General features: G+C 61.0%; 78 protein-coding genes and 3 pseudogenes (1 of these 81 running past the window's edge). 41 read left to right on the top strand and 40 right to left on the bottom strand.

Features of this window, described 5'->3' with window-relative positions; all coding sequences use genetic code 11:
* Together AB0N65_RS10210 and AB0N65_RS10205 are read left to right on the top strand one after the other, a co-directional pair.
* Positions 1–585 (top strand): 3-oxoacid CoA-transferase subunit B (locus AB0N65_RS10210; protein WP_364160721.1); only part of this gene is annotated, 585 nt, incomplete at its 5' end.
* 58 nt (positions 586–643) lie between these two features.
* A complete protein-coding gene (locus AB0N65_RS10205) occupies positions 644–868 on the top strand; it encodes a helix-turn-helix domain-containing protein (RefSeq protein ID WP_364160719.1) in 225 nt (74 codons plus the stop codon).
* Between the two features lie 241 nt (positions 869–1,109).
* Here the strand turns inward: AB0N65_RS10205 and AB0N65_RS10200 are convergent, their stop codons facing one another.
* From AB0N65_RS10200 to AB0N65_RS10160, 9 genes are all read right to left on the bottom strand, one after another.
* Complete coding sequence (locus AB0N65_RS10200) at positions 1,110–1,412, bottom strand: Abi family protein (protein WP_364160717.1); 303 nt, start codon at positions 1,410–1,412, stop codon at positions 1,110–1,112.
* A 1,155-nt stretch (positions 1,413–2,567) separates the two neighbouring features.
* The gene (locus tag AB0N65_RS10195) at positions 2,568–3,491 is read right to left on the bottom strand and encodes a CocE/NonD family hydrolase (protein WP_364160715.1); all 924 of its coding nucleotides are present in this window, start codon (positions 3,489–3,491) and stop codon (positions 2,568–2,570) included.
* A gap of 158 nt (positions 3,492–3,649) precedes the next feature.
* Positions 3,650–5,605: an FAD-binding monooxygenase gene (locus AB0N65_RS10190; RefSeq protein WP_364160713.1), complete on the bottom strand. Its 1,956-nt coding sequence runs from the start codon at positions 5,603–5,605 to the stop codon at positions 3,650–3,652.
* A gap of 653 nt (positions 5,606–6,258) precedes the next feature.
* Positions 6,259–6,975 carry a flavin reductase family protein gene (locus AB0N65_RS10185; protein ID WP_364160711.1) on the bottom strand — a complete coding sequence of 239 codons (717 nt, stop codon included), beginning with the start codon at positions 6,973–6,975 and terminating at the stop codon, positions 6,259–6,261.
* A gap of 10 nt (positions 6,976–6,985) precedes the next feature.
* The gene (locus tag AB0N65_RS10180; protein WP_364160709.1) at positions 6,986–7,774 is read right to left on the bottom strand and encodes an enoyl-CoA hydratase/isomerase family protein; all 789 of its coding nucleotides are present in this window, start codon (positions 7,772–7,774) and stop codon (positions 6,986–6,988) included.
* Between the two features lie 9 nt (positions 7,775–7,783).
* Positions 7,784–8,695, bottom strand: a complete 912-nt coding sequence (locus AB0N65_RS10175; protein ID WP_364160707.1) for a CocE/NonD family hydrolase — start codon at positions 8,693–8,695, stop codon at positions 7,784–7,786.
* Between the two features lies 1 nt (position 8,696).
* A complete protein-coding gene (locus AB0N65_RS10170) occupies positions 8,697–9,857 on the bottom strand; it encodes an alpha/beta fold hydrolase (protein WP_364160705.1) in 1,161 nt (386 codons plus the stop codon).
* Positions 9,858–10,281: 424 nt separating this feature from the next.
* Positions 10,282–11,718 carry a coniferyl aldehyde dehydrogenase gene (locus AB0N65_RS10165; protein ID WP_364160703.1) on the bottom strand — a complete coding sequence of 479 codons (1,437 nt, stop codon included), beginning with the start codon at positions 11,716–11,718 and terminating at the stop codon, positions 10,282–10,284.
* An 11-nt stretch (positions 11,719–11,729) separates the two neighbouring features.
* Entirely contained in the window at positions 11,730–12,563 is an 834-nt protein-coding gene (locus tag AB0N65_RS10160) for an SDR family oxidoreductase (RefSeq protein ID WP_364160701.1), read from the bottom strand.
* A 64-nt stretch (positions 12,564–12,627) separates the two neighbouring features.
* Between AB0N65_RS10160 and AB0N65_RS10155 the strand changes: the two genes are divergently transcribed.
* From AB0N65_RS10155 to AB0N65_RS10140, 4 genes are all read left to right on the top strand, one after another.
* Positions 12,628–13,218 carry a TetR family transcriptional regulator gene (locus AB0N65_RS10155; protein ID WP_364160699.1) on the top strand — a complete coding sequence of 197 codons (591 nt, stop codon included), beginning with the start codon at positions 12,628–12,630 and terminating at the stop codon, positions 13,216–13,218.
* 363 nt (positions 13,219–13,581) lie between these two features.
* Entirely contained in the window at positions 13,582–13,980 is a 399-nt protein-coding gene (locus AB0N65_RS10150; protein ID WP_364160697.1) for a CGNR zinc finger domain-containing protein, read from the top strand.
* A gap of 376 nt (positions 13,981–14,356) precedes the next feature.
* Entirely contained in the window at positions 14,357–15,208 is an 852-nt protein-coding gene (locus AB0N65_RS10145; RefSeq protein ID WP_364160695.1) for an MBL fold metallo-hydrolase, read from the top strand.
* A gap of 292 nt (positions 15,209–15,500) precedes the next feature.
* On the top strand, positions 15,501–15,701 hold the full coding sequence (locus tag AB0N65_RS10140) for a helix-turn-helix domain-containing protein (protein ID WP_364160693.1): 201 nt from the start codon (positions 15,501–15,503) through the stop codon (positions 15,699–15,701).
* A 538-nt stretch (positions 15,702–16,239) separates the two neighbouring features.
* Here the strand turns inward: AB0N65_RS10140 and AB0N65_RS10135 are convergent.
* A pseudogene (locus tag AB0N65_RS10135) lies at positions 16,240–16,694 on the bottom strand (hydroxyquinol 1,2-dioxygenase); the annotation flags it as partial.
* A gap of 5 nt (positions 16,695–16,699) precedes the next feature.
* Between AB0N65_RS10135 and AB0N65_RS10130 the strand changes: the two are divergent.
* Positions 16,700–16,891: a hypothetical protein gene (locus AB0N65_RS10130; protein WP_364160691.1), complete on the top strand. Its 192-nt coding sequence runs from the start codon at positions 16,700–16,702 to the stop codon at positions 16,889–16,891.
* A 715-nt stretch (positions 16,892–17,606) separates the two neighbouring features.
* Here the strand turns inward: AB0N65_RS10130 and AB0N65_RS10125 are convergent.
* From AB0N65_RS10125 to AB0N65_RS10095, 7 genes and pseudogenes are all read right to left on the bottom strand, one after another.
* Positions 17,607–18,359: an MBL fold metallo-hydrolase gene (locus AB0N65_RS10125; protein ID WP_364160733.1), complete on the bottom strand. Its 753-nt coding sequence runs from the start codon at positions 18,357–18,359 to the stop codon at positions 17,607–17,609.
* 145 nt (positions 18,360–18,504) lie between these two features.
* On the bottom strand, positions 18,505–19,128 hold the full coding sequence (locus AB0N65_RS10120) for a CGNR zinc finger domain-containing protein (RefSeq protein ID WP_364160689.1): 624 nt from the start codon (positions 19,126–19,128) through the stop codon (positions 18,505–18,507).
* An 833-nt stretch (positions 19,129–19,961) separates the two neighbouring features.
* Positions 19,962–20,810, bottom strand: coding sequence for an MBL fold metallo-hydrolase (locus tag AB0N65_RS10115; protein WP_364160687.1), 849 nt, complete (start codon positions 20,808–20,810; stop codon positions 19,962–19,964).
* Positions 20,811–21,027: 217 nt separating this feature from the next.
* Complete coding sequence (locus tag AB0N65_RS10110; protein WP_364160685.1) at positions 21,028–22,473, bottom strand: MFS transporter; 1,446 nt, start codon at positions 22,471–22,473, stop codon at positions 21,028–21,030.
* A gap of 260 nt (positions 22,474–22,733) precedes the next feature.
* Complete coding sequence (locus tag AB0N65_RS10105) at positions 22,734–23,450, bottom strand: flavin reductase family protein (protein ID WP_364160683.1); 717 nt, start codon at positions 23,448–23,450, stop codon at positions 22,734–22,736.
* A 278-nt stretch (positions 23,451–23,728) separates the two neighbouring features.
* Entirely contained in the window at positions 23,729–25,009 is a 1,281-nt protein-coding gene (locus AB0N65_RS10100; RefSeq protein ID WP_364160681.1) for an alpha/beta hydrolase, read from the bottom strand.
* Between the two features lie 169 nt (positions 25,010–25,178).
* Positions 25,179–25,436 (bottom strand): annotated as a pseudogene (locus AB0N65_RS10095) (IS30 family transposase); the annotation flags it as partial.
* A gap of 105 nt (positions 25,437–25,541) precedes the next feature.
* Here AB0N65_RS10095 and AB0N65_RS10090 point away from each other — a divergent pair.
* Positions 25,542–25,833, top strand: a pseudogene (locus AB0N65_RS10090) (integrase core domain-containing protein); the annotation flags it as partial.
* Positions 25,834–25,877: 44 nt separating this feature from the next.
* On the opposite strand, the gene AB0N65_RS10085 reads toward AB0N65_RS10090, so the two are convergent.
* The 5 genes from AB0N65_RS10085 to AB0N65_RS10065 form a co-directional block, all read right to left on the bottom strand.
* Positions 25,878–26,180 carry a hypothetical protein gene (locus AB0N65_RS10085; RefSeq protein WP_364160679.1) on the bottom strand — a complete coding sequence of 101 codons (303 nt, stop codon included), beginning with the start codon at positions 26,178–26,180 and terminating at the stop codon, positions 25,878–25,880.
* 240 nt (positions 26,181–26,420) lie between these two features.
* Positions 26,421–26,546: a hypothetical protein gene (locus tag AB0N65_RS10080; protein ID WP_364160677.1), complete on the bottom strand. Its 126-nt coding sequence runs from the start codon at positions 26,544–26,546 to the stop codon at positions 26,421–26,423.
* Positions 26,547–26,696 carry a hypothetical protein gene (locus tag AB0N65_RS10075; RefSeq protein WP_364160675.1) on the bottom strand — a complete coding sequence of 50 codons (150 nt, stop codon included), beginning with the start codon at positions 26,694–26,696 and terminating at the stop codon, positions 26,547–26,549.
* A 475-nt stretch (positions 26,697–27,171) separates the two neighbouring features.
* Positions 27,172–27,666, bottom strand: a complete 495-nt coding sequence (locus tag AB0N65_RS10070; protein ID WP_364160673.1) for a PaaI family thioesterase — start codon at positions 27,664–27,666, stop codon at positions 27,172–27,174.
* A gap of 42 nt (positions 27,667–27,708) precedes the next feature.
* Positions 27,709–28,194, bottom strand: a complete 486-nt coding sequence (locus AB0N65_RS10065) for a helix-turn-helix domain-containing protein (protein ID WP_364160671.1) — start codon at positions 28,192–28,194, stop codon at positions 27,709–27,711.
* A 172-nt stretch (positions 28,195–28,366) separates the two neighbouring features.
* Here AB0N65_RS10065 and AB0N65_RS10060 point away from each other — a divergent pair, with 172 nt between their 5' ends.
* Positions 28,367–29,353 carry a TDT family transporter gene (locus AB0N65_RS10060; RefSeq protein WP_364160669.1) on the top strand — a complete coding sequence of 329 codons (987 nt, stop codon included), beginning with the start codon at positions 28,367–28,369 and terminating at the stop codon, positions 29,351–29,353.
* Positions 29,354–29,733: 380 nt separating this feature from the next.
* On the opposite strand, the gene AB0N65_RS10055 is transcribed toward AB0N65_RS10060, so the two are convergent.
* On the bottom strand, positions 29,734–30,912 hold the full coding sequence (locus tag AB0N65_RS10055; protein ID WP_364160667.1) for an ROK family protein: 1,179 nt from the start codon (positions 30,910–30,912) through the stop codon (positions 29,734–29,736).
* Between the two features lie 124 nt (positions 30,913–31,036).
* On the opposite strand from AB0N65_RS10055, the gene AB0N65_RS10050 reads away from it, so the two are divergent.
* Positions 31,037–31,927 (top strand): sugar phosphate isomerase/epimerase, encoded by an 891-nt coding sequence (locus AB0N65_RS10050; protein WP_364160665.1) that lies wholly within the window; start codon positions 31,037–31,039, stop codon positions 31,925–31,927.
* Positions 31,928–32,000: 73 nt separating this feature from the next.
* Positions 32,001–33,257: an amidohydrolase gene (locus AB0N65_RS10045; RefSeq protein WP_364160663.1), complete on the top strand. Its 1,257-nt coding sequence runs from the start codon at positions 32,001–32,003 to the stop codon at positions 33,255–33,257.
* Between the two features lie 104 nt (positions 33,258–33,361).
* On the opposite strand, the gene AB0N65_RS10040 is transcribed toward AB0N65_RS10045, so the two are convergent.
* From AB0N65_RS10040 to AB0N65_RS09995, 10 genes are all read right to left on the bottom strand, one after another.
* Positions 33,362–35,038, bottom strand: a complete 1,677-nt coding sequence (locus AB0N65_RS10040) for a thiamine pyrophosphate-binding protein (protein WP_364160661.1) — start codon at positions 35,036–35,038, stop codon at positions 33,362–33,364.
* Positions 35,035–35,826: a cyclase family protein gene (locus AB0N65_RS10035; RefSeq protein ID WP_364160659.1), complete on the bottom strand. Its 792-nt coding sequence runs from the start codon at positions 35,824–35,826 to the stop codon at positions 35,035–35,037. Before AB0N65_RS10035 ends, AB0N65_RS10040 begins: the two co-directional genes overlap by 4 nt.
* A gap of 65 nt (positions 35,827–35,891) precedes the next feature.
* Positions 35,892–36,635, bottom strand: coding sequence for a zinc ribbon domain-containing protein (locus AB0N65_RS10030; RefSeq protein WP_364160657.1), 744 nt, complete (start codon positions 36,633–36,635; stop codon positions 35,892–35,894).
* Positions 36,632–37,807, bottom strand: a complete 1,176-nt coding sequence (locus AB0N65_RS10025; RefSeq protein WP_364160655.1) for a thiolase family protein — start codon at positions 37,805–37,807, stop codon at positions 36,632–36,634. The genes AB0N65_RS10030 and AB0N65_RS10025 overlap by 4 nt, the downstream gene beginning before the upstream one ends.
* A 43-nt stretch (positions 37,808–37,850) precedes the next feature.
* Positions 37,851–39,536, bottom strand: coding sequence for an ATP-dependent acyl-CoA ligase (locus AB0N65_RS10020; RefSeq protein WP_364160653.1), 1,686 nt, complete (start codon positions 39,534–39,536; stop codon positions 37,851–37,853).
* A gap of 167 nt (positions 39,537–39,703) precedes the next feature.
* Positions 39,704–40,933 carry an amidohydrolase gene (locus tag AB0N65_RS10015; RefSeq protein ID WP_364160651.1) on the bottom strand — a complete coding sequence of 410 codons (1,230 nt, stop codon included), beginning with the start codon at positions 40,931–40,933 and terminating at the stop codon, positions 39,704–39,706.
* On the bottom strand, positions 40,930–41,766 hold the full coding sequence (locus AB0N65_RS10010) for an ATP-binding cassette domain-containing protein (RefSeq protein WP_364160649.1): 837 nt from the start codon (positions 41,764–41,766) through the stop codon (positions 40,930–40,932). Before AB0N65_RS10010 ends, AB0N65_RS10015 begins: the two co-directional genes overlap by 4 nt.
* Positions 41,759–43,477, bottom strand: a complete 1,719-nt coding sequence (locus tag AB0N65_RS10005; protein WP_364160647.1) for a dipeptide/oligopeptide/nickel ABC transporter permease/ATP-binding protein — start codon at positions 43,475–43,477, stop codon at positions 41,759–41,761. Before AB0N65_RS10005 ends, AB0N65_RS10010 begins: the two co-directional genes overlap by 8 nt.
* Positions 43,464–44,531 carry an ABC transporter permease gene (locus tag AB0N65_RS10000; protein ID WP_364160645.1) on the bottom strand — a complete coding sequence of 356 codons (1,068 nt, stop codon included), beginning with the start codon at positions 44,529–44,531 and terminating at the stop codon, positions 43,464–43,466. The genes AB0N65_RS10005 and AB0N65_RS10000 overlap by 14 nt, the downstream gene beginning before the upstream one ends.
* Positions 44,532–44,563: 32 nt before the next feature.
* Positions 44,564–46,120: an ABC transporter substrate-binding protein gene (locus AB0N65_RS09995; RefSeq protein WP_364160643.1), complete on the bottom strand. Its 1,557-nt coding sequence runs from the start codon at positions 46,118–46,120 to the stop codon at positions 44,564–44,566.
* 130 nt (positions 46,121–46,250) lie between these two features.
* On the opposite strand from AB0N65_RS09995, the gene AB0N65_RS09990 reads away from it, so the two are divergent.
* Positions 46,251–47,276 carry an Lrp/AsnC ligand binding domain-containing protein gene (locus tag AB0N65_RS09990; RefSeq protein WP_364160641.1) on the top strand — a complete coding sequence of 342 codons (1,026 nt, stop codon included), beginning with the start codon at positions 46,251–46,253 and terminating at the stop codon, positions 47,274–47,276.
* A 957-nt stretch (positions 47,277–48,233) separates the two neighbouring features.
* On the opposite strand, the gene AB0N65_RS09985 is transcribed toward AB0N65_RS09990, so the two are convergent.
* Complete coding sequence (locus AB0N65_RS09985; RefSeq protein WP_364160639.1) at positions 48,234–49,469, bottom strand: helix-turn-helix domain-containing protein; 1,236 nt, start codon at positions 49,467–49,469, stop codon at positions 48,234–48,236.
* A 172-nt stretch (positions 49,470–49,641) separates the two neighbouring features.
* On the opposite strand from AB0N65_RS09985, the gene AB0N65_RS09980 reads away from it, so the two are divergent.
* The 16 genes from AB0N65_RS09980 to AB0N65_RS09905 all read left to right on the top strand — a co-directional run bounded on the left by AB0N65_RS09980 (position 49,642) and on the right by AB0N65_RS09905 (position 68,813).
* Entirely contained in the window at positions 49,642–51,171 is a 1,530-nt protein-coding gene (locus AB0N65_RS09980; RefSeq protein WP_364160637.1) for an NAD(P)/FAD-dependent oxidoreductase, read from the top strand.
* Entirely contained in the window at positions 51,164–52,096 is a 933-nt protein-coding gene (locus AB0N65_RS09975) for an alpha/beta fold hydrolase (protein WP_364160635.1), read from the top strand. The genes AB0N65_RS09980 and AB0N65_RS09975 overlap by 8 nt, the downstream gene beginning before the upstream one ends.
* Complete coding sequence (locus AB0N65_RS09970; RefSeq protein ID WP_364160633.1) at positions 52,080–53,456, top strand: flavin monoamine oxidase family protein; 1,377 nt, start codon at positions 52,080–52,082, stop codon at positions 53,454–53,456. Before AB0N65_RS09975 ends, AB0N65_RS09970 begins: the two co-directional genes overlap by 17 nt.
* Complete coding sequence (locus AB0N65_RS09965; RefSeq protein WP_364160631.1) at positions 53,456–54,154, top strand: hypothetical protein; 699 nt, start codon at positions 53,456–53,458, stop codon at positions 54,152–54,154. Before AB0N65_RS09970 ends, AB0N65_RS09965 begins: the two co-directional genes overlap by 1 nt.
* Positions 54,151–55,494 carry an FAD-binding oxidoreductase gene (locus AB0N65_RS09960; protein WP_364160629.1) on the top strand — a complete coding sequence of 448 codons (1,344 nt, stop codon included), beginning with the start codon at positions 54,151–54,153 and terminating at the stop codon, positions 55,492–55,494. The genes AB0N65_RS09965 and AB0N65_RS09960 overlap by 4 nt, the downstream gene beginning before the upstream one ends.
* 43 nt (positions 55,495–55,537) lie before the next feature.
* Positions 55,538–56,914, top strand: a complete 1,377-nt coding sequence (locus AB0N65_RS09955) for an aldehyde dehydrogenase family protein (protein WP_364160627.1) — start codon at positions 55,538–55,540, stop codon at positions 56,912–56,914.
* A gap of 118 nt (positions 56,915–57,032) precedes the next feature.
* Positions 57,033–58,145, top strand: coding sequence for a Zn-dependent alcohol dehydrogenase (locus AB0N65_RS09950; protein WP_364160625.1), 1,113 nt, complete (start codon positions 57,033–57,035; stop codon positions 58,143–58,145).
* 53 nt (positions 58,146–58,198) lie between these two features.
* Positions 58,199–59,626 (top strand): APC family permease, encoded by a 1,428-nt coding sequence (locus AB0N65_RS09945; protein WP_364160623.1) that lies wholly within the window; start codon positions 58,199–58,201, stop codon positions 59,624–59,626.
* A 52-nt stretch (positions 59,627–59,678) separates the two neighbouring features.
* A complete protein-coding gene (locus AB0N65_RS09940) occupies positions 59,679–60,716 on the top strand; it encodes a hypothetical protein (RefSeq protein ID WP_364160621.1) in 1,038 nt (345 codons plus the stop codon).
* A gap of 49 nt (positions 60,717–60,765) precedes the next feature.
* On the top strand, positions 60,766–62,295 hold the full coding sequence (locus AB0N65_RS09935) for a pyruvate carboxylase subunit B (RefSeq protein WP_364160619.1): 1,530 nt from the start codon (positions 60,766–60,768) through the stop codon (positions 62,293–62,295).
* A 1-nt stretch (position 62,296) separates the two neighbouring features.
* Entirely contained in the window at positions 62,297–62,860 is a 564-nt protein-coding gene (gene accB / locus AB0N65_RS09930) for an acetyl-CoA carboxylase biotin carboxyl carrier protein (protein WP_364160617.1), read from the top strand.
* Positions 62,857–64,212, top strand: a complete 1,356-nt coding sequence (gene accC, locus AB0N65_RS09925; protein ID WP_364160615.1) for an acetyl-CoA carboxylase biotin carboxylase subunit — start codon at positions 62,857–62,859, stop codon at positions 64,210–64,212. The genes accB and accC overlap by 4 nt, the downstream gene beginning before the upstream one ends.
* Entirely contained in the window at positions 64,209–65,621 is a 1,413-nt protein-coding gene (locus AB0N65_RS09920; RefSeq protein WP_364160613.1) for an aminotransferase class III-fold pyridoxal phosphate-dependent enzyme, read from the top strand. The genes accC and AB0N65_RS09920 overlap by 4 nt, the downstream gene beginning before the upstream one ends.
* Positions 65,614–65,916 carry a hypothetical protein gene (locus AB0N65_RS09915; RefSeq protein ID WP_364160611.1) on the top strand — a complete coding sequence of 101 codons (303 nt, stop codon included), beginning with the start codon at positions 65,614–65,616 and terminating at the stop codon, positions 65,914–65,916. The genes AB0N65_RS09920 and AB0N65_RS09915 overlap by 8 nt, the downstream gene beginning before the upstream one ends.
* A gap of 66 nt (positions 65,917–65,982) precedes the next feature.
* A complete protein-coding gene (locus AB0N65_RS09910) occupies positions 65,983–67,179 on the top strand; it encodes an acetyl-CoA C-acyltransferase (protein WP_364160609.1) in 1,197 nt (398 codons plus the stop codon).
* 32 nt (positions 67,180–67,211) lie between these two features.
* Positions 67,212–68,813 (top strand): long-chain fatty acid--CoA ligase, encoded by a 1,602-nt coding sequence (locus tag AB0N65_RS09905; RefSeq protein ID WP_364160607.1) that lies wholly within the window; start codon positions 67,212–67,214, stop codon positions 68,811–68,813.
* A 608-nt stretch (positions 68,814–69,421) separates the two neighbouring features.
* On the opposite strand, the gene AB0N65_RS09900 is transcribed toward AB0N65_RS09905, so the two are convergent.
* Complete coding sequence (locus AB0N65_RS09900; RefSeq protein ID WP_364160605.1) at positions 69,422–70,456, bottom strand: DUF4192 domain-containing protein; 1,035 nt, start codon at positions 70,454–70,456, stop codon at positions 69,422–69,424.
* Positions 70,457–70,836: 380 nt separating this feature from the next.
* Between AB0N65_RS09900 and AB0N65_RS09895 the strand changes: the two genes are divergently transcribed.
* Together AB0N65_RS09895 and AB0N65_RS09890 are read left to right on the top strand one after the other, a co-directional pair.
* Positions 70,837–71,052 (top strand): ribbon-helix-helix protein, CopG family, encoded by a 216-nt coding sequence (locus tag AB0N65_RS09895; RefSeq protein ID WP_364160603.1) that lies wholly within the window; start codon positions 70,837–70,839, stop codon positions 71,050–71,052.
* Positions 71,049–71,417 (top strand): type II toxin-antitoxin system death-on-curing family toxin, encoded by a 369-nt coding sequence (locus AB0N65_RS09890; protein ID WP_364160601.1) that lies wholly within the window; start codon positions 71,049–71,051, stop codon positions 71,415–71,417. The genes AB0N65_RS09895 and AB0N65_RS09890 overlap by 4 nt, the downstream gene beginning before the upstream one ends.
* Before the next feature lie 896 nt (positions 71,418–72,313).
* Here the strand turns inward: AB0N65_RS09890 and AB0N65_RS09885 are convergent.
* The gene (locus AB0N65_RS09885) at positions 72,314–73,255 is read right to left on the bottom strand and encodes an aromatic alcohol reductase (RefSeq protein ID WP_364160599.1); all 942 of its coding nucleotides are present in this window, start codon (positions 73,253–73,255) and stop codon (positions 72,314–72,316) included.
* A 264-nt stretch (positions 73,256–73,519) separates the two neighbouring features.
* Between AB0N65_RS09885 and AB0N65_RS09880 the strand changes: the two genes are divergently transcribed.
* Positions 73,520–73,897, top strand: coding sequence for a MerR family transcriptional regulator (locus tag AB0N65_RS09880; protein ID WP_082694583.1), 378 nt, complete (start codon positions 73,520–73,522; stop codon positions 73,895–73,897).
* Between the two features lie 198 nt (positions 73,898–74,095).
* Here AB0N65_RS09880 and AB0N65_RS09875 read toward each other — a convergent pair whose 3' ends face one another.
* From AB0N65_RS09875 to AB0N65_RS09860, 4 genes are all read right to left on the bottom strand, one after another.
* On the bottom strand, positions 74,096–74,875 hold the full coding sequence (locus AB0N65_RS09875) for an isocitrate lyase/phosphoenolpyruvate mutase family protein (protein WP_364160597.1): 780 nt from the start codon (positions 74,873–74,875) through the stop codon (positions 74,096–74,098).
* A gap of 548 nt (positions 74,876–75,423) precedes the next feature.
* Positions 75,424–76,263: a cyclase family protein gene (locus AB0N65_RS09870; RefSeq protein ID WP_364160595.1), complete on the bottom strand. Its 840-nt coding sequence runs from the start codon at positions 76,261–76,263 to the stop codon at positions 75,424–75,426.
* 46 nt (positions 76,264–76,309) lie between these two features.
* A complete protein-coding gene (locus AB0N65_RS09865; protein ID WP_364160593.1) occupies positions 76,310–77,956 on the bottom strand; it encodes a thiamine pyrophosphate-binding protein in 1,647 nt (548 codons plus the stop codon).
* A gap of 131 nt (positions 77,957–78,087) precedes the next feature.
* A complete protein-coding gene (locus tag AB0N65_RS09860) occupies positions 78,088–79,029 on the bottom strand; it encodes a LysR substrate-binding domain-containing protein (RefSeq protein WP_364160591.1) in 942 nt (313 codons plus the stop codon).
* Positions 79,030–79,149: 120 nt separating this feature from the next.
* Here AB0N65_RS09860 and AB0N65_RS09855 point away from each other — a divergent pair, with 120 nt between their 5' ends.
* From AB0N65_RS09855 to AB0N65_RS09810, 10 genes are all read left to right on the top strand, one after another.
* Positions 79,150–80,628, top strand: a complete 1,479-nt coding sequence (locus AB0N65_RS09855) for a 2-hydroxymuconic semialdehyde dehydrogenase (RefSeq protein ID WP_364160589.1) — start codon at positions 79,150–79,152, stop codon at positions 80,626–80,628.
* Positions 80,625–81,413, top strand: a complete 789-nt coding sequence (locus AB0N65_RS09850; protein WP_364160587.1) for a fumarylacetoacetate hydrolase family protein — start codon at positions 80,625–80,627, stop codon at positions 81,411–81,413. The genes AB0N65_RS09855 and AB0N65_RS09850 overlap by 4 nt, the downstream gene beginning before the upstream one ends.
* Entirely contained in the window at positions 81,410–81,871 is a 462-nt protein-coding gene (locus AB0N65_RS09845) for a RidA family protein (protein WP_364160585.1), read from the top strand. The genes AB0N65_RS09850 and AB0N65_RS09845 overlap by 4 nt, the downstream gene beginning before the upstream one ends.
* Positions 81,868–82,413, top strand: coding sequence for a 3-hydroxyanthranilate 3,4-dioxygenase (locus AB0N65_RS09840; protein ID WP_364160583.1), 546 nt, complete (start codon positions 81,868–81,870; stop codon positions 82,411–82,413). The genes AB0N65_RS09845 and AB0N65_RS09840 overlap by 4 nt, the downstream gene beginning before the upstream one ends.
* 39 nt (positions 82,414–82,452) lie before the next feature.
* Positions 82,453–83,508, top strand: coding sequence for an amidohydrolase family protein (locus tag AB0N65_RS09835; RefSeq protein ID WP_364160581.1), 1,056 nt, complete (start codon positions 82,453–82,455; stop codon positions 83,506–83,508).
* Between the two features lie 70 nt (positions 83,509–83,578).
* On the top strand, positions 83,579–84,928 hold the full coding sequence (locus AB0N65_RS09830) for an MFS transporter (RefSeq protein ID WP_364160579.1): 1,350 nt from the start codon (positions 83,579–83,581) through the stop codon (positions 84,926–84,928).
* A gap of 75 nt (positions 84,929–85,003) precedes the next feature.
* On the top strand, positions 85,004–86,146 hold the full coding sequence (locus tag AB0N65_RS09825) for a thiolase family protein (protein ID WP_364160577.1): 1,143 nt from the start codon (positions 85,004–85,006) through the stop codon (positions 86,144–86,146).
* On the top strand, positions 86,143–86,448 hold the full coding sequence (locus AB0N65_RS09820) for a hypothetical protein (protein ID WP_364160575.1): 306 nt from the start codon (positions 86,143–86,145) through the stop codon (positions 86,446–86,448). The genes AB0N65_RS09825 and AB0N65_RS09820 overlap by 4 nt, the downstream gene beginning before the upstream one ends.
* A gap of 7 nt (positions 86,449–86,455) precedes the next feature.
* Positions 86,456–88,072, top strand: coding sequence for an ATP-dependent acyl-CoA ligase (locus tag AB0N65_RS09815; protein WP_364160573.1), 1,617 nt, complete (start codon positions 86,456–86,458; stop codon positions 88,070–88,072).
* A gap of 80 nt (positions 88,073–88,152) precedes the next feature.
* On the top strand, positions 88,153–88,530 hold the 5' portion of the coding sequence (locus tag AB0N65_RS09810) for a 2-oxopent-4-enoate hydratase (RefSeq protein WP_364160571.1). The gene runs 432 nt beyond the window's last position; only the first 378 of its 810 coding nucleotides appear in the window; its start codon is at positions 88,153–88,155; its stop codon lies off the right edge, out of view.

Raw genomic sequence — 88,530 nt, 5'->3', positions numbered from 1 at the left:
TTGGGCATCGGACAGCCGACCCTCGTTTCCAACTACCTCACCGAAGAGCAGAACATCACCCTCCACACGGAGAACGGGATGCTCGGCATGGGCCCAGCCGCCGAAGGCGACGAGATCGACGGCGACCTCATCAACGCAGGCAAGATCCCCGTGACCGAACTCCCCGGTGCGTCCTACTTCCACCACGCCGACTCCTTTGCGATCATGCGCGGCGGGCACCTGGACATCTGTGTTCTGGGTGCGTTCCAGGTCTCCGCGACGGGCGACCTCGCGAACTGGCACACCGGCGCCCCGGACGCGATCCCCGCAGTCGGTGGAGCCATGGACCTGGCCACGGGAGCCAAGGACGTGTTTGTGATGATGACGTTGCTGACCCGCGACGGCGCCTCCAAGCTCGTGGAACAGTGCACCTACCCGCTCACGGGCGTCGGCTGCGTCACCCGCGTCTACACCGATAAAGCAGTGTTCCTCACCGGCCCCGACGGAGTGACTGTCCGGGAAACGTTCGGCTGCACGTTCGAAGAAATCCAGGAACTCGTACCCGTCCCGCTCAAGAGCGTAGTGAAGTACTGGCAGTTCCCTTAGACCCCTAGTGTCGCGTGCCGTTGATATTTAGACGCTTGGGTGTTTGGGAAGATTCGTTATGGCTAATCGACCTGCGGGTGCCCTGGGTCTTCGTGAAGGTGATTCCGAAGAGCTTCTGCGATTGTCCCGGTCCACTGCAGGACGGGCAGGGCTCGCGCAGCGGGCGCGGATTGTGATGCTGGCCGCCGAGGGCCTGCCGAACACCGTGATCGCCGAACGGATCGCGACGACCCGCACCACGGTCATCGGGTGGCGCAACTGGTACAAAGTCAGCGGGGATTGAAGGGCTGCATGACCAGGACCGCCCGGGACGCCCGCGCCGGACAGACCACCGGGTCATCGTGGCCGCGACCCTGCTGGCACCGCCGAAGAAGTACGGGGTAACGCACTGGTCCTCGCGACTGCTGGCCACGCACCTGGGCCTCGGGAACGCGACGGTGGCCCGGGCATGGCGGGAATACGGGGTCCAGCCCTGGCGGGCAGGGACGTTCAAATTCTCCACCGGCCCTAACTGGTCGCGAAGGTCACCGACGTCGTGGGCCTTTACCTGGCCCCGCCGGAGAATGCCGTGATTCTTTGCATTGATGAAAAAATCGCAATTCCAGGCGCCGGACCGCCCGCCGCCGATGCCCCCGATGCAGCCACACCAGATCCGGCGCATCGAAACCGTAAAGGCTGACGACATCGGTGAATGACGTACCGGGGTAGAAGCTATCATCACGGCCTGAAGGTCTCTGGCGCCTGAATGTATACCAGTACCCGCTCAAGCGGTAGTAGTTGATGCGCTGAAGCTGCTCGATCGCAGCCTCCCTGTCCGCGATGGCCATCCCGCGGGAGGCTAGGAGGTCGACTTGCTCCTCGTAGGTCTTGTAGGCCTTACCGGGTGCGGGCAACTGAGCCTCCAGCTCAGGGAAAGTGAAGACCGGCCCTAGACCTACCGAAGTAGGCGGAACCGGTCGTAGTGCTCCCACTATACCGGGTTTCCGAATGCGTCCAGCCGGAGATGGCAGCAGTCCTGTGCGGGCGTCAGTAGCGTGAAATTCCGTTTGCCTTACAGCGGCTCATGACGTTCTTTGATCCCATCCTGACAGCCCTAGGAAGAGAAGACATGAGGGAAAGGTCCCCGAGTGGTCAAAGTGGTCCAGAGAACTGCATTTAGGTGAGGCGTCTTGGGGCAGGCGCCTACCGTCATCGGAGCGGGCGACGAAGTTCTCGTGGGGCCCCGCTCACAAGCCAAGTATTCCCACGTCAGGCTGCTTTAACGTCAGGTTGGGGTGTTGACTAACCTGACAATCAACCGCCGAAGATTCCAAAGTCTCTCAGAGCGGAAGCACTCAGTTGACGGCATCTGAGTGCCCCCGCTGGTCTAGAGGAACACCGGCACCTGCTCCCGCACCAGGGCGGAACCTGGCTGAACCGACCGCGTTCTTTCAGTATCCTTTTGTCGCGATTAACGGCACCTTTTCCGAGTGAGGTTCCGGTCATGTATGCGGCCCCGTGGAAGCCGCCAGTCTCTTCGCTGACTGCGTAGAGGCCATGGACGACCGCGTTATCGACGGCGCGCACTTCGATGATTGCACCCATGTAATAGGCCGTCAGCAGTTCATGAAATTCCGGTCCCGTCTCGGGGTGCGATCCGTAGGGCCGGAAATGTAGGCCATGTCGGCGAGTCCGGCACCTAGTTTCGACGCCATATTCAATCCGTGACTACACTCCAGCCTTTTCTATTAGATAAAACAAGCTAATCTGCTAGAATAAAGCATCAATCGCACAGTCTAGCCTTTCCTAAAGTTGCATTATTGCGCCTTTCCCTATACTGAGACGGGTAGGGTCGGTCAATGCCAACTGAGAGCATGCGACGCTTAGACAAGCTTTGCCTCAGGAATGATTGCTTTTTCTACCCACCGCGGCAGCGGGAAAGGTGCCAGTATCTGTGGCAAAAAGAAAAGACAAAACTCTGAACCGCAACCTAAATAAATCGGCTACAGGTATTTTGCAAACCAACCACGCGCAAGCTCGCAGCCTCTACTAAAACCGTCAAAATAAATTCCATAGTGTCCTATATTGGGAATCACTTCATAAAAGCTGTCAACTCCATTCGACTTAATTTTGTTGTGCGCAGCCTCGCCACTCGTAGATATATCAAACAATTCCTCATCCCCAGCATCAATGATCAATGTGGGGACGGTAATGTCGTTAATCTGATCGGCAACATTGAACCTGCCCATCCGTTCAAACAAAGGCGTGCCCCGCAGTCCGGGCAACGAATCACCCTGGGGAACGTATGGAATTTCACCTCGAGCAATCTGAATAGCTCGCTCCGCTCCTTTCTCCATATGCAACTGAGAAGTGGGTGCAAGTGCTGGCACCTGGACGGCCAATGCTTTAACTCGAGAATCGACTGCGGCAACGGACGCAGAAATCCCGCCGCCGTAGCTGGTTCCCCAAAGCCCCATCCGCTGACGGTCGACATTTTGCTCACCTTCGAGATAATCAAGTGCGGAGCGGCAGCCGTCTGCCCAAAGAACCGGATCGATCAATTCTCGGGCTTCTCGAATCTGAATGGTTTCTTCAGGTCGGTCGCTGCTCGGAACATTTATTTGGCGTGCCGTATACAAGCGCCCGTCTGATGTGCCCCAACCTGCCTGGCTAAAGCAGAGCGCAATCATGCCGTCTTCGGCGAATGCTGCCGCATATCGCTCCGCTGTCCGTTTGTCACCACCAACCCCGTGACACAAAACGACGGCAGGCACTTCAGACGAAGCAGAGAGTTGCTTAGGTCGATATAGATCACCATCAAGCCTGATTCCCTGACTCCAAATTTCGATCTTTGAGCGGGCCACGGTATTCGGCATATTAAGAGGTGGGTAAATAACAGGGTTCTTCGTCGTTCCGGCGCCCGTCATTTTCTATCTCCTTTACTAAAGAGTCCACTAAATGGACAAAGAATTCATCAGCGATTGCCTCGTCAGTCTTCGAGAGCCCCACGAGGGACTGCCACCAGCCGTCAAGTCGTGCGCGATTGCGGTGCAGTATTTGCCGGGTGGAAGCCGACAGCGCGTGGTCAGGCGGTGAGCGAAATTACCGGAGCGGTGGAGGACACAGCGGGCAGCGTCGCGGATAGAAGCTCCTTCTGTCGCTGTGGCTGCAGAAGGGGTGCAAAGAACGCGGAGATCTCGGCCGTTGCCGTCAGTGGCAGGACGTTTGCCACGTACTGGTCCGGGCGGACCACCACAACGACGCCGTTGCGGTTCAGTCCGCGCTGCTCGAAGATGTCCTCCTTTTGGTCCGCGGCGTATACCTTTTCGTAATCCGTGAGCCTGAACGGGCCTACCTCGGGTTTGAAGACGGCGGGAACGGCGCCGAAGCTGATGTCGTGGTGGCTCTGCTGGTAGATCACCTTTAGGTCGAACCAGGCATCGGGGTCGGCCCCTGCCGGCGTGGCGGCAAGCGGGGATTCCGGCGATTCGGCGAACCATTCGGCGAGCTGATCCGTGGCTGAGGCTGTCCCGGGCCGGGCAAGGTCGGCAAAAACGTAGATCCGCCAGCGCCCGTCGGCCTTGGCATGGTGGCCCAGGTGCACCGGGTTCGCGTCCCCTACCCGCACGACCGGCGCGGATTTGAAGCGCTTGCCCACCGGGAATCCCGTGGCCAGGTCCTGATGCTCAGCGGTTCCTATCAGCATGGAGGGGGTGTATTGGGTCATGAAACCCGCCGGGAACTCGGCCGTCCTGACGTAGAAATCTTCCAGCTCCGAGGGGCTTGCAAAGTCCTCGGGCTTCCTGGCCATCAGAGTGGACCATTCCTTATCGAAGTCGATCAGGTTCTTGGCGACCACCTGGCGTTCCTCAGAGTAGGTGGAGAGCAGGCTTTCGGGGCCGCGGCCCTCAAGGACGTGGCCGAGCTTCCAGGCAAGGTTGAAGCCGTCTTGCATGGAGACGTTCATGCCCTGCCCGGCCTTGGCGCTGTGAGTATGGCAGGCGTCACCGGTGATGAACACCCGTGGGGTGCGGGTGCTGCGGTCCTCCGGCAGGACGTCGTCGAACCGGTCCGTCAGCCGGTGGCCTACTTCATAGACGCTGTGCCAGGCCACGTCCCGCACGTCCAAGGTGTAGGGGTGGATGATGTCGTTGGCCTTGTCGAGGATTTCCTCGATGCTGGTGCTGCGCACTGCCCCCTTGTTGTTCGGGTCCACCTCGCCCAGGTCCACGTACATCCGAAACAGATGGCCCCCTTCTCGGGGGATCAAAAGGATGCTGCCCTTTTCACCCTGGATCGCGGACTTTAAGCGAATATCCGGAAAGTCCGTAACGGCCAGTACATCCATGACGCCCCAGGCGTGGTTGGCCTGGTCGCCGGCCAGCGTGCAGCCGATCGCCCGGCGCACCTGGCTCCGCGCGCCGTCCGCGCCCACAACATACTTCGCCTTCACGGTGCGCTCCTGACCCTCATTCGGACCCGCAGTGTGAAGCAGCGTCACAGTAACCGGGTAGTCGCCCTGGCCTCCCACCTTCAGTCCTTGGAACTCGTAGCCGTAGTCGGGCTTCATCCGAGTGGGCGAGTAGGCCATGCATTCGGCAAAGTAGTCCAGCACGCGGGCCTGGTTAACGACGAGGTGGGGGAACTCGCTGATCCCGGCCGGATCATCTGGGGTGCGGGCAGTGCGGATGATGCGGGAGGGGTCTGCAGGGTCCGGTTTCCAGAATGCCGTTTCAGTGATCTGGTATGCCTCGGCAATGATTCTTTCAGCAAACCCGAAAGCCTGGAAGGTTTCCACAGTGCGGCACTGGATCCCGTCGGCTTTGCCGATGGCGAGCCTCCCCGGACGTCGCTCAATGATGCGGGAAGCGATGTTGGGGAACTGCGACAGTTGCGCAGCGGCCAGCATTCCTGCCGGTCCGGCGCCTACAATCAGCACGTCCATTTCGTCCGGAAGCTCTTCGGGGCGGTTGAGTCCGACGCGGCCAGCCGGCTGGACCCGCGGGTCGCCGGATACGTAACCGTGATGGTGGAATTGCACGGGGTTTCCTCACTTCACTGTGGGCTTAGGACGCAAAGGCTGTTCTGTATTCGAACGTTCGTTTCCGGATCGGTCCAAGAATGTAGGGCAGTACGATTCGGGCACTAAGGCCGCGGAGTTCCGCGCGAGGGCCAGGTTGGCGAATCATCGTGACGCGCGTCATAAGTGATTGTATACGATTTCGTACTTGATGAGAAGAGGATCTTGAAGCGGGTCAACGCCGACACCTTGGCGGCAACGCGGAAGGTGGTTGCGATGCATATCAACTACCCAGCGCGGCCGGACGCCCGCGAAGCCCGCCTAATTCCTTAGCCCCCGGGTCGCTCGCCCTCACCGGCAGCGCAGTTGAGCGCCCGGCCGGCTGTTGTCTGCTGGTTCTCCATGCGGGTGCTGAACCAGAGCACCCAACTCCATGTCGGTAAGCATGAAGAAGAGAATCCCGGCAGTTCCAGGAACGAGTGGAGACCCGTCTGCAGGAGCCCCCACCGCAGGGCTTGACCATCCGCCCAAGGGTCAGCCGTGGTTTTTGTTACCAAGGGCGGAGAACGCCAAGAAGGACCACTATGGCCGCACTAACGGAGATGACCACGGCCCGCTCCTAGCGCAAAAGGGGAGGTGCTTGTTCCTCCTCGGCGTCGGGACCGCTGTTGTGCTTAGTCCCCGGCGACGGCGCCGGAAGCTGACCAGGCGACTGAGTCTACGGCAGCGAAGTCGTCGTTGCGGCCGTCGAGTCGACGCATTCGCTGGCCACTCCTGCGCAGGAGTTCGTCGGGTTCCAGCGGAGGCACAAAAGTGGTGTCCGTGACGCTGAATTCTGCCGCGAGTCGCCCGATGGGTGAGAGCGCGGGGATGTCGATGCGGCCGGACGGGAGATATAGATCATCGCGCACGTAGAAGCGGACGACGTCCGCCCACACCACATTTCCCAGGCCATCGGGGGAAGAGAAGATCTTGAACACTTTGCATTCAAGCGCGATCGGCGCTTCCGCGAGGCGTGGCGGTACGACGGCGGTTGACGGCACCGCGTCGAGCCCCAGGACTTCGAACTCGTCCACATCGGCCGGGTAGTCGACGGCGGACAGCTGTACGTCTGCGGCGTGTGGGAAGGTCGCCATGTTCGAGACGAACTCTCCGGTGTCGCGGATGTTGACGAACGTGTCTTTGAGGTTGACACCGTCCGCGCGAGGTTGCAGCGTGAGCGAGACCCTTGGAGGTTTGCGCCCGACGACAGTGAAGAAGGAGATCGGCGCCAGGTTGCCGACGCCGTCTTTCGAGACGGTGCTGACCCAGGCGATGGGCCGCGGAATGACACTTCCTATCAGCAATTTGTAGTTCGAAGCTGCATCGAGGTCGGTCGGGTCAATGATCATGTGGGGTTCCTCAACATCCTTGGAAGTTCATCGCGGGACGCGGCGCGCCCGCTTGGAGGGCGGAGCGAGCCGCCAGTAGGGCGCGGGAAGCGTCATCGGTCTCGAACAACGGCACGCCGAGTTCGATGAGGGCAGCGTCGGCAGCCGCGATGCCGCCTTTCCTCCACTCCCGCAGCAGGGCCTTGTGAACCCCATGGGCGCGGGTCGGGCCGGCAGCCAGGCGGCGCGCGAACGCTGTCGCCTCCTTGAGCAGATCAGGTTCAGGAACCACCCTGTTAATCAGCCCGGCCTCGCGCATGGTGGCTGCGGTAACGAACTCTGAGGTCATCGCCCATTCCATGGCTCGGGCGGCCCCGACGCGCTCGGCTACACGATAGACACCGCCCAACAACGTCACGATTCCGATAGTTTGCTCCGGGTGTCCGAAGCGTGCAGTGTCTGCGGCAAAGATGATGTCTCCGCGGACCGCGAGTTCAAGACCGCCGCCCAAACAGTGGCCGTGGATTGCGACGACGACCGGGACATCGACTGTTTCGAAGCGGTTGAAAACGGCGAGGCCGCGCCCGATACTGGTTTTCAGCTCGGCTTGGGAGGCTTCCGGCCAGGTTGAGATCTCTCCGCCGAAGCAGAAATCAGGACCTTCCGAGGTGACCAGCACCGCGCGGGTGCCATTCGGGGCGAACTTGTCCAGAGCAGAAGACAGGTCCTCGATGAGCTCGTCGTCGATGCGGTTCTGTGGTGGATTGGACAGGGTCAGCGTTGCCAATCCATCATCAAAGTCTACGGTCAGGTGTGGCATGTTGGGTCCTTAGGCGGCGGTGGCGGTGCGGTCAAGGTGCGTGCTGAACCACGAGAGGGCCGCATCGCTTGATTCGTCAAACTGCACGTCGTAGGCGTCGAAGTGACCGCCGGGCAGCAGCACCAATTCCTTGGGCTGCAGAGCCCGCTCATAGGCGGCCAGCTGGATGTCAGCCGGAATTACCGTTTCAGCAGTTTCCACAATCATCATTAGCGGCGTGGGCGAGACCCGTTCTATCCATACGCCCGGCTCGTAAAGGCGGGATGCCCGGTTGGAGCGAAGGGTGACAGTGTTGTTCATATCGCCCGGCGGGACCAAATCACGGTGGAAGCGCACTGCGTCTGCAGTGGTGAAGAGTGCGGCCGAACCAGGACCGTCACCGATGGTGGTCACATACCGGGGCTCAGCGCCGGTCGCCTGCGCTCGTTCATCCTCCAGTGCGGTGAGCTCAAATCCTTCGATCCGCTCGGGCGCCACTTTACGCTGCCACTGCTCAAACCCACTGATAGTCGGCACCTGCGCGACAGCGCACTTGATGCGCATATCTGTCGCGCCGAGCACGATGCTGTGGCCCCCGGCAAAGCTCGTACCCCAGACCCCGATGCGTCCGGCGTCGACTTCCGGCCGGGTCTCCAGGTAGCTGATCGCGCGGCGCCAGTCTGCGATCTGACGCCATGGCTCGACGTCGTTACGTGGAACGCCGTCGCTGGCTCCGAATGAGCGGTGGTCGTGAACCAAGACCACGAATCCTGCGTCCGCGAACTTGCGCGCGTATCGGTCCAGGCCCATTTCACGGGTGCCGCCAAACCCGTGCGCCATGGTAATCGCAGGTCGTGGGCCCGCATGCCGGGGCAGGTACAGCCAGGCTCGCAGTGTCAGGCCGTCGTCGGTGATGATCTCGACGTCGATACGTTCGGTCATGTTATTTGCCTTCCGTGTAAGTGAAGTAGTCAGGGGTAAGGACGCCGGCCAAGGTAGGCCCGACTTTGGAGGCGATCTGCATGACGGCACCCAGCGGACGGTGATGGATAGCGATCTCGGCGATGAGCCCCGCTTCGTCACGCTTGAGGATGGTGATGCCCTTCATCGCGAAGCCTCCGAACGCGGCGGCCCGCCATTCGAGATACGTGCGTTCGCCGTCCTGGACCTGGTGAACGAACTCAAGTGATTCGTAAACACCACTGACCGCTGCCATCACAGCCTTGATCTTGTCCTTACCCTGAACGGGTTTGGCCAGGGCACTGGCCTCCAGGCGGACGTCGAGCGCCAGGGCCGCGGCGAAGCCTTCTTCGCTCTTTTGTTCGAAAGCGCTCTGCCACGCCTGGGCGGGGCGTTCGTTCGCGGATTCAGTGGTCACAGTGTCCGCAATCTTGGCCGCCACGGCGGCCGGGTTTTCCACGTGCGGCCAGTGGCCGGCGTCGGGAATGCTGGCCTCGGTCGCGTGTTCAAAGCGAGGTGCGACGTACGAGGAGACGATTTCAGTGGTGACAAAGGGGTCGTTGGCTCCGCGCAGGATGGTGACCGGGCCCCGGTAGCCGCTCGGTCCCCTACCGTCGGGATGCCCGTCGTTCCAGGCGGTTGCGGTGGCGGCGATGGTGGTGGGCGCTACGTTCAAGGCAACGGCGGACAGGCGGTCCAGCTCCGCGTCCGGGAAGGTCGTCGACAAGCTACGCCGAAACCCCTTTTGTCCTTCCAAGGAAAGATCAGGCTGCTGGAAAGGCGCAATCTGCTCCGCCGGCAGCTGAGTGCCGGCGAGGGGAATCGGGTTGATAAGAACGAGCGCACGGACTCGATCGCCGAGCCGCGCGGCGGCAAGCTCGGCGATCTGGCTGCCCATGCTGTGGCCGACCAATATCACGGGACCCTCGACCCCCTTGAGTTGGGATTCGAGATCGTCGGCCCAACGGTCAAGGGTATAGGGCCCGGCGTCGTCGGTCCGGTCGCCCATCCCGGCAAGCGAAAGAGCAAGGGAAGCGATGGACCGTTCCTCAAGCCCGGCGCGGACGTTGGCCCAGATTTCACCGTCGTCCATGTAGCCGTGAACCAGGACGACTTTCTGCGGCTGGGTGGCAGGGGTGCTCATTACGTGTCTCCTTTGACAATTGCATTGGGTGAATCAGGTGCGGTCGATGTTTGTCGGCTCCAACACACTCTTCCCATGTGACATAAGCATAGGCTTTTTGCCAATGTCACACAAGGGGGTTGTGTGATCGCGATTACATGGCAGCATTGGTTCGTGGAAACTGCGCCCGGTGATCGGCGCACGGATCCGGGCCCGGCTGATCTCACTCCCCTCAGGCGCCGCCAAGCCAACCAATGCGACTGCAGGGGCAGCCTGCGGGCACTACGGGAGTCGCCGCACCGAAACTCTCACCGTCAGTTCGAGCGTTTCCGCCTGGCTGGCGCCTGAGCGTAGTCCGGCGTTTTGGATGATGTCTCGGAGCCCGGGCTCAGGCTTGCTTTTTGTGCGTATATTATGATCCGGGCGCGCGGTTGGGGCGGCCCGTTCAGCGGAGGAAGAAGTTCAGAAGAGCGTCGGCGCGCCTGCCGAAGGGGGCCCGCAGAAGATTGAGGGCGCTCCAGCGGCCTTGTATGAAGATGCCCTTGGGGTGGCTGAGGGTTCGGAATCCTTCGATGCCGTGGTACCTGCCGATGCCGCTGTCGCCGACGCCACCGAATGGCAGGTCATCCTGCGCGACATGCATGAGGGTCCCGTTAACCGTGACATTGCCGGACGTCGTACGCTCGAGGACCTTGCGCCGGTCTGCGTCATCCCGGCCAAAGTAGTAGAGCGCGAGCGGGCGCGGCCGGTCGTTCACGTAGTCGATGGCTTCATCGATGGTCCTGTAGGAGAAGATGGGCAGGATGGGGCCGAAGATCTCCTCCTCGGCGATCCGCATTTCATCGGTAAGGCCCAGCACGACTGTCGGCGCTAGGGTGTGGGGACGATTGGAAGCCTCGCCTGGCCGGTGGCCGACCTCGATGATCCGCGCCCCGCGGTCCCGTGCATCGTCGAGCAGGTCGATAAGGACAGAATATTGCTGTTCATTGACGATCGAGGTGTAGTCCTTGCTTGTCGGGCCATCGGGGTAGGCAACCTTGACCAGCCGATCGTAGCTCTGGACGAAGGTGTCGATGTCGGATTCGTGCACTAATGCGTAGTCAGGGGCAATGCAGGTTTGCCCGCCGCTGAGGAGCTTCCCGAAGATGATGGAGGACACCGTCGCGTCCTGGACGCGACCCCTTGCCACGATCGTCGGCGACTTTCCGCCGAGTTCGAGCGTGACCGGGACGAGGTTCTCGCTCGCTGCTTTCATGACAGCTTTCCCGACCGCGGTGCTCCCGGTAAAGACAATGTGGTCGAACGGCAGCGAGGAGAACGCGGCGCCGTCACCTGAGACCAAAGCGACCTGATCCTCGGAGAAGATCTCGCCGATCATCGACGCAAGCAGGGCGTTTGTGGCCGGGGTGAACTTCGAGGGTTTGAGCATCACTCGATTGCCCGCTGCGATCGCGGTAACCACGGGCATCAGCGACAGGTTGACAGGGTAGTTCCACGGCGAAATAACCCCGACCACGCCGAGCGGCTGGTACTCGATGTGATTGCTGCCCGCACGCATCGACAGAGCGATGTGGCGATGAGTCGGTCGCATGAACCGGCGCAGATGTCGAATGAGGTAGTCAATACCTTGGACGACACCCAGGACTTCCATCATCGCGGTCTCGTGCCGGGAGCGATTGCCGAAGTCGGCGTTGATGGCCTCCTCGATGTCGGCGCGTCGGGCGATAAGTGCGGCCTTGAGCTTCTTCAGGTCGCTTCGCCGCGCCGCCAAGGACGGTGCTCCGGCGCGCAAGAAGGCGGAGCGCTGAGTGGTGAGGATGTGCTTGAAGCGCTCCGCGTCGATGGACTGTGGGGTGAGGTCGGTGGTGAGGTCGGTGGTCATGATGGTGTTCCTCAGCTGTGGGCGGGGGCGACGGGGGCCTGCGTGTGCGGCCGGCGGGCGAATCGGGCCATGATCTGGACGGCCTGCCGGCGCGGGAGCAACTTGGTCGCGAGGGCGAGGGATCGGCCGTTGGTGATCACCGAAGGCGGTGCGGAGCGACGGTCCAAGGTGGCGAGGGCTTTGTTGACGACCGCCTCAGGGGTCAGCCGCTTCGTTCCGTAGTCCGCGTTCTGGCTGCCAGCAGCGTCGTAGAACTCAGTGTCCATGGCGCCGGGGCAGACAGCGAGGACGCGCAGCCCCGTGCCACCGGCCTCCGCCCACAGACCTTCGGTGAAGTTGAGCACGAAGGCCTTGGTGGCGCCGTACGCACTCATGTAGGGCGTCGGCTGAAACCCGAGCAGGCTCGCCACGTTGATCAGGACGCCGGTTTCGGCCGCGGCCAGCGGCTCGAAGTACGCGCGGCTGAGGTCGACCAGTGCGCCGACGTTCAGCGCGATCATGTCCTGCAGCCGGTCCGGGTCCTCCTCGGTGAACGAGCTGTGGGTGCCGAATCCGGCGTTGTTGACCAGTCCCGTGGCGTAGATGCCGCGCGACTCCAGCTCCTCGCGCAGGGTGCGGCCAGCGTCCGGCAGGCCGAGGTCGCGGGCGATGGTGGTCACCGTGACGCTGTGGGCCCGGGTCAGCTCGTCGGCCAGTGCCTCGAGCCGATCTGCGCGGCGGGCTACCAACACGAGGCTCGAGCCTCGGGCGGCGAGTTGCCGGGCGAACTCGGCGCCCAAGCCGGAGCTGGCGCCGGTAACGATGATTGTCTGTTTGGAATAGTCGATTTTGCTCATAAAATACATCCTACGCAGATTGGTGCACTAAGTGCAAATATCTACCTTCAGTGAAGTGTAGTACAATCAGTGCATGGTTCAGAAGCTGACGCCCATTCGTGAGCAAACGCGCGCAGTCGTGCGCTCCCTCCTTGCCCGTACGGCCTTTGAGCTGTTCTCCGCCAAGGGCTATGACGACACCACGGTCGAGGAGGTTGCCGCTGCGGCGGGGGTTTCTCGCCGCACTTTGTTCAACTATTTCGGCACGAAGGAGGATCTTGCGCTTAGCGGCCTGTCCGAACAGGGCGAGATGATCGCTGCTAGGTTCGCTGAACGTCCTGTCGACGAGGACCCTTGGGAGTCCCTGCGCGCCGCATTTAATGTGCTCGAGGAAATCGAGGCTAGCCCTGAGCGGCGCTTGGAGGTGATCACCCTCCTGTTCGGCAACGAGTCCCTGCGGGCCGGTCACGCTGAGAAACAGGCCCGCTGGCAGGACCTCCTCACACCCCTGATCGAACAGCGGCTTCAAGCCTCGGATCACCGGGCTTTCGAGGCGCGAGCTGTTGCGGCCACGGCGATCACGTGCCTGCAGGTAGCGTTTCGAGAATGGGTGCGCCTGGGTGGACAGGTTGACGTTTTCGACCTCTATGACCGCGCCCTGCGCGCGGTCCGCCAATCCGCCTGATACTCCATTCGGAGACGATGAACGACAACAGTCACTGACGGATACAGGCTTGTCGCACAAGGATTGTGGGTCGGCATCTGTCACGCGTGTTCAGTGGCTGCGCCGTCCTCAGTGCGCCCTGCATCGACTCGGGCTACCGGTGACGACAGGAGCTTGTATACTATCCCTATGTCACTACTGGCCAGCCAGCGATACACGGAGCGCATAGTCGCCAGCCCTCTCGTCTTGGTCCAAGAGATCCTGAATACGCGTTCGGCTGGCAGGCCACTGCAGTCGGACTTGCTGTCGAGCGCGGCATCGGCACGCGCCTGGTTAGCCGTCGCACTGGCGGAATGGGCCCGGCACTCTGGTATGAATGCCCCTGTGATCGAGATCGATGAGGCCGGGCTCGTGCGCCTGCAGCATCTGCGTGACAACTTGCAGTACCACCTCACAAGCACTGGAAGCACTGAGCCTTCAGGGTGGGCCGCGCAAGAGATGCGTGGGTCCCTCTCGGTGACGATGGATAAGTCGGGGGCAGTGAAGGTCGTACCCAAGGGCAAAGATGTCTCGTGGGTCATCTCGGCGGCTCTCTATGAGATTAGCCGGGCCGACCAGATGGATCACTGGCGGCGACTGAAGCTGTGCAAGAACGAGAAGTGTTCTGTCGCTTTTTACGACAGCACGAACAACAACAACAGCGTCTGGCACGACCTGCACATTTGCGGGAACGCGGCCAATCTGCGTGCGTCCCGGCGCCGGCGGGCGGCGATGAGCGCGTAGCGAACGACTGCCGCGGGAGGTTTGGTCAGCCGCCGTTCGCATCAATTCTGGCACCTATGCGGTTGCCGTCGCCAAACAAGGGCTTGGGGCATGCAGTCTCCAGCGCCTCCCCAGGTGCCCCCGCCGTCGAGCCCAACCAAGCCTTGGACACTGTTCCAACCACCAGGAACTCACCCGTACGGCAGCAGGAGGAAGGGCGCGAGCGTGCCCCGTTACGACACCTGCGCCGCGACGTCGCCGCCGGAGGGTACATGTCAGTCCGGGACTCGGTCCTCATGCTCTTTGATCCCCCTTCCTTCCGCATTGAAAGACATAGTCATAGGTGATATGACTGTGTCATAGTTGGTAGACGCCAATACATAATTCGAGGAGTGCAATGAAGCAATCAACGTTGGACTACGCGGTCCACATCGCCGCCGGAATGCCGACCACCAACCCGGATGTGCCGCCGGATCTGCGGGTCCGCGACTGGTCCCCCACGACGAGTACCTTGATTTTCGGAGAGCACCAGGGGCTCCTTGTTGATCCGCTTTTTACTCGAGCCCAATCCGCTGATTTGCTTGACTGGCTCTCCGAGCTGGGGAAGCCCCTAACGTCGATCTACATCACTCACGGTCATGGCGATCACTGGTTCGGCTTGGGCGAAATACTTAGCCATCATCCCTCCGCGCGCGCCGTTGCCTTGCCCGAGGTGGTTGATGAGATGCGGCTGCAATCCTCCCCGGAGGTGCTTTCCTCTTTCTGGCATCCGCTGGTTCCCGATCAAATCTCGTCCAACATCGTCATGGCCAACCCTCTTGCTGATGACGAAGAAGTGACTGTTGACGGAAACCTCGTCATTCCCATACGGCTCGATCACACTGATGGAGATAACACGACCTGCCTGCATGTGCCCGCTCTGGAGCTTGTAGTAGCCGGCGATGCCATTTACAACAACGTTCACCTTATGCTGGCCCAATCCGACGCCGCGGGACGACAGTCGTGGTTGCGCGCGCTCGATACCGTTGAAGCTCTCAATCCCAGCCGGATCATCGCCGGCCACAAAGACCCCGCCTCGGACGATGACCCCCGACATATCGAACTGACGCGCCAGTACATCCTCGATTTCGAGGCCGGGATTCGGACCACGGACACTACCCTTGCGTTGTATGACTTCATGGTTGAACGTCACCCCGACCGGGTGAACCGGGGAGCACTATGGGGATCTTGCCGAGCCGTTAAGGGCTAAATCCTGCAACTTGGCTCTTTGTGAGCTACGGCAGAGACATTGGAGATCCCATCGAAAGGCGGCATTGCCCGCGTTCTTGCCGAAGATCTGTCCCAAGAATTTCCGATAGCTGATTGGCGAAGATGGGTAGGGCTAACTATGCAGCCCAAGAACATCTACGGTAGCGGAGTAAGTTGGATTTTCGAACTTACTTTCATGCTTATAGAAAGTACTGAAAGCAGGGAAGCCATGACACCATCCGTTACCGGGAAAACTGCCCCTAGGGGCGTGCTTCATCGCAGCAGGACTCGAGGTGCTGGGGGAGCGGTGGGCGCTGCTGGCCCTTCGGGAAATGTCCCTGGGCGTTCATCGTTTCGACCAGATAGCCCTCAATACTGGTGCCTCTCGTGACATCCTGACAAGCCGGCTGCGGGCTCTGGAAGACCATGGCGTCATTGAGCGTGTCCAATATTCGGAGCGCCCCCCGCGATCGCCATGGATCTTCTTTCGGTAGTCGGGATCGGGCCGTAGGGACAGCTGTTGTTGAACTGCTATGTCGGCGCGGCCATCGAGCAGTGCCGCGGCGGTGAAGCCCTGATCGATGACGGTGGCGCGCTCGTTAAGCTGTTCGGCAATGCCGAGACCCTGTAGCAGCTTTGCGAAGTAGATGCGGCTGGGCCCGTTGCGCGAGTAGAGGCCACGGATCGGCTGCCGTCACTGCGCTGATGAGTTCTCCGACGGACGCAACATCAGGAATCTCGGCGCCAGGGGCAACGGCGACGCCGATGCCGGCCTTGGCGATGGGTGTAATTGGACTACCGTCGAGGATCCCTTTGCCGAGTCGTTCCAGCGAGTTGGTGATGCCGATGATCACGCCGGGCCCGCGCTCCCGCAGTGATCTGCTGACTCAGGGCGCTGGTCGGGGCAAATGGGCATCCACCGCAGTTCCGGTGTCTTGAGTGAACGCGGGCAGGACGGAGTTCTCCAACGCGCCTCTGGGGCCGAGGTCGCAGAACAGGGTCAGGGCAGGATGGGCGGTCAAGGTTCCGCGTTCAGATCTGGGCGGGTGCGAGGACGAGGTCGAAGCGGGAGCGGGCCCATTCCTGGTTGCCCAGGTCGCGGCCGTCAGGGGTTGGTGCGCCCGCGGGTTGGGGTTCGAATTTTTGATGAGAGAGGCTTTCACGCAGAAGACGGAGTCGCCAATTTCGATTTGTGGGTCGCCTTCGACGAAGATGTGGGTCAAGAGGGTGCGCAACTGTGGTGCGGCGACCAAGAAGTGCAGGTGGGAGGCCCGGGCCGGGGACCTGCCGGCGGACTCGAGCATTTTGCCCAAGGGTCCGTCATACGGGATCGGGTACCGAGTTGGAGTCAGTCCCCAGAACGCGTACTTGCCGTTCTCGTCGGCGAAGAGGTGGGCCCGGGCGGCGACTCGGTTGTCGGTGTACTGGACGTCGTAGAAGCCGTCCTCGTCCGCTTCCCGGACTTCGATCCGGGCGCCGGGGACGGGGCATCATGGATTTCCTGGCCGACCCGAAGCATCCCGACCACGCGGAATGCGCAGCGTGGGTTGCCGAAGTCACCGGATCAGGCGATCCTTTTGACCTCGGCTTCCTGGATTTCGCCGCCGTCACCTTGAGCTCTCAGACCTGCCTTAGGATCGCGCGTCACCGGCCTGCCCGCGGTGCACGTCGGCTTGCGGCGTGAGGGTAGCGAAAATCTGACGTCATCGCCGGGCTCCCGGCCGAATTGGCTGCGCGATCGTCCGCCGGTTCAGAGGCCGGGAGATGGTTGCCGAGGCCGTCGCCGACCTCCTCGAAGACACCGGATTGGAGCCGGCAGCGGTGCTCGCCGCGCTGGAAGCCGCCGACCACGTCGAAAAGATCCAGGTGACCACCGCGGGGACACTTGGTGGGACACCACCATCCAGGGCAACGCGCTGGCGATGGCAAGCTTCGGGAAGCCGATCAGCCGCAAGACCGCCGACCGGCTGGTGTCTGAACTGCTGGAGTGGGCACGGGCCTACAACGGCGACCCCCAAAGCCACTGTTCCTGCATACCTTCCGGGTGTTCGGCAGCTACCACAACCCTCAAATCGACCCCCTGGGTGACGTCGACGTCGAACTCACGTACGGCAGAGGGATACGCCGGACCCGCAGGCCGTCCCGCCGCCCGCCGACAGGGCCCTCACCGGCCTCGGATGATGTCCGCTTCCTTCTAACTTGACGCAGGCGTCGCGCCTTGGCGCGGTGCGACAACTTTAGTGGAACGGAAACTGGAAGATTTTTCACTTCAGTTGAGGCAGGACAACGAATCCGATGACACTCCCTGGCTTTGGAAGACTGATCGCGGGCGCTTAATCACGCGGGATGGGTGTGGATTTGCGTCAACTGTAGTCTTCCCATGCTGACCGCAGGCCCGTTTAGAGGACTGATGTTGAAGTAATGCTTCGCCAAAGCGCCTTCGGATTGACGTGCCGGGGATATCTGTCCAGCATATGCGCAAAGAGTTGCTCAGAGGTCAGACCCTGCTCCAGGGCTCTTAAGTAATCCGTGATGTATCGCCGCGTCTCCGCGATGGAGCCCGGACGGTGGTCACCGTCGGGATCCGCATGTCCGGCCACCACATAATCGGGGTGTAAACGATCGAGGATATCGAGTGCGGCAAGCCACTGTGCGGCACCTCCATCCCGAACCTCATTGAGAGCGAGATGACAGCGGTTATATACAGAGTCGCCGGCTACGATGAGCCGGGTTGACGGTATCCAGAGCGCAGTCGTGTCATCCGTGTCAGTATGTCCCAGTTCCAGTACCTGAACGGATTCACCCTGGAGGAGAAGGTTTGCAGTTATCGGACGAACGATGATGGATCCACTGGCGACTTGACCAGGAAACCGATCGTCCCAGAGTTCGCGACGAAGGCGGGAGTGTCGGTACATGTAGTCACGGGTTTGGCGTGTGGCAATCACCACGGCCTCTGGGAACTCGCTTTGAACTGCAGACGCACCTAACCAGTGGTCACCATGGCCATGTGTGATGTATATCGAGCGGAGCTTTATGTTAAAAGACTTTACCCAATTGATGGCAACTTCGACGGCGGCAATATGCCAAGGTGGATCGATAAGCATGGCCTCCCGGGAGCCATAGACCAAAGTTGTGTTCAGCGGGGAAGACACAGCCTGGTGACCGAACGGCACCGTTGGTGTCTTGTGTTCCGCGACCGAGGGAGAGGTAAGTACAGCGAAGCGCAGACTGGGATTCACGGCCGTGGCCACTCAAGCTTCGACACCGACACCAAGCCCTCCGCTGTGGGAGCTTTGCTCAATTGGCAGAGAACTGAGCGCGCATCCGATCCCGCTGCCGCGCTCTGGATGCCCGCACATTGGCGATGTTTCCGCAGGAAGACGAGTCATGCCAGATTGCTCCGTTATTCTTGGACCGGTCATAGAAAGCCACGCGGCACCATTCGTTAGGACAGATCTTAAGCCTGCGGGACTCTCCTTCCAGCTGCGCATCATACAAAGCACGAAGGATTTCAGCGACTACGGCGCGGTAGCCCGATGCGGCGGCGGATGCGAGACGGACTTGCCCGTCTTCCAAAGAAAGAGTTGCCTTGGCCGCAGATGGCCCAGACGAAGCAGGCATTCCTGTCCCACCGCTACCAGCCAGCGCTGACATCAGCGTGCTACGGAAGCGACGAAGTGGCTCAAGGTCTTCATTGTCAAGGACAGGCACGCTCTCCCGGACTCCCAGCTCTTGCCAGGCAGCAGAGGCCCACGCAGTAGCATCCTCTGGGTTATCGAGCAAGTCGACGCCCCTAATGGTCCGCCCAGCAGAAATTGTATTGACGAAGTCCTGAACCAGCCCAATGTTCCCAGAGCCGGCCTTCAGACTGTAACGGTCGCTTGCAATATACAGATTTCTCACCTCCAAAGGTAAGGACATACTACCGGATGCTCCTTAGGAACGAATCAGCTGCGGCCAAACCCTTAGTCATGTCGCCGGGTATCTGCTGAAGCAGCACCGGCGCCCACAAAGCCATACGGCGTTTTGGGCGCCGCGCATAAAGAACGAATAGTCTAATGCTCAGCTGAATGCGTGCGCTCACTCAAGTGCTGGCTGCAGTACTACTGCCTTGTCCTGGCTGACCGAGAACGGGAAGGCCTAGTAACTTGCAGGGGGCACATTACTCGGAAGCCCGAGCAGATCGATCCTGAGTAGAGCCCATCGCCCAAGATCTCTTAGGTTGGATCAACTCGCCTGGGTTTAGTCCGAACGGGTAATGTCTCGCGCGCCTTGGGTACAACTCCACGCGACTTCACTCAACATCCTCGAGGTCGATGCTACCCGAGCTGACGTCGGCGAAGACGGAGCATACTCGTCCGACCCTCCTAAGCCTTAGGCGCAACGACTGACCCCGTTCCTCGAGCAACACCCAGCCGAATAGGAAAAGCCCCGAAGGGTGTCGTAGTCCAGGCCAGCAGGGGCGCGACCTCTGCAACGGGGGAGGACATCCCTCTGTCGTTAGGAGGCCGCCAGACGTGTCGTTAGGAGGCCCCGCCGGAGGCCGCACCAACCATCTACTTGGCGTCATGAGATGGCCCGAGGAAACATCAGGGCGACCCGAGAGCCCTTAATCTGGCTTGACCTGCAAGCACCTCTTTGCCCACATTACGGCACGCCTCGTCCACTTTTCCTTCCAACGGCAGAGCATCTCTGCCACTTCAGCGCATGAAGGCATGCTGCGGCCGGCCTATGCGACACCCGCCCAAACCAAATCAGGCTTCCCGATTCCCTACCAAGCTCAAAGCCCCATACCAAACAGGCGATGCATTGACCCGGTGCGGGTAAAGGCGCAGCATCTCATCATAGAAATTCTGCGGAGTCTGCGCTCGATCTAACGCTTCACGGGAATCCAGAAGGTACTGCCGGGTCTCCTGGATACAGCGGGGGTCATCAGGCGCCCCCGGTGCCTTATGTCCGGAGACAACATGAAGCGGGTCCAGCGACTCGATGACGTCAATGGCGGCCAACCAGGCCTCCAGTCCGCCATTGCCCGTCTCAAGCAGCATCTGATGGGCGCCGTTGTAGATGGCATCACCTGCCACGACCAGGCGAATGGAAGGGACCCATAGCGCAGTAGTGTCATCGGTGTCCGTATGCCCTAGAACTATTGGCTCCAAGGCTTCCCCCTCAAGACATAGCCCTTCGACCGGGACGGGTTGAGCGATAACGCTACTAGGTGGAATGAGCCCTGGCAGGGAGCGATCCCAAAACTGGGCCCTCCCGTCAACCGCCTCCGTGCGCATCATCGCCAATGTGCCCTCGGTGGCATACACCGGAACCCCGGGGAAGTCCTTCAATAATTCTTCGGCCCCCAGCCAGTGGTCTCCATGTCCATGAGTGATATAAATGAAGGCCAGCCTCTTGCCGCTGTCCTCGAGCCAGCCACGCACACGTGCAATCTGACCGAAGGTGTACGGAGCATCCACCAGCACCGCGTCACGTTCACCGCTGATCAGCGTCAGCGTCAATGGGGACGTTACAAACCGTTCGCCCGTTGGAAGTTGCCCTTCCGCCCGAGCTGTTCCATCCAAGACCAGGGTCTCGTAGGTGAGTTGAACCATGCTGAATCACTCCTGAAAGACTAGTTACCGCCGTATCGTAAGGATCATACTTTATTAGAGGCTTACTTTTGGCTCGATTGACGACACACTGTCCTGCTATTGCGTCAAGGTTTATCCTGCGCCGCCGGTGCAAACTCAAGCCTGAACCTCGGTACCGACTCCACGGAAGTGCCATGCGGACGGGCCGAGCCGAGAAACCGCGCTTGTTTTTTCTGGGCTACAGCCCATCCGCCGGAGCCCCTGCCGCAGTTGGATCAGCAGACCGGACGCCCGCGGCATCCTGCGGGATAGCAGAAATCTGGGACAGAGCTGATCTCCGTACCATGACTGCGAGGGTAAGTACCGCGATGATTGCCAAGACGAGCGGGAAGCCAAGGACAAAATAGATCTGACCCATACCCCACCCTGCGGCGAGCATGCTTCCGCCGACGATGCCACTGACGATGGATCCGGCCTTCCCGAATCCATGCATCCAGGACACGCCCGTTGCCCGGCCTTCAGGCGGGAAGATGCCGTCCGTGGTGCTGAATGCGTTCATTCCTGCGTTGAGGCCGACGACGGCCAGGCCGAGCAGGGCGCTGAGTATGATCAGCGTCATGGCGTTGAGGTCTACTACAGCTGTAGCCCAAACTGTGAGGGTGGCGAGAGCGAGGAAGGCGGCAATGACGGCGAAGCGTCCCAGCTTGGTCATGAGGATGCCGATGGAAAGGGAGCCTAGGACACCGGCAATTCCCAAACTGACCACTGCAAGGCCTGCTGCGGCGGTACTGACGCCGATGGTGGCCGCCATAAGGGGGAGGTAATTGATGAAGATATACACAATCCCGGCGACGACAAAGTAGCAGAACCATACCAACATGCTGCGTAGCCAGTTCGTCCGTGAAAGCACCGCGTGCACGGCGTTGCTTGTTCGGCCTGCGCGCGGCAGCTCGAATGAGATTGCCGACAGGTCAGCGGTCGCGGTGAGTTGTCGAAGGATGCGGTCGAGTTGTTCGCTACGTCCGTGCATTCGCGCGAGGTAGCCGGGAGATTCGGGCATCGCGACTGCGAGAACGGGAAGGAGCAGGAGCGCAACTATCCCGCCTCCGGCCAGGAGCGCGTGCCAGCCGAAAGCCGGAATCACTTTACCCGCGAGGGCGCCGACGATGACAGGGCCGATGGTGAACCCGGCGAACACAAGCCCGACGAGTGACGTGCGACGCTTCAGTGGCATGGTTTCGCTGACGAGTGTGACGAGAAGGGGCATGACAGCGCCGAGGCCGAAGCATGCAGCAGCTCGCGCTGCACCCAGCCAGAACTCGTCAGGTGCGATGGCGCCGGCGAGAGTTGCCGCTCCAAAGAGCGCGACGCCGCTGACTATTACCGGTTTCCTGCCGATTCGGTCGGCTAAAGGACCGGCAACGACTGAACCGAGCGTCAGCGTGATAAGTCCGGCTGTGACGATCATGGTCACGGTTTCGAGGGTGGTGCCCCAGTCACGGATGATCTGCGGGTAGATGAACGCCCAAAGTTGAAGCTCGATCCCTTCGAGCATTAGAGCGAGGAAGGCCAGCCCAAGGATCGCCGCGTGACGGCGGCTGAAGGGGGCATTGTCGAGAAGCTGCTGGACGGTCGTGGGCGCTGCGGCGGCCGGGACCGCACGGGTATTGTGGGCGAAGGACATATTTATTTACCGATCTCGGCGTTGAGCCGGTGTCAATGGCGTCCCGACGTCGTCGTCGGGACCTGACCGCTGTGGTGTTCAGTTGTGGTGCACATGCATGGGACTACGGCTTGATACGTCGGCGGTTGCCAAGCCCAAGGTCTTTGACAGGCCTATCAACCTGCCGGGTCATGGCGCGTTCGGTTCGTGAGCCGTGTGGCCATCCGTGACCTTGCTGACCGCCGGGTAGGGTGACAGGGCGGGTGGCGCCGTCGCCAGGGTTAGGGTTCCAGCACGGAGCCGGCCGGCGTCCAAGTGTCGGTCTCGATGGGCGAGTAGTCGTCTCTCCGGCCATCAAGCCGCAACATCCGCTTGCCCTCTCGAGACTGAATCAAATTTTCGTTAACGGGGGGGACAAAGACTGTCTCGGTGAGGCTGTACTCGCCGGCCAGACGGCCGATCGGAGCCAGCGCGGTGATGTCTAATCTCCCGGTCTCGGGGAGGTAGATGTCGTCACGGACGTAATAATTCACTACTGTCCCCCAAACGATGGCCCCCATCTTCTTCGGGTCTTCGAAGATCTTGAACACCTCGCACTCAAGGGCAATAGGAGCGCTCTTCACCCGGGGAGGACGCACTACTTGCGAGGGTGCCGAGTCTACGTCGAGGAGAGTGAACTCGTCCTCGTCCGGTTCGAACTCGATGGCTGACCGGTGAACGCTGAGCGCATCGGGGAAGGTAGCCATGTTCGTGACGAACTGGCCGGTGTCTTGAATGTTGACGAAAGTGTCTTTAAGGTTGCCGTCGGCTCCCGCCTGTATTGACAGCGAGACGCGTGGAGGCTTGCGCCCGACGCAGGTGAAAAAGGAGACCGGGGCGAGGTTGCGCACACCTTTGGTCGATATGGTGCTAACCCACGCGATCGGCCGCGGGATTATGCTGCCGATGAGCATTTTGTAGTTCGACTTGGCGTCGAGGTCGTCGGGATTGATGTGCATGAAAGTCTCCTTGGTGAGGGGGCGGTTCTAGGACGGGAGTCCTGTGAGGTGATCGACGAGTCAGGCGCCAGCAGCCATTCCGGCTATAGTGAAGTGCTTTACATACCGTCGAAGTGTCCACCGGGAAAGGTCACGAGCCGGAATGGTGATTGTTGGGTGGATGTCTGTGAGCCGATACACCCGTGCGCGCTGACCAATGCCGCCTTCTGCGGGGATACAGTGTTCTTCCGGGGTCATCGTTATGTCGTTCCTGTTTTGCATGGGCTGCGTTGCGCGGCTCAACGGAGCTCTTCGGCGAACCGGCCGATTAGATCTGCAACAAGCTGGGGCTGTTCAAGGTGGGGGTAGTGTCCCGCTCCTCGCACCTCGCCGATCTCAACATTCGTGAATCGCGGGGCCACCACGGAGCGCAGCATGTCCTCCGCGAAAAACTGATCGTCGGTGACGACCAAGAGCGTGCGCGCCAAGACGGGTGAGTTGCGTTTACCAGCAGGGTGCCCTTCGACCCATGAGACCAGGCTTTGGAGTGAAGACTCGGGCGTCTCTTCCGGGATCGAGTAAGTGATACGCCTCCGAACAACCTCGCCCTTTTGAACGGTGAGCCCGAGCTTAGACTCTGCACCTTCCCCGGCCCCGCTGATCGCGGTACCCGCTTTCATTTGCTCCAGGAGTTCCGGCGGAAGCTGGCTGCCACCTAGCGGCGCGGGATTCACCAGCACGAGGCCCTCTACTCTCGCCGTCGTGCGAACGGCGGCGAGCTCTGCGACTGGACCGCCCATGGACTGCCCGACGAGGACAACCCGCTCAGCGCAAAGTCCTGCATCCTCGATCGCGTCCTCGACCTGCTTGGCGTAGAATTCCAATAATTTGGCCGAGGCGAACTCACCTGCCGGTGCGGACTGGCGGTTGACCAGAAGTACCCGGTGTCCGCTCTCGACTAGCGGCCGCGCTGCCCACTGCCATGCCTCAGCCCGGTCCCGGTATCCGGGCGTGAAGATAAACACCGGCCCCGCGCCCTTACCAGCGCTCAGATACGACACGCCCGAGGACGTCACGTGCGAGCTGAAGCCTTGAGGCCCCGACCCACGATGCACCGGCCATACGTCATCAAGCCGATTTGCGTCCGTGTTCTTACTCTGGATTGTTACCGCCCGCCAGCCGTCTTCTCGCTTGATGACATCGAAGCTCACGGCCAAGCGTTCGATCTCGGACTCATCAGCCCTACGGCGGGACCAGATCACCTCGATCGTCGCGCCTCGGTCGTGGAAAACAGTGATCCGGCGATCCGGAACCACCGTGTGGGAGTATCCGTCCGCACGGAGCCGACTTTGCATCCCGCTGAGCATCTCGACGACCGCCTCAGCAGTGGGAAGAAGCACCGACCCCACCTCGGCGCTGTTGACCCAGAGGGGCGCCGCCCAATATCCCGTGATGAACTCCGGCGGCAGCCCTTCAGCGCCGGCGGTGACCCACCGGCTCAGGTAGTCCTCGAAGAACCAGGACGTGACGTCCTCGAATCCGTGTTCGGTGTCGTGTACTACGACTTCTGAAAAAGGCATCGTTGCCTCTCCTTGTCCGGTAGAGCGTGCGGGGATTGCCACTGCTGCGAAAATGGAAGATAGCAATGAGCATTACACGTTTGCACCTTACGTGTCCAGCATCACTTTTATTGATCGCTCGCACGTGTAGAGCTTCCGACGCTGGTATTGGTGTCCAGGTTGTGGCGTCGGTGTCATGCGCCCAGGCTTGCTGACGTGTTCGCGCTCGTGGCGCTCGTAGCGTGCGCCCTCGGCGCAGGTGCCACGCCTGCTGCCTGGTCAGTCCGCCTCGGCTCGAAACACAAGAGGCTTGGTAGATCGCTTCGTGCGAGATCCGCATCGTTGGATCATCCGGGAACTCGACCGGCGGGCGTTTCGCGATCTGTTGAGGGCTCCACCCCCTCACCCATTCGCGGCCCTCCCTGTGCGGTTTGTTCTTCCCGTCCCAGACCGGGCCTAAACGTGCCCTCGATACGCCCGTACCTGCTTCTGACGATTTCGAGACGGGATCCAACATTTCCGTGATCAGGCGTTGCTTCGACCGGTTGAATACGCCCAGTTCCGGTCCCGCCGCTTCGTTGAAGCTCTCCGGCGCCACGGGCTCGCAGGGTCGATGGGCAGGTTCGGTGCGCGCGCGGTCAACGCAGCGATGGAATCGTTCTTCTCACTTCTGCAAAAAGAACGTCCTGGACCGTCAGCCGTGGCTCACCAGACAGGAAGTCAGACTGGCCATCACAACCTGGATCGAGAGAACCTACCACCGCCGGCGTCGGCAAAGACGGTTGGGAAAACTCACGCCCATCGAAAATGAAACAATCAACCGGACCGCGCTCACAGCGGCCTAAGACCCCGGGTCAACGAAGCCGGGGCAGTCCTGGTGACATCAACTTCAGGTGGGACGAACGCCTTCTCGGGCGCGGATGGGAGTGGGTGTCGTGACAGCGAGGTTGGAGTGCCATGGTCCTGAGAATGACTTCGGGACGCTGATTTCCAGTAGAACGGCGGACGCGTTTACGGCGCTGTCCCCGACGCGCAGGTGCGCAACGATCGCCCTGGCGAAAGTAGAGAACGGCGCCGATTCCAGCGGCGATTCCCAGGGCCAGGCCGACGAGCAGGCCGGCGCTGCGGCGATTTCGAGGGCGACGAGCAGTGGTGTCGCTGTCCTGGCGTTCACAACGTTTAGGACGGTCATTCGGTGGGGGTCTTTGCGGATCTTGCCAGATCGCGGGAAATATGAGGCAGGTTGCGAAGAGGGCGCTAAGAATGACTGCTGCGATGAACATGAGAGGTGTTGCGCCGTTCTGAGGTAGACGTTTAGCTGTGGATGGGCGTGGTTTGAGTAGTGCTGCAGCGCATCGAGTCGCCGCGTTCGGGTGGATTGGTGGAGGGTGTCAGGCTGCAGGGGTGAGGAATGCGGTGCGCACGATTGGATCTACACGGGTCCCAAGAGCTCGATGCAACTCATGACATCTTTGTGGGGCTTGGTTCCGACGCTGATCTGCATGAGGAACCGCTCGTTCCCGAAGACGCTCTGCTGGAAGAAGGTTTTCTCGGCCATTTACTCCGGGGATCCTGCGCCAAGGGCTCCCTGCAACGAGGTGCCCTTTCCATAGTCCTGCTTTGTCGGCAGGGCCGAGGAAGGTGCGTAGAGGAACGCGCTCACGGCGGGCTGGAAGTACGCGAAGCTCAGGTTGACGGCCTGCTCCATGGCGTCAACAACATAGCCGTGGGTGTTGCTGCTGATCCTGATGGCGGTTTCCGAGTGGCCTGCCTCGAGGGCGGACGAGCGGTACAGGTCGGTCAGCGAGGCGAAGAGGCCGAGGATCGCGCGATTCTTCGACTCCTATCCACACGGGCGATTCATTCTGGGCCGGGCGGGGGTAGACGCCCAGGTTCGATAGTGGTGCCCGGTGTCGGCCGGACCAGGTCAGCTTCACATCGGAGCGGTTGATCGGGACAGAGGTCGTCCATCCATGACTCGATGTCGGAGGTGTTGCGTGGCAGTGCGGCGTTCAGATTGAGGGTTCCGCTTGGCGGTCATGAGGATATCGGCCAGGATGCATACGCCCGATGCCGCGGTACTCGGCCGGTAGCGGGAGTCTCTTCCTTGAAGTGGAGCTTGCCCTTGGCCTGGACGCAATGGTGGACGTCCAGGCCAACATGGTGAGTGGTGTCGTCGTTTGTCATGCTTCGACGGGAAAGACTAGGAGAGACCCGGTAGCAGTCGCAACCAGCTTTCCGTTGGCGTCGGTGACCGTTCCGTCCGCGAAGGCTACGCGGTTTCCTGCCTTGGCTACGATGCCTACACAGGTCAACGGACCGCTGTCAGCCCGCACGGATCGCAGGTAGTTCACTTTTATCTCGATTGAGGTATAACCAAGCCCCTTGGGCAGTGTTGTCTGTACGGCGCAGCCCAAGGCCGAATCGAGGAGCGTGCACACAAGCCCTCCGTGAACAGTGCCGATCGGATTGTAGTGGGATTCATCCGGGTGACAGGTAAAGGTGGCTGTTCCTTGGGCCGCATGGACCAACGTCATATTCAGTAGTTGACCCATGGGTGGGGGTGGCAGCTTTTTGCCCATCATGGAGTGCAGGTAATCCAAGCCACTCATGCCCGGCATTGCTGCCACGCCAGGAGCGGGATCGTCCCATGAGATGGTTTTTTTGCGCTCTTTCACTGCTTCTCCTTTTGACTTTCTTACGCGGGGCAAACGGAAACATCAGTCGGTTTGGGGCTTCAGGTGCACGAGGGTGGTTGGGGATCTGGGGTGTTGCCATGCCGTTGTTGAGGCATCCATTTCCTTGTTGCACGTTTGGCACCAAACGCCGGTAGGGGAGTCGGTCCCGCAGTCTGTGCAGATGATGTGCATGTATCTTTCGCTAGGCGACCTAGTGTACTTTTGCGCCCAAGCGAGGAGTGAATGGAGAATTGGCAAGGCATCCGATCCAGCCTCTGTCAAGCGGTACTCCTTACGCGGTCGGTCTCCACCGCTATAAGCATCGGCGGCGAGGACATTTGCGTGGACCAAGCGCCTTAGCCGCTCACTGAGGACGTTATCCGCGATTCCCAGTTCCTTCCTGATGGAATCGAAGCGGTTGTTGCCCATGAAGACCTCCCTGAGTATCAGCAGGGTCCAGGGATCCGCCAAGACGTCCGCGGCCCGAGCTATGGGGCAGTTGTCGGCCGACCAATTCGTGCGCGGCATAGGAGTCCTTCCATCGAAACTTACTTGCTGCAAGCAAGCCAATTTACTTTCTTTAAGAAAGCTTATACGGTGAGAGCCTACCCTCTGGCCGGCGGAACACTCCAGTTCACTGAACTGGCCCGCCCGGTCCGCTAACATTTGACGCCTGCTCCGAGCCAGGCTCCGAGAGGACATGATGTCGATGACAGCCGTAAAAACTGAGCCACAGGACGCGTCAGGCCCGCCGGTGCGGACGGCGGGCATGCTGCCGCTGAGCATGTTCGGAATACCGTTGGGCCTGGCGGGACTGGGCGGTGTTTGGTCGGCCGCCCGGTCAGCACTTGAGTTGGCGCGATGGCCCGAAGAGGCGTTCTTTGGATCTGCCGGAGCCATCTGGCTGATTCTGACGGCGACGTACATCACGGGTGGGTTGCGACGCAAGGGGGCTTTCCGTGCCGACCTGAGGCACGAAGCGTCTGGTCCGTTTGCCGCATTCATTCCGATCGTGGGCATCCTCCTTTCGGTCCACTACAGCGAATACTTGCCTGGGCTTGGCAGTTGGACATCGCTGGCCTTTATCGCCGCCCTCACGGTTGTTGTGACGCAACTACTGGTTCGATGGATCACTGGTGGTGTGCCGATGCAGTCGATACATCCCGGCTACCTCCTGCCTGTCGTGGCGGGCCCTTTCGTTGCGAGCCTTGGATTCTCGAGCGCCAACGCCCACGATGCAGCGGTGGCAGCCTTCGGTGTGGGTGCCTTTTTCTGGCTTGTCGTGGGTACTGTCGTTACCGTCCGTCTGATGACCGCCGGTGAACTCCCGTCACCAGCGAGGCCCGGGCTCTCGGCATACCTTTCCGCACCGGCCACAGGCAGTCTCGCGTGGATGGTTTCTCATCCGGGGCCCATGGGAGCAGCCCAGATGATGCTTACCGGCGTGCTCGTCATCATGCTGCTGATGCAGGGTTTACTCATCGCTGAGTATCGCAAGGTGCCTTTCGGCCCGTTGTTCTGGGTTTTTACGTTTCCTGTTGCAGCGACGGCCAACTACGGGGTCCGCTGGCTCACTGCATCAGATGTTCCAGGCGCGGAAGTCTATTCGTGGGCCATCGTCGCTTTGGCCACAGCATTCATCCTCTCAGTTGCGGTCGGCACCATCGTGGCAGCAATCAAGAAATAATGGATAACCGAAGAAGCGCTCGTGCGGCACTCGTGAAGCCAGCCAGTCGTTTCCCCGTCTGGCCAGAGGAATGTTCCTTCCTGAGTACGTGTGGAGCTTCCTGGGTGCGTCCGCTCCGTCCGGTTCTGGTGCAACAAAAACGCGGGCCGCTCTCGTTCTGTTGGGCAAGGCTGCGCAGGCGAGGACGGCTTCTGCTCGTCTGCGGACAGATCTTCAGCAAGAACGCGGGCAATGCCGTCTTTCGATGGGATCTCCAATGTCCGCGGTTAGCTCACAACGAGCCAAGTTGCAGGATGTAGCGCTTAACGGCTCGGCAAGAATCCCAGAGTGCTCCCCGGTTCACCCGGTCGGGGTGACGTTCAACCATGAAGTCAAACAACTCAACGGTAGTGTTCGTTGCCAACGGTGATCGTATTCAGTACTTCACGGGCGGCTAACTGGCTGCCCCCAATCAAACCTCCATCCGCTCGCTGAGCTGACAGTTTAACCGAAAGACTGCGACTTATGATCGGCAGTGAGTGTTCATAGATCGCTGCCCGCACTCCAGCTAGTACTTCGTCTCCCAGGTACGCCATATCGCCGCCCAGGATGACGGTTCTTGGATTGTAGAAGTTGGCGGCGGAGGCGATGAGTTCCCCTGCCAGTGACGCATACTCGCGAATCCGGTCCAAGGCGACCGCGTCACCTCGCCGAAGCCTGAGCCTCAACGCCGCCATTCCGGAATCCTGATCCTTCTCATCCAGGAGGCCTACATCCGAAAGGACTGAGCGTCGGGTAACTCTTTCCCCGACGCATCCTCTGCGGCCGCAGGCACACAGTTTCACGGACCTGCTACCAATTCTCTGATGCCCGATATCTCCTGCAACGCCGTCCGCGCCCCGGTATAGCTCACCATCTGGGCCTGTGATTCCGGCTCCTATCCCTGTGGAGAGGTGAACGTAAATCATGGGACCCGCCTCGGGAGCATTCATCGATTCGCAGATGGCGCGTAGGTTGGCGTCATTCTCCATGGTCACGGGAACATCAGTGTGGAGCGCAATCGCATCGCTCAACTTCACGCCATCCCACCAGTAACCGGACCGGGACACGGACTCGGCAACTTCGCGGAGCTCGTCTACAGGGGAAGGAACACCAAGGACGAGCCATCGAAGGACACCATCCGGTCCAACGCGACTGAGCACCTCCATTACAGCGGAAGCAACGTGGCCGGAGGCATCCTGCACGGATGCCTCCGGAGATATGGGTACGGACGTTCGCGCCAGGATGGTTGAGCCCAGGTCCAACAAGGCAACGTGCGCAGCGGTTGGCTCAAGCTCGACGACGGCCACCGTGCCGGCCCTTTCGCCCAGTTTCAGACGCCGTGAGGGACGACCACTGCCCTTGGTCACTTCGGTGCTCTCAACGAGCCAACCTTGCGTAATCATCCGGTCCACATACTGGCCCACCGTCGATCTTGCCAAGCCCGTGATGCGAGCAATACCTGCACGGCTGGTTGCTTTTCCTTTGATCACTGGATCAAGAATCAGGCCACTGCTCGCCTCATGTCCAAGGGTCTGCACAGCCAAATCCTTTGTTCGATATCAAATTAACTTCGGCATCTAGAGAACAATCTTAGTTTCTTCCTATATTGAAAGGAAGCTCCTGCGCAGATCCATGGGCGGGCCGGACGGAACAAGGAAAAAGATGAACATCAACAAGAACCGCATTGCCCTTAACCCTCTGCAGTACATGGCCACGGACGATGGTTGGATCGACCCCAGTCTTGCTCCACCGCTGGAGCAGCAGTTGGAATACATCGCTTCTCAGGGCTTCAAATACGTACACTGCTCCGTGCCACCGGGACTGTCCCCGGACGCCTATCGCAGGAAGCTTGAGAGCGCCGGTCTTGAGGCAGGGCCGGGCTATGTCGGACTTCGTTGGTCCGATGACCCTGAGGCACGCTTGGAACACCTTCGACGCAGTCAGGCGACTGCGGAGGCAAACGCCGCCGTAGGAAGTGAGTTGTCATTTCTTGCGCTCGGGATGACATTGGGCAGCGCGCGCGTGGATCAGCACTCCGCCGTGGGTTATCAGTATTCCGCTGACCGGATGGACGTCATTATTGACTACGTCGGGGAGGCCGCTGAACTTGTGAACGCAGCCGGGGTGGTTCCAGCCCTTCATCCTCACGTGGGGACATGGATAGAAACGGAATCCGAGACACGCACGGTACTGGAGGGCATACCTTCAAGCACGCTGAAGTTCGGCCCCGACACGGGCCATTTGGCGTGGGCAGGCGCTGATGTTACGTCGCTTCTTTCTGACTATGCTGATCGAATCTCAGGTGTCCACATCAAAGACTTGTTCATGGACACGGCCAGCGTGGCCAGGTCTGAGCGGCTCGATTACAAGAGCGCGATCCAGAGGGTTCTTTGGACGGAGCCGGGCACTGGTGACGCGGACTTCAACGCGATTTTCAACGCACTGCCTTCTGGATACGTGGGCTGGACCGTCATCGAGGTGGACAAGGGGAACCGCCCCACGGCCGAGGAGAGCATTGAAGTTTGCGGCAAATGGCTTAAGTCTCTTTCATAATTCCCTCCCCAGTTGGGCATAGGCCGTGGAGTGAACGGGCGAGTGCATTATCACCGCCAAGGAGGGATACGCATTGAACAATGAGCAATTGATTGCGTTTAGGCGCGAACTACACAGGCACCCTGAACCAGCGTTCGCGGAAGTGGGCACGGCTGCCAGGGTTGAAGCTTCCTTGGTTGGGCTGCCTGTAACCGTCATATCAGGCGTGGCGGCCAGCGATTTAAGCCGGGTGATCAATTTACCGACGAAAGACACCTTGGCAACGTGGGCGGACCTGGCCGTCGGATCCGGAGTCAGGCCCGAAAGAGCTGCCTACTTTCGCGATAATGGCACCGCCCTGATCGTTGATCTGGCGGGTGACAGAGCTGGCCCCACATGGGGTCTGAGGGTCGACATGGACGCTCTTCCCATGCTCGAGTCCTCTGCTCTGGGCCACTATCCGGCTGATGAAGGTTTCAACTCATCCGTTGCTGCCATGCACGCCTGCGGTCACGATGTTCACACGACGGTTGGGGTTGGGCTGCTGCACAGGCTTTCGGACCGCGGTTTCGCAGGATCTCTTCGTGTGCTCTTTCAGCCGGCTGAAGAGGGAGTCCGTGGGGCTCAAACGATGATTGACGCGCGAGCTCTGGACGGGATTGACCATATGCTTGCGATCCACGTCGCAGGCGGGATGCCTTTCGGAGAAGTCGTGGGAAGTTTCACCGGCGGGATGGCGACACGGAAGCTTTTGGTGAATTTTTCGGGCCGTGCCTCCCATGCTGCTGGAATGCCGGAAGCGGGCAGGAACGCCCTGATCGCTGCGTCAACCGCGGCTATCGGAATCATGGGGATTCCTCGGTTCAGCACCGCTGACACCAGAGTGAATGTTGGCACCCTGCTCGCTGGTGATGGTGTGAATATTGTTCCGGCTGCGGCAACCATGACTTGCGAGGCACGGGCAACCGACGACGAGGTCGTTGAGGAGGTCACTGCCAGGATACGGGAGATCGTTGCCGGAGCAAGCCTGGCGCAGGGCGTGGAACACGACGTTGCCATCATGGGACAGTCTGCGACCATTAGTCCGGACGAGGAGATGATCGATCTCCTCGTGAACGCGTTTAGCAAGCATCCCAAGGTCGGAAAAGTCCATCGGACGCAAACATTTGCTGGGAGCGATGATGCCAATTTGATGATTCGCCACGTTCAACTCCATGGCGGCATCGGAGCCTACCTCATGGTGGGTGCGTCCAGCCCTGGTCCGCATCATAGTGCCACCTTCGACGCAGACGAGCGAACGATTCAACTGGCGGTCGACGTCTTGGAGACACTCCTGCGGGAACATCCGTAATTATGTGACATGCGCCCCGAAAGGGCTTGAGACGAAACAGAAGGGCCGGACGCTGGCAGCGTCCGGCCCTTCCTCGATCACGGTTACAGGCTTATACCCGGGCGTTAGTGGCCTTGGAATGCCTCGGCCAGCCACCAGGACCCGCCGTCGGAGGCTATTTTCGCGTCGATGACCAGTGGCTTGGTTTGCGTTCCGGCGCGGTAGGCGGCCAGCCAAGGCTCGACGGCGGCCAGGTCGGCTACGGTTCGGACGGTGACTCCTTCAGCCCCAAACCCGCGGGCGATTGCGGCAATGTCGGTGTCCGGGAACACCACGCTGGAGAGGTCCTGTTCGGAGTGCCCGGAAGCGAAGTGATGCACTTCGGCTCCGTAGGCGGCGTCGTTGTAGACGATGCAGACCAGGGGAAGTTTCATCCGGACGGCCGTTTCGAGTTCGCTGATGCCCATGAGGAAGCCGCCGTCGCCGGCGCCCAGGACAGGCAGCCGGCCGGGTTGGGCAGCGGCCGCCCCAATGGCCGTGTAGAGGCCCAGCCCGATTGCCTGGAAGGCTTGGGTGAAGCAGAACCCGTACTCGTCCGGCACGGCGAGGTATTGGCTGGGGTAACCCATGAAGTTGCCCGAATCGACGGAGACGATTCGCTCTGCCGGGAGCAGGGTGTCCAGTTCGCGGGTCAGCACGCGCGGGTCAATGGAGGCTTCGGTGGACAGGTCTTCCGTGTCTACGTCCCGCCACCGGGAACGTTCCCTGATAGCCAGGGCGTTGGCCTCGGTGCGGTACTTCTCCGCAGGCTCGGGCTGCTTGCCCCGCAGTGCCTCCAGGGCGTCAGCGGCCGTGAGCGCCGAATCACCCAGCACCCCCAGAGCAATGGGCCGGTTGGCGCCCAACGCGGAATCTTCGACGTCGATCTGCACCACCGTGGTGCCTGCCGATATCAACCTGCCGTGCCGCATGGTCCACATGTTCAGCGCGCACCCCCACCCCACAATCAGGTCGGCACCACTGATCAGCTCAGCGGTGAGCGGTGAGGAGAAGCCACCCGAAATGCCCAGGTTATGGGAATCACCGTTGAACAGCCCGCTCGCCACCGCTGAGGTGGCGACCAAGGCTCCGGCATGCCGGGCCAGTGCCAGGATTTCCTCCCGGGCACCGCGTCCGCCACGGCCAGCAACAAAGACCGGGCGTTCCGCGGCGGCGATCAAAGCCACCAGCTGCTCAATCGCAACTGCGTCGGGGCGGACCTTCAGCGGTTGGGGCACGACGACGGCACCCACCTCGTCCTCGGCGGTCCCGCTCTGGACGTCCAGCGGCAGGCTGAGGACCACGGTGCGGCGCTCGTTCACCGCTGTCCGGTAGGCCCGGACGGTGTCCGCAACGGCTGTCGCGGGGGAGTGGATCCGCTCGGCCACGGCCCCGACACTGCGTGCCAGGCCGTCCTGGTCGATCTTGAAGTTGGACCGGATCGCAGCGGCCTGCGTATCAGCAGTGAGCACGATCATGGGAGTCCGGCTTTTCGCCGCTTCACCGACCCCGGTGATCGCGTTGCTCAGCCCGCAGCCCTGATGCGTGGTGACCACGCCAACTTTCCCGGACATCCGCCCGTACGCATCGGCCATGGTCGCCGCGCCGCCCTCATGCCGGGCCGCCGTGAACGGGACGCCCTGGGCCATGAGGGTGCCGGTGACATCGAAGTTGCCGGAGCCCACCACGCCGAAAACATGCCCCACGCCCAGCTTGGCCAGCGTCCTGCCTACCAGCGTGGAAACCCGTACCTGCCCGCTCATGCCCGTTCCACCTCGCCCTTTTCCACGAGCGCATACACGCGGCTGGGGCTGCCCGTCCCGCCCACGATCGGCAGCGGGGCTACCACCAAGGTGGCGCCCGTGACCGGGAGACGGTCCACGTTCCGCAGCGAGGTCACACCGTACTTGTCCGCGCCCAGCAGGAACGAATGCACGGGGAACATCGGCTCCAGCGAACCAGCTTGTCCGGCGTCGATACCCACCGTTTCCACGCCGAAACCGCTGATCGAGTCGTTACCGGCCAGCCACTTGGCACCTGCCGCAGAGACCCCGGGAGTGTGGGGACCGGCGTCGTCCGCGTTGACGAAAGCCGCAGCGTCAGCGCCACGGGCCGCCCAACCGGTCCGGAAAACCACCCAGCAGTTCTCCGGAAACAGCCCGTGCTCGGACTGCCACTGCTCAAAATGCTCAGGCTCCAACAGGAAGTCCGGATCCGCCGCTGCCTCAGCCGTTTTATCGATCACCACCAGAGGACCCACCAAACGGTGTGGCTCGATCTGGTCCACGGATTTGCCCTCCTTACCCGTAATCCAGTGCACAGGAGCGTCAAGGTGCGTCCCGGCGTGTTCCCCCACGGTGACGTCGTTCCACGCCCAGGCGGGTCCGGCGTCGTCGAAATTACTTACCGGCGAGACCGACAAACCAACCGTATTAGCGAACGGTTGCGGAAGGTTCAGGATGGGGGTTTCGGAGCTGAGCGGGGTGGTGAGGTCGATGATTTCCACCGAGCCAGTCGAAAGGGCTGCAGTGAGCCCGGCCAGAACAGACATTGTTCTCCTATCGCTTAGGCGGGTTTGAGTTGGTGTGAAGTTGATTTGCCAGGGGAGTGGCATCTTCAGGCCGTGGTGTCGAAGACGGCGTCGAAAGCATGACCGTCGCCAGTACCTTTCGGGTTCGGGAGCTGGGCGGCCAGATACCACTCCTCGGATGGCCAGGCATAATCTGTGGCTACTCTGACCCAGTTCACGCGGTCGCTCTGCTCGTGTTCCGGGCAGATGCCGTCACTTCCCGGACAGCCCGCGGTCACGGTGGTGACGCCACGGCTCAAGAGACCGGCGATGACGAAGTGGCCCAGTGTCGAGCATCCGTCAGTAACCAGCAGCCGCTTGTTTTTTGGGTCTCGAAAGAAGTCATCCTCCAAAGGCCTGGAGTTTGCGGCCAAGGAGCCAAGGTGTGTGGTTGCTGGCTGGGCCACCACCACGCCGCGTCCGGCTGCATCCAAGCGGAGATCCATCACTACTGGTTCGCCTGCCACGCAACCTGGCAAGAGGTGGGCCACGATGGAGGGACCCTCAGCTGAGGCCACAATGCCAACTGTCCACGGCAGTCTTTCCTGGAAGTAAGGTTCGTTGCTTGCCTGAATAGTGGTTTTCGCAGACAAGAGGCCTTGGCGGTCAACGTCTTCCCAGGCCAATTCGGTGCCGAGGCAACTATGGCAGGCGTCCCGGGGTGGGTACTGAACGTTGCTGCAGTCCTGGCATCGCTGAAGGATGAAACGCCCGGTTGCGGCGCCGCGGACCAGCCCCGCTGCTGCCGCGCTGCGTGCATGCGGCGGGCGCGAATCGCTGAGTGTCGTCATGAGCTGCTCCTTGAGAGGATGGCGGCTGCGGAACAGAGGCCGCGATCGTAATTGATCATTCCGAATCCCGAAACCAGCCCGATTCCGTTCACTAAGTGGACTGGGTTTGGAGCAGCGCCGGTGAGTTGGCGGAGGCCTTCCACCAATCCCAAGTGTCCTCCGGCTGCTCCGGCTTGCCCTGTAGAGAGTTGCCCGCCAGAGGTGTTGTGGGGAAAGGTGCCACCAACCCCGAAATCATGGGCCCGCACAAAGTCCGGTCCTTCGCCTTTACCGCAGAAACCAAGATCCTCAAACTGGAGCATCGAGATGACAGGATAATCGTCGTAGGTCTGGACGAAGTCGGTATCTTTTGGTCTAACGCCAGCGCTGGACCAGAGCTCAGCGGCATCCACTGACCAGCCACCCTTGTCCTGGACCACGTCTTCGGAGAAGGCGTTGTGGCGTTCGATAGTACCCATGATGCGGGCGTGAGGAATACCAAGGTGTTGGGCCATGTCGTCCCGCATGACCAGGAACGCCTCGGCGCCCGCACACGGCATCACACAGTCGAAAAGTCGGAGAGGATCCGCAATGGGCCGCGCGTCGAGGTAGTTTTTTAGCGTCAGTGGCTTTTGAAGCAATGACCACGGTGTGGCGGAAGCATTCGCCCTCTGCGAGACAGCAAGTTTTCCAAAGTCCTCCGCCGTGGCGCCGTAGGTGCGCATGTAGTAGTCGGTGAGCAGTGCGAAGCTCGCATTGGGGCCCGCGCCGCCGTAGGGATAGGACGCGTCCTGGGCGAACCTGCTGAAGCTGGTTACCAGGCTTCGGAACGATTCAGGGCGATTCGTATCCGCGGCGACGCAGGCGACTACGCTGGCGTCCCCGGTTTGGACTGCCCGGGCGGCCCTCCGCAATGCCACCACCCCGGAAGCACCACCCAGGGCGATTCCGTCCAGCCACCGAGGAGACAAACCAAGGTGCTGGGTGACACTGACCGGGTTGTCGGGCGTTAACGTGAAGCTGGACAACGCCAGGCCATCGATCTGGTCCTTCCTAAGCCCGGAACCATCCAGCAGCATCTTGAGCGCTCGGGCGATCCACCATTGCGCTGACTTGTCCGAAAACCTCTCGTACGGAACTGTGACCGGCACAGCGACGGCGACGCCGTCGTACTTCATTCGTGGGGAGGGCATGCTGCAACCTTCTTAGATGGGGAAAGGGCTCTGACATCAGTCGTCAACGCTTGACGATGTATCCGTGCTGTTCCCTGTCCCAAGTGGTCCGCGTAATTCCGGCTTCGCGCAGTTGGAATTTCTTGATTTTGCCGTTCTCGGTAACCGGCAGTGACTCGACAAAGTCGACATAGCGCGGAACCGAGAAGTAGGAGATCAGTTGCTGGCAATGATCCAACAATTCCTCGGCAGACAGGCAGGCGTTGTCACGAAGAACCACTGCACACATGACGTCGTCTTCTGCGAGTTCCGACTGGACGGGGAACACTGCGGCCGTCTTCACTGATGGGTGAAGGGAAATGGCCTGCTCAACTTCGTAGGAGGAGATATTCTCACCTCTCCGGCGGATGACGTCCTTGATCCGATCCACGAAGCGGAAGTATCCGTCCTCATCGCAGATAACGCGGTCGCCGGTGTGCAACCAGAGGTTCCGCCATGCTTCCACCGTTTTGTCCGGCATCCCGAAGTAGCCCGTGGCGAAGGCAAAAGGGTCCTCGGCCCGGAGAATCAATTCACCGGGCACGCCTGGTTCAAGCTCGTTGTCGAGTTCGTCGACGACTTTTGCGTAGAAGCCCGGCCGGACTTTCCCCATGGTTCCTAACCGCTTTTGGCTGGACGGCGATCCAATGACGAAGTTGGTCTCAGTGGATGCGAAACCATCGATGAGCTCCACCCCGAATCTGCTGGCAAAGGCGGTGGCGGCCGCTGCCGGCACTCCTGGTGCGAGGACTGTGCGCAAGTGGTGTTCTCTGTCCCGGTCCGTGGAGGGGGTCGAGAGCAAGATGGGAACCATTGCGCCCAGGAGGTACGTCACCGTTGCTTTGCTGTTACGCAGGGATTCGAGGAATCCGGACGCTGAGAACCGTTTCTTGATGACGAGCGTGGAGCCGGTGATCAGCGCCTGAAAGAAGGCGCTCAATGCGTTGACATGAAAGAGCGGGAGGGTTGTCAGTAACACGTCCCCCTCCTCCAGTTCCAGGACCTTGGCGCTGTTCGCGGCCCACCAGAAGTACTGGGCATGGGGGCAGAGAACGCCCTTGGACAGGCCAGTTGTCCCGGAGGTGTAAAGAATGGCCAGCGGTTCATTTGGGTGTATTTCCGACGGCCTGGAAACGGATTGCTGCGGGATGGTCCACCGTGCTGTCTCAAGCGGCGTGTCCAGGGCTGGGTAGTCCTCGTCGTTGGGGATGGTCAGGATGCGCTCAAGCTTCGTGGCGGTGATGGAAACAGCCGTCAGCCGGTTGAGAAACTCTGATTCGCTGATGAGGAGGCGGGCTTCGGAATTTCCTAGAATATGTTGAAGTTGTGCCCCTTTGGACGCTGTGTTCAAGGGGACTGTGATTGCGCCCAGCCAGGCTGCTCCCAGGAACACTTCGAGGAATTCGGGACGATTTCCGCAGAAGAGTGCGATGCGGTCACCCTTTTTGACGCCGGCGAATTCAAGGGCTGCGGCCCCACGTTGGGCCAGTGAGACTGCTTGGTTGAAGGAAACGTCTGCAGAGTCAAAGGAGCACAATGTTCGTTCGCCGTAGAGGGCTGCTTGGGCCAGGAGCATGGCGGGTACAGTGCGCTCACCGGGTGGAAATGCATCGGCCAAGCCAATCCACGGTTCACCGCCAGTCACTTTCAGCTCTGATGTCATCGTCTGGCCTGTTTCGTGGTCTTGTGCTTGTGGTTCCAGGGGTTTCATTGCTCATACCTTTTAGTCGTTGCAGCGCCTGCGATATCGATATATCCGGCTGGTTCAAGGGGGATTTTGGGCAGGAAGGAGCGCGCGGCAGGGTTCGCCAGCTCACGGAAGTGATTGGACCAGGCCGCTACTGAGGGCGGGAACCTAGGGGATCAGCGCTTTGTGTTTCACGACGCGTTCCCCTCAGCGAAGGAGGCCTTCATTTCATGGACCAGGTCCGGGGAACTAAACAGTTGTACTGCTGTCATGGCCAAGACCAAAGCACCGTCCAGAACGGCCCGATCTCCCTGTGAGCTGCCCGCAAAAGCCGAAGCTTCCCGGCTGTGGAGACCAATGCCCGCCTCCAGCTCGATGACGGGGTGTATTGACGGTATGAACTGGCTGACGTTTCCCATGTCAGTCGACCCAGGCAAAACTTCAGTGAGGGGCGGCTCGGGCGTCCGGCCCACTCGAACGAAGTTTGACTCGACCAAACGGGCAAGGACTGCATTCGGCTTCATGGCGGCATACGGCGGCGCCGACGACGTGATCTCGACTGTTGCTCCCGTGGCCAAAGCGGCTCCCTTGGCGCAGTTGGTGACCCGGGGAACGAGGTTTTCCATGAGGAGTTTCGTGTCCGGGGCTCGGACGAATGCGCGGATGGAAGCAGTTTCGGGAATGATGTTGGGCACATCACCACCATGGGTGACGATCGCGTGCACCCGGACATCCGAGGGCAATTGTTGACGCAGCAAACCTATGGCTGTGAGAGTCAGCACGGATGCGTCAAGAGCGTTAATACCTTTTTCCGGGCTTACAGCTGCGTGTGCGGCCTTGCCGCGGAAATTGAAGTCCAGCATGGAACGAGCCAGCGTGGTCATGGCAGACAACGTATAGCCCTCCGGATGGATCAACATCGCAGCATCGATACCGTCCAAGCACTGACTGTCCAGGAGCAGGGCTTTCCCACCTCCGCCCTCCTCGCCGGGGCTACCGATGACGACTATCCGGCCTGTCCATTCCGGGTATTGCGTCATCCAGTTCTTCGTGAGCAACGCTGCGCCAATGCCGGCTGCGGCGACTATGTTGTGACCGCAACCGTGCCCGATCTCTTCCAAGGCGTCGTACTCACAGAAGAACGCCAACGTGGGGCCCCCTTCACCGGTTGTGTACTCTGCACGAAAGGCCGTCGGCAGGTCAGCCAGGTTCTGCGTGACCAGGAAGCCCTCCGAGTTGAGCTTGTCCACCAAGAGTTTCGAGGCAAAGTACTCCTCAAACCTCGTCTCAGGATGCGCGTGAATAGCATGGCTTATGTCCAGCAGGACATCCCCGATTTCCTCGAGTTCAGCACGCAGAAGGCTTTCGTCGTTGTGTCCGAAGCGTGGTAGGACCCCGTGGATGTTGGATGCGTTGATCATGCGATTGCTCGATTCTCGTGCGATGTTGGGTCCGTGATTCCAGGATCAATGGAAAATCCGGGGGTTCCAGGTACGGCCCTGAGCAGCGACTGAGTGTAAGAATGCTGAGGGCTACTGAATAGCTCCGACGTGCGGCCATGTTCCACCACTTGGCCTTGGTACATGACGGCCACCTCATCGCTGACCTGCCGAACCACCGCGAGATTGTGGGAAATAAAGATCATTGTCAGGTTCAGATCCCGCCGCAGGTTTGCGATCAGGCTGAGTATCTCGGCTTGGACTGATACGTCGAGGGCCGATGTAATTTCATCCGCGATCACTACGGTGGGCTCGGGAATCAGGCCACGTGCAATGGCGACGCGTTGCCGTTGCCCACCGGAAAATTCATGGGGGTACCGGTACATAGCTTCCGCGGGCATCTTGACTCGCTCCAGCCATTCGGCGATGACGCCGCGGTGCTTTTTCACGTTTGCATGGCGGGGGTCCAAGGCTTCGGCTAGGGCTTCACCGATGGTGTGCCGTGGGTTGAGGGAGGAGAAGGGATCTTGCGGAATCATCTGCAGTACCTTCCTCCTGAGTTTCAGGCGTTCAGCGCCACGCACGGACGAGACGTTCACGCCGTCGATCATCACAGTCCCGCGGGTTGGCGTGAGAGTCCCAACCAAGGTCTTGGCGAGCGTCGATTTGCCTGATCCTGACTCGCCTACGACGCCCACCGTGCACCCAGCGGGAACGTTTAGGGAGACCCCGTGAAGGACTTGGACCGAGTTCCGTCCCCAGCCATATTTCACATCGAGGTCCTTGATTTGGATGACATCCTGGGCTTCAGACATGGAGCACTCCCTCGGTAGAGTCTGTAGAGACTGGGACGGCGCGCTGGCGTACAGGCAATGGATCGCTCATGTCCGGCGTTGCAGCCAACAGGGCCTTGGTGTATTCATGCTGAACCTGTTCCTCGGTGAGGTTGGAGGCATCAATTGTTTCTACGATCTCGCCGCGATACATGACGAGAACCCGGTCGCAGAGGGCTCGAACGACACCTATGTCGTGGGAAATGAACATCATGGAGGTCTTGTAATCCCTGTTGATGCGTTTGAGCTCCCGGAGAATGTCGGCCTGCACAGTGACGTCCAGGGCCGTGGTGGGTTCGTCAGCGATGATCAATCGGGGTTCATTCGACAGAGCGGCGGCTATCATTGCCCGCTGCCGCATGCCACCTGACAGCTCATGGGGGTGCTGTTTCATCCGCAGCTCAGGCTGTGTCATTCTGACCATGCGGAGTGATTCAAGAATTCGCTGGCGGGCCTTCGCCTTTGTCCAATTCTTGTGCGTTGTCAGTACCTCGGTGAGTTGCGTCCCCATGCGCAGGGAGGGGTTGAATGTTGAGCCTGGGTCTTGGTAGACCAGCGCAACAGTCTCAGCCATGCGACGTGCGGGCACTGCTCCAAGGAGGTCCAGACCATCAACAGTCAACTTCGACGCCTGCGAGGAGAGACCGTCCGGGAGTAGTCTTGCCAGTGCCATGGCTGTCAACGTTTTGCCTGAGCCGCTTTCACCCACGATTCCGAGAATCTCGCCCTCTTTGATCCCCAAAGAAACACCCTTGACCAAGGGCACCCCTCCTGCGGAGATCTGAAGGTCTTTAATCGTGGCCACGTAACTTCTCTCGTCGTCCTGCTGTGGGACAATTCCGCTGGGAACGGTCAGTGCAGGTGCACGCTTGGTAGAGGACCGCGGATTAGCCATGGCGGCAAGGCCGTCGCCTATGAGGATCGCTGCGATGCCCGTGATGATGATCAGGGAGGCCGGGCCCACCATTTGATAAGGGCGGCCAGCCAGAAGCGAAGGGAGCGCTTCGTTGAGGAGCTTGCCCCAGTCATACGCTGGTGACTGCACGCCCAAGCCTACGAACGAAAGTGCGGAGATTGCGGTGAGCGACTGTGCAAACGTCGATGCGGAAAGAACCAGCAGGGGCTCGGCCATGTTCGGCAGCATGTGCTTCAGCACGATGCGGGTGTTCTTGACTCCGAGCAGGCGGGCGGTGGTGATGTAGTCCTGCTGGGACACCTTGGCCGCCAGGTTGCCGGTGAGGCGTGCGAAGTACGGGATGCCGGCAATGCCGATTGCCACGACGGCGGAGGAGCCTCCTGCCCCCAGGACCGCGGCTACGACGAGTGCCAAAAGCAGGGCGGGAAAGGCCACCATGCCGTCGATCACTCTCAGGCACACCTCTCGGGTTCGGCCTCTCATGAGCCAGACGCCGGTACCCAGCAGCACGCCTGCCACGACGGCAATCGCTGTGGCGCCGATGGTCATGAGCAGCGTCAACCGGGTCGCGACAAGACTGCGGAGCAGCATGTCATGTCCGGCGGTGTCAGTCCCCAGCCAATGTTCCGCCGAAGGTACCTGTCGTGGTCCGGATTCTTCCGCGGCGCTTCCGAAGGCGATAGGCGCAACGACGGCAATCACGACTATGGCCAGGAAGAGCAGCAGGCCGGAAACCAGCCCTGCGTTCCATGTATTGCGTGTGCTACGCGTTTGCATGGCTACCTCCAAGATTTCGGGAGTCAATGAGGCCAAGCACGACGTCCACCAGCAAATTGATCGCTGCTGCAATCATGCCGATGACGATGACCATGCCTTGGACGACCGGATAGTCGCGGTCAAGAATTGCTTTGATGATTCCCGTGCCAAGACCCGGGAGTGCGAATACGGACTCGATAACAATGGCTCCGCCTATCATTCCGCTGAAGATCAGTCCGCTCAGCGTGAGCGTCGTGGTCAGCAGATTTGGAAGCGCCCACTTCACGTACTGCTTGGACGCGGGAAGTCGCCATCCTCGGGCTGTCCGCATGTAGTCGTTTTCCAGGACGACTGCAGTTTCGCGTCTCACCACTCTGGAGACGGTGCAAATCGGGCCTATGACGAGTGCGGCCACCGGGAGCACGAAAGATTCAGCCACCATTCTGGTGGAGTAAGCGGGTGGAAGCACCGGGAAAATTCCAATGCCCAAAGCGAAGAGAATCACAAGGAGGGTAGCCACGATGTATCCCGGAATGGAGTCCAGGAAGCCGGTGATGACACCGAACCCGGTATCCAACCAGCTTCGCCTGCCAGACCGAGTGAGCAAGCCCACCATCATGCCCAGCGGGATGGCGATCAACAGGACTGTGACGATGCCCGCGACTGCAATGGTTGCTGTGAAGGGCAAACGGCTCAAAATGACGGTGGACACAGGCTGGCGGTATATGAATGATGTTCCCAAATCACCGGTCAGTACTTGGCCGATGTAGGTCATGAACTGCTGACCGAGGGGAAGATCGAGGCCCAGTTCCTGGCGAACCCGCTCAACATCGGCAAGGTCGGCGTTGGCTCCGGCGATGGCGAATGCCGGATCGCCAGGAATGAGTTGGACGATCAGGAAAGACACCACCACCAAAGCCAGGAATGTGACGATGAGGCTCGCTCCGCGCCGGATGGCGAATGACAGCCAAGGATGCATTGCCTTGGACGGTCTCCGCACAGCGTTGGGTGGTGGAAATGCTTCGAGGACAACGGCCTCTGAAGTCTGCACCCCCCGGTTTGTGAATTCAGTCATCTCTAAGCTGCTTTCAAACTGGGACGGAACTGCTATTTATTGATCCGGATCGTGGCGGGGTCCATGTACTCGCCAAACTGGCGAATGCTGAATCCTTTGGCTGCGACGGTGACGAACGGCAGCGTGGCCAGGGGGACAGCGTCGACACGCTTCAGGAACGAGGCCTGCGCCTTCTTGAACGCGGCGCACTGTTCGTCTGCATCAACGGCATTCATGCCTGCAGTGAGGGCGGCATAACCTTCGTCGTTGACGGCGCCGGTTTTGTTGCGGCCGCCCGACTCAGCAGGGGGGCCCATCACCCGGAGCAAAGAAGAAGGCAGTGTGCCCATCAGGTTGTTGTCGCCTTGGACGTTGATATCCCAATCCGTGCCGCCCTTGCCGGTCAGCGCGGACCATGCACCATTGTCCAATGACTTGACATCCACGTCGGCCCCTGCTTTGCGGAGGGCTTCGGCTACGTACTCGTTTCCTTCTGTCAGGAAGGTAGTGCCCACAATGCGGATCTTGACTCCGGCCAGAACCTTGGCTGCGGCCGCAGGGTCAAGAGGCGTGATCAGGGAGGTGTCCGTGTTGACGCACTTGATGTTTTCCGATCCGACAGACAGGATCGGCTTTCCCCTCGAGTCGCTGATGATATCGCTGAACGCCTTCGGGTCGATCGTCTGGGCGACTGCCTTTCGAAGGTCGGGTTTGTCAGCAAAGGCGGTGCCCGGGCGTTCGTTGAAAAGTATGTACGTGGTGTTGTTCGCGGCGCTTTGCTGGGTGAATCCATCGTTGTCCTTAAAACGGGCAACGTTTTCGTCGGCTACACCTCCGATGTCCAAGCTTCCAGCGAGTAACTGGGTGGCGATTGTGGAATACTCGCTAATCGGCGTGAAGACCAGGTTTTTGGCCGGAGTGCCCTCCAAAGGTTTGCTGAACGCGGGCCATGCGCTGTAGTCGTCCCGGAGCGCGAACTCGTACTTGACGGCCGGCTGGGCAGACTTCAGGGTGTAGGGCCCAGAGAAGGCGCCCTGCACCGTACCAGCGGACAAGCCTTTGAGGTCAGCGAGACCGGCCGGACAAACGATGGCTGATTGAGGCAGAGCCAGTCCCGTGAGGAAGTCAGACCAACCGGCTGACAACGTCACCTTGACGGTGCCTGAGGCGTCGTCCGCTGCGAAGGTGGGTTTGGCGGCTCCAAATGCGAGGGACCGGCCGGATGAGCCGGTCTCCGGCGATGCGAATCGGCCGAGGGAAGCCGCTACCACGGTCGGGGTGATGGGTGTTCCATCTGAACACTTCGCATCGCCCCGGATCTGGAGCGAGTAGTTGGACGCATCGATGGCCTCCCACTTGCTGGCCAGCCCCCCGACCAACGCTCCACCGTCGTCCTTGCGAAGGAGAGTGTCGAAAAGCAGCGGAGCGACTGTGTAGTCATCCGCACCTCGTGCGAGCGTGGGGTCAAAGGATGAGGGATCGGTGGTGAGAGACATATTCACGGTGTCCGTCGTGGCCGATGCGTCGCTGTTGGCGCCGCCACTGCAGCCGGAAATTACGAAGGCGGCCGCGGTAACGGCGGCGACTGAAAAATACGCGCGGTGGTGCATTCGATCTCCTAGATGGGGTACTTAAGCCGAGGCCCAAGGAATGTGCTTTCAAGCCTAGGGGAGCCGCCACTTAGGGGGTGTTTTCTGTCACATACGTGCAAGATATTGCCATTTAGGGAGACAGGGGCGCATGATCCTGTTCATGGCGGACGCTCTGGATTTCCAAATTATTCATGCACTGCAGATCCACCCTAGGGTTTCCTGGGCTCAGCTCAGCAAGGTCCTGGCGGTAGATGCTTCCACGATCTCCCGGCGGTGGAGCACTTTGATTTCCGAACGACGGGCATGGATGACGTGCTACGACAGTGGTGCGCCGAAGACGCGGAATGGTGGTGTGTCCGCGCTCGTTGAGGTTCGCTGCGTCTCCGGCCGTCGCAGTGAGGTTATCGAGGAGCTGGCAGACAAGCCCCCAATCTTCAGTGTCAACTGCACGTCTGGATCGCGGGATTTGTTCGTGCTGATCTCGACTCCCAGTCTTGTCGAGACTGATCGCTACGTCGATGAGCACATAGCGTCAATCCCGGGGATAATTGCCACCCAGACCCACTACCTGCGCAAGGTGTTCTTCGAAGGTTCAAGCTGGCGTCTGCAGGCACTTGGCCCTGCCCAGGTAAAGGCCCTCGAGAACCTGAGGCCTCCGGCGAAGAACGTGGAGCGCAAGTCTTCCTACCAAGAAATCATCAGGGCGCTCCGTACCGATGCCCGCCGAACAGCGGCCGAGGTCCAAGTTGAGACTGGCCGGTCAATTGCTGTGGTAGCGCGGGACATCGACGCGGTGCTTTCCGCCGATTGGGTACGTTGGCAGGTCGATTTCGCGCAGCAGTTAATGGGGTGGTCGGCTGCGGCGGTTTTGTGGCTCAACGTCAACCGGACAGACCAGGACCGGGTGGTGGATTCCCTGACAAGGTTGAATCAGGCCAGGTTCTGCGCCTTGGTGACAGGTCAGGCAAACCTGGCCGTCCTTCTGTGGCTTCATGACTTGGAAGAGTTGGACAACATCGAGCACCGGATTACGTCTGCGTATCCTCACATTGAAATCCATGACCGCTGGATCGTTCCCAGGATCGCGAAGAGGTTGGGGCATATTCTCGACGTCGACAGCAGTCACCGGAGGTTTGTGCCATTGGATGGAAACGAGAACGTTCTGGAGGTTTGATCGGGAGAGAAACGGCCTGTGACTCAGAAGCTAAGTGGAGCACAGCTGCGTGTGCGTGGAACAAATGAGCAAAGAGAGAGTGTGGACATTGTCCACACTCTCCACCTCGGACTGGTCCGTACCGTAACTGGACTGCCCCGGATTCCGCATGTTTCCGCTACTTCCCAGTGTTTACAAGGCCTGGAATCCCGTTCGAATCCCACCTCGGGCACGGCATAACCCCTCGTCAGAGGGGTTTTTGCTTTTAAGTGTGTACAAAGCTTGACAAGTGCCTCTGATTGGGGGCCCAGCATGTGCCTGGCCGCCGGGTGCGGCCTGTTCAGTTTGGGTAGGGGAGCGGGTTCAGCGTCCTGGCGTGTGGGCGCTCCGCTGGCTCTGAGCTGGGGTCATTCGAGTTCCTTCTTTCGGTTCTGTCCGGTAGGTCCGGAGTGGCCTACACATCTTCGTGGGCGGGGGGATTAGGTACGACATGACTTCGGGAGATTTCTGTTTCGTCCGTTCCGGCCGTGGGATCTTTCTCCCGTCGTGGCGCCGAATTGGGGGCTTTGTCGGGCCAAAGGGGGTGTGTACAGTGTGCACACTTAAGTCTGTTTTGTTTCTGCCCACGGTTTGCTCTCTATATTGCCGCCACGTGTTCATTCCGCCGGCAACCAGGGGCGACATGACCGAGGCGGAATCCGTGGTGCTCTGCAGCCCCTTCGTATCTCTTGATGGGCAGCCGCATCTCATTCACGAGGCGACAGGGCTTGGCCTTCGTCAGTCCGACCGGACTGTCGGGAGAAGGTCTACGAACTGGGGTGTGTGCCGCCAGACATAAGCGAAACTGGTCCTAACCTGAGGCCGAACCCCGCCAGATCTGATGTCAGGTTAGGGTGTACTCCTTGTTGACGTAGCGAAGGTGCCTCGAATACAAGCTGACCTGTCACGGAGTAGACGCGGTTAGTGTCCAGTTCAGCTCTAACTCGAACTCGGGGCGACAATGCCGGGCACGAGGTCCAGTACCAGGAGCGCGGCGGCGACGTGGGCAGGGTTGTCTTCGACCTTCGCCACTGAGAGTTCATTGGCCCGGGAAACACGCCGCTCCACCGTGTTCCTGTGTAGGTACAGCCGGGATGCGGCCCTGGTGGTGTTGAAGCCGCACTGCACATAAGTCAGCAACGCTTCCTGCAGCGTTGGGTCCGCCTCCGCCAGTGGACCGAGTGTCCGGGCCACGAAGCGCTGTGCGCTGAGGCGGTCCTTCGTGAGGCCGTCAACAAGTTCGACGTCGGCGTATACCGTGAACTGCCGGTCCGACCCCAACCGGGTAAGCATCGCCTGGGCCGCAAGCGCGTCCTGGTGGCTGGCTCTGAAGCCGTCGAGTCCGTGACCGGGCCTGCCCACTGCGCCCCTTACCTGCGTTTCTTTCGCCAAGAGCTTTTCCATGTGGTGCAGGTCCGGCTGCTCATGCCCGGAGAGCCAAATCCATCGGGACGCTGAACTGGCCCTTGCTACCAGCAGGGCACGTCCAGGTGCAGCCGAGCGCAAGGCAGTTACTGCCTTGTCCAAGGAGCTTCCGCTGTGGGGATCATCGGTCCACAGCACTAGGGCGACGTGCTGACGTGCCATGCGGTATGCCAGGCGTTCCTCGGCAAGGTCCTGTGTCATGGGTGCACCGCCGGCGATCAGCTGGATCATGGCAACAGCCTCCGCATTGGCGTTGCCCATCGAGGCCGTCAGGCTCGCCTCGCGAAGGACCGAGACCGAGTCGAGGGCGTACTGCACCATAGAGTGCGCTGACTTATCCAGGACTTCCACCAGGACGTTTTGGTCGGAGCACTGCGACACGCATTCCGTGAGCCATCCACGCCACCCCACTGCCAGCGCAGCCCGCCATCCAGATGCGAAATCCGGGGCTATGCCGCGGGACACGAGATCTGCGATGTAGGCGGCGGTTCTGGGTCCCACGTAAGGATCCACCCGCATCCCCGGGTGCTGGATGTTTGACGTGAGCCATTGGACAAGATCGGAGCGATTGAGCTCGCGGTCTTCAGCCAACAACGACGCATCTGCCAGGAGGGCGGGGGCGTTGAGTGCGATGACAGCCGGCTCGGAGATGGACTCTGCGAAGGTGTCGGCTTCGTTCAGGAGCCGTTCGCAGATGGAGCGGATCATGTCAGCGGCCGGTGGGCTGGGGGGTGGCCAAAGTTCTTCCATGTTGACAGTTTGCCTTGCCGCGCCGGGTGAGTCACTGCGCATTCAGCCGGACAGAACCCATTGTGTGCACGGTGCACCCCGGCCGGTTAAAGCGGGTGCGCATTGTCGTAGTGGCCGCCCGGTGTGACTGGCGACACTTGATCAACAGCTTTGGAACAGCAAGGAGCCAACGATGACCAGTGGAGCATCAGACGAGTTCGAGGAATTCGACATCGTGGTGATTGGAGCAGGAATCTCCGGGATCGGCGCAGCGACGTACTTCAGGCGCGAGCTGCCCGGAAAGTCCCTGATCGTGCTCGAACGTCGGGACAACATCGGCGGTACGTGGGACCTCTTCCGTTACCCGGGAATCCGCTCGGACTCCGATCTGCACACTTTCGGTTATGAATTCAAACCGTGGCGCCACGAGAATGCTATCGCCGACGCACCCTTGATCTTGGACTATCTCCGCGAGACGGTCGACGAAAACGCTGTGGCGGGCCTCATCAGAACCGGGCATCGCGTGCTGCGTTCGGAATGGTCCTCCGCGGAATCGACGTGGACCTTAACGGCCACCACGCAAGATCCGTACGGCGCCGCCGTCACCAAGACCATCAAAGCCGGCTGGGTCTTTGCCGCCACCGGCTACTACAACTACGACGAGGGGTACTCCCCATCGTTCCCAGGCAGCGAGGACTTCGAGGGTGTGCTGGTGCATCCGCAGCACTGGCCGGAGAACCTGGACTACAGCGGTAAGAAGGTTGTGATCATCGGCAGCGGTGCCACTGCTGTAACCATGGTTCCCGCGATGGCAAAGGGGCCCGGGGCTGCCGGTCACGTCACCATGCTCCAACGGACCCCGACCTACATCATGCCGTTGCCGCGGGTGGACCGTGTGGCGTTGGCCCTGACGAAGCTCCTCGGCGAACGGCGCGGATATGCAGCCACGAGGATCAAGAACATCTGGACCGAGCACTTCGTTGTCGAAGGCCTGCGCCGGTTCCCCAGAGCCGGACGCGCCATGGTGCGACGCGAGAACATCAAGCGGCTTGGGAAGGGCTTCGACGTCGACAAGCACTTCAATCCGCCGTACGCACCATGGGACCAGCGCCTGTGCGCGGCGCCTGACGGCGACTTCTTCGACGCCATCAAGTCCGGCGACGCCTCCGTCGTCACGGGGAGCGTTGCACGCTTCAGCAAGCGCGGTGTCGTCCTGGAATCGGGCGAGGAACTTGCCGCCGACATCATTGTGACGGCCACCGGACTGAACCTGCAGCTCTTCGGCGGCATGCCGATCGAGGTAGACGGGCGCCGGGTAGACGTTGCCGACACCATCGCCTACCGAGGGACCCTCCTCAGCGGCATTCCGAACTGGGCAATGGCCATCGGCTACACGACGTCGTCCTGGACCCTGAAGGTGAGCTTGCTGTGCCGCTACTTCATCGACTTGGTGAAGCACATGGACGCCCACGGGTACGACACTGTTGTGCCGGTCGCGGTTCCGGGAATGACAACCAGGCCGATCATGGACCTTCAGTCCGGCTACGCCAAGCGCGGGGAGGACGTTCTTCCCCGGCAGGGCCCGGTGAAGCCCTGGCGGACAATGATGTCCTACCCGGAGGACGCCAAGGCACTGCGCGGACCGGTCACGGACGGGAACCTTGAGTTTGGAGTGCGGTCCGCAGGCCGCCGTGCAGCCGGTCAGCAGGTGGCCCATGTCTGAGTTCGCCGCAGCGGACCTGGACCGGTTCGCCGTCGTACCTTCCGGGGTGACCATCTGCTTCCGTGACGCCGGCAGCAAAGCCGACCCCGTGATCCTGCTGATCGCCGGACTGGGCGAAGATCTCACCTTCTGGACCGAACCGGTGGTCGATTCCCTGGTCGCCCACGGTTTCCGGGTGGTCTCCGTCGACAACCGCGACGTCGGCAGGTCCACTTACATGACGACGCCGGCACCTGCGGTTTGGCGCCAGGTCATGGCGCGTCCGCGCCGCGACGGCTACACGCTCGCGGACATGGCCCAGGATTCAGTGGGCGTCCTTGATCATCTGGGGATCGAGAGGGTCCATGTTGTTGGCCGTTCGCTCGGCGGAATGATCGCCCAGACCATCGCCGCAACCGAGCCAGACCGCGTCCTGTCACTGACGTCGATCTACTCCACCACGGGCTCTCGGAAGGTCGGCCAGCCGGCGGCGTCAACAATCCGGCTCCTCATGGGGCCGGACGCCCGCAACCGTACAGAGGCCGTTCGCGCCCATCTGCGGATCACCCGGCACATTGCGGGCAAGGAATACCCGATCGATGATGCCGCCGAAGCTGCCATCGCGGCACGCGGGTGGGACCGCAGCGCCGGGGACCTGGCAGCCGGCTCGGCGCGTCAGATCCAGGCAATCCAGCTCGCCGGAGACAGGACCCCCGAGCTCGCCAGGATCACGGCCCCGACACTGGTCATCAACGGTGACCGTGACCTCATGGTGGCCCAGAACGGTGGTGAAGCAACTGTGAGCGCCATCCGCAAGGCGCAGCACGTGGTCATCCCCGGGATGGGGCACCACATGCCCCAAGCATTGGTGGACCCCATCACCCACTACATCTTCCAGCACGCCGAACGTGTTGGTACAGGAGGAAGCCATGTCCAGATCAGTTGAAACACGCACCCGTAGGGAAACCGTGGATGTGGTCATTGTCGGGGCGGGGTTCGCAGGCTTGAGCGCGGCGGACCGGCTCGTGAGTACGGGCGCTTCGATCGTTGTCCTGGAGGGCCGGGACCGGGTTGGAGGACGTTCCTATACCGGCGAAGTTGCCGGAGTGAAAGTGGACCTGGGCGCTACCTGGGTATCACCGCGGCACACCGCCATCCGTGATCTCGCGGCCAGGGTCGGCTGCACGACGACGAAGCAGTTCGCCATTGGCAAGAACGTCCAATGGCTCGGGGGAAAGCGCCGTGAATACAAAGGCACGATTCCGCCGGTCTCACCGGTCGGGGTGGTGGACATGGCCCGGGTGCAGATGGCCCTTGAAAAGCTCGTGGGGACCATCGATGTCGAGGCCGCGTGGGAGTCTCCGGACGCCGCCAAGCTGGATGCCATTTCATTCGGTGAGTGGCTCGACCGGAAACGCGCACTGCCCAGCACACGCGCTTTGATGACGCTGGTGAGCAAAGTGCAGTGGGGCGCCAGCCCTGGGGATGTGTCGCTGCTGCACGCTCTCCGCTACATCCGCGCCGTGGGGGGAATCAACCACATGCTGGACGTCGAGAACGGCCAGCAGCAGGACCGGATCGCCGAGACCACGCAGGAAATCGCGAGGCGCTTGGCCGAACAACTTGGCGACCGTGTGGTCTTGAATTCACCGGTCCGCCGGATTGTCCAGGATGGACAGGGCGTCACCGTTCACACGGGCACTGGGACGATCCAGGCCAAGCACGCCATCGTGACGGCCGCGCCCACGCACCGGGCTGACATCGAATTTGAACCCGTGTTGTCGGAGACTGCCGAAGGCCTCACCAAGACGTGGCGCATGGGCGCCCTGAGCAAGGCGCTGGTAGCGTACGAAACGCCATTCTGGCGGGCCGACGGGTTGTCCGGCGAGTCCGTCACCGACACCGGCACGGTGTTCATCACCTTCGATGTCTCGCCCCAGGACGGCCCCGGGATCCTGATGGCTTTCTGCGATCCACGGGTGTTCGATGGTTTCAGCCCGGAGCTTCGTCGCGAGCGTGTCCTTAAGCAGCTAGCAACCCTCTACGGTTCGCAGGCAGAAAGTCCCATCGACTACACAGACCACTGTTGGGGCACGGACACGTTTGCCCCCGGTGGGCCGAACCCGGCAGCGCCTCCCTACGCCACCATGACATACGCAGGCGCCCTCACTGAGCCGCATGGCCGGATCGAATGGGCGGGCACCGAGACCGCCGGCGAATGGGCCGGATGCATGAATGGCGCGGTCCTCACGGGCCAGCGGGCCGCCGAAAGAATCATCGCCCGGCTTCGAAAGGAATCAGCATAATGATCGAATCACTCTTCCTTCTCGCAGACCTGTGGCTGATCTTTGCAGGCTTCTTCTACGGGTGGCGGTTCATCCGGAGGTACAAGAACTATTTCCTTGGCCTTGAGTGGATGGTGGTCGGCACTTCGGCGACCAACTTCCTGTTGTGGTCGGTCTTGAGCGGCGGCGACCCGAACAGCCCTATGTACACGATTGCGTATTTCCTCGACGCATTCTCGCGCTCATTTGGGTTCACGCTGGTCCTCATCCTCGGCCTGATGATGGTCACCCATCGCTACAAGCCGACCCTCTGGGTGGAGGTGGGTGCCTTCGCACTCGCCATCGTCGGCGGAATCGTCCTGGTGGGGTTCCACGAGGGCGGGGCGTACGGCGTCGCCCCTGCGACGTTCTTCGTCATCACGAACCTGATCACGTCGATCTTCCTGTTCTATTTCGCGCAACGGCTCTGGCGTGCCGGCTCGAAGGGCTGGGCCGTCGCCACCGGGATGATCACGATCGTGGCGATGCTGATCGCCATCACTTACGACTTCTTTCCATGGCCGTTCGATGACGCCCACCGCTCCTGGTTCTACTCCGCCGCGTTGGCAACGTGGGGCACCCAGGGATTCATTTACTTCAAGGGCTACAAGGCGCTGTCGGAGCGGAATGCGCGGGACGACGCCGCGGCCGCCGCGAACAAAGAAGGAGTATTGTCATGAACACCAAGTTTAAGAACGTTGAGTACAGCACGTTCACCGGATGGATTGACGCACCAACGGAATTCGCGCCGTCGCTGCAGGGAACCCAGGAGTGCGACGTCGCCGTGGTTGGTGGGGGCGTGGGCGGCATGGCAACCGCGCTGCGCCTTGCCGAGCGGGGTGTGGACGTGGCGCTGGTCGAATCCGAGTTCTGCGGCTACGGGGCCAGCTCGCGTAACGGCGGGCAGATAGCCTCCGCTCCCGGAGGTGACCTTCGGATGCTGCAGGTCCTTTCTCCGAAAAAGCTTCCCGGCATGGTGAGGTTCGCGGACAACGCGGCGAACTACGTGGAAGGTCTCATCGAGAGCCACAAGATCGATTGCGACTATGAGGCCAACGGCATGGTGTGGGCAGCTGTGTCCCCGGTCCAGATGTTCCGGGTGAAGACGCTCGCGGCAATCCTCAGGAAGGTTGGAGTCGACGGCCAAGTCGGCACAGCCAAGGAGATCGGCATCCCTGGAGCGTTCGTCGGAGGTATGCGGGAACGTCGCGGTGGAATGCTCAACCCGGGCAAGCTGTCCCGCGGTCTGCGGCGGGCACTGCTCGACTCCCCGGCACGGGTGTTCGAGAAATCCAGGGTCGTTGACGTGCAGCGACGGGGCGGCAAGGTCGTTATGACGACCTCCGGGGGGGAGCTCACCGCGAACAAGGTTGTGTTGTCGACCAACGCCTACTCCGGCGAGTGGGACATCATCCCCAAGCATCTCTCCACCCCTGCCTGGATTATTGAGGTCGAGACGGCTCCGATCGCTCCGGAACGGATCGCTGCACTGGGATGGACCAGCCGCTCTGGCGTGGTCACCCAGCATCAGATCATGGAGAACTTCCGACTCACGGCCCGCAACACCATTGTCTTCGGTGTCCGCCGCCTGGAATCAGGGGCCAAATATCCGCTCCAGCCACGAAGCCCGGACCCGGGGATGATGAGCGAACTGGCGGACAATTTTTACAAGCGCTTCCCATCGCTGTCCGACGTACCCATCGCGCGCTGCTGGGGAGGCTGGATCGCGTTCTCCGCGTCGTGGACCACGGTGGCCGGGCGGGTCGGCGACAACGTCTACTACTCCGCCTCCTGCAACGGCCACGGCCTCGCGCAGGCACCCTACCTGGGGACGCTCATCGCCGACCACATCGTCGACGGCAAGCGATCGGCAGACCTTGAGTCGGTCTGGGAGGAAAAAGCGGTTTATGCGCCCTCCCCGGCGATAAATCCATTCGTCCTGCGCGCGGTGTGGCTCTTCGACCGGGCCAGCGACCTGTTCAACGGCAGCCGACGCCGGGCCCTCCTCGCCGCCCGTTAATAGGCACTCAGACGAATATCCAACGAAACGGACAGGAACCATCATGGCCAAGTACCGAGTTCAGAACCCGGCGACCGGCGACATTACTGAAACATTCGCGTCAGCAACCGACGATCAGGTGCAGCAGCAGCTTACAGCTGCCGACGCAGCCTACCAGGAATGGAAGGGCCACACTGTGCAGCATCGCGCCGCAGTCGTGCGGCGCGTAGCAGGACTCTTCACAGAACGCCGTGATGCGCTTGCGCGGATCATCTCCACGGAAATGGGCAAGTCCATCGAAGCTGCCCTTGAAGAAGTCGATTTCGCCGCTGAAATCTTCAATTACTACGGCGTCCACGGACCGGGTCTCGTCACCGAATACGAGATTCCGAGCTCCGTGCCTGGCCGGGCCGTGATCCAGCAGCTTCCGCTGGGTGTCCTGGTCGGGATCATGCCGTGGAACTTCCCTTACTACCAGGTGGCCCGCTTCGCAGCCCCGAATTTGGTGCTGGGGAACACGATCCTGCTCAAGCATGCCGATATCTGTCCACGTTCGAACCTCGCCATGCAGGAGATCCTTCAGGAGGCCGGACTTCCGTCCGGAGGCTACCAGGCCCTGTTCACCTCGCATGAGCAGATCGCCGTCATCATCGATGATCCTCGTGTCCAGGGAATCTCACTGACAGGCTCGGAAGCTGCGGGCGCCATCATTGGCGCACAGGCAGGCTCCGCGCTCAAGAAGTGCGTCCTGGAACTCGGTGGCATCGATGCAATGGTGGTCCTCGACTCCGAGGACGTCGCCGGCATTGCCCAGGCCGCGTGGGAGAACCGCATCTACAACGGCGGACAGGTGTGCAATTCCAACAAGCGCCTGATTGTCATGGACGACATCTACGACGAATTCGTTGCCGAACTGGTTTCGCTCGCCGAGGGTCTCAAACCCGGTGACCAATTGAACCTCCAGGCGGGGGAGTACACCCCGCTCTCCACCCGCGCCGCCGCGGAAACAGTTGACGCCCAGGTCCGCACGGCCGTCTCCGAGGGCGCCCGGCTCCTGGCAGGCGGCGAGCTGTCCGATGGACCCGGCGCTTACTTCTCACCCGCGGTCCTCGTGGACGTACCCCGCGACTCAGGGTCGTACCGCGAAGAAATCTTCGGTCCCGTAGCCACTGTGTACCGGGTGCACAGCGACGAGGAGGCGCTGGAGCTGGCCAATGACTGCCCGCTGGGTCTCGGCGGTTCGGTGTTCTCTACTGACACAGCACGCGCTGCACGGCTGGCCTCCCAGCTTGAGGTCGGCATGGCCCACGTAAACATCATTGCCGCGGAAGGAGCGGACATCCCGTTCGGCGGCGTGAAGCGATCCGGATTCGGGCGCGAAATGGGCCCCCTCGGCATCGGCGAGTTCGCGAACAAGCGTCTCTACTTCGTCGCCGAGTAGGACCATTTCACCCGGACCTTCCGGTTGCATCGGGCAGTGCCGCCAAGCTGCCGCCCCCAAACCCCCTTACATGCGAGGCGTTGATTTCGCATGCCAAAAAAGTGAAGGAGCAGGAACCATGAAGGCAGTAGTCTTCCGCGATTCCGATACCCGAGTTGCCGTGACCGACGTCGATCTGGCCGCCCCGAAGGCGGGCGAAGTCCGCGTCAAAATCGCGGCCGCCGGCGTCTGCCATTCCGATCTACACGTCCGCCAGGGCGATTGGGACGCCGCCGTTCCGATGGTGATGGGCCACGAAGGCTCCGGAGTTGTCGTCGAACTCGGCGAGGGCGTCACGTCGCTCGCCGTAGGTGACCATGTGGTCCTCAGCTGGGTGCCGCCGTGCGGCGAGTGCCGCCATTGCGCGCAGGGCCGCGAGGCCCGCTGCCATACGGTTGCGACCCTTGTGGCGCCAGAGGGCGTGCTGTTCGACGGGACCCCCCGCATGAGCAAGACCACCGACAACGGCGCCAAAGAAGCCCTTTTTCACTACTTGGGCGTTTCCTCTTTTGCGGAGGAAGTAGTGGTGCCGGCATCCGGTGCGATCAAGGTCCGCGACGACGCCCCCCTCGATGTGATCTCCGTGGTCGGCTGCGCGGTCGCCACGGGCGTCGGCGCCGTCACGAACACAGCAGGCGTCGAGCCCGGCTCGACGGTTGCCGTCATCGGATGCGGAGGGGTCGGGCTTAACGTGGTCCAGGGCGCCACCATTGCGGGGGCCGAGCGCATAGTCGCGATCGATGTCGTGAACGAAAAGACGGAGATGGCCCTGGAATTCGGCGCGACTGACCGCATCGACGCCTCGAAGGGCGACGTCGTTGAGCAGCTTCGCGCGTTGATTCCTGACGGCGTCGACTACGCATTCGATGCGATTGGACGCACCGTCACCACCGAGCAGGCAATCGCAATGTTGGCCCTCGGGGGCGCCGCTGTGATTGTTGGACTGCCGCCCACCGGTGCCAAGGCTTCGTTTGAGCCGTTGGTCCTCGCCGAGGCTGACCAGCGGATCCTCGGCTCCAATTATGGTTCGGTCCGCCCCTCGATCGACATTCCCGCGCTGGTGGACCAATACATGGAAGGCCGGCTCAAGCTGGACCCGCTCATCTCCGGACGTCGTCCCCTGGCCGAAGCTGCGGAGGCGCTCGATGACCTCGTGGCGGGCGGCGTGCTGCGGACACTGCTCATCCCCTGACCCGGCCATCCCCGGATCCCCCCAACAAATCATTCGCTCGAAGGAGAGCACCCATGTCCACAGTTAAGCAGGCACCTCCCCAAGATGCAGGGCTGCGTCACGGCGTGATGGGGTCAGCCGAGCTCGGCGCCCAGGCCATCGCGAACATCGCCCCGAGCGCGGTCCTGGCGTTCACCGCGGCCGCGATATTCATCAGCGCGGGAAGCGGCACACTGCTGTCGCTCCTGCTCGCGATGATTGTGATCCTGAGCGTCGGCTGGTGCGTCACCATCTTCGCGAGGAAGAACGCCTCGGCCGGGTCCCTTTACACCTACGTCTCGAAGTCGCTCGGACCAACAGCCGCTTACATTGCGGGTCTGGCGTTGATCATCGGCTGCTGGGGGGTCACGGCAGGCTCGCTCGGCGGTGGCGTCTCCTACGCGGCCGACCTGCTGCAGGCCTTCGGTGTGCCGGCGGCCAGCACGGTCGGGTACGTCGTGTTGACCCTGATTCTCGGTGCCGTCACGACGTTCTTCACCATCCAAGGGATCCAGATCTCAGCGCGTATCTCGTTCGTGCTGGAGATCGTGTCTGTGCTGATCATCCTGACGCTGTTCGTCACGGCTCTTTTCGCGATCGGACCGGACGCGTGGGATCCCCAGCAGTTCACCCTTGAAGGTGCACCGCCCCAAGGTATCGCGGCGGGTATGGTGCTGGGCGTTCTAGGCTTCGCGGGTTTCTCCTCGGCTGACGCGCTCGGCCGTGAGGCGAAGAATCCGTACAAGGCCATTCCCCGCGTCATCATGTGGAGCGTCGTCGGCATCGGCCTGATCTACCTCTTCGGGGCGTACACGCAGATCGCGGTGCTCGGCGATGGGCTCGCGGAATCGGCGAACCCGCTGCAGGACATCGCCGACAGGATCGGCATGCCCGTCTGGTTCACGGCCGTACTGCTCTTCGGCGTCGCTGCCTCGTTCTCGGCTGTGTGCATCGCAGCGCTCAACGTGCTCGGACGCATCGTCTACGTCATGGGCAAGGAGGGAGTGGTTCACGAGAGCCTCGGCCGGACCCACAGGAAGCACCTCACTCCACACCGGGTGCTCCTCATCGGCGGCACCTTATCGGTCGTCGTTGACATCGCCCTCCTGCTCAACGGAGTACACCCGATGGAGATCGTGGTCTGGCTTGATACGTTCGGGGTGTACGGCTACATGGTCGCCTACGCCCTCGTCTCGTTCGCCTGCGCGGTGTACGTGCAGAAGATGGGCATGCCGCGCACCCTGGTCACGGTGTGTGCGACCATCGCCGTGCTGGCCATGGCGTACATCTTCTTCGCCAACGTCTGGCCGGTGCCGGCGTTCCCGCTGAACCTCATTCCGTACGTCTTCGTGGCGTCGATGCTCATCGGACTCGCCTGGTTCGCCCGCATCCGGCGGATCCGGCCCGACGTGCTCGCCCGGATCGGCAACACCGAGACAGACACTCTGGGCGGCCTCGGCTGACCGCTGATGCCAAGCCGCCATCCTGACCCCCCACTCATCGCAAAGGACAATCATGAACTCTACTGACGCACCACGCGTGCTGCTCGTCGGTTTGGGAGCCGTCGGCCGTGCCGTGGGAGCGCTGCTGGTCGGTGCCTCGCAATGCCGGCTGGTCGGCGCCGTCGACCCTGCAGCAGGCCCAGGTGACCTCGCCGCCGTCGTTCCCGGAACGGACCCGACTGCACGCATCGTTCCGGCCTTGGCAGATGCGCCCGATGCCGACGTCGCATTCGTCGCCACCACGTCGTTCGTCGAGGAGGTCGAACCGATCATCAACGCGCTCCTGGACCGCGGCATGGACGTGGTCACCATCTGCGAACAGCTGGGCTTCGGTTTCTTCGACCATGGTCCCGTTGCCCGGCGCATCGACGCGCGAGCCCGGGCCGCGGGCCGCACCGTCCTGGGCACCGGCTGCAACCCCGGAATCCTCCTGGACACCCTCCCAATGCTGCTCAGCAGCCTCACCACGGACGTGACCAGCGTGACGATGCGCAGGACAGCGGAGATGTCCGGGTATGGAGGCATCCTCTCGAAATTCGGCTTCGGGCTCACGGCCACACAGTTTGCCGCCCAGCTGAATGACGGCGGGGTGATCGGGCACGTGGGCTTCCGGGAGTCCGTCGCCGCCCTGAGTGACGGCCTGGGCTGGAGCCTCGACAAGATCGTCGTCGATGAGCCGGAACCCGTCCTCTTCACCGAGCACCCGCGCACAACCCCTCACCTCACCCTTGAGGCTGGAACGATCGCGGTGCTCCGGCACGCAGCGAGGGGACTCGTCGATGGCCGGGTGGTGGTTGATGCAGTCATCGACTTCGGAATTTTCGAGACTGCGGACGCCTTCCCCGAGGGCGACAGCTGGAGGATCGAGAGTGGATTCCAAACATTGCAGTTCTCCAGCAGTCGCATCGATAGTTATGCCTCCACCGTCGCTGTCGCCGCGAACGTCATCCCATCGCTTCCGGGCCTCCCGCCCGGGCTCCTGACAATGGCGGACCTTCCGCCGAGGAGGTTCTCGGCGAAGGCCGGCTCGCCGCACCTTGCCACACGCTGACCCGAAACCCGCACACCCCACCAACACACCAGCAAAGGAGCTGAGGCACATGCCGGAGAACTCCTCCGTCAACATCGCGGAAGTCATGAGCCGCGGCGGACGCCCCCCACACAGTCGCCGTGAAGTGAAAATCATCGACACCACGCTGCGCGACGGCCACCAGAGCCTTTGGGCGACGCGTATGCGCACGACGCACATGATCGAGATGATCGAGGAATTCGACGCTGCCGGGTTCGAGCACGTGGACTTGATGGCGCCCATCCAATTCGATGTCGCCGTCCGGTACCTGAAGGAAGACCCGTGGGAGCGGGTCCGGCTGATGCACAGGCATGCGCCCAACACGACCTTCAGGGCATTGATCCGCTCCAAGAACCTGGCAAGCTTCGATTTCCTGCCCGACGACGTCATTGAGGCGTGGGTTGATCGCCTTGTAGCCAACGGTTTCAGGGAGATCGGTGCGTTCGACGGGCTCAACGACGTCGACAATATCTCCGCCGCACTGCTCCGGGCCAAGCAGCTGGGCGCAGAGACCTTCGGTGCAGTGTCCTTCTGCGAGTCGCCGGTGCACACCGACGATCTGTTCGTCGCCAAAGCGAAGGAACTGATCGAAAAAGCCGGCGTGGACCGGATCATGCTCAAGGACGCCGGCGGACTCCTTACTCCGGACCGGGTACGCACCCTGGTTCCGGCGTTGCGGGCTGTCATCGGCACCAGGCCGCTGGAAGTGCACACCCACAGCCTGACGGGCCTCGCGCCCCTGGTCTGCCTGGAAGCAGTGGAACTCGGAGCCGACTCCATCCACACCTCCATCGCGCCGCTCGCCTCGGGCAACGGTCAGCCCTCCACCCAAGGCACCGTGAGGGATCTGCGGGCGCTTGGTTACACGGTGAACGTCGACGACGAACGCGTCGCGGCGATCAGCCGGAAGCTTTCCCGCATCGCCGAAGACGAAGGTAAACCCGTGGGCGTACCGCACGAATACACCGGCATGCACTACATGCATCAAACACCGGGCGGGATGCTGTCAAACTTCCAGTCACAGCTCGAGGCAGCCGGCCTCTCCGATCGTTTCGATGAACTCATGCAGGAAGTCGCCCGGGTTCGGGCCGAACTGGCCTATCCGATCATGATCACCCCCTTCGCCCAGCACGTAGGGACGCAGGCGGTCATGAACGTCATGAGCGGCGAGCGCTACCGGGTGGTCCCCAACGAGGTCAAGAAATACGCCTTAGGTTACTACGGCAAGCCGTTGGCGTCCCTCGAACCTGCTGCACTGGAGAAAATCCTGGCCAATGGATCCTCCAACATCGCAGAAACACCGGAACCGCTGGCACCCATGCTTCCGTCCCTCCGGCGGCGCTACCCGGACGAAAACATGGACCTGTGGCTGCTCCGGGCACAGTTCGCAGGAACACAGGTGGACGAGATGAAGAAGGTCATGTCAGAGGAAAGCGCCACCGCGGGTCATCCGACTCCAACGCTGGACCTCATCACCACCCTCTACAACAGCACCCGGACCGGCCGACAGGCACTTAAAAGCGGCGATCTGCTGATCACCCTGGAAAAAGGAGAGAATTAACATGGCCAACAGCCTGCCCGACATGAAAGAACTCAAGGCGATTGTCGACTGGGTGAACCTTGCCGAAGACGTCCGGGAATTGTCGCTCAAGTTCGGCGACGTCGAACTGTACGTATCGCGAATCCGCCACACCACCGGCCCCGTACAGGAAGCATCGGCGTCCACTAACGGCCACCGCAGCGCTCCTCCGGCACCTGCACCCGCGGCTGCCGCGCCCTCGAGTCCAACCACGGCGCCGGAGTCCGCAACACAGGAGACAAAGACCGCACCTGCCGATGGGGAGCCAAAAGCAGCGAACGACGCCGGACAACTCGCCGATAATGAGGTACTGATCACCGCTCCCATGCTTGGCACCTTTTATGCTTCACCCCAACCAGGTGCGCCTGCCTTCGTATCCATTGGCGACACCGTGGCTCCGAACAGCGTCTTGGGCATCGTCGAAGTCATGAAGCTCATGAACAACATCGAAGCAGGCGTCGAGGGCACCGTGGCCCGCGTGCTGGTGGAGAACGAATCGATGGTCGAATACGGCCAACCCCTGATCGTGATCCGGAAAACAGCATGACGCTCTCCAGTGTGCTGATCGCCAACCGCGGCGAAATTGCCCTCCGAGTGATCCGCGCCTGCAAGGAACTCGGGATCCGCAGCATCATCGCGCATTCGGAAGCCGACCGGGACTCCCTTCCAGTTAGGCTTGCCGACCAGTCAGTCTGCATAGGTCCTGCACCGGCCAAGCTCAGCTACCGCCACGCCGATGCACTGATTGCCGCGGCACAGGGGAGCGGTGCGGACGCGATCCACCCGGGGTACGGGTTCCTGTCGGAGAACGCCGACTTCGTAGCACTCTGCGAGACCGAAGGCGTGGGTTTCGTTGGACCATCTGCAGAGGTCATACGCCGCATGGGGGACAAGATCGAAGCTAAGAAAATTGCCAGACGTGCAGGAGTGCCCACCGTCCCCGGCTCCGATGGGGCCATTGCCGATCACGACGAGGCCTTTCGGGTGGCAGAAGAAGTCGGCTTCCCGTTGCTGATCAAAGCTGCGGCCGGTGGTGGAGGCCGCGGCCTGCGCGTCGTGAAGGCTGCCGAGACCCTTGCCGGTGACCTCGCGGAAATCATGGCCGAAGCCGAAGTCGCCTTCGGAGACCCCTCCGTCTACATCGAGCGCTATCTCACAGACATCCGCCACATCGAGATCCAGGTGGTCTCGGACGGCACAACCACCTTGCACCTGGGCGAACGGGACTGCACTGTGCAGCGTCGCAACCAGAAACTCGTCGAAGAAGCGCCTTCTCCGGTCATCGATCGCGAAAAACGGGAAGGCCTGGCGAAGGCAGCCGTAGCACTCTGCGAAGAAGTTGGGTACACCAACGCCGGAACGGTGGAGTTCGTTTTCGACAACGCAACCGGCGAGTACTACTTCATTGAGATGAATACACGTATCCAGGTTGAGCATCCGGTGTCCGAAATGGTGACGGGGATGGACCTGATCAAGCTGCAGCTGCAAATTGCCGGCGGCGGAAAAATCGGCGTCAAACAAGAGGACGTCCGGATACGGGGCCATGCGATCGAATGCCGCATCAACGCAGAAGACGCTGAGCGCAATTTCGCGCCAAACCCCGGAACCATCCGCGAGCTCCGGGCACCTGGAGGATTCGGCGTCCGGCTGGATACGCATATCGAGAGCGGATCGACCATCCCTCCCTTCTACGATTCCATGATCGGCAAGCTCATCTGCTGGGGGCAGGACCGGGATGAAGCGATTGCGCGGACGCTGCGGGCTTTGGATGAGTTCACGATCGAGGGCGTGGTGACCACCGCTGCCTTTCACCGCGAAGTCCTGAACACAGAGACGTTCAGGAGCGGCACATTCAACACAGGCTTCATTGCCGAATACATGGAGGACCTTCGTTCATGAGCTCCACAAACCAGCTCGTCGTACCGGATGCGGGCCGGACGCTGCCGCCGCTCCCGGCATTGCCGCAGTCAAGGCATCTCGCCACGCAGATTCCTGGCCCGTGCTCGCAGGCAATGATGGTTGAGCGACGTGCCCAGGTATCCAACGGTTTCGGCGCACAACTGCCGGTTTTCATCGACCGGGCCGATGGCGGCATCCTGCTTGACGTCGACGGGAACCGCATCGTCGACCTCGCCTCAGGCTTGGGACCCACCGCGCTTGGAGCCTCGAATGGACGCGTGCGGGAACGTTTGCAGGCCCAATTGGATCGCTTCACCCATACCTGCTTTATGACCACCGAGTACCAGAGCTACGTGGAAGTTTGTCGTTGGTTGAACGAACACGCTCCTGGCAGTGCGGAAAAGCGTACCGCCTTGTTCTCCACCGGAGCCGAAGCGAACGAGAACGCCGTGAAGATCGCACGCTACTTCACTGGAAGGTCCAAGATCCTTGCCTTTGAAGGCGCCTACCACGGCCGGACCCACATGACGATGTCCTTGACCTCCAAAGCACACCCCTACAAGACCGGATTCGGGCCATTCTCGAACGACGTCATGCATGTGCCGGTACCGACGTCGTCACGTGGTGCAGCCGATGCCCTCGAGCGTTCACTGGACCGTGTGCGGGGGGCCCTGTGGGAGAACGACCCGGCCACCTTCGCGGCGATGATCATCGAACCGATCCTCGGCGAAGCCGGCTGCCTGATACCGCAGGAGGGCTTTCTTGCCGGTCTGCGGGAGATTGCCGACGAGCATGGCATCCTCCTGATTGCCGACGAGGTCCAGAGCGGCATGGGGCGCACCGGACGCATCTGGGCCATCGAGCACGAAGACGTGGTTCCCGATCTCCTGGTCGCGGCGAAGGCCCTCGCCAACGGTATGCCGTTGAGTTCGGTGACCGGCGCCGCCGGGATCATGAATGCCGTGCACCCAGCCGGCCTGGGCGGAACCTATGCCGGGAACCCGCTCTCCTGCGAAGCCGCCCTTGCCGTGTTCGAGCAGCTGGACTCCGAAAGAGTCCTCGACAAGGCAACAGAACTGGGTCGAATCGCCGTCGACATGCTGCGCCCGCTCGTGGGTGCAGGTCACGGCGTCATCGACGTACGAGTCCGTGGGGCCATGATCGGTATTGAATTCGGCGACGACGACACATTGGAGTCCGCGTCCCGGCGCGCCAAGGCAGTCTCAGCGTATTGCCACGCAAACGGAGTGTTGGCATTGACGAATGGCGTTCACGAAAACGTCATACGGTTGCTTCCCCCGATCGTGATCGAGCCAGCCCTGTTCCGGGACGGCTTGCAGGTCATCATCGACGGAATCCAGGAGACTGCGCTGAACGTCTGTGAGGCGAAAGCCGACGCCGGTGGGTGATGAGCACAGGCCTGCCAATGATGAGGCTGGTGCCTTGAACGTCGCCGATTCGTACATCGAGCGGGGGACAGTGGCTTGGGAGGAATTGCTCGGCCACGAAGTGCATGTCCTCCAAGACGGCAGGGTCATCCGGACCGGTTTCGTCGATGCGGTAACTGTCGGCGCGGACGGGCTCTGGATCGCAGCTGAAGGGGTCGAAGCTCGCGCATTCTATGAAAAGGCGCGTGGCCATGTAGTACTGCCAACAACCCAACAGCCTGTGCCGATCGTCCACTACGCCGCCTCATTTGTCTAATCCACACCGCGGCCAAGGCGCAACTCGGTCTCGCCGCACACCCTCGAACCATCCGAAAGGCTCCAGATGTCTACAGATACCCCGGTCCCCGTCATTCTTGGTGGCGCGCGCACTCCCTTCGGCCGTTTCCGCGGAGGACTTTCCTCCCTTTCGGCCAGCGAACTGGGATCCCATGCCATAGTTGCCGCTTTAGAGCGGACAGGCGTTGAGACCGAGGAGATCAGTGCCGTCATTGTCGGCCAGGTGATCCAGGCCGGTGCAGGTCAGGGGCCAGCCCGTCAAGCCGCGCTGGGTGCGGGAATTGGCTGGAACGTCCCCACCGTCACGGTGAACAAACTCTGCTTGTCCGGCCTGACGGCGGTGATCGACGCGGCCCGGATGATCAAGACGGGAGAGGCGGATTTCGTGGTGGCCGTCGGCCAGGAGTCCATGACCAACGCCCCACATCTGGCCATGGGGCTTCGAAAGGGTGTAGCCATTGGTGAGACGCCATTGGTTGACTCGTTGTACTACGACGGACTGCAGGACCCGTTTAGCGGCGACTTGATGGGTACCGCAACTGATGCCGGCAACCCAGGACGCAGCATCAGCCGTGAAGAACAAGACCAGGTGGCAGCACGTTCCCACCAGCGGGCAGAGCAAGCGCGCGCCACAGGCCTCTTCGCCGACGAAATTGCCCCCGTCACCATCGCCGAGCGGAAGGGCCCCGCAATCGTGCTGGACGCCGACGAGGGCATCCTTCCACAAACGACGCCGGAGGTTCTGTCACAGCTCAAACCCGCCTTCTCTGCGTCGGAGGACGCCACAATTACTGCCGGTTCCTCCTCCCCGCTTTCGGATGGGGCGGCGGCGCTGGTTATCGCCAGCAAGGTCGTTGCGGAAGCGGCCGGCCTGGAGTGGATTGCCGAAATCGGCGCCCACGGCCAGACTGCCGGCCCGGACGGTGCTCTACACTCGCAGCCATCCCTCGCCATCGAGCAGGCTCTTAAGCGTGAAGGCCTGACGATCGAGGACGTTAACCTGGTGGAGATCAACGAGGCTTTCGCGTCCGTGGTTATTCAGTCTGCCAGGGACCTTGGCATCGGTACTGACCGTATCAACACCGAAGGCGGTGCTATCGCGCTCGGTCACCCCGTCGGCGCTTCAGGGGCGCGCTTGGTCCTCCACCAAGCTTTGGCGCTCCAGCGTCGCGGCGGCGGAACCGGCGTCGTAGGACTATGCGGTGGTGGCGGGCAGGGCGATGCCTTGATCCTCAAAGCCTGAACCGACCGGAAAATCCAGCAAGGACATCACACATGACGAACACGCCAAGCAACGTCGCTTTCGGCACCATCAACGTCGCGGCCATCCTGGCCGAGTCGGCGGCCCGCAGCCCCGAAGCCGTCGCGCTTATTGTCAACGGGGAAGAGACCACCTACGGAAGCTTGTGGAAGCAGACCCGGGCTTATGCCGGAGCGCTGAGTGCCCGCGGTATCGGACCGGGCGACCGGGTCGCCGTCCTGATTCCAAACGTGGCTGACTTCGCCCGTGCCTACTACGCCATCCTCGCGCTCGGTGGGATCGTCGTACCGCTTCACGCGCTCCTGAAGGCGACGGAAATCGAGCTTGTACTGCGCGACAGCGGCGCGCAGTTGCTGATCTGCGCTGCGCCGCTGCTGGAAGAAGGCGCCGCTGGGGCCGCGAGGGCGGAAATCGACGTCGTGAGCGTTATGGCTCCCGGCAGCACCGGAGAGCCTCCACGACTGGAGGCCGAAGCCGCCACTGTCAGCCCGATTGCGAGCTATGTGCTGTGCAGGCCCGAGGACACAGCAACCATCCTCTACACCTCTGGAACGACGGGTAAGGCCAAGGGCTCCCTCGGCACGCATTTTGCCCTGATGGAGCAAGTTCATGTTCTTCTGACCGGCACGTTCGATGTCCGGGCCGGCGACAAGGTCTTTGGAGGTCTCCCGCTCTTCCATACCTTCGGACAGACCTGTGTCCTCAACGCCGGACTGCGGGCCGGCGCAACAATCGTCTTGTGCCCCCGGTTCACCGGAGAGGCCGCGTTGGAACTTCTTCACGAACACAAAGTCGACGTATTTTTCGGGGTACCGACGATGTACGCGGCCCTGCTGGAAGCTGCCAAGACCAATCCCGCCCGTTCAGGACGCCTGCGGTACGGGATCTCCGGTGGAGCCTCGCTTCCCCTGGCTGTGCTGGAGCAGTTCCGAGAGGTGTTTGGCGTGGAAATTCACGAGGGTTACGGACTCACTGAAACCTCGCCCGTGGCCAGCTTCAACCATGTCGGGATCAAACCCCGGCCGGGTACCATCGGCACACCTATCTGGGGCGTGGACATCTCAATTGCACGGCCCGAGGTGTCCGACAGCATCGAGCTGCTCCCAACGGGTGAGCTCGGAGAGCTGGTCATCCGAGGGCACAACCTATTCAAGGGCTACCTCAACCACCCGGAAGACACGGCCGAAGCGGTCGTCGATGGATGGTTCCGCACAGGAGACCTGGGCACAAAAGACTCAGACGGGTACCTTCGCATCCTCGACCGCAAAAAGGACATGATCATCCGCAATGGCTACAACGTCTACCCCCGTGAAATTGAGGAAGTCCTGAGCCAACACCAGGACGTGCTCAGCGTTGCTGTCTTCGGCATTCCCCACGAGACCCATGGGCAGGAGATAGCCGCCGCGGTCATCGCGGCACCCGGAACAACCCCGACATCCGAGGAATTGACTGCCTACGCCAAGGCCCGGCTCGCCGCCTACAAATACCCGCGGATCATCACAATGATGCCCGAGCTGCCATTGGGGCCCAGCGGAAAAGTTCTGAAGCGTGAGCTCACTGCCCTCCACATGAACAACTCCGGTGCCGCCGCCTTCAATCCGGGAGGCGGAAACTAGGGCAGTGCATCCTGCACTCAACGCTTTTGAAGTTGGTGCGCCCTGTCGTTCCCACCGAGGTTCATCTGAAGCGAATATGGAAATAGCCCGACGATCCAGCTTCTTCTGGACCGTCGAATCAATCACGAAGCAAGCTCCGTTGAGTTTGCGTGTAACCCCAACTTGGGCTGAGGCCCTTGAGGTACCTGGCCCCGTCTTACACGACATGGCGAGGCCAACAAACTTGGAGACCAGAGGAGAAGAATCATGGGACACGCATCCGATACCCGTCTCGACGCAGCAACTGAGACGGCTTTCGTCGCAGGTTGCCTGTCTTCTCCAACCATTTTCCCGCCCTTGACCGTGATGGTGAACCCAACTGAGCAGAAACCAGCCGCAGCTCGGGCGAAGTTACGGCAGCGAATATGAGCTCTGACAAGGAGTAACTCCCCAGATTTTGTGGGCGGTAGTGCCACCGTGTTTCCCGGAGACTGAGAACCGTTAGGCCAGTAGAGATGTCCATCGCGTACCCGATGCCCGGCTATGGCGCAAGAGCCCGTAAAAGCCCATGGGGGTTGAATGGAAACGCTGTTTTAAACTCGATCCTCGCAACCGCAAGCGTTCTAAGGTCACGGCATTTCCAGGTTGTTCCGGTAGGCGGTGCTTTTGTTGGTGTTCCAGCCTGCGATGATGCCGGCTCCGAGCATGTGGTCGGTGAGGCGTGCGAAGCGGTAGCCGGGGTCTGTGTCGAGTGCGAGTTGGAGGTCTTGGTGGGCTTTGGATCCTCTGCCTTCCCACCAGTTGATGTAGCCGATGGTGGTGAGGATGGGTGCTGCGTGTTCTGGGGCTGTGAGGGTGTAGGTGTGGGTGAGGAGTTGTTTGGCCCATTCGATCCGTGACCAGTTAGGTGCCTGGGTTGTTTGGGCGAAGAGGATGTGTTCGGGTGGTTCGTTGATGCCGGGGATGTCGGCCATGAGCCGGTCGCGGATATGCGGGACCTGGAAGTACGCGATGAGCTTCAGGACGTCCTGGTCGGTGGGGTAGTCCTTGGTGGCGAGCATCCCGGTCCAAAGCTCGTGCGCATCGTGGAGCGCTGTCGCTGGTGGTCCGTTGAGGATGGTTCCCTTGTGATGTTCGACGGCGGTCGCGTGCTCTGCCTTGTCCGTCGCCGCCGGGAGGGTCACTTGGTTCGTGGGTTCGATTATGCTCCCGCGGTAGATGAATTCTGCGTTGATTTGGGAGTACTCGGTGCTGCTGAGGGGGACGGCGATGTCGGGCCCGGGTGGGGTGTCGTAGGGGGAGTAGGTGGTGTTGGTGACGTAGATTCCGTCGCGGATGATTATGCCTTCCCTCGCGAGGACTCCGGTGAGGGCTGCGATAGTCGCCCGGTGCGGCCTGGATTCTCCTGGTTCCGGAGCATCTGTGGTGTAGAGGGCGAAAACGATACCGTTGGCTCGCTCGTCGGAGGTGAGGTACGCGGCGACGGTTTGAGCGAAGTGGATTTCGTGGCCTGATTGTTTGGGTAGGTCGATGCGGAGGGTGGCGCCGACTTTGTCGTTGTTGAGGGTGATGCAGACAAGGCTTTCCGTTGGCCAGAAGCCGAGGGTGTGGCCGATGAAGCTGAGCAGGTCGGCGGGGTCCTTGATGGTGAGGGCGTTCATCATGTCTCCTCTTGCGTTCGGGCTGTTGTTGACGGGGCCCAGTCTGCTGAGGCTCCAGACATCCATGGACGCTGGACGGGACCTTCACCATGACCGGACTGCGCCGACTTTGGGGATCGAGCGCGCGAGACGCTGGTTGCGCCCACGTCGCGGACGCAGCGAAACCATGGAGCTGTAGCGCAGTCGTCGGGGCCGCTAGGACGCATTCGCTGCCCCGATGAGTGCAGAAGGTTGCCAGCGAAGGCCGTTGCTCTGCCTCCGATCCTGACCGGACAGGCGGGATCGGAGTGGGGGAGGATTCGAACATATGCGCCGTTATCGGTTTCACTTGCCTCGGTGGAGGAAGTCTTAGTCCCGGCCCGCTGGGGTACCGTTTTGGTACCATGGGCTTCATGGCTATGAATCTTCGAGTCCCTGAGGACCTTGATCGACGGCTGGAAAAGTTGGCTGCCGAAGAACACACGTCCAAGTCCGCACTCCTATTGCAGGGGGCCGAGTTGGTTCTGCAGCGGCACACGCGCCGGCGTGAAATCAGTGAGGGCCTTGATTTTGTGATGAGTCATGATGCTGAGCTGCTCACTCGCCTCGAGGACGCGTGACCGCCTATCTGGACATTGAGGATGCACTCCAAGTTATTGATCGCTACGGCTTCCATATCCGCGACGTCGGCTTGTTGGCGTCGGCATTGGCCAGGCCCGCGACAACGGTCATGGGGGCTGACGCTTATCCGGAACTAGCGGTGAAGGCGGCTGCCTTACTTGAGTCGGTCGCGCGGTTCCATCCACTCCTTGATGGGAACAAGCGGACTGCTTGGACGCTCATGGTGCTGTTGTTGTGGATCAACGGCTACCGTCATGACTTCTCAACTGACGAGGGCTTCGGACTGGTCGTCGGGGTCGCCGCTGGGGACGTTGAACTACGGGACTCGGCCGCTGTGATCTCGAATCATTTGGTGCCGCGTTAACTCGGCCTTCCCCTAAGAGGAAGTGTGGACAATGTCCACACTTCTAGCTCCGGACTGGCCCGTACTCCAGCCGGACTGGCCCGGATTCCGTATGTTTCCGCGGGATCCCAGCAATGACAAGGCCGGGAATCGCGTTCGAGTCCCACCTCGGGCACAGCATAACCCCTCGTCAGAGGGGTTTTTGCGTTTAAGTGTGGACAAATGTTGACAAGTCCCTCTGATTTGTTGTCCCGGATGGTGCCTGGCCGCCGGGTGCGGCCTGTTCAGTTCTGGGCGGGGGAGCGGGTTCAGTGTCCTGGCCTGTGGGCGCTCCGCTGGCTCTGGGCTGGGGTCATCCAAGCTCCCTGTTTCGGTTCTGTCCGGTAGGTCTGGAGTGGCCTACACATCTTCATGGAGAGGAAGACTGAGCGCAGCATGACTTCCAGTCTCTGGGTCAAAGTTCTTGATCTTGGCGCGTTTCTGGAGCTCAGAGCCCTGACTGAGTGCGAGCCTAGTCAGGCCAAAAGGGGGTGTGGACATTGTCACCGCCTAAACTTTCGTAGGAGCCCTACGTCCAGAACTGCCCGCAGCCATCTTTGTTGAAGTACATCGGCCTTGAACGCTAGAAGCTGAATAAGTCGAGTTGGCTCAGTGGCCCGCACTGCAGGGTCACGACATCGTTTCGGGTGAATTGGTATGAAAAATCCCACGACGTCGACATAGCTCAGGTCGCGCAGTTGATGGCCGCGACAACTCGCTCCGCGAGTCGGATGGCAGACAACCAGCGGAAGTTCGGATCCCACAGGCCCTGCAAACTGAGCGAATTGGTGCGAACTGTTTGCCCCGGGTCTGGGCCGCCCCGTCAGGGCAGCCCAGACCCGGGGCAAGGGGCAGCATCTGCCAGTCCCTCTGTCCTGTCAGGCTGCGATGTTGTCCCTGATCCACTCGGTCAGGCTGGTGACTGGAATTGAGTGCCTCGCGTTGAAGGTGTCGTCCTTAGGCCAGGCCACTCCTCGGCCCTGGGCAAAGACGGCGCGGTATTTTCGTGTCATGTTGTCCGAGTCATTGGTCAGCTCGTCCAGTAGGAAAGGCACTGTCCATTCCACAACTCGGAACGGACGGTTAAGCACGGCTTCCAGGGTTTCGGCCAACTCGCGGTAAGTGATGGTGTCGCCGGCAAGGTAGACGATCTCATTGCGTATACGTGGTTCAGCAAAGAGGATCTCAGCGGTGAGGACGCCGATGTCTTCGGGGGTCGTTACGGTGACAGCTGTATCCAGGCTGCCCAAGGCGTTGACAGTGTCGTTAGGGAGATCGACCATCCCGGATCCCGGCTCGAAAAGGTAGTTCATGAACATTCCGGTGGAGATGATCACCCACTCGGTCTCGTTCTGGGACCTGAGCAGATCCCGCACGTCCAGCTGCGAGTCGAAGATGTCCTGGGGGCTTCCCCGACCGATTACGTCGAAATCAACGCCGAATTGCCAAGGGAAGTATCGCGGGAGTTTCGCTTGAAGAGCGGCCTGCGCAACCTTCATAGGCGTCTCAAGTCCGGCGGTGATGCCCGTGCAGCCGATCACGGTGTCGTAGTTCGCGAAGATCGAGGCAAGTTCATCGACCGTGTTCTTGACCAGGTCGCCCTGGACAATCCTTACGCCCAGGTTTCGGATCTCGGCGAGATCGCGCTGCTTATCCGGGGCAGCGGATTCGATAGCATTCGCCCGCAGGAGCACACTGACAGTTGAGCCGTTCACGTCTCTCGCCCGCCGTGCCACATTGCGAAGCACGGGCATGCCAAGTTCTCCCGCTCCGATGATGAGGATGTCCCGCGAGCGGGCGGACGGAATTTCGTTTGTCATTAGCGCAGAGTCCTTACTTGATTCGTGTTCCCAGCTTTTGCTGATGTGGAGCGCCGAACGCCGGCAGTGTGTCGACGTTGACGTCGTGTTCAAGAGGTCAGGCTCGAGCGCTCCACTCCTGGGCGAGAGGCGGTCATGTCTTTCACCCAAGTGACCGCACAGGATCCGTTTGGGAACAGACCTGTCGACGGGCACGAATGCCAGCGTAGACTTTGACATTAGTGTCAAGGTCAAGTCGACGATCGAAGTGAAGAGGTACAGACGGTGAAAATCGGTGAGGTTGGCAAGGAACTGGGCGTCCAAACTCGAATGCTCCGCTACTACGAGCAACAGGGGCTCATCCAGGCATCCCGTTCGACCAACGGGTACCGCGAGTACTCTGACGAGCAGATCGAGCATGCCCGCCACGTCCGGGCTCTGATAGCGGCCGGCCTGTCGACGAGGATGATCAAGATCGTGCTGAATATCGAAACTCCAGCAACCCAAGGTCAATCCACTGTAGGCAATCGAGCTCTGGCGGAGGAGCTTGCTCAAGAACTGCGCGTCGTGGAAAACAGAATCGTCTGCCTGGAGAAGAGCCGTGATGCTGTCATTGACTACCTTCAGCGGACAAATCACGCAGATCTACTGACAACGACGTGACCTTCCACGTGCCACTTTGCTTCGTTTAGTTAGATCACAACCACCAGTGGCCACGAACGCACAATGTCCTTGCAGCACGTCTTTTGAGGGGTTGCTCAATCGGGAGTGCGATGCCGTCAGCCGCGTGGTGGAAGCTTTCGAGATGCGATCCGGCCCCCTGACCGGTCCCGCCCGTGACGCAGGACCGGTTGGTTTGGTTTAGTTCAGGGCCGGGGTGTCCTTGGGGATGACGCCGGAACCGTAGAGATCGGCGGCGAGATCCTGAAGGGCGCGCAAGGCGACCCGCTGGGGAAAGGGACCGTAGGAAACACGGGCAACACCCAGTTCCTGGAGCTCGGCCGCGGGAAGCGCTCCGGGCGCGCCAATCACGGACAATTTGCCGTGTCCGAGGCCCGCGACGAGTGACTCAATAACGTCGCGTGTCAGGGCACCAGGGACAAAGACCAACGCCGCGCCTGCATCAAGGAAGGCGCGACCACGAGCAATAGCGTCCTCAACGCTGTCCTTGATCGGGCGGTCCCCGCCCTTCGCGATGGCGTCGGTGCGCGCGTTGAGCTGGAACGGGATGCCTTCGCCATTCGCGGCGTCGACGATCGCCTTCACCCGGGCGACAGCTTCATTGAAAGGACGCAAACGGTCTTCGACATTGGCGCCCACGACGCCGATGCCAATCGCCCGGCGGATAGTTTCCGCTGGGTCTTCATACCCGTCGTCGAGGTCCGCAGTGACCGGAAGTTCAACCGCGCTGACGATCCTCTTCACGCCCTCCAGCGCGACATCCAGGGGCATGGTTCCATCGGCGTAGCCATACGCCGCTGCAATCGAGTGCCCGGCGGTGGCAATGGCCTTGGTTTCGGGCACGGCTGCAACGGTCGAGGCGCTGATGGCGTCCCATACGTTGACTACACTCAGGATTTCCGGTGCCTCATGCAGAGCCTTCAATTTCTCTGCCCGGGCGTTGATATTGTGTTCGGTCATGGTTGTCCTTCCGTGGTCATGGTGAGGATCACTCGCCCGTCTCAGCCTAGACGCGATGGCGCCTTTACGTGACAAGGCGATAGGCGGGTTCGGGTCTTAGTTGGGGGGTCCGTAATGAGGGTCGAAAGGGCCGTCGCAGGTGAACCTGCTTCAGCCCGGAAAGGTATCTCTCGGGCTCACGCACCCACCACCTAACCTTGTACGGTGTGGCCGACACGCCGCTGGGGCCGTTCTCGCCATCTGGGCGGGTAAAGATTCTCAGCGGTCATCCGATATCGAAGCTCGCCGACGAGCTGGCCCGGTTCGAGCCAAACCTCGTAGTTGTCCGCGGCCAGGAATAGTTCACGCCCGTAAGGCCCGTCCGCTGCCACCCAGATCATGCTTGAATCGGGCATTACGGCTTCCACCGTTCCCGCGCGGACCAACGCTCCCCGCTGCCTTATCTCTATGGGGACCCCGTCCAAGCGGTGCCACTCAGATGCGGGATACTGCATCATCGAATTGCCCTGTCATGGAGCCCGCCGGTGCCTTCCGCATGGATCAAGAGATCACTCTCCTTCGATTGGGCTGTCCGTGGCAGTGGATCCGGACCCGGGCGCTTCAACGAACGCCAGAACACGGGCTGGACTCGCCGTTCCGCCGACGATGGGTAAGGGCGTGACGACGATGAAAGCGCCTGCTGCCGGTAACTGGTGGAGGTTCTTAAGTGATGTAACCCCGTATTTGTCGTTTCCGAGAAGGAAATGATGCATGGGGAAAGGCGGCTCCAAGCTGAAGCCTGCACCGGCGTCGATCCCAACGGTTTCGACACCAAAGCCGGCAATGTCGGTCTCCTCAGCGAGCCAGCGCGCGCATTCTGCAGAGACGCCGGGTGTATGCGGACCCGACTCATCAGCATTGAGGAAGAGAGCTTCGTTGTCTCCGAAAGCATCCCATCCTGTGCGGTAAAGCAACCACGCACCCTTGGGTAACTTGCCGTACCGGGCCTCCCAAGCCTCGACGTGGCGGACCTCAAGCAGGAAATCGGGATCTGCGGCGGCTTCAGCGGACGCATCGATCAGAACGGCGGGGCCGACGAGTTTTTCGGGTGGCAGTTGCGAAATGTCCCGTCCTTCCCTCCCACTGACCCAGTGGATGGGCGCGTCAACGTGAGTGCCAAAATGTTCGCCCACATGAATGTTGTTGTGCGCCCACATCGGTCCGCGTTCGTCGTATGCCGCGACCTCTTCGAGCCTGAGATCAATGACATTGGATAGAGGTGCCGGCAAGCGCAGGGCCGGAGTCTCAGGGGTCAAGGGCGTTGTCAGGTCAACGACGCGGATGCTCCCCTGGGCAAGGCCTTCAATCAGGTTGGCCAGCAGATCCGGCTTTGGCGTTGTATTGGTCATATTAGTGATGTCTGCGTGGTCAAAGTGGTGCCCTTTCTCGATGGCCCTAGTGGCCCTTGAATGCTTCCTCAAGCCACCAGGACGCGAAGCTGACGGTCTTTGCATCGATGAGGAGCGGCTTGTTACGGCTTCCCTCGAGCCACTCACGCACCGGCTCCAAATCCTCGAGGTTCCGCACGGTCTGAGCTGCAAAGCCGTAACCGCGCGCGATGGCTGCGAAGTCAGTGTCGGGAAAGGTAATAAGCCCCAGTGCGTCATCGTCCTCGCCGAAGTGGTGTACTTCCGCTCCGTAAGCAGAGTCGTTGTAGACGATGACCACCAGCGGGATACCCAGCCTCACAACGGACTCCATCTCCGCTGCGGCCATCAGGGCGCCGCCGTCACCGGTGCCGAGAACCGGGAGCCTGTCCGGCTGTGCGTATGCTGCCCCGATTGCACTGGCCAGACCGAGACCCACACATTGGAAGGCCTGGCTGAAGACGAGCCCGTTCTCATCAGGAATATCAAGGAAGGCACTGGGATATCCGAGGAAATTGCCAGAATCGACGGCCACTACCCGTTCCTTATCGAGCATCCCGTCCAAAGCAATGGTGAAGGTCCGGGGATCGATGCGCTCTCCATCGCCCCGGTCCTCGTAAGGGACGTCCTGCCATCGTCCTTCGGACTTGATGGCTTGTGCGATCTCTTCAGTTCGGTAGCCAACACGGGAGAAACCGCGGCTGCGGAGCTCTCTGGCTGCGGCCGCTGCCGTAAGCCCTGCGTCGCCCAAAACGCCGAAGTCGACGGGCCGGTGCTTGCCGGGCGCCAGTGGATCAACGTCTACCTGCACCACTGTGGTGGCCGGGCCAATGAGTTCGCCGTGACGCATGGTCCACATGTTCAATGCAGAACCAAAGGAGATGATGAGGTCGGAGTCCTGGATGGTACGAGCCGCCAGCGGTGTACTGAAGCCACCGGAAATGTCCAGATAGAACGGATCGTCATTGAACAGCCCGCGGGCGACCGCCGAGGTTGCCAAAAGGGCCCCCGAAACCTCCGCAAGATCGCGTAGCTGAGGCCCGGCACCGCGCCCTCCTCGGCCGGCAATGATGACGGGTCGATTCGACCGCTCGATGAGGTCGGCCAAGTGGCTAATGTCTTCGGTAACTGGTTCGGCCACCGTTAAAAGGGCGGCCCCGCTGGCAACTGAGGCAGCATACTCTTCAGTGGTTTCGGAGTTTTGAATGTCCAAGGGGAGATTGACCAGCACAGGAATGCGGCGAGTTACTGCTGTCCTGTAAGCAAGGGCAACGTCCCGGGCGGCAGTCTCTCTGGAGATACGGAAGCTCGCGGCTCCCACGGATTCAACGAGATGGCTCTGCTCGATGCGGAAATTGGAATGAATAGCCGAAGACGCAACTTCGGCGGCGAGAATCAGCATTGGTGTGCCGGATTTCGCGGCTTCCGCGATGCCGGTGATGGCATTTGTCAGCCCGCATCCCTGATGCAAGGAGATTACAGGGACTGAGCTGCCGACTCGCCCGAAGGCGTCCGCCATCGATGCGGCACCGCCCTCGTGACGCGCGGCCACGTATGTAGCACCGCGGGCAATGAGGGCCTTGGTCACGTCATAGTTGCCGCTGCCGACAACACCAAAGACCTGGCGGACACCAAGCCCTATCAGCGTTTCGGCCACTTTTTCAAAAACACGCATCTGATTGGTACCTCTGGTTCTGATTGCTGAAAGCTCTATACGAAAATGCTCCCTGCGACGGGCTCGTCTGGCTAATGCCTATTTCAGGCGGAAAGTCTGAATAAGGCATAGCTGCTGAAGAGGTCCCGCCATCAGGAGGCCGAAAGGGTCTTCCGGATTTCGACAGCTACTTGTTCAAAACAGCGCAGCATCAACACCACTGCCGGGCTCGGCAGCCTGTCCTGCAAAGTGGTCACGCCAACCGTTTGACTGATGCCTTTGATTCTCGCTCCGACAATGCGAAGTAGCGGATCACTGGTCCCGATAGTGCGTGGCTGAAGCGCAAGAAAGTCCGTCTCTGCGACGATGGCACGAAGCGTCACGGTAGAGGAGCAATCTACCTGCTGTTCGGGAAGTTCCAGGCGCTCACGGGCAAAGGCGCTCTCGAGTTCCCCGCGCAGTGCCGTCTGCGCTACCGGCATGACCCAGGGGTAGTTCCGCAATTGGTTCAAGGCGGTCTCCCCCCGTTCAAAAACAGGATGACCATGTCTTGCCACGACCTCGAAGGGCTCATGGTACAGCGCCGCCTGCTGCAATTCAGGAACGTCAGGATGCGGGGTTAGGCGCCCAACGACTATGTCGATTTCGCCCGCAACCAGTCCGTTGGTCAACCGGTCAGGAGTCGCTTCGTGGACGTGAACGCTGACATGTGGCCTTTGTTGCTTTAGCCGCGCAATCGCTTTGGGTAGCAGCAGGTTGCCTCCGGCGACATACGTGCCGATGGTCACTGAACCGGCGCTGGCGTCCGCCAGCTCTGCTATGTGCTGGGTCGCTTGCTGGAGGTGGCCGACCACTGCCCGTGCGTGACTGATGAAGACTTCGGCAAATGGTGTGGGACGGACCCCGCGGGCGCCCCTTTCAAAAAGAGGCGCCCCAAGGGCATCCTCAACTTCGCGCAAACCGCGGCTGACCGCGGGCTGCGTGATGTACAAGTGCCTGGCCGCGCTGACGATGGTCCCGTGATCGGCGATAGCTAAGACCAAGACCAGGTGACGGATCTTCAGGGGGCCATTCAGTAGGGTTCTGATGTCCATGTCGACGATGATATGCCCATATGGACATGGCTTGCACCCGAAAAGGCATTCGACGGGCATGGTTTGCGTCCAGCACACTGGTGATACAACCCACACCGACGATCCGGGAGAGCATCCATTATGGCGATACCTACCCTGCGTAACTTCGTCGGCGGAGCCTTCCTCGACGCCGCCGACAAGACTTTTGAAAAGATCAGCCCCGTTGACGGCAGCGTGGTCGCCCACGTTGCTGAGGCAGACCGCGGCACTATCGACATGGCGGTCAAGGCCGGTCGGAGCGCACTGCAGGGCCGCTGGGGGAGTTCCACAGTCAATGAACGCGCGGCCCTGCTGCGGCGTATCGCGGATTGCATCGAAGCACGATTCGACGAACTGCTCGCCGCCGAAATCGCCGATACCGGCAAACCGGAAGCACTTGCCAGGGACCTCGACGTAGCCCGTGCAGCAGCCAACTTCCGCGCGTTTGCAGACATCATCGCCGCCGAAGGCCTGGACTCCTTCCTCACCGAACTTCCCGACGGCCGACGGGCCCTGAATTACGCTTTGCGCCGACCGCTGGGCGTAGTCGCCGTAGTAGTGCCGTGGAACCTGCCTCTGTTGCTGTTGACCTGGAAAGTGGCTCCCGCAATCGCCTGCGGCAACGTGGTGATCGTCAAGCCATCGGAGGAAACGCCGTCGTCCGCGACCCTCCTGGCTGAGATCATGGCCGAGGCCGGCGTGCCGGATGGCGTTTTCAACCTGGTCCATGGCTTTGGTCCAGGATCGGCTGGCGAATTCCTCACCACGCATGAAGGCATCGACGGAATCACCTTCACAGGGGAGTCATCCACAGGCTCGGCCATCATGCACGCGGCAGCGTCCAACGTCCGCCCGGTCTCTTTTGAACTCGGCGGTAAGAATGCTGCACTCGTTTTCGCAGACGCGGACCTCGAAGCTGCTGTGGACGGGCTCACCCGGTCAATCTTCACCAACACCGGGCAAGTCTGTCTCTGCACCGAGCGAGTCTACGTCCAGCGTCCTATCTTTGACGATGTCGTAGCTGGACTTGCTGAGCGCGCCAGAGGCTTGACGCTAGGTCAGCCCATGGATCCCCGGACCACCACCGGACCACTGATCTCCCTTACTCACAGGCAAAAAGTTCTTTCATACCTCGAACGCGCTCAACAGCTGGGCGGTGAGGCGATCGTGGGTGGTGGAATCCCCAATCTGGGCCACGAACTCAGTGGTGGCGCTTGGATTGAGCCGACACTCTGGACCGGGCTCAGCCACGACGCACCCGTGATGCGCGAAGAAGTCTTCGGCCCCGTTGCAGGCCTGATTCCCTTCGACGACGAGGAAGAGGCCGTGCGCCTGGCCAACGACACAAAGTACGGCCTGGCTGCTGCTGTTTGGACCACCAACCTGGAGAGAGGACACCGGGTTGCTGGCCGCATGAACACCGGAATTACATGGGTCAACACCTGGTTCCTACGCGACCTGCGCTCACCCTTCGGCGGAGCCGGACTGTCCGGTATCGGCCGCGAAGGCGGAACCCACTCCCTCCACTTTTATACCCAACCCAGCAACGTGTGCGTAAACCTGGGCGAGGCAACACGATGACCGCAACCCACCCAGCCCCACCAATCAGCGAGATAGCGCGCAGACTCGATCAGGCCGAACGTAAAGGTATCGCCATAAGTCAATTCGGCGACCTGCTGTCGCTCGAAGCTGCCTATGAGGTACAAGCCGAATTGCGGGACCTTCGCTTGGCGCGGGGAGAGCACCTTACAGGCGCGAAGCTGGGGTTCACCAGCGAGGCGAAGATGGCGCAGATGGGCGTCAAGGAAGTGATCGTTGGATTCCTCACCTCGACCATGGAAGTGCCCAACGGCGATCGGCTTCGGCTTGACGGGTCCGTTCACCCACGCGTTGAACCCGAAGTCGCCTTCCGCTTCGGCCAGGCCGTTCCGCCAGATGCATCGGAGGAACAGATCATTGCAAGCGTGGACGCAGTGGCACCCGCGCTTGAGATCATCGATTCGCGTTATCGCAACTTCTCGTTCAGTCTCGCTGACGTCGTCGCCGACAATACCTCGGCCAGTCGCTACGTCCTGGGCGAGTGGACTACCTTTTCGGACGATCTTGCCGGTCGGACGGTAACTCTGCTTGTCGACGGATCCATCACCGAGACAGGGACCACTTCGGCTATCCTCGGTGACCCCCTGAACGCTCTGCGGGAGTTTGCCCGGATGTACCGCCGCCACGGAGTCGGACTCCCCGCCGGTGCAGTACTGCTGGCAGGTGCAGCCACAGCTGCGGTTCCACTCTCTCCAGGGTCCACCGTCACTGCCATCGTCGCCGGCATCGGCAGCGTTGAACTGGAGACGGCAGGAGCTGACTCATGAGCGGGGCGAAACTCATAGGGGACATGGCAAAGCCCCGTGGCCGCTTTCCCCACGTCAAGACTGCCGGTGACGTGATCTACGTCTCCGGGACAAGCAGCAGACGACCGGACAACACCTTCGTTGGTGTTGAAGCAGATGAACTGGGCACCACGAACCTCGACATTCGTGCGCAGACCCAAGCGGTCATCGAGAACATTGGACGCATTCTCCAAAGCGTCGGCGCCTCTCTCGACGATGTCGTTCAAGTCACTGCTTTCCTCGTCAACATGAATGACTTTGGCGGCTACAACGAAGTGTACGGACAGTATTTCGACGAGGACGGTCCCGCCCGCACCACCGTCGCCGTCCACCAGCTTCCACATCCACACCTTCTTATCGAAATCCAGGCGATAGCCCACAGGAGGCAACCGCCGACAACATCCACACAACAACTGGAACAACAAGGAGCAGGACAATGACCACAAGCACCAACAAAACAAGCATCCTTCCCGTTTTCAACTTCCAGCAGTGGCTGGCCGAAAACGAGGCCTCATTGAAGCCGCCGGTAAATAACAAAGCAATGTGGACCCAAGTCGATGACTTCATCGTCCAGGTGGTCGGCGGCCCGAACCAGCGCACCGATTTCCACGTCGATCCCTACGAGGAGTGGTTCTACCAGGTAAAGGGCAACATGCACGTCAACGTTGTCACGGACGAAGGCATCAAGCGGGTAGACGTCCGGGAGGGCGAGATGTGGCTGCTCTCGGGCAACATCCCCCACTCACCCCAGCGACCCGAAGCCGGCTCCATCGGCATCGTGATCGAGCGCATCCGGGAGGAAGGAACCACGGAGAAGTTCCAGTGGTACTGCCTCGAGTGTTCCGACCTCATCCATGAGGTCGAACTCCAGGTCCGGGACATCGTGGAAGACCTGCCGCCCGTATTCGAACAATTCTACGCGAGCGACGTTTCCGCGCGCACCTGCAAGAACTGCGGGGCTATCCACCCCGGCCGGGGCTAAGCAACCCCTCCGGAAAACGCATCTAAGGAAAAGATCCCTGTGACCAACCTTTCACCAACCATCGACATCCACACCCACTACGTGCCGAACGGGTGGCCCGACCTTGCCCAGGAAACTGGTGCAAACGGGCCTTGGCCGTGGCTGCGCAGCGATTCGGAACGGGAAGCGATGCTCATGCTGGGCTCCGCTGAATTCCGGCCCCTCCGCTCGAATGCCTGGGCCGCGGAAGAGCGGCTCGCCGCCATGGATGCGGACGGTGTGGACGTACAGGTTGTCTCACCTACCCCTGTGTTCTTCTCCTACGCCCGAGATCCAAAAGAAGCGGTGAAAGTGAGCCGGATCTTCAATGATCTGGCGTTGGAGGTTTGTGATCCAGCACAACAGCGCTTAATCCCCTTTTGTCAGGTGCCGCTGCAGGACACGGATGCTGCGTGCCGTGAACTTGACCGGTCACTGGAGAACGGCCACGTGGGCGTTGAAATCGGCAACCACGTGGGGGACCGCGATCTGGACGATGAAGGTATCATCACCTTCCTGCAACACTGCGCCGACCGGAACGCCGCTGTTTTTGTGCACCCTTGGGACATGCCCACTTCACCCCGGCTCGATCGATGGATGGCACGCTGGTTGGTGGGCATGCCCGGGGAAACACACCTGTCCATACTGTCGCTCATCCTCGGTGGTGGCTTCGATAGACTTCCCGCCCACCTACGCCTGTGCTTTGCACACGGCGGTGGCTCCTTTCCCTACTGGGTAGGGCGCATGGACAACGCCTGGCACCAGCGCCCGGACCTCATTGCCACATCCGAGTTTCCACCATCGCACTACCTCAACCGGTTCAGCGTGGACTCAGTAGTTTTCAATGACGCCTCCTTGCGGCTACTCACCGACGTGATGGGAAGCGAGCACATCATGCTGGGATCCGATTTCCCCTACCCCTTGGGCGAAAGGCCCGCGGGAAACCTCATCAGAAAGTCTGCCTTCTTGACTCAAGAACAACAGAGTCAAATCCTGAGCAGTAACGCACAAAAATTTCTCGGGATGGACGTCGACGCTGACGTCCAGATCTTCAACGAAACTCCGGCCAGTGCTTGATGGCTGACCCGAAGGATCCCCAATGTCGCGGATCTTCGCCCCTTACCCCCCCTTTTCCCAGGAGACGCTCATGTCACAAAAAGCCCCAGGCGCCAGCGATGCCAAAAGCCATGGAATTAAGCGCTATATCGTCGCATCCCTCATCGGGAATTCGCTCGAATGGTACGACTTCTTCCTCTATGCGACGGCGGCTGCCATCGTATTCGGAAAACTGTTCTTCCCGGCCGGCACTGACCCGCTTGTTGGTACTTTGGGAGCCTTCGTAGGGTTCGCAGTTGGGTTCGCTGCCCGTCCTTTTGGCGGGATTCTGTTCGGTCACATCGGTGACCGGGTGAGCCGAAAAACGGCCCTCGTGTTGACCCTGACCATCATGGGTATCGCCACCTTCCTGATGGGCCTGCTGCCCACGTACCAGCAGGTAGGTATTTGGGCACCGATCTTGCTGGTCGTCCTGCGCGTTCTTCAAGGCATCGCTGCCGGCGGTGAGTGGGGCGGAGGCGTTCTGATCATCAGCGAAAACTCATCGGATAAGCGCCGTGGCTTGTTTTCAGCATTCAGCCAGGGCGGCGTTACCCTCGGATTTGTCCTCGCCTCGGCAGCTTTCTATCTCGCTCAGCTACTTCCAGAGGAACAATTCCTGGCATGGGGCTGGCGCCTGCCGTTCCTTGTGAGCATCCTGTTGTTCGGCGTGGGAATGTACATCCGGTTCCGCTTGCCGGAAACCAAAGAATTCGAGCAGGTCAAGAACGACGGCGAACGGGCCGCATTGCCGGTATTGACGGCACTGCGGACACACCCCAAGGAAATCCTGGTCGCCATGGGACTCCGGATGGCAGAAAACGGCGGCTCCTACCTGCTGCTGTCGTTCTCACTCGTTTACGGTGTGCACGTGGGAGTCGAACGAGGAACGCTGCTCTTGGGCGTTATGCTCTCCATGCTCTTTGCATTCTGCACCATTGTTTTCTTTGGGCATCTATCCGACAAGATCGGCCGGCGAAAAGTGTACGCAATCGGGGCTACCGCACTGGCACTCATGGCCTTCCCCTTCTTCTGGCTCATCGACTCGAACTCGCCAGGCCTTATTGTTCTCGCCTACTTCATCGGAAACGGAATTTGCCACGCCGCCATGATCGGGGCCCAGCCGGCATTCTTCCACGAACTGTTCAGCCCCGAAGTTCGCTATTCAGGAATGGCACTGGGCCACGAAGTAGCAGCCGTTTTTGCCGGGGGACTGGCACCGTTCATCGCTACCGCACTCCTGCTGACGTACAACAGCTCGACACCGGTTGCCCTGTACGCGATCGGCCTCGCTGCCATCACACTGATTGCGTTGGTCTTTTCCAGGAATGTGGGCCAGCACCGAACGTCTCCTACAGATACTCAAAAGGACATCGACGACACTAGAGTCGCTCGCCGCTAGCCTCGTCCATTCCTGCCGGAGCCCCCACCATGGCATTCCGTGGGCTCCACCCGACTGAACAGAAGAGAACCAGACATGGCAGTATCCATCATCGGCGCCGGCGAATCTCCGTACACGCGGCATCCACAACCGCAGACCACAACATCGGGCACTCTCGCTGACGCGGTGAGCCGCGCGCTCAAAGATGCCGGGCTTTCCCCAAATGACGTCGACGGTTTCGCAGTATCAAGCTTTACCTTGGACCCGGACCACGCTATCGACCTCGCATGGAGGATGGGTCTGAAGCTGACTTGGCTCATGCAAGATACCAATGGGGGTGCCAGCGCCGGGAACATGCTGCAGCACGCCGTCCACGCCATCGAAGCAGGCGACGCCTCGGTCGTTGTACTCGCTGCGGGCGATCTCATGGACCATGGTGCCTTCGCCAACCTCGTTGCCACATACAACCGGGCTACGGCTGACCATTTGACCCCGTTGCCCATGGCGGGACCCAACGCGCTCTTTGCCATGCTGACCACCCGCCAGATGGAGAAATATGGTCTGACACGGGAGGACTACGGACGCATTGCAGTGGCCCAGCGGCAATGGGCGGGCCTGAACCCAGGGGCGGTGTACCGCGCACCTTTGGCACTTGAGGAGTACCTTGGCGCTCCTTTGGTTGCCGAACCCCTGGGCCGCTTCGACTGTGTTCCCCCTGTTACAGGTGCCGACGCCGTTGTGGTGGTTGCGGACGAGAGGGCAAACGGACAGCGTAGGGCGAAGATTCTTTCGACAACCGCTTCCTTCAATTCGGACAACCAGGCGGGCGATGGCCTGGTCACCGGCCTGCGGTCTTGCGCACCCTTGGCATGGGAGAGAGCGGGCGTCTCTCCTGAGGATGTGGACCTCATAAGTGTCTACGACGACTATCCGGCAATGGTGGTCGCCCAGCTCGTGGACATGGGGGTGGTCGCAGAGAACGCGGGCATCCCGGAATTCATCAGGTCCCGGATTCAGCCCCGGGAACTGGCCCTCAATACCTCTGGAGGGCAGCTCTCCGCCGGGCAGGCAGGATCTGCTGGCGGCATGCATGGCCTCGTGGAGGCCGTAAGGCAACTGCGGGGACAAGGGGGAGACCGCCAGGTGCAAGCGAAACTTGCCGCAGTAAGCGGCTACGGCATGGTGTTGTACCGCTACGGTGCGTGCGCAAACTTAGCAGTGTTGGAGGCTTCTGAATGAGTGCTGTTTTTCAAAGATGCGTCAATTGCCGGGCGGCCTACTTCCCGTTCCGCCTCATCTGCTCCACATGCTTCAAGTCATCGTTCATTGAAGACGAGGTCGACTCCGGGCTGGTGGAATCTGTCACCCTGCTCTCGAGCGGGCAGCAGACAGCCACCATAGTGTGCCTCGAGGACCTCCACTTCATTGCCCGGATTCAAGGGGGAACGGTGGAAGCAGGCGACCGAATCAGCCTCACCAACACTGCCAGTCAAGAAACTGCCCTTGCGGGCTACGTACCTTTTCAGAGAACTGAAGCCTAGGAGTACCATGTTCGACGATACCTACCATGCAGGGTCGGGGCCCGCCTCGATGACAGTTCCCGGCCTGCTGATAAACCGGGCCATAAAGCGCCCCAACGCACCGCTGCTGCGCTGCGGATCCATTCGCCGTGACGGTCAGCAAATGCTGCAAGCCATTGCCTTGGCCGGAGGAGTCCTGATGAATCATGGCATCCGTCCCGGTGACCGTGTGGCGTTGATGTCCTCAAACCGGGTGGAACTCCTGGACCTCATCCTGGGGTGTGCATGGGTGGGCGCCATAGCTGTTCCCATCAATACAGCCGCCCGCGGCGAGCAGCTTCACCACATTCTTGCCAACTCCGAGTCGTCGCTTCTCGTCACGGAGAGTGCACTGCTTGAGCATGTGGACCGCATTCCGGAGCTTTCATCATTGCGACAGATCTGGCTTCTGGATGAGCCGGATCCCGGCCTCGGCAACCGGTACCCTGTCGCTGGTCTTCCCCAGCCGGATTCGCCAGCCGAGCCTGCACCTGTGCTTCCGGGCGACACGGCCGCAATCCTGTACACGTCCGGTACCACCGGTGTGTCCAAGGGTGTTCAATGCCCGCAGGGCCAGTTCTACTGGTGGGGCGTCAACGTATCCCGGCAGCTTGAGCTCACAGACAAGGACGTGCTCTACACTTGCTTGCCGCTTTTCCACACGAATGCCCTAAATGCTTTCAGCCAAGCACTGGTCAGCGGCGCCGAATACGTCCTGGGACCTCGCTTCTCGGCTTCAAGATTCTGGTCAGATGTTCACAGTGCCGGTGCGACGTTCACGTATCTACTTGGTGCCATGGTGAGCATCCTCGCGAGCAAACCACCTACTCCGCTGGACCGGGCGCACGGAGTGGTTGCCGCTCTGGCGCCGGCAACACCGGCTGGCTTGCTGGAGTCTTTCCGGGACCGGTTCGGAATCACCCTGATGGACGGCTACGGTTCAACCGAAACCAACTCGATTGTGGCCTCCAGCCGGAGAGAGCAAAGGCCCGGTTACATGGGAAAGGTGCAGCCCGGGTTCAGTGCCCGTGTAGTGGACGAGTATGGGCTGGAAGTCCGCGCAGGACAGCCAGGCGAGCTGTTACTGCGCAGCGACCAACCCCATGCATTTGCGACTGGCTACTTCCGGATGCCCGAAGCCACCGTCACAGCCTGGAAGGACCTCTGGTTCCACACTGGAGACCGCGTTGTGGTGGACGCCGACGGATGGATGCGGTTCGTGGACAGAATCAAGGACGTCATCCGCCGCAGGGGCGAGAACATCTCCTCCGCCGAAGTCGAGCATGCCCTCCTTGAACACCCCTTGATCAGCGAAGCCGCGGTCTACGCCGTGGACTCCGAACTCGGTGAAGACGAAGTCATGGCAGCAATCGTCGTCAAGGAACCCATCGAATTCAGCGAGATCGCAGCCTTCTGCGAGCCACTGCTTGCCAAGTACGCCATCCCGCGCTTCATACGCGTCGTCCAGGACCTCCCGAAAACCGAAAACGGCAAAGTTCGGAAGACCGTGCTGAGAGAGGAGGGCACGGCAGCAGCCCAATGGGACAGGGAATCGCAGCAGCACAACCAATCCACGCTGGCATTGAGCCCCACGGTCCACAGGTAAGCCGGTCGAGGACCGTTCATGGACCTCCAGCTGCCAACAACGACAAACCGGCAGGTCTTCACGCGCTGATAGGAACAACAATGCATACAACCACCAAGACCGGGCAGCGGCGGGAAGAGGTCCTGCAGGGCTTCGCCCAAGAGCTGCTCACCGCCACAATAACCAGAGCCCCTGTGCCACCACTGCGTGACCGGCTGGCCTCCATGAACATCCGGGATGCGTACGAGGTACAGGCCGACCAATTGAAGCAACACCAGGCAGCCGGTCGGATCCTCGCCGGAAGGAAAGTCGGCTTGACCTCCCAAGCCATGCAAGCACAACTTGGCGTCGACTCGCCCGACTTCGGCTTCTTCTTCGAAGACATGGTCCACTACGACGGAGCGCAGATCCCCAGCGACAGTTTCATCTCTCCAAAAGTTGAGCCAGAATTCGGCTTCCTGCTCAAAGAGTCACTCCAG

The sequence above is a fragment of the Paenarthrobacter sp. NPDC089322 genome (genome assembly GCF_040684895.1).
GTDB lineage: Bacteria > Actinomycetota > Actinomycetes > Actinomycetales > Micrococcaceae > Arthrobacter.
The sequence above is the reverse complement of the archived record's forward strand: the minus strand, read 5'-3'. Positions and strand labels throughout refer to the sequence as shown.

What these genes read in the sequence shown, in the direction of transcription:
- AB0N65_RS09875 (WP_364160597.1), bottom strand. Translation starts at nt 74,875, where the DNA reads ATGACCGAACACAATATCAACGCCCGGGCAGAGAAATTGAAGGCTCTG.
- AB0N65_RS09865 (WP_364160593.1), bottom strand. Translation starts at nt 77,956, where the DNA reads ATGCGTGTTTTTGAAAAAGTGGCCGAAACGCTGATAGGGCTTGGTGTC.
- AB0N65_RS10155 (WP_364160699.1), top strand. Translation starts at nt 12,628, where the DNA reads ATGGTTCAGAAGCTGACGCCCATTCGTGAGCAAACGCGCGCAGTCGTG.
- AB0N65_RS09960 (WP_364160629.1), top strand. Translation starts at nt 54,151, where the DNA reads ATGAACACCAAGTTTAAGAACGTTGAGTACAGCACGTTCACCGGATGG.
- AB0N65_RS09845 (WP_364160585.1), top strand. Translation starts at nt 81,410, where the DNA reads ATGAGCGGGGCGAAACTCATAGGGGACATGGCAAAGCCCCGTGGCCGC.
- AB0N65_RS10005 (WP_364160647.1), bottom strand. Translation starts at nt 43,477, where the DNA reads ATGCAAACGCGTAGCACACGCAATACATGGAACGCAGGGCTGGTTTCC.
- AB0N65_RS10080 (WP_364160677.1), bottom strand. Translation starts at nt 26,546, where the DNA reads ATGGCCGAGAAAACCTTCTTCCAGCAGAGCGTCTTCGGGAACGAGCGG.
- AB0N65_RS09870 (WP_364160595.1), bottom strand. Translation starts at nt 76,263, where the DNA reads ATGACCAATACAACGCCAAAGCCGGATCTGCTGGCCAACCTGATTGAA.
- AB0N65_RS10200 (WP_364160717.1), bottom strand. Translation starts at nt 1,412, where the DNA reads ATGGCCATCGCGGACAGGGAGGCTGCGATCGAGCAGCTTCAGCGCATC.
- AB0N65_RS10100 (WP_364160681.1), bottom strand. Translation starts at nt 25,009, where the DNA reads ATGCCTTTTTCAGAAGTCGTAGTACACGACACCGAACACGGATTCGAG.
- AB0N65_RS10185 (WP_364160711.1), bottom strand. Translation starts at nt 6,975, where the DNA reads ATGATCATTGACCCGACCGACCTCGATGCAGCTTCGAACTACAAATTG.
- AB0N65_RS09940 (WP_364160621.1), top strand. Translation starts at nt 59,679, where the DNA reads ATGAACTCTACTGACGCACCACGCGTGCTGCTCGTCGGTTTGGGAGCC.
- AB0N65_RS09820 (WP_364160575.1), top strand. Translation starts at nt 86,143, where the DNA reads ATGAGTGCTGTTTTTCAAAGATGCGTCAATTGCCGGGCGGCCTACTTC.
- AB0N65_RS10170 (WP_364160705.1), bottom strand. Translation starts at nt 9,857, where the DNA reads ATGAGCACCCCTGCCACCCAGCCGCAGAAAGTCGTCCTGGTTCACGGC.
- AB0N65_RS09840 (WP_364160583.1), top strand. Translation starts at nt 81,868, where the DNA reads ATGACCACAAGCACCAACAAAACAAGCATCCTTCCCGTTTTCAACTTC.
- AB0N65_RS10160 (WP_364160701.1), bottom strand. Translation starts at nt 12,563, where the DNA reads ATGTATTTTATGAGCAAAATCGACTATTCCAAACAGACAATCATCGTT.
- AB0N65_RS09905 (WP_364160607.1), top strand. Translation starts at nt 67,212, where the DNA reads ATGACGAACACGCCAAGCAACGTCGCTTTCGGCACCATCAACGTCGCG.
- AB0N65_RS09975 (WP_364160635.1), top strand. Translation starts at nt 51,164, where the DNA reads ATGTCTGAGTTCGCCGCAGCGGACCTGGACCGGTTCGCCGTCGTACCT.
- AB0N65_RS09895 (WP_364160603.1), top strand. Translation starts at nt 70,837, where the DNA reads ATGGGCTTCATGGCTATGAATCTTCGAGTCCCTGAGGACCTTGATCGA.
- AB0N65_RS10025 (WP_364160655.1), bottom strand. Translation starts at nt 37,807, where the DNA reads ATGCCCTCCCCACGAATGAAGTACGACGGCGTCGCCGTCGCTGTGCCG.
- AB0N65_RS09935 (WP_364160619.1), top strand. Translation starts at nt 60,766, where the DNA reads ATGCCGGAGAACTCCTCCGTCAACATCGCGGAAGTCATGAGCCGCGGC.
- AB0N65_RS09900 (WP_364160605.1), bottom strand. Translation starts at nt 70,456, where the DNA reads ATGATGAACGCCCTCACCATCAAGGACCCCGCCGACCTGCTCAGCTTC.
- AB0N65_RS09825 (WP_364160577.1), top strand. Translation starts at nt 85,004, where the DNA reads ATGGCAGTATCCATCATCGGCGCCGGCGAATCTCCGTACACGCGGCAT.
- AB0N65_RS09850 (WP_364160587.1), top strand. Translation starts at nt 80,625, where the DNA reads ATGACCGCAACCCACCCAGCCCCACCAATCAGCGAGATAGCGCGCAGA.
- AB0N65_RS10060 (WP_364160669.1), top strand. Translation starts at nt 28,367, where the DNA reads ATGATGTCGATGACAGCCGTAAAAACTGAGCCACAGGACGCGTCAGGC.
- AB0N65_RS10010 (WP_364160649.1), bottom strand. Translation starts at nt 41,766, where the DNA reads ATGTCTGAAGCCCAGGATGTCATCCAAATCAAGGACCTCGATGTGAAA.
- accC (WP_364160615.1), top strand. Translation starts at nt 62,857, where the DNA reads ATGACGCTCTCCAGTGTGCTGATCGCCAACCGCGGCGAAATTGCCCTC.
- AB0N65_RS10120 (WP_364160689.1), bottom strand. Translation starts at nt 19,128, where the DNA reads ATGTCCTTACCTTTGGAGGTGAGAAATCTGTATATTGCAAGCGACCGT.
- AB0N65_RS10085 (WP_364160679.1), bottom strand. Translation starts at nt 26,180, where the DNA reads ATGACCGTCCTAAACGTTGTGAACGCCAGGACAGCGACACCACTGCTC.
- AB0N65_RS09830 (WP_364160579.1), top strand. Translation starts at nt 83,579, where the DNA reads ATGTCACAAAAAGCCCCAGGCGCCAGCGATGCCAAAAGCCATGGAATT.
- AB0N65_RS09945 (WP_364160623.1), top strand. Translation starts at nt 58,199, where the DNA reads ATGTCCACAGTTAAGCAGGCACCTCCCCAAGATGCAGGGCTGCGTCAC.
- AB0N65_RS09970 (WP_364160633.1), top strand. Translation starts at nt 52,080, where the DNA reads ATGTCCAGATCAGTTGAAACACGCACCCGTAGGGAAACCGTGGATGTG.
- AB0N65_RS10105 (WP_364160683.1), bottom strand. Translation starts at nt 23,450, where the DNA reads ATGCACATCAATCCCGACGACCTCGACGCCAAGTCGAACTACAAAATG.
- AB0N65_RS10165 (WP_364160703.1), bottom strand. Translation starts at nt 11,718, where the DNA reads ATGACCACCGACCTCACCACCGACCTCACCCCACAGTCCATCGACGCG.
- AB0N65_RS09910 (WP_364160609.1), top strand. Translation starts at nt 65,983, where the DNA reads ATGTCTACAGATACCCCGGTCCCCGTCATTCTTGGTGGCGCGCGCACT.
- AB0N65_RS09995 (WP_364160643.1), bottom strand. Translation starts at nt 46,120, where the DNA reads ATGCACCACCGCGCGTATTTTTCAGTCGCCGCCGTTACCGCGGCCGCC.
- AB0N65_RS09855 (WP_364160589.1), top strand. Translation starts at nt 79,150, where the DNA reads ATGGCGATACCTACCCTGCGTAACTTCGTCGGCGGAGCCTTCCTCGAC.
- AB0N65_RS09965 (WP_364160631.1), top strand. Translation starts at nt 53,456, where the DNA reads ATGATCGAATCACTCTTCCTTCTCGCAGACCTGTGGCTGATCTTTGCA.
- AB0N65_RS09950 (WP_364160625.1), top strand. Translation starts at nt 57,033, where the DNA reads ATGAAGGCAGTAGTCTTCCGCGATTCCGATACCCGAGTTGCCGTGACC.
- AB0N65_RS10030 (WP_364160657.1), bottom strand. Translation starts at nt 36,635, where the DNA reads ATGACGACACTCAGCGATTCGCGCCCGCCGCATGCACGCAGCGCGGCA.
- AB0N65_RS10195 (WP_364160715.1), bottom strand. Translation starts at nt 3,491, where the DNA reads ATGACGGGCGCCGGAACGACGAAGAACCCTGTTATTTACCCACCTCTT.
- AB0N65_RS10050 (WP_364160665.1), top strand. Translation starts at nt 31,037, where the DNA reads ATGAACATCAACAAGAACCGCATTGCCCTTAACCCTCTGCAGTACATG.
- AB0N65_RS10040 (WP_364160661.1), bottom strand. Translation starts at nt 35,038, where the DNA reads ATGAGCGGGCAGGTACGGGTTTCCACGCTGGTAGGCAGGACGCTGGCC.
- AB0N65_RS10205 (WP_364160719.1), top strand. Translation starts at nt 644, where the DNA reads ATGGCTAATCGACCTGCGGGTGCCCTGGGTCTTCGTGAAGGTGATTCC.
- AB0N65_RS10035 (WP_364160659.1), bottom strand. Translation starts at nt 35,826, where the DNA reads ATGTCTGTTCTGGCCGGGCTCACTGCAGCCCTTTCGACTGGCTCGGTG.
- AB0N65_RS09980 (WP_364160637.1), top strand. Translation starts at nt 49,642, where the DNA reads ATGACCAGTGGAGCATCAGACGAGTTCGAGGAATTCGACATCGTGGTG.
- AB0N65_RS10115 (WP_364160687.1), bottom strand. Translation starts at nt 20,810, where the DNA reads ATGGTTCAACTCACCTACGAGACCCTGGTCTTGGATGGAACAGCTCGG.
- AB0N65_RS09920 (WP_364160613.1), top strand. Translation starts at nt 64,209, where the DNA reads ATGAGCTCCACAAACCAGCTCGTCGTACCGGATGCGGGCCGGACGCTG.
- AB0N65_RS10110 (WP_364160685.1), bottom strand. Translation starts at nt 22,473, where the DNA reads ATGTCCTTCGCCCACAATACCCGTGCGGTCCCGGCCGCCGCAGCGCCC.
- AB0N65_RS10145 (WP_364160695.1), top strand. Translation starts at nt 14,357, where the DNA reads ATGAAGCAATCAACGTTGGACTACGCGGTCCACATCGCCGCCGGAATG.
- AB0N65_RS10075 (WP_364160675.1), bottom strand. Translation starts at nt 26,696, where the DNA reads ATGGAGCAGGCCGTCAACCTGAGCTTCGCGTACTTCCAGCCCGCCGTG.
- AB0N65_RS09990 (WP_364160641.1), top strand. Translation starts at nt 46,251, where the DNA reads ATGATCCTGTTCATGGCGGACGCTCTGGATTTCCAAATTATTCATGCA.
- AB0N65_RS09885 (WP_364160599.1), bottom strand. Translation starts at nt 73,255, where the DNA reads ATGACAAACGAAATTCCGTCCGCCCGCTCGCGGGACATCCTCATCATC.
- AB0N65_RS10175 (WP_364160707.1), bottom strand. Translation starts at nt 8,695, where the DNA reads ATGACCGAACGTATCGACGTCGAGATCATCACCGACGACGGCCTGACA.
- AB0N65_RS09985 (WP_364160639.1), bottom strand. Translation starts at nt 49,469, where the DNA reads ATGGAAGAACTTTGGCCACCCCCCAGCCCACCGGCCGCTGACATGATC.
- AB0N65_RS09815 (WP_364160573.1), top strand. Translation starts at nt 86,456, where the DNA reads ATGTTCGACGATACCTACCATGCAGGGTCGGGGCCCGCCTCGATGACA.
- AB0N65_RS10015 (WP_364160651.1), bottom strand. Translation starts at nt 40,933, where the DNA reads ATGATCAACGCATCCAACATCCACGGGGTCCTACCACGCTTCGGACAC.
- AB0N65_RS09955 (WP_364160627.1), top strand. Translation starts at nt 55,538, where the DNA reads ATGGCCAAGTACCGAGTTCAGAACCCGGCGACCGGCGACATTACTGAA.
- AB0N65_RS10000 (WP_364160645.1), bottom strand. Translation starts at nt 44,531, where the DNA reads ATGACTGAATTCACAAACCGGGGGGTGCAGACTTCAGAGGCCGTTGTC.
- AB0N65_RS09860 (WP_364160591.1), bottom strand. Translation starts at nt 79,029, where the DNA reads ATGGACATCAGAACCCTACTGAATGGCCCCCTGAAGATCCGTCACCTG.
- AB0N65_RS10180 (WP_364160709.1), bottom strand. Translation starts at nt 7,774, where the DNA reads ATGCCACACCTGACCGTAGACTTTGATGATGGATTGGCAACGCTGACC.
- AB0N65_RS10130 (WP_364160691.1), top strand. Translation starts at nt 16,700, where the DNA reads ATGGATTTCCTGGCCGACCCGAAGCATCCCGACCACGCGGAATGCGCA.
- AB0N65_RS10065 (WP_364160671.1), bottom strand. Translation starts at nt 28,194, where the DNA reads ATGCCGCGCACGAATTGGTCGGCCGACAACTGCCCCATAGCTCGGGCC.
- AB0N65_RS10020 (WP_364160653.1), bottom strand. Translation starts at nt 39,536, where the DNA reads ATGAAACCCCTGGAACCACAAGCACAAGACCACGAAACAGGCCAGACG.
- accB (WP_364160617.1), top strand. Translation starts at nt 62,297, where the DNA reads ATGGCCAACAGCCTGCCCGACATGAAAGAACTCAAGGCGATTGTCGAC.